At 55.8% G+C, this 109,786-nt stretch carries 99 protein-coding genes; 35 read left to right on the forward strand and 64 right to left on the reverse strand.

Going from position 1 to position 109,786, the window contains the following annotated elements; translation table 11 throughout:
- The 9 genes from ROR01S_RS26505 to fkpA form a co-directional block, all read right to left on the reverse strand.
- Positions 1-135: GTP-binding protein (locus ROR01S_RS26505; RefSeq protein WP_009484166.1), on the reverse strand; the 135-nt coding region annotated here is incomplete at its 3' end.
- A gap of 70 nt (positions 136-205) precedes the next feature.
- A complete protein-coding gene (gene fusA, locus ROR01S_RS21560) occupies positions 206-2,320 on the reverse strand; it encodes an elongation factor G (RefSeq protein ID WP_004868382.1) in 2,115 nt (704 codons plus the stop codon).
- Positions 2,321-2,416: 96 nt separating this feature from the next.
- Positions 2,417-2,887, reverse strand: a complete 471-nt coding sequence (rpsG, locus tag ROR01S_RS21565; protein WP_004106370.1) for a 30S ribosomal protein S7 — start codon at positions 2,885-2,887, stop codon at positions 2,417-2,419.
- Positions 2,888-2,982: 95 nt separating this feature from the next.
- Positions 2,983-3,357 carry a 30S ribosomal protein S12 gene (rpsL, locus tag ROR01S_RS21570; protein ID WP_002920115.1) on the reverse strand — a complete coding sequence of 125 codons (375 nt, stop codon included), beginning with the start codon at positions 3,355-3,357 and terminating at the stop codon, positions 2,983-2,985.
- A 124-nt stretch (positions 3,358-3,481) separates the two neighbouring features.
- Positions 3,482-3,769, reverse strand: a complete 288-nt coding sequence (tusB, locus tag ROR01S_RS26510) for a sulfurtransferase complex subunit TusB (protein WP_004868385.1) — start codon at positions 3,767-3,769, stop codon at positions 3,482-3,484.
- Between the two features lie 7 nt (positions 3,770-3,776).
- Positions 3,777-4,136, reverse strand: coding sequence for a sulfurtransferase complex subunit TusC (gene tusC, locus ROR01S_RS21580; RefSeq protein WP_004868388.1), 360 nt, complete (start codon positions 4,134-4,136; stop codon positions 3,777-3,779).
- Positions 4,136-4,522 (reverse strand): sulfurtransferase complex subunit TusD, encoded by a 387-nt coding sequence (tusD, locus tag ROR01S_RS21585; RefSeq protein WP_015585626.1) that lies wholly within the window; start codon positions 4,520-4,522, stop codon positions 4,136-4,138. Before tusD ends, tusC begins: the two co-directional genes overlap by 1 nt.
- Positions 4,522-5,244: a helix-turn-helix transcriptional regulator gene (locus tag ROR01S_RS21590; RefSeq protein WP_004868391.1), complete on the reverse strand. Its 723-nt coding sequence runs from the start codon at positions 5,242-5,244 to the stop codon at positions 4,522-4,524. The genes tusD and ROR01S_RS21590 overlap by 1 nt, the downstream gene beginning before the upstream one ends.
- Before the next feature lie 359 nt (positions 5,245-5,603).
- Entirely contained in the window at positions 5,604-6,434 is an 831-nt protein-coding gene (gene fkpA / locus ROR01S_RS21595; protein WP_015585625.1) for an FKBP-type peptidyl-prolyl cis-trans isomerase, read from the reverse strand.
- Between the two features lie 222 nt (positions 6,435-6,656).
- Between fkpA and ROR01S_RS21600 the strand changes: the two genes are divergently transcribed.
- Positions 6,657-6,875, forward strand: a complete 219-nt coding sequence (locus ROR01S_RS21600; RefSeq protein WP_004868395.1) for a protein SlyX — start codon at positions 6,657-6,659, stop codon at positions 6,873-6,875.
- Positions 6,876-7,062: 187 nt separating this feature from the next.
- On the opposite strand, the gene slyD is transcribed toward ROR01S_RS21600, so the two are convergent.
- From slyD to kefG, 4 genes are all read right to left on the reverse strand, one after another.
- On the reverse strand, positions 7,063-7,653 hold the full coding sequence (slyD, locus tag ROR01S_RS21605) for a peptidylprolyl isomerase (RefSeq protein ID WP_032690477.1): 591 nt from the start codon (positions 7,651-7,653) through the stop codon (positions 7,063-7,065).
- A 94-nt stretch (positions 7,654-7,747) separates the two neighbouring features.
- Positions 7,748-7,948 (reverse strand): YheV family putative zinc ribbon protein, encoded by a 201-nt coding sequence (locus tag ROR01S_RS21610; protein ID WP_015585624.1) that lies wholly within the window; start codon positions 7,946-7,948, stop codon positions 7,748-7,750.
- A 13-nt stretch (positions 7,949-7,961) separates the two neighbouring features.
- Positions 7,962-9,767, reverse strand: coding sequence for a glutathione-regulated potassium-efflux system protein KefB (gene kefB, locus ROR01S_RS21615; RefSeq protein ID WP_004868400.1), 1,806 nt, complete (start codon positions 9,765-9,767; stop codon positions 7,962-7,964).
- Positions 9,754-10,317 carry a glutathione-regulated potassium-efflux system ancillary protein KefG gene (gene kefG / locus ROR01S_RS21620; RefSeq protein ID WP_048023446.1) on the reverse strand — a complete coding sequence of 188 codons (564 nt, stop codon included), beginning with the start codon at positions 10,315-10,317 and terminating at the stop codon, positions 9,754-9,756. Before kefG ends, kefB begins: the two co-directional genes overlap by 14 nt.
- A gap of 173 nt (positions 10,318-10,490) precedes the next feature.
- Here kefG and ROR01S_RS21625 point away from each other — a divergent pair, with 173 nt between their 5' ends.
- From ROR01S_RS21625 to ROR01S_RS21645, 5 genes are all read left to right on the forward strand, one after another.
- Positions 10,491-12,395, forward strand: coding sequence for an ABC transporter ATP-binding protein (locus ROR01S_RS21625; protein WP_064359867.1), 1,905 nt, complete (start codon positions 10,491-10,493; stop codon positions 12,393-12,395).
- Between the two features lie 112 nt (positions 12,396-12,507).
- Positions 12,508-12,960 (forward strand): nuclear transport factor 2 family protein, encoded by a 453-nt coding sequence (locus ROR01S_RS21630; protein ID WP_004868408.1) that lies wholly within the window; start codon positions 12,508-12,510, stop codon positions 12,958-12,960.
- A gap of 233 nt (positions 12,961-13,193) precedes the next feature.
- The gene (locus tag ROR01S_RS21635) at positions 13,194-14,192 is read left to right on the forward strand and encodes a hydrolase (RefSeq protein ID WP_463666835.1); all 999 of its coding nucleotides are present in this window, start codon (positions 13,194-13,196) and stop codon (positions 14,190-14,192) included.
- The gene (locus ROR01S_RS21640) at positions 14,189-14,407 is read left to right on the forward strand and encodes a YheU family protein (protein WP_004868412.1); all 219 of its coding nucleotides are present in this window, start codon (positions 14,189-14,191) and stop codon (positions 14,405-14,407) included. Before ROR01S_RS21635 ends, ROR01S_RS21640 begins: the two co-directional genes overlap by 4 nt.
- Before the next feature lie 35 nt (positions 14,408-14,442).
- Positions 14,443-15,309, forward strand: coding sequence for a phosphoribulokinase (locus ROR01S_RS21645; RefSeq protein WP_004868415.1), 867 nt, complete (start codon positions 14,443-14,445; stop codon positions 15,307-15,309).
- An 80-nt stretch (positions 15,310-15,389) separates the two neighbouring features.
- Here the strand turns inward: ROR01S_RS21645 and ROR01S_RS21650 are convergent, their stop codons facing one another.
- Entirely contained in the window at positions 15,390-15,794 is a 405-nt protein-coding gene (locus ROR01S_RS21650; RefSeq protein WP_004868418.1) for an OsmC family protein, read from the reverse strand.
- A 306-nt stretch (positions 15,795-16,100) separates the two neighbouring features.
- Here ROR01S_RS21650 and crp point away from each other — a divergent pair, with 306 nt between their 5' ends.
- The gene (gene crp / locus ROR01S_RS21655; protein WP_000242758.1) at positions 16,101-16,733 is read left to right on the forward strand and encodes a cAMP-activated global transcriptional regulator CRP; all 633 of its coding nucleotides are present in this window, start codon (positions 16,101-16,103) and stop codon (positions 16,731-16,733) included.
- A gap of 52 nt (positions 16,734-16,785) precedes the next feature.
- Positions 16,786-18,864: a YccS/YhfK family putative transporter gene (locus ROR01S_RS21660; protein ID WP_064359868.1), complete on the forward strand. Its 2,079-nt coding sequence runs from the start codon at positions 16,786-16,788 to the stop codon at positions 18,862-18,864.
- On the opposite strand, the gene argD is transcribed toward ROR01S_RS21660, so the two are convergent.
- The 5 genes from argD to ppiA all read right to left on the reverse strand — a co-directional run bounded on the left by argD (position 18,854) and on the right by ppiA (position 22,196).
- Positions 18,854-20,074, reverse strand: coding sequence for a bifunctional acetylornithine/succinyldiaminopimelate transaminase (gene argD / locus ROR01S_RS21665; RefSeq protein WP_004868421.1), 1,221 nt, complete (start codon positions 20,072-20,074; stop codon positions 18,854-18,856). The genes ROR01S_RS21660 and argD overlap by 11 nt on opposite strands.
- An 89-nt stretch (positions 20,075-20,163) precedes the next feature.
- Positions 20,164-20,727, reverse strand: coding sequence for an aminodeoxychorismate synthase component 2 (gene pabA, locus ROR01S_RS21670; protein ID WP_004868423.1), 564 nt, complete (start codon positions 20,725-20,727; stop codon positions 20,164-20,166).
- A gap of 44 nt (positions 20,728-20,771) precedes the next feature.
- The gene (locus tag ROR01S_RS21675) at positions 20,772-21,362 is read right to left on the reverse strand and encodes a putative adenosine monophosphate-protein transferase Fic (protein WP_004868424.1); all 591 of its coding nucleotides are present in this window, start codon (positions 21,360-21,362) and stop codon (positions 20,772-20,774) included.
- Positions 21,352-21,519, reverse strand: coding sequence for a FicA/YhfG family antitoxin (ficA, locus tag ROR01S_RS26520; protein ID WP_015585620.1), 168 nt, complete (start codon positions 21,517-21,519; stop codon positions 21,352-21,354). Before ficA ends, ROR01S_RS21675 begins: the two co-directional genes overlap by 11 nt.
- 107 nt (positions 21,520-21,626) lie before the next feature.
- A complete protein-coding gene (gene ppiA, locus ROR01S_RS21680; RefSeq protein ID WP_004868429.1) occupies positions 21,627-22,196 on the reverse strand; it encodes a peptidylprolyl isomerase A in 570 nt (189 codons plus the stop codon).
- Positions 22,197-22,472: 276 nt separating this feature from the next.
- On the opposite strand from ppiA, the gene tsgA reads away from it, so the two are divergent.
- Positions 22,473-23,657: an MFS transporter TsgA gene (gene tsgA / locus ROR01S_RS21685; RefSeq protein WP_004868431.1), complete on the forward strand. Its 1,185-nt coding sequence runs from the start codon at positions 22,473-22,475 to the stop codon at positions 23,655-23,657.
- Here tsgA and ROR01S_RS21690 read toward each other — a convergent pair.
- A complete protein-coding gene (locus ROR01S_RS21690) occupies positions 23,654-24,979 on the reverse strand; it encodes a cytosine deaminase (protein ID WP_064359869.1) in 1,326 nt (441 codons plus the stop codon). The genes tsgA and ROR01S_RS21690 overlap by 4 nt on opposite strands.
- 239 nt (positions 24,980-25,218) lie before the next feature.
- Here ROR01S_RS21690 and nirB point away from each other — a divergent pair, with 239 nt between their 5' ends.
- From nirB to cysG, 3 genes are all read left to right on the forward strand, one after another.
- Positions 25,219-27,762 (forward strand): nitrite reductase large subunit NirB, encoded by a 2,544-nt coding sequence (gene nirB / locus ROR01S_RS21695; protein ID WP_004868435.1) that lies wholly within the window; start codon positions 25,219-25,221, stop codon positions 27,760-27,762.
- Positions 27,759-28,085: a nitrite reductase small subunit NirD gene (gene nirD / locus ROR01S_RS21700; protein ID WP_004868437.1), complete on the forward strand. Its 327-nt coding sequence runs from the start codon at positions 27,759-27,761 to the stop codon at positions 28,083-28,085. Before nirB ends, nirD begins: the two co-directional genes overlap by 4 nt.
- 155 nt (positions 28,086-28,240) lie before the next feature.
- Complete coding sequence (cysG, locus tag ROR01S_RS21705) at positions 28,241-29,614, forward strand: siroheme synthase CysG (RefSeq protein WP_064359870.1); 1,374 nt, start codon at positions 28,241-28,243, stop codon at positions 29,612-29,614.
- Positions 29,615-29,734: 120 nt separating this feature from the next.
- On the opposite strand, the gene trpS is transcribed toward cysG, so the two are convergent.
- From trpS to ROR01S_RS21760, 12 genes are all read right to left on the reverse strand, one after another.
- The gene (trpS, locus tag ROR01S_RS21710) at positions 29,735-30,739 is read right to left on the reverse strand and encodes a tryptophan--tRNA ligase (protein ID WP_015585618.1); all 1,005 of its coding nucleotides are present in this window, start codon (positions 30,737-30,739) and stop codon (positions 29,735-29,737) included.
- A complete protein-coding gene (gph, locus tag ROR01S_RS21715) occupies positions 30,732-31,493 on the reverse strand; it encodes a phosphoglycolate phosphatase (RefSeq protein WP_004868442.1) in 762 nt (253 codons plus the stop codon). Before gph ends, trpS begins: the two co-directional genes overlap by 8 nt.
- The gene (gene rpe / locus ROR01S_RS21720) at positions 31,486-32,163 is read right to left on the reverse strand and encodes a ribulose-phosphate 3-epimerase (protein ID WP_004868444.1); all 678 of its coding nucleotides are present in this window, start codon (positions 32,161-32,163) and stop codon (positions 31,486-31,488) included. Before rpe ends, gph begins: the two co-directional genes overlap by 8 nt.
- Positions 32,164-32,179: 16 nt before the next feature.
- A complete protein-coding gene (gene dam, locus ROR01S_RS21725; RefSeq protein WP_064359871.1) occupies positions 32,180-33,004 on the reverse strand; it encodes an adenine-specific DNA-methyltransferase in 825 nt (274 codons plus the stop codon).
- Between the two features lie 77 nt (positions 33,005-33,081).
- The gene (gene damX / locus ROR01S_RS21730; RefSeq protein WP_004868448.1) at positions 33,082-34,380 is read right to left on the reverse strand and encodes a cell division protein DamX; all 1,299 of its coding nucleotides are present in this window, start codon (positions 34,378-34,380) and stop codon (positions 33,082-33,084) included.
- Between the two features lie 84 nt (positions 34,381-34,464).
- A complete protein-coding gene (aroB, locus tag ROR01S_RS21735) occupies positions 34,465-35,559 on the reverse strand; it encodes a 3-dehydroquinate synthase (RefSeq protein WP_004868451.1) in 1,095 nt (364 codons plus the stop codon).
- A 55-nt stretch (positions 35,560-35,614) separates the two neighbouring features.
- Positions 35,615-36,136: a shikimate kinase AroK gene (aroK, locus tag ROR01S_RS21740; protein WP_004868452.1), complete on the reverse strand. Its 522-nt coding sequence runs from the start codon at positions 36,134-36,136 to the stop codon at positions 35,615-35,617.
- A 393-nt stretch (positions 36,137-36,529) separates the two neighbouring features.
- Positions 36,530-37,768 carry a DNA uptake porin HofQ gene (hofQ, locus tag ROR01S_RS21745; protein WP_015585617.1) on the reverse strand — a complete coding sequence of 413 codons (1,239 nt, stop codon included), beginning with the start codon at positions 37,766-37,768 and terminating at the stop codon, positions 36,530-36,532.
- Positions 37,707-38,096 carry a HofP DNA utilization family protein gene (locus ROR01S_RS26540; RefSeq protein ID WP_015585616.1) on the reverse strand — a complete coding sequence of 130 codons (390 nt, stop codon included), beginning with the start codon at positions 38,094-38,096 and terminating at the stop codon, positions 37,707-37,709. Before ROR01S_RS26540 ends, hofQ begins: the two co-directional genes overlap by 62 nt.
- Entirely contained in the window at positions 38,086-38,535 is a 450-nt protein-coding gene (locus ROR01S_RS21750) for a HofO family protein (protein ID WP_064359872.1), read from the reverse strand. The genes ROR01S_RS26540 and ROR01S_RS21750 overlap by 11 nt, the downstream gene beginning before the upstream one ends.
- Positions 38,519-39,058: a PilN domain-containing protein gene (locus ROR01S_RS21755; protein ID WP_015585614.1), complete on the reverse strand. Its 540-nt coding sequence runs from the start codon at positions 39,056-39,058 to the stop codon at positions 38,519-38,521. Before ROR01S_RS21755 ends, ROR01S_RS21750 begins: the two co-directional genes overlap by 17 nt.
- On the reverse strand, positions 39,055-39,846 hold the full coding sequence (locus ROR01S_RS21760; protein ID WP_064359873.1) for a type IV pilus biogenesis protein PilM: 792 nt from the start codon (positions 39,844-39,846) through the stop codon (positions 39,055-39,057). Before ROR01S_RS21760 ends, ROR01S_RS21755 begins: the two co-directional genes overlap by 4 nt.
- A 118-nt stretch (positions 39,847-39,964) precedes the next feature.
- On the opposite strand from ROR01S_RS21760, the gene mrcA reads away from it, so the two are divergent.
- Positions 39,965-42,523 (forward strand): peptidoglycan glycosyltransferase/peptidoglycan DD-transpeptidase MrcA, encoded by a 2,559-nt coding sequence (mrcA, locus tag ROR01S_RS21765; RefSeq protein ID WP_064359874.1) that lies wholly within the window; start codon positions 39,965-39,967, stop codon positions 42,521-42,523.
- 87 nt (positions 42,524-42,610) lie between these two features.
- Here mrcA and nudE read toward each other — a convergent pair whose 3' ends face one another.
- Positions 42,611-43,171, reverse strand: coding sequence for an ADP compounds hydrolase NudE (nudE, locus tag ROR01S_RS21770; RefSeq protein WP_004868466.1), 561 nt, complete (start codon positions 43,169-43,171; stop codon positions 42,611-42,613).
- 329 nt (positions 43,172-43,500) lie between these two features.
- On the opposite strand from nudE, the gene ROR01S_RS21775 reads away from it, so the two are divergent.
- The 5 genes from ROR01S_RS21775 to pckA all read left to right on the forward strand — a co-directional run bounded on the left by ROR01S_RS21775 (position 43,501) and on the right by pckA (position 49,682).
- Entirely contained in the window at positions 43,501-45,630 is a 2,130-nt protein-coding gene (locus tag ROR01S_RS21775) for an intracellular growth attenuator family protein (RefSeq protein WP_064359875.1), read from the forward strand.
- A 59-nt stretch (positions 45,631-45,689) separates the two neighbouring features.
- On the forward strand, positions 45,690-46,373 hold the full coding sequence (yrfG, locus tag ROR01S_RS21780) for a GMP/IMP nucleotidase (protein WP_004868470.1): 684 nt from the start codon (positions 45,690-45,692) through the stop codon (positions 46,371-46,373).
- Positions 46,370-46,771 carry a ribosome-associated heat shock protein Hsp15 gene (gene hslR / locus ROR01S_RS21785; RefSeq protein ID WP_004868472.1) on the forward strand — a complete coding sequence of 134 codons (402 nt, stop codon included), beginning with the start codon at positions 46,370-46,372 and terminating at the stop codon, positions 46,769-46,771. Before yrfG ends, hslR begins: the two co-directional genes overlap by 4 nt.
- A gap of 46 nt (positions 46,772-46,817) precedes the next feature.
- Positions 46,818-47,696 carry an Hsp33 family molecular chaperone HslO gene (hslO, locus tag ROR01S_RS21790; RefSeq protein ID WP_048023425.1) on the forward strand — a complete coding sequence of 293 codons (879 nt, stop codon included), beginning with the start codon at positions 46,818-46,820 and terminating at the stop codon, positions 47,694-47,696.
- 363 nt (positions 47,697-48,059) lie between these two features.
- Entirely contained in the window at positions 48,060-49,682 is a 1,623-nt protein-coding gene (pckA, locus tag ROR01S_RS21795) for a phosphoenolpyruvate carboxykinase (ATP) (RefSeq protein ID WP_004868477.1), read from the forward strand.
- Between the two features lie 91 nt (positions 49,683-49,773).
- Here pckA and envZ read toward each other — a convergent pair whose 3' ends face one another.
- Together envZ and ompR are read right to left on the reverse strand one after the other, a co-directional pair.
- Complete coding sequence (gene envZ, locus ROR01S_RS21800) at positions 49,774-51,135, reverse strand: two-component system sensor histidine kinase EnvZ (protein ID WP_004868479.1); 1,362 nt, start codon at positions 51,133-51,135, stop codon at positions 49,774-49,776.
- Positions 51,132-51,851: an osmolarity response regulator transcription factor OmpR gene (gene ompR, locus ROR01S_RS21805; protein WP_001157751.1), complete on the reverse strand. Its 720-nt coding sequence runs from the start codon at positions 51,849-51,851 to the stop codon at positions 51,132-51,134. Before ompR ends, envZ begins: the two co-directional genes overlap by 4 nt.
- A gap of 247 nt (positions 51,852-52,098) precedes the next feature.
- Between ompR and greB the strand changes: the two genes are divergently transcribed.
- The 5 genes from greB to feoC all read left to right on the forward strand — a co-directional run bounded on the left by greB (position 52,099) and on the right by feoC (position 58,234).
- Positions 52,099-52,572, forward strand: coding sequence for a transcription elongation factor GreB (greB, locus tag ROR01S_RS21810; RefSeq protein ID WP_064359876.1), 474 nt, complete (start codon positions 52,099-52,101; stop codon positions 52,570-52,572).
- A 102-nt stretch (positions 52,573-52,674) separates the two neighbouring features.
- Entirely contained in the window at positions 52,675-55,005 is a 2,331-nt protein-coding gene (locus ROR01S_RS21815) for a Tex family protein (protein WP_015585610.1), read from the forward strand.
- Positions 55,006-55,412: 407 nt separating this feature from the next.
- On the forward strand, positions 55,413-55,640 hold the full coding sequence (gene feoA / locus ROR01S_RS21820; protein ID WP_004868486.1) for a ferrous iron transporter A: 228 nt from the start codon (positions 55,413-55,415) through the stop codon (positions 55,638-55,640).
- Positions 55,641-55,669: 29 nt separating this feature from the next.
- Entirely contained in the window at positions 55,670-57,988 is a 2,319-nt protein-coding gene (gene feoB / locus ROR01S_RS21825) for a Fe(2+) transporter permease subunit FeoB (RefSeq protein WP_015585609.1), read from the forward strand.
- Positions 57,989-57,997: 9 nt separating this feature from the next.
- Positions 57,998-58,234, forward strand: a complete 237-nt coding sequence (gene feoC, locus ROR01S_RS21830; protein WP_015585608.1) for a [Fe-S]-dependent transcriptional repressor FeoC — start codon at positions 57,998-58,000, stop codon at positions 58,232-58,234.
- Between the two features lie 62 nt (positions 58,235-58,296).
- On the opposite strand, the gene ROR01S_RS21835 is transcribed toward feoC, so the two are convergent.
- Positions 58,297-58,566, reverse strand: coding sequence for a YdgH/BhsA/McbA-like domain containing protein (locus tag ROR01S_RS21835; protein ID WP_004868491.1), 270 nt, complete (start codon positions 58,564-58,566; stop codon positions 58,297-58,299).
- 109 nt (positions 58,567-58,675) lie between these two features.
- A complete protein-coding gene (gene bioH, locus ROR01S_RS21840) occupies positions 58,676-59,458 on the reverse strand; it encodes a pimeloyl-ACP methyl ester esterase BioH (protein WP_004868492.1) in 783 nt (260 codons plus the stop codon).
- Positions 59,459-59,495: 37 nt separating this feature from the next.
- Between bioH and gntX the strand changes: the two genes are divergently transcribed.
- The 3 genes from gntX to gntT all read left to right on the forward strand — a co-directional run bounded on the left by gntX (position 59,496) and on the right by gntT (position 62,467).
- Positions 59,496-60,170: a DNA utilization protein GntX gene (gene gntX / locus ROR01S_RS21845; RefSeq protein WP_004868494.1), complete on the forward strand. Its 675-nt coding sequence runs from the start codon at positions 59,496-59,498 to the stop codon at positions 60,168-60,170.
- A 58-nt stretch (positions 60,171-60,228) separates the two neighbouring features.
- On the forward strand, positions 60,229-60,804 hold the full coding sequence (gene nfuA, locus ROR01S_RS21850) for a Fe-S biogenesis protein NfuA (protein WP_004868496.1): 576 nt from the start codon (positions 60,229-60,231) through the stop codon (positions 60,802-60,804).
- Between the two features lie 346 nt (positions 60,805-61,150).
- The gene (gene gntT, locus ROR01S_RS21855) at positions 61,151-62,467 is read left to right on the forward strand and encodes a gluconate transporter (RefSeq protein WP_015585607.1); all 1,317 of its coding nucleotides are present in this window, start codon (positions 61,151-61,153) and stop codon (positions 62,465-62,467) included.
- A gap of 103 nt (positions 62,468-62,570) precedes the next feature.
- On the opposite strand, the gene malQ is transcribed toward gntT, so the two are convergent.
- Together malQ and malP are read right to left on the reverse strand one after the other, a co-directional pair.
- On the reverse strand, positions 62,571-64,658 hold the full coding sequence (gene malQ, locus ROR01S_RS21860; RefSeq protein WP_064359877.1) for a 4-alpha-glucanotransferase: 2,088 nt from the start codon (positions 64,656-64,658) through the stop codon (positions 62,571-62,573).
- Between the two features lie 10 nt (positions 64,659-64,668).
- Positions 64,669-67,059: a maltodextrin phosphorylase gene (gene malP / locus ROR01S_RS21865; RefSeq protein ID WP_064359878.1), complete on the reverse strand. Its 2,391-nt coding sequence runs from the start codon at positions 67,057-67,059 to the stop codon at positions 64,669-64,671.
- A 621-nt stretch (positions 67,060-67,680) separates the two neighbouring features.
- Here malP and malT point away from each other — a divergent pair.
- Complete coding sequence (gene malT, locus ROR01S_RS21870) at positions 67,681-70,386, forward strand: HTH-type transcriptional regulator MalT (RefSeq protein WP_004868506.1); 2,706 nt, start codon at positions 67,681-67,683, stop codon at positions 70,384-70,386.
- A gap of 6 nt (positions 70,387-70,392) precedes the next feature.
- Here malT and ROR01S_RS21875 read toward each other — a convergent pair whose 3' ends face one another.
- The 3 genes from ROR01S_RS21875 to glpE all read right to left on the reverse strand — a co-directional run bounded on the left by ROR01S_RS21875 (position 70,393) and on the right by glpE (position 72,523).
- Positions 70,393-71,151, reverse strand: a complete 759-nt coding sequence (locus ROR01S_RS21875; protein ID WP_004868507.1) for a DeoR/GlpR family transcriptional regulator — start codon at positions 71,149-71,151, stop codon at positions 70,393-70,395.
- Between the two features lie 71 nt (positions 71,152-71,222).
- On the reverse strand, positions 71,223-72,053 hold the full coding sequence (glpG, locus tag ROR01S_RS21880) for a rhomboid family intramembrane serine protease GlpG (protein WP_004868509.1): 831 nt from the start codon (positions 72,051-72,053) through the stop codon (positions 71,223-71,225).
- A gap of 140 nt (positions 72,054-72,193) precedes the next feature.
- The gene (gene glpE, locus ROR01S_RS21885) at positions 72,194-72,523 is read right to left on the reverse strand and encodes a thiosulfate sulfurtransferase GlpE (RefSeq protein ID WP_015585604.1); all 330 of its coding nucleotides are present in this window, start codon (positions 72,521-72,523) and stop codon (positions 72,194-72,196) included.
- Positions 72,524-72,736: 213 nt separating this feature from the next.
- On the opposite strand from glpE, the gene glpD reads away from it, so the two are divergent.
- Entirely contained in the window at positions 72,737-74,245 is a 1,509-nt protein-coding gene (glpD, locus tag ROR01S_RS21890; RefSeq protein WP_004868514.1) for a glycerol-3-phosphate dehydrogenase, read from the forward strand.
- Positions 74,246-74,331: 86 nt separating this feature from the next.
- Here glpD and glgP read toward each other — a convergent pair whose 3' ends face one another.
- The 11 genes from glgP to ROR01S_RS21945 form a co-directional block, all read right to left on the reverse strand.
- Positions 74,332-76,779, reverse strand: a complete 2,448-nt coding sequence (gene glgP / locus ROR01S_RS21895) for a glycogen phosphorylase (protein WP_004868517.1) — start codon at positions 76,777-76,779, stop codon at positions 74,332-74,334.
- A 17-nt stretch (positions 76,780-76,796) separates the two neighbouring features.
- Entirely contained in the window at positions 76,797-78,230 is a 1,434-nt protein-coding gene (glgA, locus tag ROR01S_RS21900) for a glycogen synthase GlgA (protein ID WP_064359879.1), read from the reverse strand.
- Positions 78,230-79,525: a glucose-1-phosphate adenylyltransferase gene (gene glgC / locus ROR01S_RS21905; RefSeq protein WP_004868522.1), complete on the reverse strand. Its 1,296-nt coding sequence runs from the start codon at positions 79,523-79,525 to the stop codon at positions 78,230-78,232. Before glgC ends, glgA begins: the two co-directional genes overlap by 1 nt.
- Positions 79,526-79,605: 80 nt before the next feature.
- On the reverse strand, positions 79,606-81,582 hold the full coding sequence (gene glgX, locus ROR01S_RS21910) for a glycogen debranching protein GlgX (RefSeq protein ID WP_064359880.1): 1,977 nt from the start codon (positions 81,580-81,582) through the stop codon (positions 79,606-79,608).
- The gene (gene glgB, locus ROR01S_RS21915; protein WP_004868525.1) at positions 81,579-83,765 is read right to left on the reverse strand and encodes a 1,4-alpha-glucan branching enzyme; all 2,187 of its coding nucleotides are present in this window, start codon (positions 83,763-83,765) and stop codon (positions 81,579-81,581) included. Before glgB ends, glgX begins: the two co-directional genes overlap by 4 nt.
- A 247-nt stretch (positions 83,766-84,012) precedes the next feature.
- Positions 84,013-85,119 carry an aspartate-semialdehyde dehydrogenase gene (asd, locus tag ROR01S_RS21920; protein WP_004868528.1) on the reverse strand — a complete coding sequence of 369 codons (1,107 nt, stop codon included), beginning with the start codon at positions 85,117-85,119 and terminating at the stop codon, positions 84,013-84,015.
- Between the two features lie 425 nt (positions 85,120-85,544).
- Entirely contained in the window at positions 85,545-86,885 is a 1,341-nt protein-coding gene (gene gntU, locus ROR01S_RS21925) for a gluconate transporter (protein WP_015585601.1), read from the reverse strand.
- A complete protein-coding gene (gene gntK / locus ROR01S_RS21930; protein ID WP_004868532.1) occupies positions 86,885-87,415 on the reverse strand; it encodes a gluconokinase in 531 nt (176 codons plus the stop codon). The genes gntU and gntK overlap by 1 nt, the downstream gene beginning before the upstream one ends.
- A 185-nt stretch (positions 87,416-87,600) precedes the next feature.
- Positions 87,601-88,596 (reverse strand): gluconate operon transcriptional repressor GntR, encoded by a 996-nt coding sequence (gene gntR, locus ROR01S_RS21935; RefSeq protein ID WP_004868533.1) that lies wholly within the window; start codon positions 88,594-88,596, stop codon positions 87,601-87,603.
- Between the two features lie 113 nt (positions 88,597-88,709).
- Entirely contained in the window at positions 88,710-89,405 is a 696-nt protein-coding gene (yhhW, locus tag ROR01S_RS21940; protein WP_004868535.1) for a quercetin 2,3-dioxygenase, read from the reverse strand.
- A 121-nt stretch (positions 89,406-89,526) separates the two neighbouring features.
- Positions 89,527-90,564: an oxidoreductase gene (locus ROR01S_RS21945; protein ID WP_004868536.1), complete on the reverse strand. Its 1,038-nt coding sequence runs from the start codon at positions 90,562-90,564 to the stop codon at positions 89,527-89,529.
- Positions 90,565-90,921: 357 nt separating this feature from the next.
- On the opposite strand from ROR01S_RS21945, the gene yhhY reads away from it, so the two are divergent.
- Positions 90,922-91,398, forward strand: coding sequence for an N-acetyltransferase (gene yhhY / locus ROR01S_RS21950; protein WP_160873408.1), 477 nt, complete (start codon positions 90,922-90,924; stop codon positions 91,396-91,398).
- Positions 91,399-91,495: 97 nt separating this feature from the next.
- Here the strand turns inward: yhhY and ggt are convergent, their stop codons facing one another.
- Positions 91,496-93,238, reverse strand: a complete 1,743-nt coding sequence (gene ggt / locus ROR01S_RS21955) for a gamma-glutamyltransferase (RefSeq protein ID WP_004868538.1) — start codon at positions 93,236-93,238, stop codon at positions 91,496-91,498.
- Positions 93,239-93,357: 119 nt separating this feature from the next.
- Between ggt and ROR01S_RS21960 the strand changes: the two genes are divergently transcribed.
- Positions 93,358-93,684, forward strand: a complete 327-nt coding sequence (locus ROR01S_RS21960; protein ID WP_044347742.1) for a DUF2756 family protein — start codon at positions 93,358-93,360, stop codon at positions 93,682-93,684.
- Between the two features lie 18 nt (positions 93,685-93,702).
- Here the strand turns inward: ROR01S_RS21960 and ugpQ are convergent, their stop codons facing one another.
- From ugpQ to ugpB, 5 genes are all read right to left on the reverse strand, one after another.
- Positions 93,703-94,443, reverse strand: coding sequence for a glycerophosphodiester phosphodiesterase (ugpQ, locus tag ROR01S_RS21965; protein ID WP_004868540.1), 741 nt, complete (start codon positions 94,441-94,443; stop codon positions 93,703-93,705).
- Positions 94,440-95,510 (reverse strand): sn-glycerol-3-phosphate import ATP-binding protein UgpC, encoded by a 1,071-nt coding sequence (locus ROR01S_RS21970; RefSeq protein WP_004868541.1) that lies wholly within the window; start codon positions 95,508-95,510, stop codon positions 94,440-94,442. The genes ugpQ and ROR01S_RS21970 overlap by 4 nt, the downstream gene beginning before the upstream one ends.
- 269 nt (positions 95,511-95,779) lie before the next feature.
- Positions 95,780-96,625 carry a sn-glycerol-3-phosphate ABC transporter permease UgpE gene (ugpE, locus tag ROR01S_RS21975; protein ID WP_004868542.1) on the reverse strand — a complete coding sequence of 282 codons (846 nt, stop codon included), beginning with the start codon at positions 96,623-96,625 and terminating at the stop codon, positions 95,780-95,782.
- A complete protein-coding gene (gene ugpA / locus ROR01S_RS21980; protein ID WP_004868543.1) occupies positions 96,622-97,509 on the reverse strand; it encodes a sn-glycerol-3-phosphate ABC transporter permease UgpA in 888 nt (295 codons plus the stop codon). Before ugpA ends, ugpE begins: the two co-directional genes overlap by 4 nt.
- Before the next feature lie 105 nt (positions 97,510-97,614).
- Positions 97,615-98,931, reverse strand: a complete 1,317-nt coding sequence (gene ugpB / locus ROR01S_RS21985; protein WP_015585597.1) for a sn-glycerol-3-phosphate ABC transporter substrate-binding protein UgpB — start codon at positions 98,929-98,931, stop codon at positions 97,615-97,617.
- Between the two features lie 271 nt (positions 98,932-99,202).
- Between ugpB and ROR01S_RS21990 the strand changes: the two genes are divergently transcribed.
- The 4 genes from ROR01S_RS21990 to ROR01S_RS22005 all read left to right on the forward strand — a co-directional run bounded on the left by ROR01S_RS21990 (position 99,203) and on the right by ROR01S_RS22005 (position 104,056).
- The gene (locus ROR01S_RS21990) at positions 99,203-99,970 is read left to right on the forward strand and encodes an IclR family transcriptional regulator (protein ID WP_015585596.1); all 768 of its coding nucleotides are present in this window, start codon (positions 99,203-99,205) and stop codon (positions 99,968-99,970) included.
- 228 nt (positions 99,971-100,198) lie between these two features.
- On the forward strand, positions 100,199-101,098 hold the full coding sequence (locus ROR01S_RS21995) for a dihydrodipicolinate synthase family protein (RefSeq protein ID WP_015585595.1): 900 nt from the start codon (positions 100,199-100,201) through the stop codon (positions 101,096-101,098).
- A gap of 18 nt (positions 101,099-101,116) precedes the next feature.
- Complete coding sequence (locus ROR01S_RS22000) at positions 101,117-102,427, forward strand: MFS transporter (RefSeq protein WP_015585594.1); 1,311 nt, start codon at positions 101,117-101,119, stop codon at positions 102,425-102,427.
- Between the two features lie 33 nt (positions 102,428-102,460).
- A complete protein-coding gene (locus tag ROR01S_RS22005) occupies positions 102,461-104,056 on the forward strand; it encodes a UxaA family hydrolase (protein ID WP_064359881.1) in 1,596 nt (531 codons plus the stop codon).
- Between the two features lie 44 nt (positions 104,057-104,100).
- Here the strand turns inward: ROR01S_RS22005 and livF are convergent, their stop codons facing one another.
- From livF to livK, 5 genes are read right to left on the reverse strand one after another with little or no spacing between them, the layout of a single operon-like run.
- A complete protein-coding gene (gene livF, locus ROR01S_RS22010) occupies positions 104,101-104,814 on the reverse strand; it encodes a high-affinity branched-chain amino acid ABC transporter ATP-binding protein LivF (RefSeq protein WP_086815724.1) in 714 nt (237 codons plus the stop codon).
- A gap of 2 nt (positions 104,815-104,816) precedes the next feature.
- Positions 104,817-105,584, reverse strand: a complete 768-nt coding sequence (gene livG / locus ROR01S_RS22015) for a high-affinity branched-chain amino acid ABC transporter ATP-binding protein LivG (protein WP_004868546.1) — start codon at positions 105,582-105,584, stop codon at positions 104,817-104,819.
- Positions 105,581-106,858 (reverse strand): branched chain amino acid ABC transporter permease LivM, encoded by a 1,278-nt coding sequence (gene livM / locus ROR01S_RS22020; protein ID WP_004868547.1) that lies wholly within the window; start codon positions 106,856-106,858, stop codon positions 105,581-105,583. Before livM ends, livG begins: the two co-directional genes overlap by 4 nt.
- Positions 106,855-107,781, reverse strand: a complete 927-nt coding sequence (gene livH / locus ROR01S_RS22025; RefSeq protein WP_004868550.1) for a high-affinity branched-chain amino acid ABC transporter permease LivH — start codon at positions 107,779-107,781, stop codon at positions 106,855-106,857. Before livH ends, livM begins: the two co-directional genes overlap by 4 nt.
- A 53-nt stretch (positions 107,782-107,834) precedes the next feature.
- Positions 107,835-108,944: a high-affinity branched-chain amino acid ABC transporter substrate-binding protein LivK gene (livK, locus tag ROR01S_RS22030; RefSeq protein WP_004868551.1), complete on the reverse strand. Its 1,110-nt coding sequence runs from the start codon at positions 108,942-108,944 to the stop codon at positions 107,835-107,837.
- Positions 108,945-109,366: 422 nt separating this feature from the next.
- Here livK and panM point away from each other — a divergent pair, with 422 nt between their 5' ends.
- Complete coding sequence (panM, locus tag ROR01S_RS22035; protein WP_004868553.1) at positions 109,367-109,750, forward strand: aspartate 1-decarboxylase autocleavage activator PanM; 384 nt, start codon at positions 109,367-109,369, stop codon at positions 109,748-109,750.
- Positions 109,751-109,786: the final 36 nt, after the last annotated feature.

Raw genomic sequence — 109,786 nt, forward strand, 5'->3', positions numbered from 1 at the left:
ACGAGCAGAACCACCGTAGGTTTTAGCCAGAACGGTAGTGATTGCAGCGGTCAGAGTAGTTTTACCATGGTCAACGTGGCCGATAGTACCGACGTTGACGTGCGGTTTTGTACGTTCAAATTTTTCTTTAGACACGGCTATATTCCTTACTATAGCGCTCTCCCCTTCAGGAGAGAGCACGGGATTTTGGTTTTAACCCTACGGCTTATTTACCACGGGCTTCAATTACGGCCTGAGCAACGTTGTTCGGCGCGTCATCATACTTCAGGAACTCCATGGAGTAAGAAGCACGACCTTTGGTCAGAGAACGCAGCTGAGTTGCATATCCGAACATTTCAGACAGCGGAACTTCAGCGTGAATCACAACGCCAGTAACGTTGGATTCTTGACCACGCAGCATACCACGACGACGGCTAAGGTCACCGATGACGTCACCAGTGTTCTCTTCCGGAGTTTCTACTTCAACCTTCATGATCGGCTCAAGCAGAACTGGTTTCGCTTTCTTAAAGCCATCTTTGAAGGCAATAGAAGCGGCCAGTTTAAACGCCAGTTCAGAGGAGTCAACGTCATGGTAAGAACCGAAGTGCAGACGCACGCCGAGATCAACTACCGGGTAACCTGCCAGCGGACCAGCTTTCAGCTGTTCCTGGATGCCTTTATCAACGGCCGGGATGTATTCGCCAGGAATTACACCACCTTTGATGTCGTTGATGAACTCGTATCCTTTCGGATTTGAGCCCGGCTCCAGCGGGTACATGTCGATAACAACATGACCATACTGACCGCGACCACCAGACTGCTTGGCATGTTTACCTTCGATATCGGTAACTTTCGCACGAATCGCTTCGCGGTAAGCAACCTGAGGTTTACCGACGTTCGCTTCAACGTTGAATTCACGCTTCATACGGTCAACGATGATGTCGAGGTGCAGCTCACCCATACCGGCGATAATGGTCTGGTTAGATTCTTCGTCAGTCCATACGCGGAATGACGGGTCTTCTTTCGCCAGACGACCCAGAGCCAGACCCATTTTTTCCTGGTCAGCTTTGGTTTTCGGTTCAACAGCGATGGAGATTACCGGCTCAGGGAATTCCATACGCTCCAGAATGATCGGGTGATCCGGGTTACACAGGGTGTCACCAGTAGTCACGTCTTTCAGACCGATAGCAGCAGCGATGTCGCCCGCGCGAACTTCTTTGATCTCTTCACGTTTGTTAGCGTGCATCTGTACGATACGACCGAAACGCTCACGTGCAGATTTCACGGAGTTCAGGATGGTATCACCAGAGTTAACCACACCGGAGTAAACGCGGAAGAAGGTCAGGTTACCCACGAACGGGTCGGTAGCGATTTTAAATGCCAGAGCAGCAAACGGCTCTTCATCGCTAGCGTGACGCTCAGCCGGGGTATCTTTACCGTCGTCCAGAATACCGTTGATCGCAGGTACATCAACCGGGGATGGCAGGTAATCAATTACCGCATCCAGCATCGCCTGAACACCTTTGTTCTTGAACGCAGAACCACAGGTTACCAGGATGATTTCGTTGTTCAGAACACGCTGACGCAGAGCTTTTTTGATCTCTTCTTCAGTCAGTTCTTCACCACCCAGGTATTTCTCCATCAGCTCTTCTGAAGCTTCTGCAGCGGACTCGATCAGGTTCTGGTGCCATTCTTCAGCCAGATCCTGCATGTCAGCCGGGATATCTTCATAGGTGAAGGTTACGCCTGCGTCTTCTTCGTTCCAGTTGATGGCTTTCATTTTCACCAGGTCAACAACACCGGTGAAACCTTCTTCAGCACCAATTGCCAGCTGCAGCGGAACCGGGTTCGCGCCCAGACGGGTTTTGATCTGACCAACAACTTTCAGGAAGTTCGCACCCATGCGGTCCATTTTGTTAACGAACGCAATGCGCGGAACTTTATATTTGTTTGCCTGACGCCATACGGTTTCAGACTGCGGCTGAACACCACCAACTGCGCAGTAAACCATTACCGCACCATCAAGCACACGCATGGAACGTTCTACTTCAATAGTGAAGTCAACGTGCCCCGGGGTGTCGATGATGTTAACGCGATGCGGTTCATACTGCTTAGCCATACCAGACCAGAATGCAGTAGTCGCTGCGGAGGTGATAGTGATACCACGCTCCTGCTCCTGCTCCATCCAGTCCATGGTTGCTGCGCCGTCATGAACTTCACCGATTTTGTGGTTTACACCGGTGTAGAACAGAATACGTTCGGTAGTAGTGGTTTTACCGGCGTCGATGTGCGCACTGATACCGATGTTACGGTAGCGTGCGATGGGTGTTGTACGAGCCATTTGATTCCTCGTTTATTTCTTTAGGCGTTCAGTTAAGTTATCCAGCCCGGGCGACTTACCTGAAGCGCCCGCCTGGTGACTATGACTCCGAAGGGATTACCAACGGTAGTGAGCGAACGCCTTGTTGGCTTCTGCCATGCGGTGAACGTCTTCACGTTTCTTAACTGCAGTACCTTTGTTGTCTGCAGCGTCAGAAAGTTCGTTCGCCAGACGCAGAGCCATGGATTTATCACCACGTTTACGAGCAGCTTCTACGATCCAACGCATTGCCAGGGCATTACGACGAACCGGACGGACTTCAACTGGAACCTGGTAAGTAGAACCACCTACGCGGCGGGACTTAACTTCGACGGTCGGACGGACGTTGTCCAGAGCGACTTCGAAAGCTTCCAGTTCATTTTTACCAGAGCGCTGAGCCAGGGTCTCCAGCGCGCTGTATACGATAGCTTCTGCAGTAGATTTTTTACCATCTACCATCAGGATGTTTACAAATTTTGCCAGCAGTTCTGATCCGAACTTAGGATCTGGAAGGATTTTACGCTGACCAATGACGCGACGACGTGGCATGGAAATACTCCGTTGTTAATTCAGGATTGTCCAAAACTCAAAGAGTTTAGTTTGACATTAATATAAAACGTTTGGCCTTACTTAACGGAGAACCATTAAGCCTTAGGACGCTTCACGCCATACTTGGAGCGAGCTTGCTTACGGTCTTTAACGCCGGAGCAGTCAAGCGCACCACGAACGGTGTGGTAACGAACACCCGGAAGGTCTTTAACACGACCGCCACGGATCAGGATCACGGAGTGTTCCTGCAGGTTGTGACCTTCACCGCCGATGTAGGAGGTGACTTCGAAACCGTTAGTCAGACGAACACGGCAAACTTTACGCAGTGCGGAGTTCGGTTTTTTAGGAGTGGTAGTATATACGCGAGTACATACGCCACGTTTCTGCGGGCAGGCTTCCAGTGCAGGCACGTTGCTCTTTGCAACTTTGCGTGCGCGTGGTTTGCGTACCAGCTGGTTAATTGTTGCCATTAAATAGCTCCTGGTTTTAGCTTTTGCTTCGTAAACACGTAATAAATCGCCTCATATAATATGAGGACGCAGAATTTTAGGGCGGTGCCGAAAAGGTGTCAAGAAATATACAACGATCCCGCCATTACCAGGACAACTGTCCAGGATGTTTGACCGACATTCTGACGAAATCAGTATAGCCAACCCTGACGACACTGTCCGCAATTTGACCAGCCAGCCCGCGGGCATCGATATCGTCTTGCAGAGCATGAATGGTTATGGGGGCAGAGCGCAGGATTTCAAGGAAAGGTCCGCCGGCGATGGCCGCAATCACGCCATCAGAAAGCAGCAGGAGATCGTCGCCATCCTTTACCAGGCGTAGCATCGCGCGGAGATCGGTGTGCCACGGGGACGAGCTGAGTGTGTGGAGCATTCGGGCCTCAGAAACGTAAAATCACGTTGAAATCATCGAGTCGGGCGCGCAGCGCTTCGGGCTCAAGCCACTCGGCATCCACCACCCACGCCGTCCCGGCATTCAGGCCGCGTTCGCGGGCAGACGCTGCACATATCCAGCACGCGTCAATATCGTACAGCGGCAAGAGTTTAAAGGTCGCGATGTAATCGCGGGCAAGTACCGCCGACGGTTGTTGCCCGGGCAGCAGCTGAAAGACGCCGTCGCCGACAAAGAATACGCCGATCTCATCGCTCAGCGCGGAGGTCGCCAGCAGCGCATCCAGACCTTCCCGACCCGAAGCAGAACCATGCGGGGCAGAAGAAAAAACAAAAGCAACGCGTTTCATCAGAACTGCACCATCCGATCGCAGGTTAATGAGGCTTCCGCCAGCGCGCCCAGGCCGCTCAGCGTAAATCCGGGCTGCAGATTATGACCCGGTAACCCCAGCTGCTGAGCTTCTTGTTCATCGGTGACACCGCGACGCAGGGCCGCCGCCACGCAGATGTGCAGCGCGACAGCATGATCGTCATGCAGCCGCTGCCACGCGCGTACCAGATCAAATTCATCGCTGGCGGGCGCCGTCAGCTGGTTTGCGTTGTAGACACCTTCACGATAGAAGAAGACACAGACCAGATCATGACCCTCTTGCAAAACGGCCTGGGCAAACTGCCAGGCGCTGCTGGCCTGCTGCGTACCGTAGGCTGGCCCCGTTACCGTAATGGCAAAACGCATTACTTATCCAGCCCCTGGAAATCGCCGCTCTTGAACTGACGAATATAGAGATAGACCGTATGTTTGGAAATATTCAGCCGATCGGCAACCTGGTTGATGGCATCTTTGATATCAAAGATCCCTTTCTCGTAGAGATTCAGGACAATCTGGCGATTTTTAGCATTGTTGGAAACATTACGATCGGCATTCACTTCTTCGATAGTGAACTCAAGAGTTTGAGCGACCAAATCATCGACGGACGAGGCAAAGTTAACCTGAGAGTTCACCTCCGGCGTTTCCGGCGGAATAAAGGTGCTCATTATCTGTGAGAACGGCACATCAAGGTTCATGTTGATGCACAGCAGACCGATGACCCGATGCTCACGGTTGCGAATGGCGATCGTGACGGACTTCATCAGGACTCCGCTCTTAGCCCGCGTAAAGTAGCACTTGGATACGCTGCTATCGGCCCCCGTCATATCATGCAGCATGCGCAGCGCAAGATCGGTTATCGGCGAGCCGATTTGGCGCCCGGTATGCTCACCGTTGGCGATGCGGATGGCGGAGCATTTCAGATCCTGTAAAGAATGCAGCACGATCTCACAATGGGAACCAATGAGCATCGCTAACCCGTCCACAACCGCTTCATAGGATTTGAGGATATCGAAGTCGGTCTGGTCGAAAGGACGTTGATCCAGCAGGTCAAGCTCACTGGTTTCGTTGGTTAAAAGCGACCTGGACATGAAAAAAAGCACTCCTTTTCAGGAGCCTGTCATTTTTTACACAAAACCGTTCAAGGTGCGCTGAGGGGTGCACGTCCGAGACATTCGTCACAACGAATTTGACCAGCCGTAAGCTGGCGAGGTAAGAGGCAAACATGTCTCTTATCACGTCTCAGGGCTGACTCCAGTGCGTAACCGGAATAAGCGGATGCAGCCAATGCAGAGGCAGCTTGAAAGATGAGGTGTAGCTTGTCAGGGCAGGCTCATCATCATTATTAAGCTAACTAAAGTAATACAGCGCTTGAGGCACTTTCCAGTTTTAATTATATCTGCCCCAAATAAAAAAGCCGCCGCCTTTAACGGCGGCGGCTTAGACCAGATTACTTCTTCGCGTCTGCGCTTTGTGCGTCAGCTTTGGCATCCGCCGCCGCTTCAGGCTTGGCATCGGCTTTCGGTGCCGGTTTGATATCCAGCAGTTCTACGTCGAAGACCAGCGTGGAGTTAGCCGGAATACCCGGGACGCCAGTTTTGCCGTAAGCCAGATCCGGTGGGATGACCAGCTTGATTTTGCCGCCTTTCTTGATATTTTTCAGGCCTTCGGTCCAGCCCGGGATAACGCCGTCCAGACGGAAGGAGAGCGGCTCACCGCGGGTGTAGGAGTTATCGAACTCTTTACCGTCAATCAGCGTACCTTTGTAGTTCACGACAACAGTGTCACTGTCTTTCGGTGCGTCGCCGGTCCCTTCTTTCTCAACTTTGTACAGCAGGCCAGATTTAGAGGTTTTTACGCCCTTCTCTTTTGCGAAGGTATCGCGATAGGCTTTGCCTTTAGCATCGTTTTCAGTCGCGTCTTTTTCCATTTTCTGCTGAGCAGCAGTTTTTACGCGGGTTTCGAAGGTTTGCAGAGTCTGCTCGATTTCTTGATCGGACAGTTTGCTTTTATTCGCAAACGCATCCTGAACACCGGCGATCAGCTGATCTTTATCCAGCTTGATACCCAGTTTTTCTTGTTCTTTCAGGGAGTTTTCCATGTAACGTCCCAGTGAAGCACCCAGCGCATAAGCAGATTTTTGATCGTCATTTTTAAATGCCGCTTTGCTATCCGTTGCAGGTGCCGTCTTCGCGGCAGTATCAGCCGCAAAGGTCAGCGGTGCATTCAGGGCGACAGCCATCGTGGTCGCCAGCAGCGTTACTTTAAACAGTGATTTCATCCATTTCTCCAGGGCCGGGGCATCTCACCCCAGGGTTATCGTAAAAAGCAAAAAAGGTACTATAGAACGTTGCAGAGCAAATCTACATACAGACCTTCCTGAATATCGCCAGTTTTGAGACTATTTTTGTATAAATAAGTTTCCTGTCTTACGCGAGGTTGCTGCGCGAAGGGTGAAAGTTGAGTAGAATCCGCTCGCGAGATAAGACAGAAGAGGTTACTCATGCACGACAGTACACTGGAGACTCGCCTGGCGGAGCTGGAAAGCCGGCTGGCGTTTCAGGAAATCACCATTGAAGACCTCAACAAGACCGTCACCGCCCATGAGATCGAAATGGCGAAGATGCGTGAACATATGCGCTTGATGGTTGAAAAACTGAAAGCGACCCAATCATCGCACATCGCATCACAGGCAGAAGAAACGCCCCCGCCACATTATTGAGGCGTAAAAAAAGCGGGTTTCCCCGCTTGACTATCTCCGGCAGCACTATGTCTACCGGATTGAATACCCTAAGAATGTCGAGTCGCAGAATGGCGGCAGGCTTGAGAACTCCCGGCAGCATAGAGAACGATGTCACCGGGGTTTGAAAGCCAGGCCAACGCGCCTGCGGCCTGAAAGACGATGGGTATTAGTGGCAACCGCAGCCGCCGTTACCACAACCACCTTTGCCATGTTCATGACCGTGGTCGTGATCGTGGCCGTGGCCGTGGCCGCCGCAGCAACCTTCATGATCGTGGTCATGATCGTGGCCGTGGGCACCGTGCACGTGACCGTGCTCCAGCTCTTCTGCAGTCGCTTCGCGAATCGCAACAACTTCAACGTTGAACTTCAGATTCTGGCCAGCCAGCATGTGGTTACCATCAACCACGACGTGCTCGTCGTCCACTTCGGTGATTTCAACCGGCACTGGACCCTGGTCGGTTTCCGCCAGGAAACGCATGCCAACCTGCAGTTCATCAACGCCCATGAAGACGTCTTTAGGAACACGCTGAACCAAATTTTCGTCGTACTGGCCGTACGCATCGTTCGCGCCGACTTCTACGTCAAATTTGTCGCCCACTTCATGGCCATCCAGCGCATTTTCCAGGCCGGAAATCAGGGAGCCGTGACCATGCAGGTAGTCCAGCGGCGCGCTTACCGGAGACTCATCAACCAACACACCGTCTTCTGTACGTACCTGATAGGCCAGGCTGACCACCAGGTCTTTTGCTACTTTCATGATATCTCCTGAGCATGGGAAGAATAGTGGCGCAGATTGTAGCGGAATTCTGCAGCCGTGTACCCTCTAGCTTAAAAAAAGGCGACAGATAACGCTAGTCCGGATGAAAAATGCCAATCACTTGTTCATCTTTACGGACGTGCTCCTGCGCCTCTTTATCCGCCTCACGCATCTGGTGGCCACACTTAACACACTCAACAATATCGACATTATTCTCACGCCACATTGCCAGAGAATCCTGCGCCTGACACGCCGGACATTTTGCGCCGGCAATAAAACGTTTACGCACTGCCATCATTATTTGACCCTTATTCAAACTCATCCCAACCGTCAAGCTGCCTGCTCTCTTTCTGCATCTCGCGCTGGAAAATCTCTTCCAGCTCCCGGCGAGCCTCCCGCACGCGTGATATCTGCAGCGTATCAGTATTCACGGGCATTAACTCACGCAGCATTCGCATATCCAGACGACGGAAGTGCAGCTGCGCGCGCTGCGCCTGATGCGGGTGCATGCCCAGGGTAATCAATGCTTTGCGCCCCAACTCCAGCGCGCTGGAAAACGTTTCACGCGAGAACTGCTTCACGCCGGCCTGCAGCAATTCATGCGCCTCAACACGCCCACGGGCGCGCGCCAGAATATTCAGATGCGGAAAGTGTTGCTGACACATCTCCACCAGCTTCATGGTATCTTCCGGCTCGTTACAAGTGATAACAATCGACTGCGCATCCTCCGCCCCCGCCGAGCGCAGAAGCTCCAGCTGCGTCGCATCGCCAAAATAGACTTTATAGCCATATTTACGCATCAGGTTAACCGCACTGATATCGCGCTCCAGCACGGTAATCCGCATTTTATTGGCCATCAGCAAACGACCAATAACCTGCCCGAAGCGGCCAAAGCCGACAATAATCACCTGCGGTTTATCGTCCTCAACCCACGGCGCTTCATCCTCTTCTTCCGGTTGGTTAAAGCGCCGGGAGAGAATTTGATCGATAAGCGTCATCAACAGCGGCGTTGTCATCATCGATAGCGTGACCGTGACCAGCAGCAGCGCCATCTGATCGTTTTCGAACAGTCGCAGCGAGGCCGGCAGTGAGAACAGCACAAACGCAAACTCGCCCCCCTGGCTCAGCACTCCCGCAAACTGCATCCGTTCCGAGCTACGCACCCCGTATACCCGCGCCAGGCCGTACAACACGAAACTTTTTACCGCCACCAGCACGGCAACGCTTGCCGCCACCCACAGTAAGTGGGTATAGAGCACGCCCAGATTCAATGCCATGCCGACGGAAATAAAGAACAACCCAAGCAAGAGCCCTTTAAACGGCTCGATGGCGATCTCCAGCTCATGGCGATACTCGCTTTCAGCCAGCAGAACGCCGGCGATAAAAGTACCGAGCGCCATAGACAGACCGAGCGCATCCATAAACAGGGCCGAACCCAGTACCAGCAGCAGCGTTGCGGCGGTAAATACTTCTCGCACCCCGGAGCCGGCGATAAACCGAAAAACAGGTCGCAGCAGAAAACGGCCGCCAATAAGCATCCCGGCGAAGGCCAGAACCTTCAGCCCGACGGTCACCCAGTTAAGATGGTCATCACCGGAACCGGCCAGCAGCGGTACCAGAGCCAGCGCGGGGATCACCGCCAGATCCTGAAACAGCAGCACCGAAAACCCCAGCTGTCCGGACTCGCTGCGACTCATTCCTTTCTCACGCATCAACTGCAGCGCCATTGCCGTAGACGACATCGCCAGACCAATACCGCCGACCACCGCCGCCTGCCAGGAAAACCCGGTCACAATGAGTAATCCGCCAAGAATACCCGCGCTGAGCACAACCTGCGCCGCCCCGACGCCAAAAATGGAGCTGCGCAGGCGCCAGAGCTTAGACGGATTCAACTCCAGCCCGATGATGAACATCAGGAACACGACGCCCAGTTCGGAGAAGTGCAAAATCTCATCAACATCGCTAATAAAACCCAGCCCCCAGGGGCCAATCGCAATGCCGGCCAGCAGATAGCCTAATACCGCGCCGATGCCGAGCCGGGCGGCCAACGGCACCGCCACCACGGCAGAAAACAGAAACAGGACTCCCGCTAAAAGCAGATCAGCGCCCTCCATTTATGCCTCCTGCCGCGATGGGATTAGCCAGCCAGTCGCGATAAGCACGCGCGTGATTTTTCAGATCGGCAGGCGATTGTCGGCGAGCCCAGTAGACAATAATCGGGCTCATCCAGTGCATCCGGCACATGCCGGCAGTCAGTTCAAATGGGCGCAGGATGTCGTTCATGGGATAGCGATTGGCATCGCGTCGGTAGGCGCTCTCGGGCTCACCGGTGGTAATCACGCTACGCCAGTACTTTCCCGCAAGCTGGTTCCCTCCGGCGCCGCTGGCAAAGCCGCGAGTCAGCACTCTGTCCAGCCACTCCTTCAGCAATGCCGGGCAGCTCCACGTATAGAGCGGATGCTGGAAAACAATCACCTCATGCTGGCGCAACAGCTCCTGCTCGTGGGCAATATCGATAAAAAAATCTGGGTAGTGTGCATAGAGATCGTGCACGGTGACATTTGGCAACTGTAAAGCCGGTTCAAGTAAAACCCGGTTGGCCACGGAATCCTGGGATTCTGGGTGGGCATACAGCAGCAAAACCTTCGCTGTCTGAGACATCATTCCCCTCCCGAACGTCTTCTGGTGGCCTGCACAACGGCTGCGTCCCGACGCAACCAGAATGACTTTGTGTATCGTCTTCGTTTTGGGCTACCATTGCGGCCCGGTGGAGCAATTTGCTACCACATTACATTATCATAATGACAAACTAACATAGTCAGAACATACGGCGCCTTATGATTGTTTTCTCCTCGTTACAAATTCGTCGCGGCGTACGGGTCCTCCTGGACAACGCCACCGCCACCATCAATCCTGGCCAGAAGGTCGGCCTGGTGGGCAAAAACGGCTGCGGCAAATCCACGCTGCTGTCGCTTTTGAAAAACGAGATTAGCGCCGACGGCGGCAGTATGACCTTTCCGGGTAACTGGCAGCTGGCGTGGGTTAATCAGGAAACCCCTGCGCTGCCGCAGCCAGCCATTGATTATGTTATTGATGGCGATCGCGAATATCGCCAGCTCGAAGCCGATTTAAAACTGGCCAACGAGCGCAATGACGGCCACGCCATCGCGACGGTGCACGGCAAACTGGATGCCATCGATGCCTGGACCATCCGTTCGCGCGCCGCCAGTCTGCTGCACGGGCTGGGATTCAGTAATGAGCAGCTTGAAAGCCCGGTCAGCGACTTTTCCGGCGGTTGGCGTATGCGCCTGAACCTCGCGCAGGCGCTGATTTGTCGTTCCGATCTGCTGCTGCTCGATGAACCGACTAACCACCTCGATCTCGATGCGGTCATCTGGCTGGAAAAATGGCTGAAAGGCTACACCGGCACGCTGATTCTGATTTCTCACGATCGTGACTTCCTGGATCCGATCGTCGATAAAATTATTCATATCGAACAGCAAACGATGTTCGAATACACCGGCAACTACAGCTCGTTTGAAGTGCAGCGCGCAACCCGCCTGTCACAGCAGCAGTCGATGTATGAAAGCCAGCAGCTGCGCGTCGCCCATCTGCAAAGCTATATCGACCGCTTTCGCGCCAAGGCCACCAAGGCCAAGCAGGCCCAGAGCCGCATTAAAATGCTGGAACGCATGGAGCTTATCGCACCGGCTCACGTCGATAACCCGTTCCACTTTAGTTTCCGCGCGCCGGAAAGCCTGCCAAACCCGCTGCTGAAAATGGAAAAAGTCAGCGCCGGCTACGGCGAACGGGTGATTCTGGACTCTATCAAACTAAACCTGGTGCCCGGTTCACGCATTGGCCTGTTAGGGCGAAACGGCGCCGGCAAGTCGACGCTGATCAAGCTGCTGGCCGGCGAACTCCAGCCGCTGCATGGCGAGATTGGCCTCGCTAAAGGTATTAAGCTCGGCTACTTCGCTCAGCATCAGCTGGAGTTTCTGCGCGCTGACGAATCCCCGTTACAGCATCTGGCACGCCTGGCACCTCAGGAGACAGAGCAGAAACTGCGCGACTATCTCGGCGGATTTGGTTTCCAGAGCGATAAGGTCAACGAAGAGACGCAGCGTTTCTCCGGTGGTGAAAAAGCCCGCCTGGTGCTGGCGTTGATCGTCTGGCAGCGACCTAACCTTCTGCTGCTCGATGAACCGACGAACCACCTCGATCTCGATATGCGTCAGGCCCTGACCGAAGCGCTGATTGATTTCGAAGGCGCGTTGGTGGTGGTCTCGCACGATCGCCACCTGATCCGTTCCACCACCGACGATCTCTATCTGGTGCATGACGGCAAAGTCGAGCAGTTCGATGGCGACCTGGAAGATTATCAGCAGTGGCTCAGCGACTCGCAGAAACAGGAGAGCTCGTCGTCTGACGTTGCGAAAGAGAGCGGTAACAGCGCACAGGCCCGCAAAGACCAGAAACGTCGGGAAGCGGAATTACGGACGCTCACTCAGCCGCTGCGTAAAGAGATTAGCCGCCTCGAAAAAGAGATGGATAAGCTCAACACACAGCTCGCCCAGGCAGAAGAGAAGCTCGGCGACAGCGGACTGTATGATGCCTCCCGCAAAGCAGAGCTGACCAGCTGTCTGCAGCAACAGGCCAGTGCCAAATCCGGTCTCGAAGAGTGTGAAATGGCCTGGCTGGATGCACAAGAGCAGCTGGAACAGATGCTACAGGAAGGTTAAAACGGGTTATGATAGGGCAGGGAGTATAAACGCAGTGGCGCTGAGTTATGGGAACGCGCCGTTATATGCCCCTGCTATAAACCGCAACACTCATCTGCGAAGAGGCATTGCCATGGTAAAAAAAACGCTTATCTCCCTCTCACTGCTTTGTGCCCTGACCCACTCCGCTTTTGCCGCCTACAGCGCGAGCGAATTGAAAAACAAAGAAAACGTCATCGCTTTTTATAATAAAGCGTTGAACGATAAAGACTTTGATGCCGCAAAAACCTACCTCGGAAACGAGTATATCCAGCATAATCCTGGTGCGAAGGATGGGCCCGAAGGCTTTCGTCAATTCATCGCCTTTCTGAAAGAGAAATTCCCCGACTCTCACAGCGAGATTAAACGCGTGATTGTCGACGGCGACTATGTCGTTCTGCACGTTGCGTCCACCGGCCGCGAGCCGGGCGTCACCCGGGCGATTATCGATATTTTCCGCCTCGATGCGCAGAACAAGATCGTTGAGCACTGGGATGTTATTCAGACGGTTCCGGAAAAAACCGCCAGCGGCAACAGCATGTTTTAAGCCAGCCCCACAGCCATTCGCTCCTGGCGGTGGCTGTTTCCCCTTCCAGCCTTCCCGGGCAGCGGGCCATCTTTATCCCGCAAGAGCAGTCCTCATCCGGCTTCAATTTCGTGTAACCTATAGCACAGGCCGCAAGACCACATATTGGATAACCTGCGCACTTCATGCGCGGTATACTGTTTTATAAGATGATTAACTGCTCTGGTGCTATGGTTGAAATCACCCCCACAGAAATGACGCCCCCCGAAAACGACTCGCGTGAGTTTCACCCTATGCGCGGCGTGGGCAATCGTCATCTGCAGACCATGCTGCCGCGCCTGATTCGCCGTAAGCTGGGATTCACGCCGCACTGGCAGCGACTTGAGCTCCCGGACGGTGATTTTGTCGATCTGGCGTGGAGCGAAGACCCCGCCGGGGCGCAACACAAACCGCGACTGGTGGTGTTCCACGGGCTGGAGGGTAGCCTGCACAGCCCCTATGCTCATGGCCTTATCCATGCAGCCATGCAGCGCGGCTGGCTGGGCGTGGTGATGCATTTCCGCGGCTGTAGCGGCGAACCCAACCGCAATAACCGCATCTATCATTCGGGTGAAACCGAAGATGGCCGCTGGTTCCTGCACTGGCTACAACGCGAATGGGGTGCGGTGCCGACCGCTGCCGTCGGCTATTCGCTGGGCGGGAATATGCTGGGCTGCCTGCTGGCCGAAGAAGGCGATAATGTCCCGCTTGATGCCGCGGTTATTGTCTCAGCCCCGTTCATGCTCGAAGCCTGCAGCTATCATATGGACAAGGGCTTTTCCCGGGTCTATCAGCGTTATCTGCTCAATCTGTTAAAGGCCAACGCCGCGCGTAAGCTGAAAGCCTATCCCGGCTCGCTACCGGTTGATCTCCGCCAGCTCAAAGGTATGCGCCGCATCCGCGAGTTTGACGATATGATCACCGCCAGGATTCACGGATTCGCCGATGCGCTGGACTACTATCGCCAGTGCAGCGCCATGCCGCGCCTCAGCGACATTACGAAACCGACGCTGATCATTCATGCGAAGGACGATCCTTTTATGGACCACCACTCCATTCCGCCGCAAGAGCAGCTCCCGGTAAACGTCGAGTATCAGCTGACCGAAAATGGCGGACACGTCGGATTCGTCGGCGGCACGCTGCGCAAACCGGAAATGTGGCTGGAAAAGCGTATCCCGGACTGGTTAACCCGTTGGTTGGGAGCACAAAAATGATTATTCCCTGGCACGATCTGGATCCCGAAACGCTGGATAACCTGATCGAAAGCTTTGTGTTGCGTGAGGGCACCGATTATGGTGAACATGAACGCTCGCTGGCGGATAAAGTCGCCGACGTCAAACAGCAATTGAAAAGCGGAGAAGCCGTGCTGGTGTGGTCAGAACTGCACGAGACGGTCAACATCATGCCCCGCAAGCAGTTTCACGGCTAAGGCGGCGCCACACATCGTTTAATCTGGGAGTTGTTATGTCTGCCAAACATCCGGTGATTGCCGTCACGGGCTCCAGCGGCGCGGGAACCACGACCACCAGCCTCGCCTTTCGTAAAATTTTCGCCCAGCTAAACCTGCGTGCCGCGGAGGTAGAAGGCGACAGCTTCCATCGCTATACCCGCCCGGAAATGGACATGGCGATCCGCAAAGCGCGCGATCAGGGGAAACACATCAGCTACTTCGGCCCGGAAGCCAACGACTTCGGCCTGCTGGAAAACACCTTCCTTGAGTACGGGCGTAACGGTAGCGGCCAGTCGCGCAAGTATTTGCATACCTATGATGAGGCGGTGCCGTGGAATCAGGTACCGGGCACATTCACACCGTGGCAACCGCTACCGGAACCGACCGATGTCCTGTTTTATGAAGGGCTGCACGGCGGGGTTGTCACGCCGCAGTATAACGTCGCGCAGAATGTCGACCTGCTGGTTGGCGTGGTGCCTATCGTCAACCTGGAATGGATTCAGAAGCTCATCCGCGATACCAGTGAACGAGGTCACTCCCGTGAAGCGGTGATGGATTCCGTGGTCCGTTCAATGGAAGACTATATCAACTTCATCACACCGCAGTTTTCGCGCACCCATATCAACTTCCAGCGCGTCCCCACTGTCGACACCTCCAACCCGTTTGCGGCGAAGGGCATTCCGTCATTGGATGAAAGCTTTGTGGTGATCCACTTCCGCAACCTACCGGATATCGATTTTCCCTGGCTGCTGGCGATGCTACAGGGCTCGTTTATCTCGCATATCAATACGCTGGTGGTGCCTGGCGGGAAAATGGGACTGGCGATGGAGCTCATCATGACGCCGCTGGTGGAGCGCTTGATGGAAGGTAAAGCAATTTAAATTCGCGGCCGGCGCTACGCTTGCGCCGGCCTGCAAGACGGTGTCAACCCGGTAAGCATCGCGCCACCGGGTATCTGGCATTACGCCTCTACCACCTCAAACGAGTGGGTGATGTTCACCGCTTTTTGCAGCATCAGCGCCACCGAGCAGTATTTCTCCGCCGACAGATCCACCGCACGGGAGACGGCCGCATCTTTCAGCTCCTTGCCGGTGACAATAAAATGCATGTTGATATGGGTAAACAGACGCGGCGCCTCTTCCCGACGTTCAGACGTCAGCTTGACTTCACAGTTAGTCACGTTGTGACGACCTTTCTGCAAAATAGACACGACATCGATCGCGCTGCATCCGCCCGCCGCCATCAGCACCATCTCCATTGGGCTTGGCGCTTTATCTCCGGAGTTGCCGTCCATCAGAATCTGGTGACCTGACGCCGACTCTCCGATGAAGGTTAACCCTTCAACCCATTTCACACGAGCTTGCATAAAATTTAACTCCAAGGTTGCAATTTTCCTGACAGATTACGCGTACATAACAATTCTCGCAACGGAAGGCGACCTGCATCATGCTGAAGCGAGACACCAGGAGACATGCGGCAAAAGCTATGCTAAAACAGTCGGGATGCTACAGTATTACATTGATGTACTGCATGTATGCAGAGGAGTTCACATTACAGGCTGAAGAAAAATCACCAGCCCGTTTCCCAGGCATAGGGAAACAATACGATTGCATGCCCGGATGCCGTGTAGTGTCGGCACCCGGAGATAGCTTATAACAGAGGATAACCGCGCATGGTGCTTGGCAAACCGCAAACAGACCCTACCCTCGAATGGTTCTTGTCTCATTGCCACATTCATAAGTACCCATCTAAAAGCACGCTGATCCACCAGGGTGAAAAAGCAGAAACGTTGTACTACATCGTCAAAGGCTCTGTGGCTGTGCTCATCAAGGATGAAGAAGGTAAAGAGATGATCCTCTCTTACCTCAACCAGGGCGATTTCATCGGTGAATTAGGCTTGTTTGAAGAAGGCCAGGAGCGTAGCGCCTGGGTACGTGCGAAAACCGCATGTGAAGTGGCCGAAATCTCCTACAAAAAATTCCGTCAGCTCATTCAGGTTAACCCGGATATCCTGATGCGCTTGTCGTCGCAGATGGCTCGCCGTCTGCAGGTGACCTCAGAAAAAGTGGGTAACCTTGCCTTCCTCGACGTCACCGGGCGCATCGCTCAGACGCTGTTGAACCTGGCAAAACAGCCGGATGCGATGACCCACCCTGATGGTATGCAAATTAAAATTACCCGTCAGGAAATTGGTCAGATTGTTGGCTGTTCCCGCGAAACCGTTGGCCGTATCCTGAAGATGCTGGAAGATCAGAACCTGATCTCCGCACACGGTAAAACTATCGTCGTATACGGTACGCGTTAAGTCGATAAAACGGCGTATTGCTTGCGCAATACGCCGTTTTTGTTTTCCCTCTATGTGGCGCAGGCTGATTTACCACCCGGAAGTCAACTATGCACTGCGGCAAACGCTGGTGTTGTGTTTGCCTGTCGCAATCGGCCTCCTCCTCGGTCATTTACAGCAAGGTCTGCTGTTCTCGCTGGTGCCCGCCTGCTGTAACGTCGCCGGTCTGGATACGCCGCACAAACGTTTTTTTAAACGCTTGATTATTGGCGGTTCGCTGTTCGCCGGCTGTAGTCTGGTCGTCCAGCTTCTACTTCAGCAGGCGATCCCGCTACCTTTGATTCTCAGCGGCCTGGCGCTGCTGCTCGGCGTAACGGCGGAGATCAGCTCTCTGCACGCCAGGCTTCTGCCCGCTTCGTTGATTGCCGCGATCTTTACCCTGAGCCTTGCCGGAAACATGCCCGTCTGGGAGCCACTGCTGATCTACGCCCTCGGGACGCTGTGGTACGGTCTGTTTAACTGGTTCTGGTTTTGGCTATGGCGCGAGCAGCCGCTGCGCGAATCGCTGAGCCTGCTCTATCGCGAGCTGGCTAACTACTGCGAAGCCAAATACAGCCTGCTGACCCAGCATATCGATCCCACCACTTCACTGCCGCCGCTGCTCACGCGCCAGCAGAAGGTGGTGGACCTGATCACCCAATGCTACCAGCAGATGCATATGCTGGCGGCGAACCAGCGCAATGACCACAAGCGCCTGCTGCGGGCGTTTCAGATGGCGCTGGATTTGCAGGAACATATCTCCGTCAGCCTGCACCAACCCGAAGAAGTACAAAAACTGGTAGAGCGCAGCCATGCCGAGGCGGTGATCCGCTGGAACGCGCAAACCGTTGCCGCTCGCCTGCGGGTGCTGGCCGATGACATCCTGTACCACCGCTATCCGCAGCGCTTTAACATGGATAAGCAGATCGGCGCGCTGGAGAAAATTGCCTGGCAGCATCCGGACAACCCGGTAGGGCAGTTCTGCGCCTGGCACTTCAGCCGAATAGCCCGGGTGCTGCGTACCCAGCGCCCGCTGTACGCTCGCAACCTGATGGCGGATAAAGAGCGCCGTCTGCCGCTGCTGCCCGCGCTAAAAAACTATCTCTCGTTAAAATCACCGGCGTTACGTAACGCTGCGCGTATCTGCGTGATGTTAACGGCCGCGAGCCTGATGGGAAGTGCCCTGAACCTTCCCAAGCCTTACTGGATCCTGATGACGGTGCTTTTTGTAACCCAAAACGGCTACGGCGCGACGCGGGTACGTATCGTCCATCGGGCGGCAGGTACGCTTGCCGGTCTGGCCATCGCCGGACTGGCGTTGCACTTCCATGTCCCGGAGGGTTATACGCTCTCCGCGATGCTGTTCGTCACGCTGCTGAGCTACCTGATTATCCGCAAGCATTATGGCTGGGCGATGGTTGGCTTTACCGTGACGGCGGTGTATACCCTGCAGCTTCTGACGCTCAACGGCGAGCAGTATATTGTCGCCAGGCTTATCGATACGCTTATCGGCTGCCTTATCGCCTTTGGCGGCATGGTCTGGCTATGGCCGCAATGGCAAAGCGGGCTACTGCGTAAGAACGCTCACGACGCGCTGGAAGCCGATCAGGAAGCGATCAGGCTGATTCTTAGCGACGATCATCAGGCTCCGGCGCTGGCCTATCGCCGGATGCGCGTCAATCAGGCGCATAACTCGCTGTATAACTCGCTGAATCAGGCCATGCAGGAACCCGGTTTTAACACACACTATCTTGACGACATGAAACTGTGGGTCACCCACAGCCAGTTTATTGTTGAGCATATCAACGCGATGACCACCCTGGCCCGCGAGCATACGATGCTGACGCCGGAGCTGGCCCGACGCTATCTGGAATCTTGTGAGATTGCGCTCCAGCGTTGCCAGCAGCGGCTGGATTCCGATGGTCCCGGCAGCGCTGGCGATGTCAATATTATGGAGTCGCAGGATGTGGAGGTGAGCCGGGGGCCGTTAAGTACGATGGAGCAACATCTGCAGCGGATCCTCGACCATCTGAACACCATGCACACCATCTCCTCGGTGGCATGGCGTCAGCGCCCGCATCACGGCATCTGGCTACGCGCGATTAAGCGTTAAGAACCTGCTTTACCGCCTGGGCAAAGCGGGCCATGCCTTCGGCAATATCCTGCTCGTCGATGACCAGCGAAGGGACAAAGCGCATCACATCCGGCCCGGCATTCAGCACCATCACGCCGGCATCTGCCGCGGCATAGAGAAAATCACGAGCCCGGCCCTTATACTGCGGCTTAAGCTCCGCGCCAATCAACAGCCCCATACCGCGGATATCGCTGAACAGGTCAAACTGCGCGTCAATTTGCTGGAGATGCTGCACAAACAGCTCGCGCTTCGCCTTCACGCCCTCCAGCACCTCCGGGGTATTAATCAGGTCAAATGCCGCCCCGGCCACGGCGCAGGCCAGCGGGTTACCGCCGTAGGTCGAACCGTGGGAACCGGCGTGGAATGCGCTGGCAATATCGTTGGTGGTCAGTACGGCGCTGATCGGGAAGCCACCGCCCAGCGCTTTGGCGCTGGTAAGAATGTCCGGCGTCACGCCATAGTGCATATATGCAAACAGCGAACCGGTACGCCCCATGCCGCACTGAACTTCATCAAATACCAGCAGCGCCTGATGCTCATCGCAGAGTTCGCGCAGTCCTTTCAGGAACGCCGGCGTCGCCGCCATCACGCCGCCTTCTCCTTGAATCGGCTCCACAACCACCGCGCAGGTATGATCGTCCATAACGGCCTTAACCGCATGCAGATCGTTAAACGGCACGTGGATAATGTCCGCCGGTTTCGGGCCGAAGCCATCAGAATATTTTGGCTGCCCGCCCACCGATACCGTGAACAGCGAACGGCCGTGGAAAGCATTATGGAAGGCGATGATTTTGGTCTTATACGGGCTGTGACGGGTAATGGTGTAGTGGCGCGCCAGCTTGAACGCCGTTTCGTTCGCTTCGGTGCCGGAGTTCATGAACACCACGCGTTCGGCGAAGGTGGCCTCCACCAGCTTACGACCCAGACGCAGCGCCGGCTCGTTGGTAAAGACATTGCTGGTATGCCACAAGGTTTCGCCCTGCTCATGCAGCGCCGCGACCAGAGCCGGATGACAATGACCTAACGCCGTCACCGCAATCCCGCCCGCGAAATCAACGTACTCTTTGCCCTGCTGATCCCATACGCGGCTACCTTTACCTTTGACCGGGATGAATTCTGCCGGTGCATAAATCGGCAGAATAACTTCATCGAATGTGGCGCGGGTAATTACCGGTTGCTCAGTTGCCATGTCATGCCATCCTTCTTCGTTATGCGGTCATTATTGTGATAATATAATCACAAAATATGCATAAAAAATCAGTCAATGGCAACTACAAATCATCGATTGAGGAAGTTTGCCAGCAGTTGATGTCCCTGCTCGCTGAGAATACTTTCCGGGTGGAACTGTACCCCTTCGAGATCCCACTCCCGATGGCGAATCGCCATAATCTCTCCGCTTTCACTGCGGGCCGTCACCTCAAAGCATTCGGGAAGCGTCGCGGGATCAATCAGCAGAGAGTGGTAGCGAGTAACGGTCAGCGGATTATTCAGCCCCTGAAAGACCCCCTGCCCGTTATGATAGATGGGAGAAGTTTTGCCGTGCATCACTTTCGCCGCTCGCACGATAGTGGCCCCAAAGACCTGGGCGATGGCCTGATGGCCAAGACAAACGCCCAGCAGCGGAACCTGACCGGCATAACGAGCAATCACCGCCAGCGAAATGCCTGACTCATTTGGCGTACAGGGCCCGGGAGAGATCACGATTTTCTCCGGCATCAACGCCGCGATCTCCTCAAGCGTCAGCTCATCATTGCGCCTGACCAGCACTTCCGCCCCCAGTTCACAGAAGTACTGGTACAAGTTCCAGGTGAAAGAATCATAGTTGTCGATAAGCAGGATCATAGCGGCTCCGGAAAGAATAAAACCGGGCTATTCTACTCAGATTCTCACGCTTCGCTTACCACTTTGCGAAAGATCCGCTCAAGGGGTTCGGGATCGCCCATCGCCCCCAGCTGGTTAGCCTGGCTCCAGCTATCGGGGTCGATATCCCGCCAGTCGAGCACAAACCCGGCGTGAAGAGCCAACTGTTCAAAGAAAATTCGCTGAACCAGGCCGCTACCGACGCGAAACGGGTGCAGGACGTTGATTTCCCCGTAGTACCAACTCAGACGTGTGACGAACGTCGCGCGGCTGATTCCGCTGAGGTAGCCCTCTTCCTCCAGCGCCCGCATCAGCGCATTGCCCTCTTTCTCAATCCACGCAAAATGGCAGAAAGGAGTATCCCCCTGATAGATATCGACTTCTCTGAATTGCCCCGCCCAGTCGAAGATATCCTGATAGAGCTGATGATGAATGAAACAGAGGTAGGGTAGCCCGCGGCCGCGCGGTCCCAGCGGCAGCGTCGCCGCACGCAGGGAGGTGATTTCCCAGGCCGTTTGCTCCAGCCGCTGCGCCTGACGAATACCGAGACGGTTACGCATCACATTGAGCGCAGGGTAGAGGTAAGGGTCGCGATCGTCGCCATATTTACTGCTCATGGCGCCTCCTGATCTCGGCAAGACGCGCCAGCGCTTGCTCGGCAGTCAGCGTCACCAGCGGGATCGCTGCCCCCTCCAGGCGACGGCTGGCCTGAAAATTCACATTGCGGGTCTGTTCCCAGAGCTGGGATTTTTGCTTATCGGTGAGTGAACGCATGGTCGCCTCCCTTATCGTCCCCTGTTTGCCACAAGTATAAGCAGCAATTTCAGGTTACGCAGAGAGGCCGACGAGGCGCGGGCAATGTTACCCGCGCACAGAAAGGCTTACGGCAGGACTTTCGCTGAGAGGATAACGACAGGTTTGGACGGTACATTCTGGTACGGTCCGACGTTGTGCGTCTGAACCTGGGAAATCTTATCCGCCACGTCCATGCCTTTCACCACTTTGCCGAAGACCGCATAGCCAAAATCACGCTGCCCGTGGTCAAGGAAGGCGTTGTCCGCAATGTTAATGAAGAACTGGCTGGTAGCGCTGTCCTGATCGGCGGTACGCGCCATTGCGATAGTACCGCGGGTATTGCGCAGACCGTTATCGGCTTCGTTTTTAATCGGCGGGTTCGGCTGCTTCTGCTGCATCTGTTCGTTAAAGCCGCCGCCCTGCACCATGAAGCCCGGAATCACGCGATGGAAGGTCGTATTGTTATAGAAGCCGCTGTTCACGTACTTCAGGAAGTTATCCACGGAAATCGGTGCTTTCTGGCTATTTAACTCCAGCTCAATATTGCCCGCAGACGTCGTCAGCAGTACATGAGGATCGCCCTTCGCTGCCATTGCCGGAGAGAAAGCTGAAATGGCGAAAACGGCAACCACCGCCGCCAGAGTTGATTTGAGCATGGGAATTCCTTAACGGAGCAGAATAAAAAGCAAGTGCTTTGATTCTAAAGAGCCTTTGCATCCTGGGCCAGCCTTTTACCTAATTTTACGTAGCTGAAATAGTTGTTACGGCGCACGCATTGACCAGCGCGATAAATAAAGGCGATCCAAATCACACTAATCCATGCAAAAAGCATTTCATTGCATAATAAACGTTTGCTTACATCACTCGAATGAATAAAATCTGTCCGCCCTGGCGCAGTCAATGCGCTTTACATTTCTATTCACAGGCCAGTCATGACTAACAGCAATCGTATCAAGCTCACATGGATCAGCTTCTTTTCCTACGCCCTCACCGGCGCGCTGGTGATCGTCACCGGAATGGTGATGGGAAATATCGCCGATTATTTCCATTTGCCCGTCTCCAGTATGAGCAACACCTTTACTTTCCTCAACGCCGGTATCCTGATCTCTATCTTCCTGAACGCCTGGCTGATGGAAATTGTGCCGCTGAAAACCCAGCTGCGTTTTGGCTTCATTCTGATGGTCCTGGCCGTTGCCGGGCTGATGTTTAGCCACAGCCTGGCTCTGTTCTCCGCATCCATGTTCGTTCTGGGGCTGGTCAGCGGGATCACCATGTCGATCGGGACCTTCCTGATCACCCACATGTATGAAGGCCGCCAGCGTGGCGCGCGTTTGCTGTTTACCGACTCCTTCTTCAGCATGGCGGGGATGATCTTCCCGATGGTCGCCGCATTCCTGTTGGCCCGCAGTATCGAGTGGTACTGGGTTTATGCCTGCATTGGGCTGGTCTACGTTGCCATCTTTATTCTGACCTTCGGCTGTGAGTTCCCGGTTCTTGGCAAAAAAGCACAGCAGGATAACCAGCCGGTCGTGAAAGAAAAATGGGGCATCGGCGTGCTGTTCCTCGCAATTGCGGCGCTGTGCTACATCCTCGGTCAGCTGGGCTTTATCTCCTGGGTACCGGAGTATGCCAAGACCCTGGGCATGAGCCTGGCCGATGGCGGTAAGCTGGTGAGTGATTTCTGGATGTCGTACATGATTGGTATGTGGTCGTTCAGCTTCATCCTGCGCTTCTTCGACCTGCAGCGCATCCTGACCGTACTGGCTGGTCTCGCCACCGTGCTGATGTACCTGTTCATCAACGGTTCACCGGAGCATATGCCGTGGTTTATTCTGACCCTCGGCTTCTTCTCCAGCGCGATTTACACCTCGCTTATTACGCTGGGTTCGCTACAAACCAAAGTCGCGTCGCCGAAACTGGTGAACTTTGTACTTACCTGCGGCACCATCGGCACAATGCTGACCTTCGTGGTGACCGGTCCGATTGTGGCTGCCAGCGGCCCGCTGGCAGCGCTACACACCGCTAACGGCCTCTACGCCGTGGTCTTTGTGATGTGCTTAATCCTTGGCTTCGTCTCCCGCCACCGCCAGCACAACGCGGCTGCGGCCTCCCACTAAGCCTTTGTTGGCCCCTTTGCGTCAGTGAAGGGGCTGTTTCGACTAAAGAACAGCTCCTCTCCTCCTCTGTCGGTCTGGATCCAGGTCTGGGCCAGTTGCGTTGTGGCAATCACCCGTCCCTGACGAATCGACCAGCGAACCGGTACCTGACAGCGAACCGCTTCAAAGCCATTCTCCGCCGGCAGAATAACCAGATTCGCGGGATAGCCCGGCACAATACCGTAATCGTGCAGACCAAAGGTGCGGGCGCTGTTGTCGGTAATCAGCTTCAGCCCATCGTTGATCTGCTGATAGCCCATCAGTTGACAGACATGTAACCCCATATGCAGCACCTGCAGCATATTGCCGGTGCCCAGCGGGTACCACGGGTCGAAAACATCATCGTGACCGAAACAAACGTTAATACCCGCCGCCATCAGCTCCTTCACCCGGGTGATGCCACGGCGCTTTGGATAATCGTCAAACCGCCCCTGGAGATGAATATTGACCAGCGGGTTAGCAACAAAGTTGATTCCCGAGAGCTTTAGTAACCGAAACAACCGCGAAGTATAGGCGCCGTTATAGGAGTGCATCGCGGTGGTATGGCTGGCCGTAACCCGTGGACCAATGCCCTCTTTCAACGCCAGAGCCGCCACCGTTTCGACAAACCGCGACTGCTCGTCGTCAATTTCATCGCAGTGAATATCCAGCGGGCGTTGATACTGCTGCGCCAGACGGAACGCGATATGCAGCGATTCCACGCCATACTCGCGGGTAAACTCAAAGTGCGGAATGGCGCCGACCACATCGGCCCCGAGCCGCAGGGCCTCCTCCAGCAAGGCCTCACCATTGGGGTAGGATAAGATCCCCTCCTGGGGGAAGGCGACTATCTGCAAATCTACCCATGGCGCTACCTCCTGTTTCACCTCCAGCATCGCCTTTAATGCCGTCAACGTCGGGTCAGACGCGTCAACGTGCGTGCGGACAAACTGAATCCCGTTGGCGATTTGCCATTTCAGCGTCTTCCACGCCCGGGCCTTCACATCTTCGTGACTCAATAGCGCCTTACGTTCTGCCCAGCGCTCAATCCCCTCAAACAGCGTCCCGGACTGGTTCCAGTTTGGCTCGCCGGCAGTTTGGGTGGTATCGAGATGAATATGCGGTTCAATAAATGGCGGGATCGCGAGCCCACCGCGGGCATTGAGCACTTCATAACTTTCGCTGCGCGCATCGCCCATCGGGGTGATATCGCCAAAACAGCCTTTATCTATCGCGATCTGCCATAGCCCTTCGCGATCGGGCAAACGTACGTTCTCAATCAACCAAAGCGGAACTGCTGTCATCTTGATGACTCCCGTGAATATGCCGTTTTTTCGCCCAACCCATAAACATTCCCCCGCATCCATTTTGTACACAAAAGCAACAACAAGGAAAAGCCTGAGTTTTCCATAACTTATAAAAATCCAGAAAAATCATAAGCATACCCATTAAGTGGTAGGCGCGGGCGATCTTGATTTGTATCAATAAGTGTACTGGCTGAATCGTTAAGGTAGGCGGTAATAGAAAAGAAATCGAGGCAAAAATGAGCAAAGTCAGAATCGCTATTATCGGTAACGGCATGGTTGGCCATCGCTTTATCGAAGAGCTTCTTGATAAGGCGCCTGCCGGACAGTTCGACATTACCGTGTTCTGTGAAGAACCCCGTATCGCTTACGACCGCGTCCACCTGTCGTCTTACTTCTCCCATCACACCGCCGAAGAGCTCTCGCTGGTCCGTGAAGGTTTTTACGAGAAACATGGCGTTAAAGTCCTGATCGGTGAACGCGCTATTACCATTAACCGCCAGGAGAAAGTGATTCACTCCAGCGCGGGACGCACCGTATTTTACGACAAGCTGGTGATGGCGACGGGTTCCTATCCGTGGATCCCGCCAATCAAAGGCGCGGACACTCAGGACTGCTTTGTGTACCGCACCATTGAAGATCTGAACGCGATTGAATCCTGCGCGCGTCGCAGCAAACGCGGCGCCGTCGTCGGCGGCGGCCTGCTGGGCCTCGAAGCCGCCGGCGCGCTGAAAAACCTCGGCGTGGAAACCCACGTCATCGAATTTGCCCCCATGCTGATGGCCGAACAGCTGGATAATATGGGCGGCGAGCAGCTGAAGCGTAAAATCGAAAGTATGGGCGTGAAGGTCCATACCAGCAAAAACACCAAAGAGATTGTCCAGCAGGGCAGCGAGGCCAGAAAAACCATGCAGTTCGCCGATGGCAGCGAGCTGCAGGTTGATTTTATCGTCTTCTCAACCGGTATTCGTCCACGCGATAAGCTGGCGACCCAATGCGGTCTGGCCGTGGCGCAGCGTGGCGGTATCGTGGTCAATGACACCTGCCAGACCTCCGATCCGGATATCTATGCTATCGGCGAATGCGCCAGCTGGAACAACCGCGTCTACGGTCTGGTGGCGCCGGGTTATAAAATGGCCCAGGTGACCGTCGACCATCTCCTCGGCAACGACAACCGCTTTATCGGGGCCGATCTCAGCGCCAAACTGAAGCTGCTTGGCGTTGACGTGGGCGGCATCGGCGATGCGCATGGCCGCACGCCTGGCGCCCGCAGCTACGTCTATCTTGATGAAAGCAAAGAAGTCTATAAACGACTGATCGTCAGCGAAGACAATAAAACCCTGCTTGGCGCGGTGCTGGTCGGAGACACCAGCGATTACGGCAATCTGCTGCAGCTGGTGCTCAACGGTATTGAACTGCCGGAAAACCCGGACTCGCTGATTCTGCCGGCACACGCCGGCAGCGGTAAGCCGTCAATCGGCGTCGATAAACTGCCGGACAGCGCGCAAATCTGCTCCTGCTTCGACGTGACTAAAGGGATGCTGATTTCCGCCATCAACAAAGGCTGCCATACCGTCGCCGCGCTGAAAGCAGAAACCAAAGCCGGTACCGGCTGCGGCGGCTGTATTCCGCTGGTGACCCAGGTGCTGAACGCGGAGCTGGCGAAACAGGGGATCGAAGTGAACCACAATCTGTGCGAACACTTTGCCTACTCCCGCCAGGAGCTGTTCCACCTGATTCGCGTAGAAGGGATTAAAACCTTCGAAGAGCTGCTGGCGAAACACGGAAAAGGCTACGGCTGCGAAGTGTGTAAGCCGACCGTTGGCTCTCTGTTGGCCTCCTGCTGGAATGAGTACATTCTCAAGCCTCAGCATACGCCGCTGCAGGATACGAACGATAACTTCCTCGCCAATATCCAGAAAGACGGGACCTATTCGGTTATCCCGCGCTCCGCCGGCGGCGAAATTACGCCGGAAGGTCTGGTGGCCGTAGGGCGCATCGCGCGCGAATATAATCTCTACACCAAAATCACCGGTTCCCAGCGTATCGGCCTGTTCGGCGCGCAAAAAGACGACCTGCCTGAAATCTGGCGTCAGCTGATTGAAGCGGGCTTCGAAACCGGCCACGCGTATGCCAAAGCGCTGCGTATGGCGAAAACCTGCGTCGGCAGCACCTGGTGCCGCTACGGCGTCGGCGACAGCGTGGGCTTCGGCGTCGAGCTGGAAAATCGCTACAAAGGCATCCGTACGCCGCATAAAATGAAGTTTGGCGTCTCCGGCTGTACCCGTGAATGTGCGGAGGCGCAGGGTAAGGATGTGGGGATTATCGCCACCGAGAAGGGCTGGAATTTATATGTCTGCGGCAACGGCGGGATGAAGCCGCGTCACGCCGACCTGCTGGCTGCCGATCTCGACCGCGAAACGCTGCTCAGCTATCTCGATCGCTTTATGATGTTCTATATCCGTACCGCCGATAAGCTGACGCGTACCGCGCCGTGGTTAGACAACATGGAAGGCGGCATCGACTACTTGCGTAGCGTCATTATCGACGACAAGCTGGGCCTGAACGCCCACCTGGAAGAAGAGCTGGCGCGTCTGCGTGCCGCTGTCGCCTGTGAGTGGACCGAGACGGTCAACAATCCGGCGGCACAAACCCGCTTCAAACACTTTATCAACAGCAACCAGCGCGACCCGAATGTCCAGGTCGTACCGGAACGCGAGCAGCACCGTCCGGCGACGCCGTATGAGCGTATCCCGGTCACTCTGGTGGAGGAGAACGCATGAGCCAGTGGGTAAACATCTGCAAGATTGACGATATTCTGCCTGCAACCGGCGTCTGTGCGCTGCTGGGCCAGCAGCAGGTCGCCCTGTTCCGGCCTTACCATGACGATCGGGTCTATGCGATCAGCAATATCGACCCGTTCTTCAATGCCAGCGTGCTGTCGCGAGGCATCATTGCCGAGCATGAGGGTGAGCTGTGGGTCGCCAGCCCATTGAAGAAACAGCGCTTCCGTCTGCGCGACGGCCTGTGCATGGAAGATGCAAGCCACTCCATTGCGCATTTCGATGCGCGCGTGAAAGACGGCAACGTTCAGCTGAAGGCATGATGCCCTGAGGTTCCCGCCGCGCTCCGGCGGGAACCATATTTTCTTCTTATGCCAACTAAGCGGTAGGCGCCCGAAAAATCGTATATTGTGCCAACCCTCTGCTGCTATGCTACGACCGCTTATCCCTCTCCCACTGCTTGCTGCGAGGATGTTCCGTGGATCACTTACCTATTTTTTGTCAGCTGCGCGGCCGCGACTGCTTACTGGTCGGCGGCGGTGATGTTGCCGAACGCAAGGCGCGCCTGCTGCTCGATGCCGGCGCCAGAGTCACGGTCAACGCGCTGGGGTTCTCGCCGCAGTTCCATGTGTGGGCCGATTCACAAATGCTGACCCTGGTGCAAGCGCCGTTCACCCCGGCGCTTCTCGACACCTGCTGGCTGGCCATCGCCGCCACCGACGATGAGGATGTCAATCAGCAGGTCAGCGACGCGGCAGAGGCACGGCGGATATTCTGTAACGTGGTCGATGCGCCGCAGCAGGCCAGCTTTATTATGCCGTCGATCATTGACCGCTCGCCGCTGATGGTCGCGGTATCCTCTGGCGGTACCTCACCGGTGCTGGCGCGGCTGCTGCGGGAAAAGCTGGAGTCGATTCTGCCGCTCCACTTAGGCCAGCTGGCCCACTATGCCGGCCAGCTGCGGTCGCGGGTGAAAAAACAGTTTGCGACGGTCGGCGAACGTCGACGTTTCTGGGAAAAGCTGTTCATCAACGACCGTCTGGCGCAATCGCTGGCCAATGAAGACCGCCAGGCCGTTGCCGATACTACCGAGCAACTGTTAACAGAGCCGCTGGACCACCGTGGCGAAGTGGTGTTGGTCGGCGCCGGTCCCGGCGATGCCGGGCTGCTGACTCTCAAAGGGCTCCAGCAGATCCAGCAGGCGGACGTCGTGGTGTATGACCGCCTGGTCTCTGACGACATTATGAATCTGGTACGTCGCGACGCCGATCGGATTTTCGTCGGTAAACGCGCGGGCTATCACTGCGTGCCGCAGGAAGAGATTAACCAGATCCTGCTGCGCGAGGCGCAGAACGGACGTCGCGTGGTGCGCCTGAAAGGTGGCGATCCCTTTATTTTTGGCCGCGGCGGCGAAGAGCTGGAAACCCTGTGCAACGCCGGGATCCCCTTCTCGGTGGTACCAGGAATTACCGCGGCTTCAGGCTGTTCCGCCTATTCAGGTATCCCGTTAACCCATCGCGATTTCGCCCAGGGCGTCCGCCTGATCACCGGCCATCTGAAGACAGGCGGCGAGCTGGATTGGGAAAACCTGGCGGTAGAGAAGCAGACGCTGGTGTTTTATATGGGGCTGAACCAGGCCTCTGCTATCCGGGAGAACCTGATTGCTCACGGCATGGCGGCGGATATGCCCGCGGCTATCGTTGAGAACGGCACGGCGGTCAGCCAAAGAGTCGTCGCCGGCACCTTAGATCGGCTGGATGTTCTGGCGCAGCAGATGGCCAGCCCGGCGCTGATTATCGTGGGCCGCGTGGTCAGCCTGCGCGACAAGCTGAACTGGTTCTCCCATCACTGATACTGACGTTTCGGGTTCGGCTCGCGGACCCCGAGAAACTGACCGGCAAACGTCGCATATGCTGAAAATACAAAAGGGCGGGATTGACCCGCCCTTTTCTGTTTCTCTCCCGGCTATCGCTTACGGCTTCGCCACAAAACCAATGGCTTCATAGACCGCTTTCAGCGTTTGCGACGCGCGAGCGCTGGCTTTTTCCGCCCCGTCTCTCATCACCTGATTGAGGAACGCTTCGTCGTTACGGAAGCGGTTATAGCGCTCCTGCAGTTCCAGCAGCATACCGGACACCGCATCAGCCACTTCGCCTTTCAGGTGACCATACATTTTGCCTTCGAAATGTTGCTCCAGCTGCGGAATACTCTGCCCGGTGACGCCCGAGAGGATATCCAGCAGGTTGGAAACACCGGCTTTATTCTGCTGGTCATAGCGAACAACAGGCGGCTCGTCACCGTCGGTCATTGCACGCTTAATCTTCTTCACCACCGATTTCGGGTCTTCCAGCAGGCCGATCACGTTATTGCGGTTGTCGTCTGACTTGGACATTTTCTTTGTCGGTTCAAGCAGGGACATCACGCGAGCGCCGGAGGCAGGAATAAACGGCTCAGGCACTTTAAACACCTCGCCGTAAAGGGCGTTGAAGCGCTGCGCGATATCGCGGCTCAGCTCCAGGTGCTGTTTCTGATCTTCGCCAACCGGAACCTGGTTGGTCTGATACAGCAGAATGTCCGCCGCCATCAGCACCGGATAGTCAAACAGACCGGCGTTAATGTTTTCCGAATAGCGCGCGGATTTGTCTTTGAACTGGGTCATACGGCTCAGTTCACCGAAATAGGTGTAGCAGTTCAGCGCCCAGCCCAGCTGCGCGTGCTCCGGCACGTGCGACTGAACGAAGATGGTGCTTTTCTCCGGGTCGATACCGCATGCCAGGTAAAGCGCCAGAGTATCCAGCGTCGCTTTACGCAGTTTCTCAGGATCCTGACGCGCGGTAATGGCATGCAAATCTACGATGCAGTAGATGCAGTGATAATCATCCTGCATGCTCACCCATTGACGCAGCGCACCCATATAGTTGCCAATGGTCAATTCACCTGAGGGCTGTGCGCCACTAAAAACGATGGGCTTAGTCATTTTTCAATTCCTGAGTTTCACTATACGGTAGCCCAAGAGCGGGCAAGAGTTCATTAAACTGGTCAAAGATATAGTCCGGTTCACTGAGCGCGATCGACTCGCCGTAGTTATATCCGTAGGTCAGCCCGATGGAGCGGCAGCCCGCGGCTTTAGCCGCCTGGATATCATTACGTGAATCACCAACGAACAGCAGCTCAGCAGGCGCCAGGCCCAGCTTCTGCGCCACAAGCAGCAGGGGATCCGGATGGGGTTTTTTATTCTTCACATCATCGCCGCCGATGACGACCGTAAAATACTTCGCGATATCCAACGCGTCCAGAATTGGCGCAACGAACGGCGTCGGCTTGTTGGTTACCAGCGCCAGCGGCAGGCCTTTCGCATGCAGTGCGCCAAGCGTATCAGCCACCGCCGGGAACAGAAAACTGCCTTCTTCCGCCGCTTCAGCATAGTAGCGATCGAACAGCTTACGCAGCACCATCAGCTGCTCTGCCTGTGGAATATCGTCATGATCGACGGAGGGTTTCCCCATCGCAGCACGCTGGGTTGCGCGTTCCTGACGCGCCCAGCTCAGGGCCCGCTCCATCAGAACATCCGCACCGTTGCCGATCCAGGTTACGACGCGCGCCTCGCCGGCCATCGGTAGCTCCAGCGCATAGAGCGCGCTATCAACTGCCGCTGTCAAACCCGGCGCGCTATCGACCAGCGTGCCGTCAAGGTCAAAGGCGACACCGCGAACAGAGTGTAATTTATCCATGACTAACCTTTGCTAATTCACTACGCATTTGATCGATAACCTCCTTGTAGTCCGGACGATCGAAAATCGCCGAACCGGCAACAAACATATCCGCGCCTGCCGCCGCAATATCCGCAATATTACTGACCTTCACGCCGCCGTCGACTTCCAGACGAATATCATAACCCGACGCATCGATGCGCTGACGCACTTCGCGCAGTTTATCCAGAGTCTGGGGGATGAAGGACTGACCGCCGAACCCCGGGTTAACGGACATCAGCAGGATAACGTCCAGCTTATCCATCACATAATCAAGGTAGCTCAGCGGCGTGGCCGGGTTAAACACCAGACCGGCTTTACAGCCATGTTCTTTGATCAGCTGCAGGCTGCGATCGACGTGCTCAGAGGCTTCCGGGTGGAAGGTGATGATGCTGGCGCCCGCCGCGGCGAAATCAGGAATGATGCGGTCGACCGGTTTCACCATCAGGTGCACGTCGATCGGGGCGGTGATGCCATAGTTGCGTAGCGCTTTCAACACCATAGGGCCGATGGTCAGATTCGGCACGTAGTGGTTGTCCATCACGTCAAAGTGCACAACGTCCGCACCTGCAGCCAGCGCTTTGGCGGTATCCTCGCCCAGACGGGCAAAATCAGCCGACAGAATCGAAGGGGCAATCAAATACTGCTTCATCCGCATCTCCTTGAAATTATTTAGTCTTGGGCGGACGGTAAAGAGCCAGAAGCTCGTCCACCTTCTTTCGTGTACCACCGTTGCTGCTGATACTGCGTCGAACTTTGACGACATGCAGTTTAGCCTGACGATACCATTCGCGCGTGAGCGCCGTATCGTGGTTGGAAATCAGAACCGGAACCCGCTGCTCCAGCAGGTTCTCCGCCAGCTGCGCCAGATGGGCCTGCTGCTCGGCGTTAAAGCTGTTCGTATGATAGGCCGTAAAATTGGCGGTAGACGATAACGGCGCATACGGCGGATCGCAATAGACCACCGAAGAACCGTCCGCGCGCGCCATACTGTCGGCATACGACTCACAGTAGAAGTACGCATTCTGCGCCTTCTGGGCAAAATGATACAGCTCAGCTTCCGGGAAGTAGGGCTTCTTATAACGGCCGAACGGTACGTTAAATTCGCCGCGCAGATTATAGCGACACAGGCCATTGTAGCCATGGCGATTCAGATACAGGAACAGCACCGCACGACGCAGCGGATCCTGACTTTGGTTGAATTCAGTACGGAACTGATAGTACTGCTCTGCCGCGTTATTCTCGGGCGTAAACATTTCACGCGCCGCCGCAACGTACTCATCCGTCCGCAATTTAACGATGTTGTAAAGACCGATCAGGTCGCTGTTGATGCCCGCCAGAATATAACGAGAAAAGTCGGTATTAAGAAATACCGACCCTGCGCCAACAAAGGGCTCAATCAGACAATCGCCTTGCGGCAAGTGTTTCTTTATATCGTCAAGCAGGGGGTATTTACCCCCTGCCCATTTCAGAAAAGCGCGATTCTTTTTCATGCTGCCTAACTAATTACCACATTCTCCGGCTGTGGAGAAAGCTCCGACAGCACCCTGCGCTTAAGACTACACCGCACTTACTTCAGATCGGCCTGAACCTGATGCAGCGGTTTCGCCCACGGGTTTTTCGCCTGCACATCCGCTGGCAGAGTGGCTACAGCACGCTTCGCTTCATCTTTCGAAGCGTAGATACCGCTGACCAGTACATACCATGGCTGACCGTTACGCGTGGTCTCGTAGACGACATATTTATCCAGCTTCTCTTTCTTCGCCCAGCTATTCAGGTTGTTGTAGTTGGAGGAGCTGCTGAGTTGCAGAGTGTAGTTACCCGACGGCGCCGCTTTCATCGAGCTGACATCGCCCGCAGTTTTACCCCCGGCAGTTGCAGCCGGAGCCGCCGTCGCCGCAGCGGTAGCCGCTGGTGCGGTCGCGGTTGTCGTTGTCGTTGTCGTCGGAGCCGGCTTCGTCGTCTGTGCGGTGGCAACAGGTTTGCTCGGCTGAGCGACAGGCGCTTTCACCGGCGCAGCCGCAGCGGTGCTTTCAACACGCTTCGGCTGAACAGGTTTCGCTTCAACCGGCGCTTTCGCCACTGGTTTCGGCTCAATCACCGTATGCTTACGCTCTACCGGACGCGGAGCGGCAGCAGTCTGACGTTCAGTTGTTGCCTGACGCGGGGCGGCGCCATTACGGACAGGAGCAACGGTCGCCGGTTCAGTCGGCAGCGTAGAGTTCGCTACGGCGCTGTCAATCTGGCCCTGCTGCTGAGTCAAGGCATTATTCAGGTCGCCCTGCACCTCAACACGCTGCTGTCCCTGCGGCTCAGCGCTAGTCTGGCCCTGAGTCGGATTAGAGGCGATCGGCGGCAGAGAAACATCCTGCTGCGGGTTGTTTGCCGTGGTCTGGTCCTGAGCGGCAGGCTGGCCATTGCCAGACTGTCCATTGTCAGACTGATCGCCTGACAGGTTAATGCTCTTTTCGCCTGACGCGGTTTGTTCACTGGAAGAGGATGGCGATTTCAGTGCAGAGCCAATGCCAACGATCAGCAGCAGCAGCACGAGAATCCCCACCCCCATCATAATATACTGGCGGGAGGCTGGCTTCGCGGGCGCTTTCTTACGCTTGCGCGGACGACGCTCAACCTGCTGCTCTTCCGACTCTTCGTCTTCTTCAGACTCTACGTCCGCTTCATACTCTTCTTCATCGCGCTCACGGCGTGCTTTGCTGGCGCGCGTCGGACGGCTGTCGTCCGCATCAAGATCGACATCATCAAAATTGATCTGCGGATCGCTATCGCGCTCGGAAGATTGACGGGAACGACCAGTACGACGATCGCTGCGATCGGCTTTCAGATCATCTTCTGGTTTTAATTCATCCATTTAACACCCCACTAAAAGGCTTATGCTCACGACTATTGCATGTCACCTGAAATGATAACGCCGCGCGGACGCGGCTAGACCTTCTTATTGTTGCGCTAGCTGAGTATCAGCAATCGCGCCAAGAACAACATCATGCGACACTCCGCCGCGAACTTCGCTTTTCCCTATTGCCAGCGGTAGCACCAGCCGCATTTCGCCTGCCAGCACCTTTTTATCACGCATCATGTGGGGCAGATACGCCTGCGCAGTCATCTCCTGCGGCCCACGTACCGGCAAGCCCGCACGCTGCAGCAGCGTCACGATACGCTGTGTATCCTGTGCGCTGAACTGCCCTAATCGCTCGGACGTATGCGCGGCCATCACCATACCGGCAGCAACGGCTTCACCGTGTAGCCAGTTACCGTAGCCCATTTCGGCTTCGATAGCATGACCAAAAGTATGTCCAAGATTGAGTAAAGCACGTAACCCGGTTTCGCGCTCGTCGGCCGCAACAACTTCGGCTTTCAGCTCACAGCAACGACGAATACAGTACGCCATCGCCTTCTCATCAAGCGCCATCAGCGCATCGATATTGCTTTCCAGCCAGCTGAAGAATTCACCGTCGAGGATAATGCCGTATTTGATCACTTCGGCCAGTCCGGAAGAGAGTTCACGGGCCGGCAACGTCTTAAGACAGTTGAGATCGACGACCACGGAAACCGGCTGCCAGAAGGCACCAATCATGTTTTTACCAAGAGGGTGATTGACGGCCGTCTTGCCACCGACCGAAGAGTCCACCTGCGACAGCAGGGTGGTTGGAACCTGGATAAAACGCACGCCGCGCTGATAGCTAGCCGCGGCAAAGCCGGTTAAATCACCGACCACGCCGCCGCCGAGCGCCACCAGAGTGGTGTCACGGCCGTGCGGTTTTTGCAGTAAAGCGGTAAAGACCGAGTCCATCACCGTCAGGCTTTTGTACTGCTCGCCGTCGGGTAGAATGACGCTATCTACGTTAACCCCCGCCTGCTCCAGTACAGAGCGAACGTTATCCAGATAAAGCGGCGCCAGCGTTTCATTGGTGACCAGCATAACCTGGTCGCCTGATTTCAGTGGCTGGAAGGAAGCTGGATCGTTAAACAAACCAGCCGCGATGGTAATCGGGTAACTACGTTCCCCGAGGGTTACAGTAAGCCTCTCCATAACGCGACGTCCACCTCAGTTGCTTTTTACTCTGACGCTCTTTATTAAGCCAGAATCAATTGCTTTCCAGCATATGAATAATCTGGTTTGCCACTACTTTTGCGCTCTGATCGTCGGTACGGATAGTGACGTCAGCAATCTCTTCATACAGTGGGTTGCGTTCGTCGGCCAACGCTTCAAGAACTTCGCGAGGCGGCGCTTCAACTTGTAAGAGAGGACGCTTTTTATCGCGCTGCGTACGGGCAAGCTGCTTTTCGATCGTTGTTTCCAGGTACACCACCACGCCGCGGGCGGAGAGACGGTTACGCGTTTCACGGGATTTCACAGAGCCGCCGCCAGTCGCCAGCACAATTCCCTGTTTTTCCGTCAACTCATTGATGATCTTTTCTTCACGGTCGCGGAAGCCGTCTTCACCTTCGACATCGAAAACCCAGCCCACATCTGCGCCAGTGCGTTTCTCAATCTCTTGATCAGAATCGTAAAATTCCATATTGAGCTGTTGGGCTAACTGGCGCCCAATAGTGCTTTTGCCGGCACCCATAGGCCCAACCAGAAAGATATTGCGTTTCTCTGCCATTTTTTCGGTACTACTAAGACTATTCGTTAATGGTAAACCCGCTTCGCGAATACCCAGCGCAGCAGGACATGAACTGAAACCTCATATGCAATAGAGCGAGAGTCAGACTAAAAATTATCTCAATACTCAGGCAGGTTTGGCAACTGAATATACTCGTCATTATTCAAACTACCTCGCCGTCGGCTGCACTCATCCGCCTCCAGGTGCATAGTTATCTATGTTTCTGGGGGTAAACCAGCTTACCGCCTCGACGCATCCTGAATGATCTTGTGGATAAATCACCGGACAAAAAGGGAGGATTGATGCCGAACCCGACTCTCAAATCGGTACCCCTTGTATGCTAAATCCGTCCTCACGTCAAACACCTGAAACGTGTTTAGCAAGAAAAACCGCTTAATGCACTGCCAGAATTCGTGGGGTAATGAAGACAACCAGTTCACGCCGTTCGTTATCTTTGCCGTCGCGACGAAACAGCTGGCCGAGCAGCGGAATGTCGCCCAGTAGCGGAATACTGTCGCGGGCAGATTTCTTTTTTTGCGAAAAGATTCCGCCCAGAGCCAGCGTTTCGCCGCTTTTCACTTCAACCTGGGTCTCAATTTCCTGTTTATCGATAGCCAACGCTTCGCCATTTTCCTGCTTCAGAACCTGACCTGGCGTATTCTCCGTAATGCGTAGTTTCAGGCGCACACGATTCTGTTGCAGAACCGTTGGCGTGACCTCCATTCCCAGTACCGCCTCTTTGAACTCAATCGATGTTGCACCGCTTTCCCCGCGCGAGACCTGATAGGGAATTTCACTCCCCTGCTTAATGCTGGCAGACTGCATATGAGAAGCCAGCAAACGCGGGCTGGCGATGATTTCCACCTGCTGTTTTTGCTCCAGCGCCGAAAGCTCCAGCTCCAGCAAGCGCCCGCTCAGGCGGCCGATATTAAACCCCACGCGATTGCTGGCATTGTTCAGCGCCTGATGGCTGCTTAAGGTCGTCAGCTTACCGGAACCCGGCATGCTGCTGGCTTCGGCCATGCTCCATTTCACCCCCAGTTCACGCAGGCTGGTTTCGCTCATCGAGACAATATGTGCCGCCAGCTCGACCTGACCGACCGGCAGATCCATCTCCTGGGCCCACGCGGTCAATGCCGACAGATGCGCGGCATCGTCGTGAATGAACAGTCGATTGGTGCGTTTATCCACCGTCAGGCTACCCCGGGCGCTGAGCAATTTATCCCCGGACTTCGCCAGCTCGCTCGCATCAGCATGCTGCAGCATCACGCTATGCCTTTGCAAAGGCAGGTTCTGCAATTGCTTCGCGCGCGCCGCCTCTTGTTGCGCCTGCCGCGCATTTTGCCAGACCAGCGTATGCACATGCAGTACCGTGCCCTGTTGGTTATACATCAGCCCGGCGCTATCAATCACCGCGCGCAATGCCTGCTGCCAGGGAACGTTCTTCAGATGAAGCGACACCGTACCGCTGACGTCAGGCGCCACAACCAGATTTTTTTGCTGCATCTCGGCCAGCGTTTGCAGTACCTGGGCAACCGGCACATCGTCCACCACCAGCGACACGAGTTTCTCATTTTTTGCCGTCGCTATTGCTGGCAACAGCAGAAACAGCAGGCTTATCCATCGCATCATATTTTGTTCCTTTTTCCCGCAGCCATTCCCAATGCGCAGGTTCGCATCCAGGCCCTGTTGTTATTGCAACTCGCTCCGCCGTCAGCAAATGGATTCGCCAGCCTCCCGGCAAAGCGTCCTCTTTTCGCACCCGGCGCCATTGGTTACGATGATCCAGTAAATAACCCACCCAATAGTGCCTATGACCGACCGCGCCGCCATAGCGCCATTGCGCCAGCTGTGCCGTCTGGCAGCGATCCTCCGGAGGCCGAAACGGATCGCGATCGCCGGCCAGCAAGGATAGCGGGAGCGGAAGCAGCCACAGAAAACGCCAACCCTTACCCCACATCTTCGGCCTCCAGCTGTAGCGTCATCAGGAGCGTCTTTTTTTCCGGACGCAGTGAAAAGCCCGTTACACGCATTCCGCACTCCGCCAGCCAGGAAAACAGCGGCGGGACCGCCTGCCAGCGGACCTCCAGCAGCAGCTCGCCGCCGCGCCCCGACGGGCGCCAGCTCACCAGCATGGCGCCTGATACCGGCAGCGTAATCGGGGAGAACAGCGAGCGCTTTTGTTCATCCGGGAAGGCATTTTGCAAGGTAGTCTGCAGCGGTATTAACCGAAGCCACTGCTGGCGCAGACGGAGATGTCCGTCGGTTTCTGCCGGAGGAGGCGAAGCTGACAGCCGGAAAAAAATCACCGCGATCAGCCCCAGAACAATCGGCAGCGCGAGCCGCCCGCCGCGCAGAGAAAAAAATGCCGTCATTCCACGTTCAATGAGTGCCTGCATCAGCGTGCTCTCCGCTCAGGGAAAAGCGAAACTGCCAGCGCCCCTGCTCACCGCGGCGCGTTTCATCGGCTCTGGCCGGTTTGAATCCGGCAACCGCGCTCAGCGCTTTTTCCAGCCCCGCCACGGCCTTAAGATTCAGCGCCAGACCGCTCAACATCAAGGTATCGCGCTGATACTCCAGCCGGGTTAACCAGGCCTGCTCCGGTAGCTGCGCGGCGATTGCCCATAACCGGGACTGCCAGGCCTCGGTTAATGCCCTTTTTTGCTGTCTCAGGCGCAGCCGCTGTCCTTGCTGCTGTCGCTCCAGCATCATGCTTTCGCGCTGCCGGAGTGCGGACCAGAGCTGGTTTTCAGCCGCGGCTCTCACCGCAGTCAGCGCCTCAACCGCGTGACGCTCAGCCCGCTTAACCTGAGCAATCGTCAGCAAGATCAGTAGAAACCCCACCGCGTACAGCAGCACGATACGCAGCCGCTGGCGGCGACGCGCTTCACGCCAGGGCAAAAAATTCACCGCCGTCGTCATCGTTGCCGCCCTCCTAACGCCAGCCCAATCGCCACGGCATAGCGCTCTCCACAGTCCGGCAGCGGTGGCTGCAGGCGATGAATCACGCGCCAGGGGTCAAAAGAGGTCTCATCGCCAGAACGCGTGGCGCAGCGCTGGAGTGATTTGGCATCGATCAACCGGGAGAGCTGTGAAAACGAAGAGGCTTCAGCGCACGGTAAACTGCCCCAGCCTTCCCGCGTTGCCCACAGCCAATGAGGATCGTTGCGCCACGCGAGGCCTTGCGAGCCAGACGGCAGCCAGGGGAGGAATGCTGCCAGCGCGCAGGCATCCGGTACAATGCCTGCGATGCTCAGCTTCAGGCGGGCGGCGAGCTGGCGCAGAACGTCGATATCCAGGCGTTGTGCTGCCGTCACCCGCCATTCGTTCTTTGCCGGCGAGGCGGAATAATCGACACATAGCGAGGCGGCCGGCATCTCCAGCTGTTGCGCCATCACGCTGGCTATCCAGGTTGCCCGCTCCTTATCGCGCAGAGACAGCTGCGGACGCGGCAGCTGCTTTTGTAACGTTCGGCTGGCCGGAAACGCAATGCTGACCTGATGTTGCAAAGGCAGTTCCCGCCGCCAGTTCTGCAACCGTTTCGCCAGCGCAGCCACGTCAACCACCATGCCATGGCGCACGATGCCGGGCGCCAGTTCGATATCCCACCAGCGGCATAACGCCCAGCGGGAACGCGCGTAGCGCAGTGCGACCAGCACTATTGCGTCCTGTTGAATATGCATCCCGATACGCCAGTTGCTGAAAGCCATGCTTACGATCTCCTTGTCCGCCATTACGGCTCGACTCTATCAATGCACCAGGCTTGCCTTTATACTACCGCGCGTTTGTTTATAAACTGCCCAAATTAAACTTAATGGGAAATCTCCGGTGAAGTTCGTAAAGTATCTATTGATCCTTGCAGTCTGTTGCGTACTGCTGGGAGCAGGCTCGGTTTTTGGCCTCTATAAATATATTGAGCCGCAACTCCCTGACGTCGCGACCCTGAAGGATGTGCGTTTGCAGATCCCGATGCAGGTCTATAGCGCGGATGGCGAGCTTATTGCGCAGTATGGCGAGAAACGCCGTATTCCCGTCACGCTGCAGCAAATGCCGCCCGAGCTGATCAAAGCGTTTATTGCCACCGAAGATAGTCGTTTCTATGAACATCACGGCGTCGATCCGGTCGGTATTTTCCGTGCAGCCAGCGTCGCCATGTTCTCAGGCCATGCCTCACAGGGCGCCAGTACCATCACCCAGCAGTTAGCGCGTAACTTCTTCCTGAGCCCGGAGAAGACGCTGATGCGTAAGATCAAAGAGGCCTTCCTGGCGATTCGCATCGAGCAGTTGCTGAATAAAGACGAAATCCTTGAGCTGTACCTGAATAAAATCTATCTCGGCTACCGCGCCTATGGCGTCGGCGCGGCGGCGCAGGTTTACTTTGGTAAATCTGTCGACCAGCTTAGCCTGAGCGAAATGGCCGTTATCGCCGGCCTGCCTAAAGCACCATCGACATTTAACCCGCTCTATTCCATGGACCGCGCGACCGCGCGTCGTAACGTTGTTCTGGCACGTATGCTGAGCGAAGGCTATATCACGCAGACGCAATACGATCAGGCGCGCAACGAAGCCATTGACGCCCGCTACCACGCACCGGAAATCGCTTTCTCGGCGCCTTATCTCAGTGAAATGGTCCGCCAGGAGATGGTCAACCGCTATGGCGAGCAGGCGTATGAAGATGGCTACCGCGTTTACACCACTATCACGCGGAAAAACCAGCAGTCCGCTCAGCAAGCCGTCCGCAATAACGTGCTCGATTACGATATGCGCCATGGCTACCGCGGCCCGGCCAACGTGCTGTGGAAAGTGGGCGAAACGCCCTGGGATCAGGCGAAAATCATCGCATCGCTGAAAAGCCTGCCCGGCTACGGGCCGCTTGCTCCGGCGGTGATTACCTCGGCAAATCCCCAGGAAGCGGTCGCGCTATTAAGTAATGGAACGTCGGTCACGCTGAACATGGAGGGCGTCCGCTGGGCGCGTCGCTTTATCTCCGATACCCAGCAAGGAGCGACTCCGCGCAAGGTCACCGATGTCCTGCAGTCCGGGCAGCAAATTTGGGTCCGTCAGGTCGGCGACCGCTGGTGGTTGTCGCAGGTACCGGATGTGAACTCGGCGCTGGTTTCCATTAACCCGCAGAACGGCGCCATTATCGCCCTGGTCGGCGGGTTCGACTTCAATCAAAGTAAATTCAACCGCGCGACCCAGGCCCTGCGCCAGGTAGGCTCGAACATTAAGCCGTTCCTCTACACCGCGGCAATGGATAAAGGCCTGACGCTGGCCAGTATGCTTAACGATGTGCCGATTTCCCGTTGGGACGCCGGTGCCGGTTCCGACTGGCAGCCGAAAAACTCCCCGCCGCAGTACGCCGGCCCGATTCGCTTGCGTCAGGGACTGGGGCAGTCGAAGAACGTCGTGATGGTTCGCGCCATGCGTGCCATGGGCGTGGATTACGCGGCGGAGTATCTACAGCGTTTCGGTTTCCCGGCGGGGAATATCGTGCATACCGAGTCGCTGGCGCTGGGGTCCGCATCCTTTACGCCGCTGCAGGTTGCGCGCGGTTATTCGGTGATGGCCAACGGCGGCTTCCTGGTTACGCCATTCTTTATCAGCAAAATCGAGACCGATCAGGGCGGCGTGATCTTTGAGGAGCGGCCTAAAGTTGCCTGTCCGCAGTGCAACCTGCCGGTCATTTACGGCGATACGCCGAAATCCGACGTGCTGGAAAATAAGGATGTCGAAGATGTCGCGACCTCGACAACACCGCAGAACTCCGCGGTGCCGCCGCAGCCAGAGCTTGAACAGGTCAACCAGGCGCTGGTTGCCCAATCCGGCGCCCAGGAATATGCGCCGCATGTGATTAGCACGCCATTGTCATTCCTGATTAAAAGCGCCCTGAACAGTAACATCTTCGGCGAACCGGGCTGGATGGGTACCGGCTGGCGCGCCGGGCGCGATCTGCAGCGCCACGATATCGGCGGTAAAACGGGGACCACCAACAGCTCAAAAGATGCGTGGTTCTCCGGCTACGGCCCGGGCGTCGTGACGTCGGTATGGATTGGTTTTGACGATCACCGCCGCGATCTGGGGCGGACTACCGCATCCGGCGCGATTAAAGATCAGATTTCCGGCTATGAGGGGGGAGCCAAAAGCGCCCAGCCAGCCTGGGATGACTTTATGAAACGCGTGCTGGAAGGCGTACCTGAAGAGCCATTAACCCCGCCGCCTGGCGTGGTAACGGTCAATATCGACCGCAGCACCGGTCAGCTGGCGAGCGGCGGTAACAGCCGCGCCGAATACTTCATTGATGGCACACAGCCGACCCATCAGGCGGTGCATGAAGTGGGGACCACGATCACCGATGGTGGCGGTGAAACCCACGAACTGTTCTGACAAAAAAAGCGCCTGCGGGCGCTTTTTTTCTGCTTCTCTCTGCAGGCCATGGTGACAGGCCGGATATTTGGCAAGACGCCGGGCGGTCTACAGGCGTCCCTGAGCCTTCAGCCATTCGCGGACCAAAAACAGGGCGCTGACGTTGCGCGCTTCGTTAAAATCTTCATCATCCAACAGCGCCATTAGCTGCGACAGCGGCCAGCGCACCTGCGGTAAAGGTTCCGGCTCATCGCCAGGCAGCGATTCCGGGTACAGATCTTCAGCCACCAGGATATTCATCTTGCTGGAGAAATAGGAGGGTGCCATGCTCAGTTTTTTCAGGAACGTCAGCTTATTGGCGCCGAAACCGACCTCTTCTTTCAGTTCACGGTTAGCGGCTTCCATGACGGTTTCACCCGGATCAATCAGCCCTTTAGAAAAACCAAGCTCATAAGATTCGGTGCCAACGGCATATTCACGAATCAGAATGAGATGGTCATCGACAATCGGTACAATCATCACGGCTTCACGCGTCGAAGGGCGCATGCGTTCATAAACGCGACGCACGCCGTTGCTGAATTCCAGGTCCACGCTTTCAACGTTAAAAAGACGCGAGCGCGCTACTGTTTCAACATTGAGAATGGTGGGTTTTTGTAATGATTTGCTCATTGTTATCGATCTATGCTGTGATTCCAGAAGTCATTGTGCGATACGCAGCACGGTTTCGGCAATTCAATTCGCCACTTATTTACATAGTTGCAACCTGCACTCGCAAAACGAGAGAATCAGAAAGATAAAAAAGTCAATAGGTTGAAATGTTTTTGAGAATTTACTGATTCCTGGATTTTAACGATTTTGATAAGCTTGTATGCTGCTGTATCGCACAATAAATTTTCCCGTATACATACGATATCTGCCGAGAGCACACTGCAGGTTCACGCAAAGTGTTAAGCAACTAAAGACACCTGTAAGAAAAGAATAACTACGATGGGATGGGCATGGGCACCTTTCTGATTTCTTTCACAGCTCTGCTAATCTGCGCATTGCTTATCGGGTGGTGGTATCGATCGCATGCCAGACGTCGCCGCCTCCCTCTCCTGCATGCCTTTAGCGATGCCGTCACCCGCAAGCTTTCTGAGCAAGAACGCCGCGCGGTGGAAAAGTACCTTGAAGGTCTCAACCACGCCCGACAAATGCCGGCATCGGGGGCAAGCGTTGCCCCTGCCGTAATGTCTCTCACCCAACAGAGCGATACTGTTTTCACGGTGACCCGCGCCATTACGCGCTATGGCATTACCACCGATGACCCGAACAAATGGCGCTACTTCCTCGACTCGGTGGAGGTGCATCTGCCGCCTTTCTGGGAGCAGTATATCAATGACGAAAATAGCGTTGAGCTGATACCCACCGACAGCCTGCCGCTGGTCATTGCCCTCAATGGCCATGCGCTCAGCGACTACCCGCAGGAGAGCCGCAGTTATGCCCTCGAACGGACGTCGTCAACCCAGGCGTCAATCCGCGGGGAAGAGAGCGAGCAGATCGAGCTGTTGAGCATTCGCCAGGAAACGGCAGAGGAATACGCGCTGAGTCGGCCGGATGGGCTGCGTGAAGCGATCTTTATCGTCACCTCGTTCCTGCTGTTTTACTTCAGCCTGATAAGCCCCTATGTTTTTACCCCGTGGCTACTGCTCGGTGGACTACTGTTCCTGGCTGCGGGCCTGTGGGGTATCTACGCGCCGCCGCGTAAAGCGGCGCTCCGGGAGATCCACTGCCTGCGCGGGATGCCCAAACGCTGGGGTCTGTTTGGCGAAAATGACCAGGAGCATATCAATAATATCTCCCTGGGTATTATCGATCTGATCTATCCGCGCCACTGGCAGCCCTGGATTGCCCAGGATCTCGGCCAGCAGACGGATATCGATATCTATCTCAGCCGTCACGTCGTGCGTCAGGGGCGCTTCCTGTCGTTGCACGATGAAGTGAAAAACTTCCCGCTTCAGTACTGGCTGCGTAGCGCCATTATCGCTATCGGCGCACTGCTGGTGGTGGTGATGCTGTGGGCCAGCGTCCCGCTGAATATGCCGTTTAAGTTTACGCTTTCATGGCTGAAAGGGGCGCAAACCATTGAAGCGACTACCGTTGCCCAGCTGGAGAAGTCGCAGGTTCGCCTCGGCGATACGCTGCGATTGAAAGGTACCGGAACCTGCAATATCCACTCGCCGGATAGCTGGACGGCGAAAGAGAACTCGCCGTTTATGCCGTTTGATTGCTCGCAGATCATCTGGAATGACGCGCCTCCCCTACCGCTTCCTGAGTCCGACGTCGTCGGCAAAGCCACGGCGCTGATGCAATCCGTGCAGCGCCAGCTACATCCCGATCCGGACGATGACTCGCACGTCAGCCCCGCGCTGCGCTCGGCGATTCAGAAATCAGGCATGGTGCTGCTGGATGATTTTGGCGATATCGTCATAAAAACCAACAACCTGTGTGCGGCAAAAGATGACTGTACCCGTTTGAAAAACGCGCTGGTTAACCTGGGCAATACGCGTAACTGGGAAGCGCTCACCAAACGCGCCAACTCGGGCAAGCTGGATGGCGTCAACGTTCTGCTGCGCCCGGTTAGCGCCGAGTCGCTGGAAAATCTGGTCACCACCTCAACGGCACCGTTTGTCATTCGCGAAACCTCACGCGCAGCGCAGGCCCTTAACAGTCCGGCTCCCGGCGGTTTCCTGATTGTCAGTGATGAAGGCAGCGATCTGGTCAATCAGCCGTGGCCGACCACCAGCTTGTATGACTATCCGGCGCATGAACAGTGGGGCGAACTGCAGCGTCTGGCCAGAATGCTGATGCATACGCCGTTCCACGCCGAGGGGATTGTGACCAATCTCTATACCGATGCCAATGGCACGCAGCACATCAACCTGCATCGTATTCCAGACCGTTCAGGTCTGTGGCGCTATCTGGGGACGACGCTGCTTCTGCTGACCATGCTGGGCTGCATGTCGTGGCACGGGATCCTGACGATTCGTCGCTACCAGCGTCATCGCCAGCGAATGGAAGATATTCAGAAATACTACGAAAGCTGCCTGAATCCGGTACTCATCCCCTCGCCGGAACATCAAGAGTAATTCCCTGCGCGGCGGGGTGTGATACCCTGTCGCGCATTTCCCCTCGCTGGAGACTCACCATGCATTTTGATATCGCCTGGCAGGAGGTTGATACCGTTCTGCTGGATATGGATGGCACGCTGCTCGACCTCGCCTTCGACAACTATTTTTGGCAAAAACTGGTGCCGGAAACCTGGGGAGCGGCACGCGGGCTCAACCTGCAGGAGGCCAAAGAGGCGATGCACCAGGAGTATCACGCGGTGCAGCATACGCTAAACTGGTACTGTCTGGACTACTGGAGCGAGCGCCTGAATTTGGATATTCGTGCGATGACCAGCGAGCAGGGGCCAAGAGCAGCCCTGCGTGAAGATACCGTCCCGTTCCTTGATGCGCTCAAGGCCAGCGGCAAGCGGCGCATCCTGCTGACCAACGCCCATCCGCACAATCTGGCGGTAAAGCTTGAACATACCGGTCTCGACGCACACCTTGATTTATTGCTTTCTACCCACACATTTGGTTATCCGAAAGAAGATCAGCGTCTGTGGCGTGCGGTGGCGGAAGAAACCGGCTTCGATGCGCGCAAAACGCTCTTTGTTGACGATAGCGAGGCGATTCTCGATGCCGCGGCTCAGTTTGGTGTTCGCTACTGCCTGGGCGTCACGAATCCGGATTCCGGGCTGGCGGAAAAAAGCTATGCCCGACATCCGGGATTGAACGACTACCGGCGCCTGATCCCTTCGCTGACCCCAAAGGAGAGGCCATGAAAGAGAAGCCCGTCGAAGCCGTCAGGCTGGACAAATGGCTTTGGGCAGCCCGCATTTATAAAACCCGTGCGCTGGCGCGCGAGATGATTGAAGGCGGCAAGGTGCATTACAACGGACAGCGCAGCAAGCCGGGTAAAATCGTTGAGCCGGGCGCCACTCTGACGCTACGCCAGGGCAACGACGAACGTATTCTGCTGGTCAAAGGGATAACCGAACAGCGCCGACCTGCCAGTGAAGCCGTCGCCTTGTATGAAGAGACGGCAGAGAGCATCGAAAAACGCGAGAAAATGGCGCTGGCGCGCAAAATGAACGCGCTGACCATGCCGCATCCCGACAGACGTCCGGACAAGAAAGAACGCCGCGACCTGATGAGATTTAAACACGGCGACAGTGAGTAACCGCCTATACCTGTAGGCACCGCTGTTGCCAGCAAGAGAGACCATTATGACTCAACACGATCAATTACATCGTTATCTGTTTGAAAACTATGCCGTACGCGGTGAACTGGTTACCGTTTCGGAAACCCTGGAACAGATTCTGGCGAACCACAGCTACCCGCAGCCGGTCAAAACCGTGCTGGCAGAGCTGCTCGTTGCCACCAGCCTGCTGACCGCGACGCTGAAGTTTGCCGGCGATATCACCGTGCAGCTGCAGGGCGATGGTCCTCTGTCTCTGGCGGTAATCAACGGGACGAATCAGCAGCAGCTGCGCGGCGTCGCGCGGACTCAGGGCGACATTCCGGCAGATGCGGACCTGAAAACGCTGGTCGGTAACGGGTATCTGGTCATCACCATCTCTCCGGATGAAGGCGAGCGCTATCAGGGCGTGGTCGGTCTGGAAGGCGACACCCTGGCGGCTTGCCTGGAAGATTATTTCCAGCGCTCAGAACAGTTGCCGACGCGCCTTATCATTCGCACCGGCGAACATGAAGGGAAACCGATGGCGGGCGGCATGCTGCTTCAGGTGATGCCGGCACAAGAGACCCAGGCCAATGATTTCGACCATCTGGCTACGCTCACTGAGACCATCAAAGCCGAGGAACTGTTCACCCTCTCAGCGACTGACGTCCTGTGGCGTCTGTATCACGAAGAAGAAGTGACCGTATACGATCCGCAGAATGTGGAATTTAAGTGTACCTGTTCCCGCGAACGCTGCGCCGGGGCGCTGAAAACGCTGCCGGATGAAGAGATCGACAGCATTCTCGCTGACGAAGGTGAAATTGATATGCACTGCGATTACTGCGGCAATCATTACCTGTTCAACGCCATGGATATCGCCGAGATTCGCAATAATGCCTCTCCGGCCGACCCGCAGGTTCACTGATAATCCTGCCCACCAGAGCTCGCGGCGGAGGTTTTCTGCCTTCGCCGCGCCTGCCGTCAACTATTTCCTCGCGTGATGAATCGATTTTCACTGAAAGAGTTACGTAATTTTCTTTCAAGAAAGCGATTACATTCACAATTCAGCAGTTTTTTTAATTACTTTTTAACCAATAAGAAACATCTATCCCCACCAACGGCCAATTTCCTGAGATAATCACGCATGTTTCGTGACAGGAGTCACCGTGTTTTTCGTAAGTAAGGCGTTTGTCGAGATACGTAAATCTATGAGCCTGGTCGCGGTCTATACCCCGAAAGAACCCCTACAATTTAAAGCAGTATATATTATTGGCTAAGGAGCAGTGACATGCGCGTTAATAATGGTTTAACCCCGCAGGATCTCAAGGCTTATGGTATCAATGACGTCCAGGATATCGTCCACAACCCTAGTTACGATACGTTGTATCAAGAAGAACTCGATCCCACTCTGGAAGGGTATGAGCGCGGCGTACTCACCAATCTGGGCGCGATCGCCGTCGATACCGGTATCTTTACCGGTCGTTCGCCGAAAGATAAATATATCGTTCGTGACGATACAACCCGCGATACCGTGTGGTGGTCTGATAAAGGCAACGGTAAAAACGACAACAAACCGCTCTCGCAGGAAACCTGGCAGCACCTGAAAGATCTGGTCACTCATCAGCTTTCCGGCAAGCGTCTGTTCATCGTTGATGCGTTCTGCGGCGCCAATGCCGACACGCGTCTGAGCGTACGCTTCATTACCGAAGTGGCCTGGCAGGCACACTTCGTCAAGAACATGTTTATTCGCCCATCCGATGAAGAACTGGCCAACTTTAAGCCGGATTTCATCGTGATGAACGGCGCCAAATGCACCAACCCGCAGTGGAAGGAGCAGGGACTCAACTCTGAAAACTTCGTTGCCTTCAACCTGACCGAGCGGATCCAGCTGATTGGTGGTACCTGGTACGGCGGCGAAATGAAGAAAGGGATGTTCTCTATCATGAACTACCTGCTGCCGCTGCAGGGGATCGCATCAATGCACTGTTCCGCTAACGTGGGCGAGAAAGGCGACGTGGCGGTCTTCTTTGGCCTCTCCGGCACCGGCAAAACCACCCTTTCCACCGATCCGAAACGCCGTCTGATCGGCGATGACGAGCACGGCTGGGATGACGATGGCGTCTTCAACTTCGAAGGCGGCTGCTATGCCAAGACCATCAAACTCTCCGAAGCCGCAGAGCCAGATATCTATCACGCGATTCGTCGTGATGCGCTGCTGGAAAACGTGGTGGTTCGCGCGGACGGCACGATTGATTTCGACGATGGGTCGAAAACCGAGAACACCCGTGTCTCCTACCCGATCGATCATATCGAGAACATCGTTAAGCCGATCTCGAAAGCGGGCCATGCCACCAAAGTTATCTTCCTGACGGCGGATGCATTCGGCGTACTGCCGCCGGTATCGCGCCTGACGGCAGACCAGACCCAGTATCACTTCCTCTCTGGCTTTACCGCTAAGCTGGCCGGTACCGAACGTGGCGTCACTGAACCGACGCCAACCTTCTCCGCCTGCTTCGGTGCCGCATTCCTGTCGCTGCACCCGACGCAGTATGCTGAGGTTCTGGTGAAGCGCATGCAGGCATCCGGTGCGCAGGCTTATCTGGTCAACACCGGCTGGAACGGCACCGGCAAACGTATCTCGATTAAAGATACCCGCGCCATTATCGATGCCATTCTCGACGGGTCGCTGGACAATGCGGAAACCTTCACGCTGCCGATGTTCGATTTGCAGATCCCAACCTCGCTGCCAGGTGTCGATACGCACATCCTCGACCCGCGTAACACCTACGGTTCGCCAGAGCAGTGGCAGGAGAAAGCCGAGCAGCTGGCGAAGCTGTTCGTAGAGAACTTCGAGAAGTACACCGATACGCCAGCGGGCGCCGCGCTGGTCGCTGCCGGCCCGAAGCGCTAACCGTGTATTTATAAAGAATAAGCCGGGCAATGCCCGGCTTTTTAATGCTCTCGCGCCGACTCGCGCGATTCAGACTGCCGCGAGCGGCCGCTTAACTCTCTTTGCTCTGTTTCGTCGGCGTTAGCGCACGTTGAACCGGAACCGGCAGCCAGGCGCGAATCAACAGCCCGCCCCGCTCGCTGGAGCCAATCTCCAGACGACCGTTATGGTTATCGATAATACGCTGCACAATCGCCAGCCCCAGCCCGGTACCGCTGGTGCTGCGGGCGCTATCGCCACGCACAAACGGCTGGAACAGATGCTCGCGTTGTTCTGGCTTAATCCCCGGGCCATCATCCTCGACCTGGAACCAGGCGCTGCTGGCTTCGCTACCGCTGCTGACCTTAATCCAGCCGTTGCCATAACGCGCGGCGTTAACCACCATATTGGCCAGCGCGCGCTTGATAGAGAGCGGATGAATGCGCAGCGGGATCTCGCCGGCCTGCAGGTCCGTCGCGATTTCACGTTCGTAACCGCTTTCCGCCGCGATAACTTCACCGAGCACCGAGTTAAGATCCGCCAGCTCCATCGGCATCTCCTGGCCCGTGCGCAGGTAATCAATAAACTGCTCGATGATGGCGTTACACTCTTCAATGTCTTTGTTGATCGACTCGGCAAGGTAACCGTCTTCTTCCCCCATCATCTCCGTCGCCAGGCGAATACGCGTCAGCGGCGTACGCAGATCGTGGCTGACGCCGGCCATTAACAGCGTACGATCGTCTGCCAGCTGTTTTACGCCTGCGGCCATGTGGTTAAAGGCCCGGGTGACCGAACGCACTTCGGATGCACCGTACTCCCGCAGCGGCGGCGGAATGATGCCTCGCCCGACCTGCAGCGCCGCATGCTCAAGATCGACCAGCGGCCGGTTTTGAATACGGATAAACAGCCAGGCGCCGCCGATCGCCAGCAGCATAATCGCCAGGGTATAGCGGAACAGCGGCGAGAAGTCGCCCTGGTGGATTTCCGTCAGCGGTACGCGCACCCAGATATTCGGCGACAGCCAGGTTTTCAACCACACCACGGGGGAGCTTTTGTTGACCTCGACCCGCACTTCGGTTGGCCCACCGAGCTGGTGCGCCATCTGCTGACTTAAAAACTCATAGTGCTGCGCCCAGCGCAGGCCTGCGTCTTCCGCCGCTTCATTGGAATAGAGCGAAATGCCCAGTTCGCGATAAATTTCGCGACGAAACGCCGGCGGCACCACCAGCTGGGTGCCATCCTCCAGCTGCAGTTTATCGGTCATCAGCATACGCACTTCGTATGCCAGCACCTTATTAAACTGCTGGAGGCTCGGTAGAATCGCAAAATTCAGCACCACCAGATAGGTCGTCACCAGGCTGACAAACAGCAAGGTGACTATCAATAACAGGGTGCGAGCAAACGAGCTTCGCGGCGAAAAACGCACGCGTTTCATGCCTTAGAGCCGTCCGGTACGAAGACGTAGCCTAGCCCCCACACGGTCTGGATGTAACGCGGATGGGCCGGATCCTCTTCGACCATGCGGCGCAGACGGGAAATTTGTACATCGATGGAACGCTCCATCGCGGAATATTCGCGACCGCGAGCAAGGTTCATCAGTTTATCGCGGGAGAGCGGCTCACGCGGATGGCTAACCAGCGCTTTCAGTACCGCAAATTCACCGCTGGTGAGCGGCATCGGTTCATCTTCACGGAACATCTCGCGGGTGCCGAGATTCAGCTTGAATTTACCAAAGGCGATGACCGCCTCTTCCTGTGACGGCGCACCCGGCAGCTCATTCGCCTGGCGACGCAGCACGGCGCGGATACGGGCCAGCAGCTCACGCGGGTTGAACGGTTTTGGAATATAGTCGTCCGCACCGATTTCGAGGCCCACAATACGGTCAACCTCTTCCCCTTTCGCCGTAACCATAATGATCGGCATCGGGTTGCTTTGGCTACGCAGACGACGACAAATGGAGAGACCATCTTCGCCCGGCAGCATCAAATCCAGCACCATCAGGTGGAAGGACTCACGAGTCAACAGACGATCCATTTGTTCAGCGTTGGCGACGCTTCGAACCTGGAAGCCTTGCTCGGTCAGATAACGTTCGAGCAGCGCACGCAGGCGCATGTCGTCGTCGACAACCAGAATCTTATAATTCTCTTGCATTGTTTATACTCCCAAAGGTTCACTGCAATTGTCAGTGCGTATTCTCAAAAAAGCCCGGGTCGCCGACCAGCTAAATCTGGTATATATTCCAGGCTAAATTGTTACAAAGCATATTTAACAGCAGCTTAAGTATACATTTAATCATAAGACACATTATTTATCCTGTCGGTATTATTACGCACTACGAATTGTGCGCAACCGCACACCGCCGCGTACAGTGTCCGACAATCAGAAGGTAGAACGATAAATGAAAACGCCGCTGATCACCCGTGAAGGGTATGAAAAACTTAAAAAAGAAATGGACTATTTGTGGCGTGAAGAACGCCCTGAGGTCACCAAAAAAGTGACCTGGGCGGCCAGCCTTGGCGATCGTAGCGAAAATGCCGATTACCAGTACAACAAAAAACGGCTGCGTGAAATCGACCGCCGGGTACGCTATCTCACCAAATGTCTGGAAAATCTGAAAATCGTCGATTACTCCCCGCAGCAGGAGGGCAAGGTGTTTTTCGGCGCGTGGGTTGAAATCGAAAACGATGATGGCGACACCAAGCGCTTTCGCATCGTCGGTTACGATGAGATTTTCGGACGTAAAGACTACATCTCTATCGACTCGCCGATGGCTCGCGCGCTGCTGAAAAAAGAGGTCGGCGACCTGGCGGTGGTCAACACGCCCTCCGGCGAAGCCAGCTGGTACGTCAACAATATCGAATATGTGAAATAGCGCGTCCGGAACAATCTGAGAGCCTCGTGCCACGACTGGCATTTTGCCGTGCCAGTCCGTATAACTATCCCCCTGATTTTCGATCCACAAGATGAAATAGACATGATGAATGATTCGCTCTGCCGCATTATTGCGGGTGAACTTCAGGCCAGGTCTGAACAGGTAGAAGCTGCCGTTCGCCTGCTTGATGAAGGGAACACCGTGCCGTTTATCGCACGCTATCGTAAAGAAGTCACCGGCGGTCTGGATGACACGCAGCTGCGTAATCTGGAAACCCGCCTTGGTTATCTGCGTGAACTGGAAGACCGTCGTCAATCGATCCTCAAATCGATCGGCGAACAGGGTAAGCTGACCGATGCGCTGGAAAAGGCGATTACCACCACGCTGAGCAAAACCGAGCTCGAAGACCTTTACCTGCCATATAAACCGAAACGCCGCACCCGCGGGCAAATCGCCATTGAAGCCGGGCTGGAGCCGCTGGCGGATCTGCTATGGAACGAACCGTCCCACGATCCGGAAACAGAAGCGGCGAAGTTTGTCGATGCCGATAAAGGCGTCGCCGATACCAAAGCCGCACTGGATGGCGCGCGTTATATCCTGATGGAGCGCTTTGCTGAAGACGCCGCGCTGCTGGCGAAGGTGCGTGACTACCTGTGGAAGAATGCGCACCTGGTTGCCACGGTAGTGGGCGGCAAAGAAGAGGAAGGGGCAAAATTCCGCGACTACTTCGATCACCATGAGCCTATCGCTACCGTCCCTTCGCACCGCGCGCTGGCGATGTTCCGCGGCCGTAATGAAGGCATTCTGCAGCTGGCCCTGAATGCCGACCCGCAGTTTGACGAGCCGCCGAAAGAGAGCCACTGCGAACAGATTATTATCGACCATCTCGGTTTACGCTTGAACAATGCCGCAGCCGACAGCTGGCGCAAAGGGGTTGTCAGCTGGACATGGCGCATTAAGGTGCTGATGCACCTGGAAACCGAGCTGATGGGCACCGTGCGCGAACGCGCGGAAGATGAAGCCATCAACGTGTTTGCCCGTAACCTGCACGATCTGCTGATGGCCGCCCCCGCCGGGTTGCGCGCCACCATGGGCCTCGACCCAGGCCTGCGTACCGGCGTGAAAGTCGCCGTGGTAGATGGCACCGGTAAACTGGTCGCCACAGACACCATCTATCCGCACACCGGACAGGCCGCCAAAGCGGCATCTGTCGTCGCCGCGCTGTGTGAAAAGCACAACGTTGAACTGGTCGCTATCGGCAACGGCACCGCCTCCCGCGAAACCGAGCGCTTCTTCCTCGATGTGCAGCAACAGTTCCCGAAAGTCACCGCGCAGAAAGTGATCGTCAGCGAAGCCGGGGCTTCCGTCTACTCAGCTTCCGAACTGGCGGCCCTGGAGTTCCCGGACCTCGATGTTTCTCTGCGCGGCGCCGTTTCAATTGCCCGTCGTCTGCAGGATCCGCTGGCCGAGCTGGTTAAAATCGATCCGAAGTCCATCGGCGTGGGCCAGTACCAGCACGACGTCAGCCAGTCACAGCTGGCGCGCAAGCTGGATGCGGTGGTCGAAGACTGTGTTAACGCCGTCGGCGTGGATCTGAACACCGCTTCCGTGCCGCTGCTTACCCGCGTGGCGGGCCTGACGCGGATGATGGCGCAGAACATCGTCGCCTGGCGTGATGAAAACGGCCAGTTCCAGAACCGTCAGCAGCTGCTGAAAGTCAGCCGCCTCGGTCCCAAAGCCTTCGAGCAGTGCGCCGGGTTCCTGCGCATCAACCACGGCGACAACCCGCTGGATGCCTCCACCGTTCACCCGGAAGCATATCCTATCGTCGAGCGCATTCTGGCCGCCACCCGGCAGGCGTTAAGCGATCTGATGGGCAACAGCAGCGAATTACGCAATCTGAAAGCGGCCGACTTCACCGATGAGAAATTCGGTGTGCCAACCGTCACCGACATTATCAAAGAGCTGGAAAAACCCGGTCGCGACCCGCGTCCGGAGTTTAAAACTGCGAAGTTCGCCGATGGCGTGGAAACCATGAACGACCTGCTGCCGGGCATGGTACTGGAAGGTGCGGTTACCAACGTCACCAACTTTGGCGCCTTTGTCGATATCGGCGTTCACCAGGATGGCCTGGTGCATATTTCGTCGCTGTCGAATAAATTCGTCGACGATCCGCATACCGTCGTCAAAGCTGGCGATATCGTGCAGGTTAAAGTGATGGAGGTCGACCTGCAGCGTAAACGCATCGCACTGACCATGCGTCTTGACGAGCAGCCGGGCGAGAGCAACGCCCGGCGCGGCGGCGGGAGCGATCGTGCGCAGGGCAACCGCCCGGCGGCAAAAGCGGCGAAACCGCGCGGCCGTGAGGCGCAGTCCGCTGGCAACAGCGCCATGATGGACGCGCTGGCAGCAGCCATGGGTAAAAAACGCTAACCCTTTTCCGGCCCCTCATTGCAGGGGCCGCTTTCTCCGCATTATTCTCTGACCCCATGTTGGTATACTCCGGAAACCGATTAGCTCCGGCTAATAAAGGCGAGTAAATAAGTCATTTATTAAGGTTTCATTTTGTTAACCAATGAAACCTTAATTAAACATTAAATGACAAAATAAATATTACCCTTATTTAGCGCTACAGTGCAGACCTTGCGTCATATCAAAAAAACAGCATATTTCCGGCAAATGTCGATTATTAAACCATTTATGTATTGATGATAAAAACCATTATCATTATCATCATTCATAGTAAATATATCTTCTTCTCCGTTGACTATGCTCCCCGGTACTGTGCGATGACCGCACACGGTAAACTCTCGTTCAGTTAGCGATTACAGGTAGGCCCTATGCAATTCACTCCTGATAGTGCGTGGAAAATCACGGGTTTCTCTCGTGATATTAGTCCGGCTTATCGTCAGAAACTATTGTCTCTTGGCATGCTGCCAGGTTCCTCTTTTAATGTGGTCCGCGTCGCGCCGCTCGGCGATCCCGTGCATATCGAAACCCGACGTGTAAGTCTGGTATTACGCAAAAAAGATCTCGATTTAATAGAACTGGAAGCGGTTGCACAATAACACCTGACCCGGTACTCAGAGTCTGAAATATGAAAAAGTTAACTCTTGGTTTAATTGGTAATCCGAACTCCGGCAAAACAACATTATTTAATCAGCTTACCGGCGCTCGTCAGCGCGTCGGCAACTGGGCCGGGGTCACCGTCGAACGCAAAGAAGGAGCCTTTACCACCACCGACCACCAGGTCACGCTGGTAGACCTGCCCGGCACCTATTCGCTGACGACGATCTCTTCACAGACCTCTTTAGATGAGCAGATCGCTTGTCACTATATCCTCAGCGGCGATGCCGACATGCTGATTAACGTGGTCGACGCCTCAAACCTGGAACGCAACCTCTATCTGACGCTGCAGCTGCTGGAGCTGGGCATCCCCTGCATCGTTGCGTTGAATATGCTGGATATTGCCGAAAAGCAAAAAATCCGGATCGACGTTGACGCGCTGGCAGCCCGCCTGGGTTGCCCGGTGATCCCGCTGGTCTCGACTCGCGGACGCGGTATCGAAGCCTTAAAAATGGCCGTCGACCGCCACCAGCAAAATACGTCGCTTGAGCTGGTGCACTACCCGCAGCCGCTGCTGCGTGAAGCCGAAAAGCTGGCTCAGGAGATGGCGCCAGAAATTCCGCAACGTCAGCGTTGCTGGCTGGGTCTGCAGATGCTGGAAGGCGATATTTACAGCCGCGAGTACGCCGGAAACGCCGCGCATAAGCTCGACGATGCCCTGGCGAATCTGAGTGCGGAAATTGCCGATCCGGCGCTGCACATCGCGGATGCTCGCTATCAGAGCATTGCCGCCATCTGCGACGCCGTCAGCAACACGCTCACCGCTGAACCGAGTCGTTTCACCACCGCGATGGACAAAATCATCCTCAGCCGCGTGCTGGGGCTGCCCATCTTCTTATTTGTCATGTACCTGATGTTCCTGCTGGCGATCAACATCGGCGGCGCGTTACAACCCATCTTTGACGCCGGGTCCGTGGCTATCTTTATTCACGGCATTCAGTGGCTGGGCTATACCCTGCATTTCCCGGACTGGCTAACCGTTTTCCTTGCCCAGGGGCTGGGCGGCGGTATCAACACCGTGCTGCCGCTGGTGCCGCAAATCGGCATGATGTATCTGTTCCTCTCCTTCCTTGAGGATTCCGGCTATATGGCGCGAGCGGCATTCGTCATGGACCGCTTGATGCAGGCGCTGGGGCTACCGGGGAAATCTTTCGTGCCGCTGATTGTCGGCTTCGGCTGCAACGTGCCGTCGGTGATGGGGGCGCGCACGCTGGATGCACCGCGCGAACGCCTGATGACCATCATGATGGCGCCGTTTATGTCCTGCGGCGCGCGCCTGGCGATCTTCGCCGTGTTCGCCGCCGCGTTCTTTGGTCAGAATGGCGCGCTGGCGGTCTTCTCGCTGTATCTGCTCGGGATCGTGATGGCTATCCTGACCGGCCTGATGCTCAAACACACCATTATGCGCGGCGAAGCATCGCCGTTCGTAATGGAGCTACCGGTCTACCACGTCCCGCATATCAAAAGTCTGGTCATCCAGACCTGGCAACGGCTGAAAGGCTTTGTGCTGCGCGCGGGTAAAGTTATCGTCATCGTCAGTATCTTCCTTAGCGCCCTGAACAGCTTCTCGCTTAACGGTAAGCTGGTGGACAACATTAACGATTCGGCGCTGGCCTCCGTCAGTCGTATTATCACGCCGATTTTTAAACCTATTGGCGTGCATGAAGATAACTGGCAGGCCACCGTCGGACTGTTTACCGGCGCAATGGCGAAAGAGGTGGTCGTCGGGACGCTGAACACGCTCTACACCGCCGAAGATATTCAGAATGAAGCGTTTAATCCGCAGGAGTTCCACCTCGGCGACGAACTGCTGGCCGCGCTGGACGAAACCTGGCAGAGCCTGAAAGATACCTTCAGCCTGAGCGTTCTGGCTAACCCTATCGAAGCCAGCAAAGGCGATGGTGAAATGGAAACCGGCGCCATGGGGGTCATGGGCAGCAAATTCGGCAGCGCGGCGGCCGCCTACAGCTACCTGATTTTCGTTCTGCTCTATATTCCGTGCATCTCGGTGATGGGGGCTATCGCTCGCGAATCCAGCCGCGGCTGGATGTCATTCTCCATCTTATGGGGACTGAACATCGCCTACTCGCTCTCTACGCTGTACTACCAGACCGTGAGTTTCAGCCAGCATCCGCGCTACAGTCTGGTGTGTATCCTGGCGGTGGTGCTGTTTAACATCATGGTCTTTGCTCTGTTACGCCGGGCACGCAGTCGGGTTGATGTCTCCCTGCTGGCGACGCGTAAAACGCCGTCATCCTGCTGCCAGAGTCCGGCAGGTGATTGTCACTAAGGAGTTATCATGGCGTCGTTGATTGAAGTACGCGATATGCTGGCCCTGCAGGGGCGTATGCAGGCGACACAGCTCAGCGCTCGCCTGCATGCTCCGCAGCCGCTGGTCGATGCCATGCTGAGTCGTCTGGAAGCCATGGGGAAAGCCGTGCGCATAACGGAAGACGCGAACGGCTGTTTGTCCGGCAGCTGCAAAAGTTGCCCTGAGGGAAAAGCCTGCTTGCAAGAGTGGTGGGCGCTGCGCTGATACCGCTGGGCAATAAGCCTATGAGCAATAAAACCAAAGCGGGTCCTGAGACCCGCTTTTGCTTATTTGTAGACGTCGGCGTTTGCGTGAACGGTTTTCTCGTTTTTCGAACCGGCAATCACCACAAAGTACTTGCCGCCCAGCTCATCCGCCTTCTTCGACAGATCGCGCTTTGCATCCATCGGTGACGTTGTTTTTGAGGTCGTAATGCTGCCGATTTTCGTCAGCTTCATTGACGCCACTTCATCTTTTTGAATCTCTTTCGCTGCAAACGCGCCAAAAGACAGGGACCCAATCACCAGAGATGCAACAATACCCGTAATAAGTTTCATAGCCTCAACTCTCCATAAGGTTGTTTTTATAGGCCACGGCGGCGACAGAAACGCATGCTCCCCGTGACAACCTAAGTATTGCTATGGTCGGGATTTTTGCCACAGCCTGCTAAAAATAATTGCGCAGGCGATTTTTCAACGCCACCAGTGGCTCACAGAACGCCTGCGGGTGCGAGATGAACGGGGCATGGGCCGCTTTTTCAAAGACCATGGATTCACTCTGCGGCCATAATGCATCCAGAACCGGAACAATTTTGCGCGGCACCAGGCCATCCAGTCGGCCATACAGCCGCAGGAATGGCTGTGTGAATGCGGCCAGCGGCTGGCGTAAATCGGCCGTTTTAAGGATCTCCAGCCCGCCGTTCAACGCTTCTGAGGATGGCATCGGCAACGACAGCACGGTACTTTTCAACGCCCGGGCATCCTGACGAGCGCTTTCCGTCCCCATCGTTTGCAGCGCCAGAAACCGCTCCACGGTGCGCTGGAAATCTTGGCTCAGCTGCTGCTGAAACCCACTCAGCACCTCCGCTTTGATCCCGGGCCAGTCGCCATCGGCGCCAAAACAGGGCGAAGAGGCCACGGTGACCAGCGCCTGTACGCGCCCGGGATGTTGCACGGCAATCTGACTGGCCACCAACCCACCCAGGCTCCAGCCCAACCAGATAGCCTGCTCCGGGGCCTGGCTCAGTACCTGCTGCGCCATCTCCTCCAGCGACAGGGCGCCAAAGCCGCTGCTACGACCATAGCCCGGCAGGTCAACCAGATGCAGGGTAAAGTGCGAGGCCAGTTCCGGCGTCACGCAATCCCATACCCTGGCATTCAGCCCCCATCCGTGCAGGAGCACAAGATGACAATTTCCTTCCCCCACGGTTTGCCACCAGATGTCGTTCATCAGTTACTGTTCTCTTTCCACCATTACGAGGTGAAATATGCTAACAGCACACAGCTTATGCTGGCTATGCCAAATGCCGGTGGCGATCGCCCGCTGGGGAATCTGCTCCCGCTGCGCCACCTCTCTGGCGTTTGCCCATTCGCTTTGCCCACGGTGCGGGCTGCCTGCAGCGGTCAGCAGAGTCTCCTGCGGCCGCTGCCTGCGGGATCCTCCGCCGTGGCAACGGCTGGTGACGGTCAATGATTACCGGCCACCGCTGAGCGGTTTGATACATCAGCTTAAGTTTTCCCGTCGACCGGAGCTGGCGCCAGCGCTGGCCCGTCTGCTGCTGTTACGCGTTCGCCAGAGGGAAGGATTTCCCCGGCCAGACCGTCTCGTCAGCGTCCCGCTGTGGCAGCGACGTCAATGGCGGCGAGGCTTCAATCAAAGCGACCTGCTATGCCGACCGTTGGCGCACTGGCTGCAGTGCGCCTGGCACCATGACGCTTTGCGGCGCAACCGACGCACTGCGACCCAGCACCATCTCTCCGCACGCTTGCGTAAACAGAACCTGAAAAATGCCTTTCAGCTTGAAATATCGGTGCGCGGCCTCCATATCGCCATTGTGGATGATGTCGTCACAACCGGAAGCACCGTCGCTGAAATATCCCGCCTGCTTTTGCAAAACGGCGCCGCGACGGTTCAGGTATGGTGTATATGCCGTACCTTGTAGACCCCTGCTGATGGGCGTATTATAACCAAGTAAAATAGTCAACTATTAGGCCAACGCTATGATCCGTATTTCCGATGCTGCACAAGCGCACTTTGCCAAATTGCTGGTAAATCAGGAAGAAGGGACACAAATTCGCGTATTTGTGATTAATCCCGGCACCCCAAACGCTGAGTGCGGCGTATCCTACTGCCCACCGGATGCGGTGGAAGACACCGACACGGCGCTGAAGTTTGAGCAACTGACTGCGTATGTCGACGAACTCAGCGCGCCGTATCTGGAAGACGCTGAAATTGACTTCGTCACCGATCAGCTTGGCTCTCAGCTGACGCTGAAAGCACCGAATGCCAAGATGCGCAAAGTTTCCGACGATGCTCCGCTGATGGAACGCGTTGAATACATGCTGCAATCCCAGATTAACCCACAGCTGGCCGGCCACGGCGGACGCGTCACGCTGATGGAAATCACCGAAGACGGTCTGGCCATCCTGCAGTTCGGCGGCGGTTGTAACGGCTGTTCAATGGTCGATGTGACCCTGAAAGAAGGGATCGAGAAACAGCTGCTAAACGAATTCCCTGAGCTGAAAGGCGTGCGCGATCTGACCGAACACCAGCGCGGCGAGCACTCTTACTACTAAGTACGCCCCTCTTCCCGATGTTAAGCCCGGCGGCATTTGCCCGGCCGGGCCGCCCCTGTCAATGTTACCGCACAACATTTCCCCCTGAGCCACCCGGTAAAAACCCGGGAAAGAGTATGACTTAAGTCTCATATTTAAAATTTTACCCCGGCGGGTGATTCTCAACCCGCCTATGTTACCCGTATCATCTCTTTCAGGCACCGCTGCTATAAAAATAGCCAGCTATCCTTTCCTACAGGAGTGATAGTCGATTTTATGGCGCCATACCGTTTGCCGGCTCAGGCAGAGCAAACGAAAAAGATTGAAATTTGACGTTACCCATAACAAATGTAAGGCCAGGTAAATTATGCCATTAGTCATCGTTGCTATCGGGGTTGCCCTGCTGTTACTGCTGATGATCCGTTTCAAAATGAACGGCTTCATCGCTCTGGTTCTGGTGGCACTCGCCGTCGGACTTATGCAAGGCATGCCTCTGGATAAAGTCATCGTATCCATTAAAAACGGCGTTGGGGGAACCCTCGGCAGCCTCGCGCTGATCATGGGCTTTGGCGCTATGCTCGGTAAGCTGCTGGCGGATTGCGGCGGCGCTCAGCGCATTGCCACAACCTTAATCGCTAAGTTCGGTAAAAAGCACATCCAGTGGGCCGTCGTGCTGACCGGTTTTACCGTCGGCTTCGCGCTGTTCTACGAAGTGGGCTTCGTCCTGATGCTGCCGCTGGTGTTCACCATTGCCGCGTCTGCCCGCATCCCGCTGCTGTACGTCGGCGTTCCGATGGCGGCCGCGCTCTCCGTGACTCACGGTTTCCTGCCTCCGCACCCGGGCCCAACGGCGATTGCCACAATCTTCCATGCTGATATGGGTAAGACCCTGCTGTACGGTACGATTCTGGCTATTCCGACGGTTATCCTTGCCGGTCCGGTTTTCGCTCGCTTCCTGAAAGGCATCGATAAACCGATTCCGGAAGGTCTGCACAACCCGAAAACCTTCACCGAAGAAGAGATGCCGGGCTTTGGCGTCAGCGTCTGGACCTCACTGGTACCGGTGATCCTGATGGCGATGCGCGCCGTTGCCGAGATGATCCTGCCGAAAGGCCACGCCTTCCTGCCGGTTGCCGAGTTCTTCGGCGACCCGGTAATGGCGACCCTGATTGCGGTTCTCATCGCCCTGTTCACCTTCGGCCTGAACCGTGGACGTTCCATGGAGCAGATCAACGACACGCTGACCTCTTCGATCAAAATTATCGCTATGATGCTGTTGATCATCGGCGGCGGTGGCGCCTTCAAACAGGTGCTGGTGGATAGCGGCATGGATAAATACATCGCCTCTATCATGCATGAATCCAACATGTCCCCGCTGTTTATGGCCTGGTCTATCGCGGCGGTACTGCGTATTGCGCTCGGTTCTGCGACCGTTGCCGCCATCACCGCCGGCGGGATTGCCGCACCGCTGATTGCCACCACCGGCGTCAGCCCGGAACTGATGGTCATTGCGGTTGGTTCCGGCAGCGTTATCTTCTCTCACGTGAACGATCCGGGATTCTGGCTGTTTAAGGAATACTTCAACCTCACCATCGGCGAGACCATCCGGTCGTGGTCGGTGCTGGAAACCATTATCTCAGTCTGCGGCCTGGTTGGCTGTCTGCTGCTGGGGATGGTGGTGTAAGCCAGGCGTCAGCATAAAAAAGGCCGGGTCCGCATACGCGACCCGGCCTTTTTATTGGCTTTTTTCACAGCGTTTCCCCGGCGTCACCGGGGAAACGGCGACACTATTTCTTCTTAGCGACCGCTTTGCGCCGCTTATCCAGATCCTTAATCAGCTTATTCACCCGCTCATCGGCAAACATCTGCTCAAGGGTCGTGGAGAGCTTACGCCGCCAGTTCGGATATTCGCTGCTGGTGCCCGGGATATTGACCGGGGTCGCCATTTCCAGCCAGTCTTCCGGCTGTAACCCCAACAATGCGCTGTTGCTGTCCGCAATGTAACGCTGCATCCCGCGATTGAGGGTCGACGTCATCGCCATCAGCGAGGCATTATGCCCGGCGCGTTTTGGCAGGCAGCCATATTGATGCAGCGCATCCAGCAGCCCCTGTTTCGCCCGTTCACGATCCTGATACAGGCCACGCAGAACCACTTCATCAGGATACAGACCTAACGATTTACCCAGCGTCAGGTCTCCGCTTTCCCAGTAACCGCGCAGCGTTGGCAGGTCATGCGTTGTCGCCACCGCCATTGATTGTTCCGGATACGTCTGCGGCGCGCGGAACGTCTTCTCATGGTCATTTTCGAAATAGAGCACTTTGTAGGAATAGACGCCGCTCTTACGCAGCTTGCCGACAATCTCCACCGGGACGGTACCCAGATCTTCGCCAATCACCATACAGCGATGACGCTGACTCTCCAGCGCCATAATCGACAGCAGATCGTCGACCGGGTACTGCACATAGGCGCCGTGGTCAGCGGTTTCACCATACGGAATCCACCACAGACGCAGAACCGACATCACGTGGTCGATGCGCAATGCACCGCAGTTTTGCATGTTGGCACGCAGCAGCTCGATAAACGGCTCATAGGCACGGGCGACGATGATATGCGGATCCATCGGCGGCAGACCCCAGTTTTGCCCCAGCGGGCCAAGAATGTCCGGCGGCGCCCCGACGGAGGCTTTCAGACAATACAGCTCGCGGTCGCACCAGGTTTCCGAACCGCCTTCCGCCACGCCCACCGCCAGATCGCGGTACAGACCAATCGGCATCGCGTCGTGCTGGCTGGTGTGCCAGCATTCGGCGAACTGGCAATACGCCAGCCACTGCAGCCAGAGGTAGAAACTCACCTCGTCGGCCTGCTCGGTGCAGAATGCTTTCACTTCCGGGCTGCTGATATCCTGATACGCTTTTGGCCAGGCAGGCCAGCCCCAGCGGAGCGGATCTTGCTGTACGTGCCAGGCGTGCAGGGCATCATACGCCGCCTGCCAGTACAGGCTTTCGCCTTCACGAAGCACGAACTGACGGAACTCCGCCATCGCCTCATCGTGACGGGTGGAAAATCGCTTCCAGGCCATGCGCAGCGCGGTCATTTTCAACGCGGTCACCGCGGTATAATCCACATCCTCGGTTTGACGCGCGGCTTGTAATGCCCGCTGCGTCTCCGGTGATTGCCACCAGGCCTGCGCCTCTTTGTTCAGACGAAAATCATCGACCGCGTTAACGTCAATATAGATAACGTTCAGCCAGCGGCGTGAGGATGGGCTGTAAGGGCTGGCGCTCTCCGGGTTTGCCGGATAGAGCGCATGAATCGGGTTAAGACCGATAAACGCGCCGCCGCGCCGGGAAATCTCCGGCAGCATCGCGCGTAAATCACCAAAATCGCCGATTCCCCAGTTTTTCTCCGAGCGCAGCGTATAAAGCTGTACGCAGGCGCCCCACAGTTTTTGCCCCTCTTTCAGGGCCTGTGGTTCATAGCAACGCACCGGCGTCACAATCGCCCGACAATGCCAGCGTTCGCCATCCTGAGTCAGGGTCAGCGAATGATAGCCTTCCGGCAGTTTGGCCGGCAGCGGGAGGGGCTCTCCTCCACGCACTTTGCCTTGATACTGTTTCCCCTCTTCGGTGGTGAGGATCCACTGGAATTCCCCACGGCCGGCTACCGGCAGCGACATTTTCTTGCCGTGTGTGAAAACCTGCACCGGCGGCAGCGGGTCAACCGCCACTTTCGTGGCGGTTGTTGTACGATGCATCGCATCCAGCAGACGTTGTTTAGTCGCCGCAGCAATCGACTGCGGCTTACCGTGCGCATTGATGTAGTCGGGACTTATTCCCGCCGCCAGCGCGGCGTTATCAAGGCGTTTAGTCTCCATAGGCCTGTCCTTAGCGTTTTGCCTGCCAGATACGTTGTTGATAGTCGCGAATTGAGCGGTCGGAGCTGAACATGCCGCAGCGCGCGGTATTCAGAATCGTCGCACGAGTCCAGGCTTCCTGATCGCGGTACAACTCATCCACCTGCTTCTGCGCAGCAACATACGCTTCGAAGTCAGCCAGCACCAGGTACGGGTCGCCGCCTTTCAGCAGGCTGTGCAGCATCTGGTCGAAAGCATGCTTGTCGCCATCGCTATACTTGCCGCTTTCCAGCTCTTTCAGGACCGCATCCAGCAGCTTGTCCTTTTTACGCCATTTCAGCGGGTCATAACCTTTCGCTTTCAGCGCCTTAACTTCTTCAACGGTATTACCGAAGATAAAGATATTCTCTTCGCCGACCTGTTCGGCGATTTCAACGTTCGCACCGTCCAGGGTCCCGACGGTCAATGCGCCGTTCAGCGCCAGCTTCATGTTGCCGGTACCGGAGGCTTCTTTCCCCGCCGTGGAGATCTGTTCAGAGACATCCGCCGCTGGAATCAGCATTTCCGCCGCAGAGACGCAGTAATCCGGCAGGAAGACCACTTTCAGCTTGTCGCCCACCAGCGGATCGTTATTCACCGCCTGCGCCACCTTGTTGATAGCAAAAATAATATTCTTCGCCAGGTAGTAGCCCGGTGCGGCTTTCGCCCCGAACAGGAACACGCGCGGTACGCGGTCCGCCTGCGGGTTTTCGCGAATCTCTTTGTACTGCGCCAGAATGTTCAGCAGATTGAGATGCTGACGCTTGTACTCGTGCAGACGCTTAATCTGGATATCGAAAATCGCCTGCGGGTTGATCTCGATACCGGTACGCGTCTTAACAAACTCAGCCAGGCGAACTTTGTTAGCCAGCTTAATCTCACGGTAGGTCTGGCGGAACGCCGCATCGTCAGCATATTTCTCCAGATGGATCAGCTGGTCGAGATCGTTAGCCCACTCTTTCTTCAGCGTCTTATCCAGCAGCGCAGCCAGTTCCGGGTTGCACTGTTTAATCCAGCGACGCGGCGTAATGCCGTTGGTCACGTTGTGGAACTTATTCGGCCACAGCTGGTGATATTCCGGGAACAGATCTTTCACCACCAGGTCGGAGTGCAACGCGGCAACGCCGTTGACCGCAAAGCCGCTGACCACACACATGTTCGCCATGCGAACCTGTTTATCATGCACCACCGCCAGTTTTGCCCACACCTGCTTATCGCCAGGCCAGGTTTTCTCGACCAGCTTCTTAAATCTGTCGTTAATCTCTTTGATGATCTGCATATGACGCGGCAGCAGGGCTTTAACCAGCTTCTCGTCCCAGCACTCCAGCGCTTCAGGCATCAGCGTATGGTTGGTGTAGGCGAAGGTTTTGCTGGTAATGGCCCAGGCGTCATCCCAGCTCAGCTGGTGCTCATCGATCAGCACGCGCAGCAGTTCAGGAATGGCGATGGTCGGGTGGGTATCGTTGAGCTGGATCACTTCGTAATCCGCCAGTTCTGCCAGCTTACGACCCGCCAGATGGTGGCGACGCAGAATATCGGCAACCGAACAGGCGCACTGGAAGTATTGCTGCATTAAGCGCAGCTTTTTCCCTGCCTGATGGTTATCGTTCGGGTAAAGCACTTTAGTCAGTTTTTCCGCGTCGATACCCTGCTGCTCTGCGCGCAGGAAATCGCCATCGTTAAATTTGGTCAGATTAAATGGATGAGCATGGGTCGCCTGCCACAGACGCAGCGGCTGCGCGACGTTATTACGATACCCCAGCACCGGCAGATCCCAGGCCTGGCCGGTAATCACGAACGCCGGTTCCCAGGCGCCGCTTTTGCTGACCTTACCGCCGATCCCAACCTGCACATCCAGCTGTTCGTTATGACGGAACCACGGGTAACGGCTACGCCCCCAGTCATCCGGCGCTTCAACCTGCTGGCCATCTGCGAAAGACTGACGGAACAGACCATACTGATAATTCAGGCCATAGCCGGTTGCCGACTGGCCAACGGTCGCCATGGAGTCGAGGAAACATGCCGCCAGACGGCCCAGACCGCCGTTGCCGAGGCCCGGATCAATCTCTTCTTCCAGCAGATCGGTCAGGTAAATGTCATGAGCCTTCAGCTCATCGCTCACCCCTTGATACCAACCCAGATTCAACAGGTTGTTGCCGGTCAGACGACCGATCAAAAACTCCATAGAGATATAGTTGACGTGACGCTGCCCTTTGGCGGGTTTCGCCACCGGTTGAGCGGCCAACAGCTCGGCAAGCGCACCGCTTACGGCGTGCCACCACTGACGCTGGGTCATCTCAGAAGCGGACTGTAAGCCAAAATGCTGCCACTGACGGGTCAGTGCAGCCTGAAACTGATCTTTATTAAAAGAAGTCTGTGACATAAGAAATCCGGGTCCTTTACTAAAACGTTGGCGTTAGTGTGCCGACCTCCTGAAGCAACGTCCTCATCCCGATGGGGATTAGACAGGGAGGAGCAGCAGGGATGAGCGAAAAGTGTGATCGTGGCCACTATAACGGTAGCTCTCCGCCAGAAACATGCTGGAAAATTCACCACCCAGAAACACTATATTGTTCATCACCATCAGAAGAATATTTGTTACAGGCCGAGACAAAGCGTTGGATAAAACACCATTCCGCAATTATCACGAAATAAAAATAAGCATTGTGTAAAAATAACTCTGCCTCATGACACAAATACGCCAAAACGATTATTTATAAGATTGTCCTGAAATTAACTTAATAAAAACATACAACTACAAAAAAATGGAGTGAAAGCCATTTTTTAGACCAGTGAACAAGGGAAAACCCAGTAATCACGCACGCTGGTACCGGTTTTACAACCGCAGGGTTTTAATTGGGAATTTGTGACCTGGTGCAAATTCAAGAGCATAAAATTCGGACATAACTTGCAATAATTTTCATTATCGCCGACCTTAATAGTCATTAATTACGAAGCGCAAAAAAAATCGCAAATCCTCTCTTGCACAGCGAAATGATTAACTATGTTGATTCCGTCTAAATTAAGTCGCCCAGTCCGCCTTGAACACACCGTGGTTCGCGAGCGATTGCTGGCTAAACTTTCCGGCGCGAACAATTACCGTCTCGTGTTGGTCACCAGCCCCGCTGGGTACGGCAAGACAACGCTCATCTCTCAATGGGCGGCGGGGAAAAATGAACTTGGCTGGTTTTCGCTGGATGAAGGCGATAACCAACAGGAGCGTTTTGCCAGTTATCTGATCGCCTCTGTTCAGCAGGCTACCGGCGGCCACTGCGTGGCCAGCGAAAACATGGTGCAGAAACGCCAGTATGCCAGCCTGCCCTCGCTTTTTGCGCAGCTGTTTATTGAGCTTGCCGACTGGCAGCGCCCGCTGTATCTGGTGATTGATGATTATCATCTGATCAACAATCCGGTGATTCACGATGCGATGCGCTTCTTCCTCCGCCATCAGCCGGAGAATATGACCCTGGTGGTGCTCTCGCGCAACCTGCCGCAGCTCGGTATTGCCAACCTGCGCGTGCGCGATCAGCTGCTGGAAATCGGCAGCCAGCAGCTGGCGTTTACCCATCAGGAAGCAAAACTCTTTTTCGACTGTCGTCTGGCTTCGCCGATTGAGGCTGAAGACAGCAGCAGGCTGTGCGACGACGTCGCCGGCTGGGCCACGGCGCTTCAGCTTATTGCTCTTTCCGCCCGCCAGAATAACTCTTCCGCCCACCACTCCGCCCGTCGTCTTGCCGGTATAAATGCCAGCCATCTCTCCGATTATCTGGTGGATGAGGTACTGGATAATGTCGACGCGCGAACGCGTAATGTTTTGCTGAAAAGCTCGCTGCTGCGTTCAATGAACGATGCGCTCATCGTTCGCGTGACCGGGGAAGAAAACGGGCAAATGCAGCTGGAAGAGATTGAGCGTCAGGGCCTGTTCATGCAGCGGATGGACGACTCCGGCGAATGGTTCCGCTATCACCCCCTGTTTGGCAATTTCCTGCGCCAGCGCTGCCAGTGGGAGCTGGCAACCGAATTACCTGAAATTCACCGCTCTGCCGCCGAAGGCTGGATGGCGCTGGGCTTCCCCAGCGAAGCCATTCATCATGCGCTGGCGGCCGGCGATGCGAAAATGCTGCGCGATATTTTACTGAATCACGCCTGGGGCATGTTCAACCACAGCGAACTGGGACTGCTCGAACAGTCGCTGGCGGCGCTGCCATGGTCAAACCTGCTGGAAAATCCGCGTCTGCTCCTGCTGCAGGCCTGGCTGATGCAAAGCCAGCACCGTTACAGCGAAGTCAACACCCTGCTGGCGCGCGCCGAGCAGGAGATGGACATGAAAATGGATACCGCGATGCATGGCGATTTCAACGCCCTGCGTGCACAGGTGGCCATTAATGCCGGCGATCAGGAAGAGGCCGAGCGTCTGTCCATGGTCGCGTTAGAAGAGCTGCCGTTGGCCAGCTACTACAGCCGAATTGTGGCTACATCGGTGCATGGCGAAGTGCTGCATTGTAAAGGCCAGTTAAGTAAATCTCTGGCGGTGATGCAACAGACGGAGCAGATGGCCCGCCGCCACGACATCTGGCATTACGCGCTGTGGAGCATGATCCAGCAAAGCGAGATTCTCTTTGCCCAGGGCTTCCTGCAGGCCGCCTGGGAAGTGCAGGAGAAAGCTTTCCAGCTTATCCGCGAGCAGCATCTCGAGCAGCTGCCGATGCATGAATTCCTGCTGCGTATTCGCTCACAGCTGCTGTGGGCCTGGGCGCGGCTGGATGAGGCGGAAGCGTCCGCACGTAATGGCATGGATGTCCTGTCAAGCTATCAACCGCAGCAGCAGCTGCAGTGTCTGGCTCTGATGGTGCAGTGCTCGCTGGCACGCGGCGATCTGGATAACGCCCGCAGCCACCTCAACCGCCTGGAAAACCTGCTCGGCAACGGTCACTATCATAGCGACTGGGTTTCGAATGCCGATAAAGTCCGGGTGATCTACTGGCAGATGGTCGGTGATAAAGCCGCGGCCGCCAACTGGCTGCGCCAGACGCCGAAACCCGAATTCGCCAATAACCACTTCCTGCAAAGCCAGTGGCGCAACATCGCCAGGGCGCAAATTCTGCTGGGTGATTTTGACTCGGCGGAAATGGTGCTGGAAGAGCTCAACGACAATGCCCGCTCGCTGCGTCTGATGAGCGATATTAACCGCAACCTGCTGTTGCTCAACCAGCTTTACTGGCAGGCAGGACGGAAAAGCGAGGCGCAGAAAGTCCTGCTGGAGGCGCTCGCGCTCGCCAACCGCACCGGGTTTATCAACCACTTTGTGATTGAAGGCGAAGCCATGGCGCAGCAGCTGCGCCAGCTGATTCAGCTCAATACGCTGCCGGAGCTGGAACAGCACCGCGCCCAGCGCATCCTGCGCGATATCAACCAGCACCATCGCCATAAGTTTGCCCACTTTGATGAGGGCTTTGTCGAACGGCTGCTGAGTCACCCGGAAGTCCCGGAACTGATTCGCACCAGCCCGCTGACCCAGCGTGAATGGCAGGTACTGGGGCTGATCTATTCCGGCTACAGCAACGAACAGATTGCCGGTGAGCTGGACGTGGCGGCCACGACCATTAAAACCCACATTCGTAATCTGTATCAGAAGCTGGGAGTCGCACACCGCCAGGATGCGGTACAGCACGCCCAGCGGTTGCTTAAAATGATGGGCTACGGCGTTTAACGCCGTTTAGCACAGTTCCAGCTGAAGGTTGTTGTCCGTAATAACTTTCAGTACCCCTGCCGGCGGCATCACATCGGTGTAGACCGCATCGACCATGCTGATGCTGCCCATATTCACCATCGCATTGCGCCCAAATTTCGAGTGATCCACCACCAGCATCACGTGGCGAGAGTTTTCAATGATCGCGCGTTTGGTGCGCACTTCATGGTAATCAAACTCCAGCAGCGAACCGTCGCTGTCTACGCCGCTGATACCGAGAATGCCGAAATCAAGGCGAAACTGGGAGATAAAGTCCAGCGTCGCTTCGCCGATAATGCCGCCATCCCGACTGCGCAGCTCGCCGCCCGCCAGAATAATGCGGAAATCCTCTTTCACCATCAGCGTGGTGGCCACATTAAGGTTGTTGGTGACGATGCGCAGATCGTTATGCTCCAGCAGCGCATGTGCCACCGCTTCCGGCGTGGTGCCGATATCGATGAACAACGTCGCGCCATCGGGGATTTGGCTGGCCACCTTGCGGGCAATACGCTCTTTTTCCTGCGTCTGGGTGGCCTTCCTGTCGTGCCAGGAGGTATTTACCGAACTGGAAGGCAGCGCTGCGCCACCGTGGTGGCGCAGGATCATCTTTTGTTCGGCAAGGTCGTTCAGGTCACGACGAATGGTCTGTGGGCTGACGGCAAATTGCTCAACCAGCTCTTCCGTACTGACATATCCCTGTTTTTTTACCAGCTCGATAATGGCGTCATGACGTTGTGTTTGTTTCATGAAATATCCCTGGGATTATAAGACTCGCATAAAGGCGCTGTCGTTGCAGAGAGCCGGGTAAGTCGGCGGCCCTATGTTCGCTTTCGCACATGTTGCGTATCGACCAACGCCATCGCCAGCCCGGTCAGGAGACCTGCCACATGCGCACCGTTCGCAATCGACATGCCAAAAACATCAAACCATCCAGCAATTAACCACACTAAAGAGAAGAGTATCAAGCCACGCTGCAAATAGACGCCGCTTTGCGGATCCCGCTCTCCACGCAGCCAGACATAGCCCATCAGCGCATAGACGACGCCGGATAGCCCACCAAACCAGGGGCCGCTAAACTGGTGCTGAATAAACCCGCTTAACAAGGCGCTAATAACGGTAATGACCACCAGTTTGCCGGTGCCGATGCGTTTTTCCACCGCACCGCCGAGGTACCACCACCATAGCAGGTTAAACAGGATATGCATCAGCGAGAAGTGCATGAAAGCATGGCTAAAGTAGCGCCAGACTTCAAATTTCAGCGACGGGTCATAAGGCCAGGCCAGCAGCAGCATGATCGGCCGATCGCCGATGATGTTTTGCAGCACAAAGACCAGGATGCAGACAAGCAAAATGGCCCAGGTAAACGGCCCGGCGTTGTGACGCAGAGTGGCAAAGAAAGGGAAACGCTGGTAGCGCAAACCGCTGTTGGTCTGTCCGGATTGCCAGCTGGCCGCCAGATAGCGTGGATCGGCGGGGTTTTCCAGGAAGCGAGCCAGTTCGGCCTGCACCCGCCCGGCCTGACTCTCATCGGCCAGCCAGACATCGCTCTGATCATGCTGCTGAATGGTCAGGATAATGCCCTGCGTAGCCATGTAGTCGACAAACGCCTGGGCCACACGCGGGTTAGCAAAAGAGGTAATCATTAACATACGGCGGATCGCTTATTCCACACAAAGGGGGCTAGTATATACGAGTTGCAGGAGTGGCGCGCCCTGGGCGTCCCTGAACAACGCATCCGCAGCCATGCCATCTGAAACAGGACGGGAATAACGGAATGGCGTGCTAACGTTTAAAGCGCGCCATGTTCCACTTCCGCCGGGAAATGACGATGCCACGCATCGAACCCACCATCCACGCTGTAAACCTTGTCATAGCCCTGCTGTAGCAGATACTGCGCGGCGCCTTTACTGCTATTGCCGTGGTAGCACATCACCATCACCGCGGTATCAACGTCATTATCGCGCATAAACGCGCCCAGCGTATCGTTGGTCAGATGAAACGCACCCGGCGTATGCCCCATCGCAAAACTCTGCGGATCGCGGATATCCACCAGCACCGCCTTTGCCTGATGCAGTTTCTGGTGCGCTTCTTCAACATTGATACATTCAAAGTGGTCCATGTGCTCTTTCTCTATATAGCGGAATAATATTGCTGGCAGATAGCCGGCCATGATTCTACTGCCTAGTTTACCGTCAGACGGGAAATAAACGCCAATATGTTACACGCATCACTCTGAAATGTTTTTTTGATGTTACCAATGGCGCGTTTGTTTGCTATATTGAGCGATAACGAACATTTTTGAGCTTAAACGAAAGTGCCAGAGGTAGCGAACGTGGAAACCAAAGATCTGATTGTGATAGGGGGAGGCATCAACGGTGCCGGTATCGCGGCAGACGCCGCCGGGCGTGGTTTATCCGTACTGATGCTGGAAGCGCGCGATCTCGCATGCGCCACTTCCAGCGCCAGTTCGAAGCTGATTCACGGCGGGCTGCGCTACCTTGAACACTATGAATTCCGCCTGGTCAGCGAAGCGCTGGCCGAACGCGAAGTGCTGTTAAAAATGGCGCCGCATCTCGCTTTTCCCATGCGCTTTCGCCTGCCGCATCGCCCGCACCTGCGCCCGGCCTGGATGATCCGTATCGGTCTGTTTATGTACGATCACCTCGGGAAACGCACCAGCTTACCCGGTTCGACCGGCTTGCGATTTGGCGCAGAATCGGTATTAAAACCTGAAATCGTGCGCGGTTTCGAATATTCCGACTGCTGGGTAGACGATGCGCGTCTGGTACTGGCTAACGCGCAGATGGTGGTACGCAAAGGTGGCGAGGTCCGGACTCGTACCCGGGCAATTTCGGCAAAACGCGAAAACGGCCTGTGGATTGTCGAGGCGGAAGATATCGATACCGGCGAGAAATTCACCTGGCAGGCCCGTGGCCTGGTCAATGCGACCGGCCCGTGGGTCAAACACTTCTTTGACGAAGGGATGCATCTGCGCTCACCGTACGGCATTCGCCTGATTAAAGGCAGCCACATCGTGGTGCCGCGCGTGCACACCCAGAAACAGGCCTACATTCTGCAAAACGAAGACAAACGGATTGTGTTCGTGATCCCGTGGATGGATGAGTTCTCGATAATCGGTACCACCGACGTTGAGTACAATGGCGACCCGCAGAAAGTGGCGATCGATGACAACGAGATCAACTATTTGCTGAACGCCTATAACGCGCACTTCAAAAAGACGCTGTCCCGCGACGATATCGTCTGGACCTACTCCGGCGTCCGTCCGCTGTGCGACGATGAATCGGACTCGCCGCAGGCGATTACCCGCGACTACACCCTGGATATCCATGACGAACAGGGCCAGGCGCCGCTGCTGTCGGTATTTGGCGGCAAGCTGACAACCTATCGCAAGCTGGCCGAGCACGCGCTGGAAAAACTGACGCCCTACTACAAAGGCATCGGCCCGGCCTGGACCAAAACGGCCGTGCTGCCCGGCGGGGATATCGACGGCGACCGCGACGATTACGCGGCCAGGCTGCGCCGCCGGTTCTCATTTATCAGCGAATCGATGGCGCGTCACTATGCCCGCACCTACGGCAGCAACAGCGAGCTGATCCTCGCAGAGGCGGCATCGATAGCGGATCTGGGTGAGGATTTTGGCCATGAGTTCTATGAAGCCGAGCTCAAATACCTGGTGGAGCATGAGTGGGTACGCACGCTTGAGGATGCCATCTGGCGCCGGACGAAACAGGGAATGTGGCTGAATGACTCGCAGCAGGCGCGGATCGGCGAATGGCTGGCGCAGCACGTGGGAAAGTCTGAGCTTTCGCTGGCTTCTTAAGCCCGTACGACCCGCGCTGGCGCGGAGTTTGTCGGGATAGTGCATAAAAAACGGGGCCAGCGGCCCCGTTTTCACTGCGTAACCGGCTACAGCCGTACCGGGTCGATATGCCAGATATGGTCGGCGTATTCCTGAATCGTACGGTCAGAAGAGAAATAGCCCATGTTGGCGATATTATGCATCGCTTTCATCGCCCACTCTTCCGGATGACGATACAGCTCATCCACCTTATCCTGGCAATCCACATAGCTACGGTAATCCGCCAGCACCTGATAATGGTCACCAAAGTTGATCAGCGAATCCAGCAGATCGCGATAGCGACCCGGCTCCGACGGGCTGAACAGCCCGGTACCGATTTGCGTCAGCGCCTGATGCAGCTCCGGATCCTGTTCGTAAAATTCCCGCGGCTTATAGCCGTTACGACGTAGCGCCTCCACCTGTTCTGCGGTATTGCCGAAGATAAAAATATTATCCTCGCCCACGTGCTCCAGCATTTCGACGTTCGCGCCGTCCAGGGTACCGATGGTCAAAGCGCCGTTAAGCGCAAATTTCATATTACTGGTTCCGGAAGCTTCCGTACCCGCCAGCGAGATCTGCTCTGAAAGATCCGCCGCCGGAATAATCAGCTGCGCAAGGCTAACGCTGTAGTTCGGGACAAACACCACTTTTAGCTTATCGCCAATCTGCGGATCGTTGTTCACCACCGCCGCCACATCGTTAATGAGATGAATAATGTGCTTGGCCATGTAATAAGCCGAGGCGGCTTTCCCGGCAAAGATATTCACGCGCGGTACCCATACGGCGTCAGGATCGGCCTTAATACGGTTGTAGCGGGTAATCACGTGCAGGACATTCATCAGCTGACGCTTGTACTCGTGGATACGTTTGATTTGCACGTCGAACAGCGCTTTCGGGTTCACCACCACATTCAGCTGATGAGCAATCACGTTTGCCAGACGCTGCTTATTCTCCAGCTTCGCCTGACGTACGGCCTGATTGACCGTCGGATAGTCAATATGCTGCTCCAGCTCCTGCAGTTGGCTGAGGTCGGTACGCCAGGTACGACCGATGTTCTCGTCCAGCACCTTCGACAACGGCGGATTCGCCAGCGCCAGCCAGCGACGCGGCGTCACGCCGTTGGTGACGTTAATAAAGCGCATCGGGAAAATCTTCGCGAAGTCGGCAAACAACGACTCCACCATCAGCCGGGAGTGCAGTTCGGAAACGCCGTTCACCTTATGACTAATCACCACCGCCAGCCACGCCATGCGCACCCGGCGGCCGTTGGATTCGTCAATAATCGACGTGCGACTTAGCAGCGCCGTATCATTAGGATACTGCTCCTGCAGCGTCTTCAGGAAGTAGTCATTGATCTCGAAAATAATCTGCAAATGGCGCGGCAGAATTTTCCCCAGCATATCGACAGGCCAGGTCTCGAGCGCTTCACTCATCAACGTATGGTTGGTGTAGGAGAACACCTGGCAGGTGACTTCAAACGCCTCATCCCAGCCGAACTTATGCTCATCAATCAGCAGGCGCATCAGCTCCGGAATCGACAGCACCGGATGGGTGTCGTTAAGGTGAATCGCAATTTTGTCTGCCAGGTTAGCAAAGGTTTTATGCAGCTGATAATGGCGGTTGAGAATATCCTGTACCGTCGCGGAGACGAGGAAATATTCCTGACGCAGGCGCAGCTCGCGCCCGGAGTAGGTCGAGTCGTCCGGATACAGTACCCGGGAGACGTTTTCGGAATGGTTTTTATCTTCCACCGCCGCGAAGTAATCACCCTGATTAAATTTACCGAGGTTAATCTCGCTGCTGGCCTGGGCGCTCCACAGACGGAGCGTGTTGGTCGCATCGGTATCAAAACCCGGGATAATCTGATCGTAGGCTTCCGCCAGGATCTCTTCGGTTTCAACCCAGCGCGACTGTTTACCTTCCTGCTGAATGCGTCCGCCGAAGCGCACTTTGTAACGCGTATTATGCCGTTCAAATTCCCACGGGTTGCCGTACTCGAGCCAGTAATCCGGCGACTCTTTCTGCCGGCCGTCAACGATGTTTTGCTTAAACATCCCGTAGTCATAGCGGATACCGTAACCACGGCCAGGCAGGCCCAGGGCCGCCAGCGAATCGAGGAAACAGGCGGCCAGGCGCCCAAGACCGCCATTACCCAGCCCCGGGTCATTCTCTTCGTCAATCAGCTCTTCAAGGTTCAGCCCCATCTCTTCCAGCGCGCTGTTCACATCTTCGTAGATGCCCAACGACAGCAAGGCGTTAGAAAGCGTACGGCCAATCAGAAACTCCATCGACAGGTAATAAACCTGGCGTACTTCCTGAGAAAGCTGAGCACGATTAGAGCGCAGCCAGCGCTCCACCATACGGTCGCGGACGGCAAACAGCGTGGCGTTGAGCCACTCATGCTTATTGGCGATAGCCGGATCTTTACCAATGATAAACATCAGCTTATAGGCAATAGAGTGCTTTAACGCCTCAACGCTCAGCGTGGGTGATGCATAGCTAAAGGGTACATTCATCGCAATGACTCCTGTGGTTACAGCAAGCGTTGATAAAGTTCGCGATAAGAGTGCGCCGCGACCTGCCAGCTAAAATCCATATTCATCGCCTGACGCTGAACGTAACGCCAGAGCGACGGGCGCGACCACAGCACGAACGCGCGCCGAATTGCCCGCAGCAGCGATAGTGCATTGCTGTCTTCAAAGACAAAACCGCTGGCTACGCCATCGGCCAGATTTTCCAGCGAACTGTCGGTCACGGTATCCGCCAGACCACCGGTACGCCGCACCAGCGGCAGCGTGCCGTACTTCAGGCCATACAACTGGGTTAAGCCACAGGGCTCGAAACGGCTGGGAACCAGAATCACGTCGGCGCCCCCCATAATGCGGTGTGAAAAGGCCTCGTGATAACCAATCTGCACGCCAACTTTGCCCGGATGCTCGGCGGCCGCAGCCAGAAAACCTTCCTGCAGTACCGGGTCCCCTGCGCCAAGCAGCGCCAGCTGCCCACCCTGCTCAAGCAGGCCCGGCAGCGCTTCGAGAACTAAATCCAGCCCTTTCTGGCTGGTCAGACGGCTGACCACGGCGAACAGCGGGGCTTTGTCGTCGACTTTCAGCCCCATCGCAATTTGCAGCTGGCGCTTGTTCTCCGCTTTGTCTTCAAGGCGATCGCGGTCATAACGCGACGCCAGCAGCAGGTCGCTCTCCGGGTTCCAGATACCCGCATCCACACCGTTCAGGATCCCCGATAGCCGCCCCTCGTGCTGGCGCTGACGCAGCAGCCCTTCCATGCCGTAGGCAAATTGCGGTTCGGTTATTTCACGCGCGTAGGTCGGGCTGACCGCCGTAATATGATCGGCGTAATAGAGCCCGGACTTGAGGAACGAGATCTGGCCGTTGAACTCCAGACCATGCATGTTATAGAACGACCACGGCAGTTCGATCTCATTCATGTGCCAGGAGTAGAACATCCCCTGATAGGCCAGATTGTGTACCGTAAAGACCGATTTCGCCGGTCGTCCACGCGCGGCCAGATAGGCAGGAGTCAGGCCTGCATGCCAGTCGTGAGCATGCACGACCTCAGGACGCCAGAAAGGGTCCAGTCCGCAGGCCATCTCGCTGCCTACCCACCCCAGCAGCGCAAAACGCAGCACGTTGTCGGTGTAAGCATGTTGGTTGGTGTCGTGGTAAGGGCTCCCTGGGCGGTCGTAGAGATGCGGGGCATCAATCAAATAGATCCCCACGCCGTTATAGTGACCAAACAGCAGCGTCATGCGTCCGGCAAAAGTATCCCGGCGCGTCACCACCTGCGCATCGGTGACGCCACGGCGAATGTCCGGGAACGCCGGCAGCAGCACGCGCGTATCGATACCCTCAGCGATTTGCGCCGCAGGCAGCGCGCCGATTACATCCGCCAGACCGCCGGTTTTTAACAGCGGGAACATCTCTGAACATACATGTAAGACCTGCATTATCGCTCCTGTTTATGCCCCAACTTCCGCAACATATCACGCGTCACCAGCACGATACCTTCCTCTGAACGGTAGAACCGACGCGCATCTTCTTCCGCGTGTTCGCCGATCACCATGCCCTCAGGAATCACGCAGGCACGATCGATTACGCAGCGGCGCAGGCGGCATGAGCGCCCCACCCACACTTCTGGCAATAAGACTGCCGAATCAATATTACAGAATGAATTCACGCGCACGCGCGGGAACAGCACCGATTGCACCACCACGGAGCCGGAGATAATACAGCCGCCGGAAACCAGCGAGTTCAACGTCATACCGTGACTACCAGAGCGGTCCTGAACGAACTTCGCGGGCGGCAGAGACTCCATATGGGTGCGAATCGGCCAGTTCTGATCGTACATATCCAGCTCCGGCGTCACCGAAGCCAGGTCAAGGTTCGCTTTCCAGTAGGCTTCAAGCGTACCCACATCGCGCCAGTACGGTTCCGCATCCGGGTCAGACTGCACGCAGGAGAGCGGGAAAGGATGTGCATAAGCCATGCCAGCTTCAGTGATCTTCGGAATAATATCTTTACCGAAATCGTGGCTGGAGTTTTCGTCGTTATCATCTTCAGTCAGCAGTTCATAAAGATAATCTGCATCAAAGACATAGATCCCCATGCTGGCCAGCGATTTGGTCTCATCGCTCGGCATTGCGGGCGGTACGGCGGGCTTTTCGACAAACTCAATGATCTTGTCGCTCTCATCAACCGCCATCACGCCAAAGGCGGATGCCTCTTCGATGGGCACCGGCATACAGGCCACGGTGCAGCGAGCCCCTTTTTCGACGTGATCGATCAACATGCGCGAGTAGTCTTGCTTGTAAATATGATCGCCGGCGAGGATCACCACATATTCCGCTTTGTAGCGACGAATGATATCGAGGTTCTGCGTCACCGCATCAGCCGTGCCGCGATACCAGTTTTCGCCATGCACACGCTGTTGCGCGGGCAGTAAATCCACGAACTCGTTCATTTCTTCACTAAAAAATGACCAGCCGCGTTGGATATGTTGAACCAGAGTGTGCGATTGATACTGGGTGATGACGCCGATGCGGCGAATACCTGAGTTAATGCAGTTAGATAATGCGAAATCAATTATGCGAAACTTACCGCCAAAATGGACAGCCGGTTTTGCACGCTTAATAGTTAAGTCCTTAAGCCGGGTACCGCGTCCACCCGCAAGAATCAACGCCACGGTTTTGATGGGGAGCTGACGCGCCAGCATCAACGGATCGTTCTTTTCTAGCCTAACCATGATTAACTCCTTTTTACATCCCAGCCTTCCTGTCCCTCTCACCGCGTAGCGGCCGCGAGTGCAACCGGAAGCTTCAGGGCTTACGACCTTTGAAATACGCACACTCCGTGCGCGGGCCCATGCCAGACAGCCATGACGACCGGATTATCCTCTCCGGCGAAAGGAGGAACGGCGTGCCACTCCCCCTCAGGTAACTCCATATGCGCCACCTCTGGGGTGGCATTCACCGTCATTAACCAACGGCCAGACAGCAAAATTTGCAGACGCGCGGTGCCGTGCTGCCATTCATCGGCAGTTAACGGTTGCGCATACTGGTTTAGCCAAACAACGTTGCCGTCCCCTTCCTGCCACCAGCGGTTACTGGTTAATGCCGGTATGCATCGACGCAGGTGAATGAGCGCGGCGGTAAATGCCGTCAGCCCGCTATTTGCCTGGTTCCAGTCAAGCCAGGTCAATGCGTTGTCCTGACAATACGCGTTATTGTTGCCGTGCTGGCTATGACCATGCTCGTCACCCGCCAGCAGCATCGGCGTGCCCTGTGCCAGCAGCAGCGTCGAGAGCAGGGCATGAACGCTGTCCCGGCGCCGCTCAAGCACATCAAGACTGCCCCCTGTTCCCTCTATACCATGATTGCTGCTGTAGTTATTGTTAGTCCCATCGCGATTCTCTTCACCATTCGCCTCATTATGTTTCTGATTGAAACAAACGCAGTCGCGCAGGGTGAAGCCATCGTGGGCGGTGATCAGATTCACCGCCGCCGCGGGCTGGCGACCGTTACGCTGAAAGAGATCGCTGGACGCGGCAAAACGCCGGGCAAACTCGCCCAATGAGATGCTTTGTTGTAACCAGAAGCGCCTGGCGACATCGCGAAAATGGTCATTCCATTCGGCAAAAAGCGGCGGGAAGTTTCCCACCTGGTAGCCGCCGGCGCCAATATCCCAGGGTTCGGCAATCAGCTTCACGGTCGCCAGCTGCGGATCGTTACGGATCGCTTCAAACAGCGGCGCATCCTGGCGAAATTCCGGCGTGCGTCCCATCACCGAGGCTAAATCAAAGCGAAAGCCATCGACGTGGCACTCATCGACCCAAAACCGCAGACACTGGCGGGCATACTCCACCACGTCCGGCTGGCTGAGATTGAGCGTATTTCCGCAGCCGGTCCAGTTGTAGTAATCCCCGTCTTCTCTGATCCAATAATAGTTACGGTTATCGATTCCGCGCAAAGAGAAGGTCGGTCCTTCCAGATCAATTTCAGCACTGTGGTTCAGCACCACGTCGAGGATCACTTCGATCCCCGCCGCATGCAGCGCCTTTACCGCATCGCGAAACTCATCCAGCGCACGCGCAGGCTCGCTGGCATAGCGCGGATCGAGCGCGTACATCGCCATTGGGTTATAGCCCCAATAGTTGCTTAATCCCATTCTCTGCAGGCGCGGTTCGCTGGCGAACTGCGCCACCGGCATCAGCTCCAGCGCCGTAATGCCGAGGGTCCTGAAGTAATCGATCATCACCGGATGACCCAGCGCTTTATAGGTGCCGCGAATCGACTCCGGCAGCCCGGGATGCAGCCAGGTCAGCCCTTTAACATGGGCCTCATAGATAACCGTTTCACCCCAGGGGGTTCCCGGCGGCGCATCGTTCTGCCAGTTGTAACGCAGATCCACAACCTGCGACTTTGGCGCAATCGCCGCGCTGTCACGACGATCGGGAGAAAGATCGCCGCCGTGGAGACGCTCATCATCGGGCAGTACGCCCTCAACCCGATGACAGCACGGGTCGAGCAGCAGCTTGGCCGGATTAAAGCGGTGCCCCTGCGCCGGATCCCACGGCCCATGCACACGGTAGCCGTAGAGCAGACCCGGCCCGGCGGCAGCAAGCCAGCCGTGCCAGATATTGCCCGTGCGCGCGGGTAAATCGAACCGCTGCTCATTGCCCTGGGCATCAAATACGCAGAGTTCAACCCGCTCGGCATGGGCGGAAAAGAGGGTGAAATTCACCCCCTTTCCGTCATAGCTTGCACCCAACGGCGAAGGTTTTCCGGCCGCCAGTGTCGTCATTCTGCCTCCCGTACCAGCCAAACGGTCGCCAGCGGCGGTAGCGTAATCGAGAGAGAATGCTCACGCCCGTGGCTGGCGATGGCTTCGCTTTCCACGATGCCGCCGTTACCGGTGTTGCTACCGTGGTAGTGCATCGAGTCGGTATTCAGTTCTTCACGCCAGCGCCCCGGCTGGTTAATCCCGAAACGATAGCCGTAGCGCGGCACCGGCGTGAAGTTGCTGGCAACGATAATCTCATTGCCGGCCTTATCGCGACGGACGAAGACAAATACCGAGCGCTCATGATCGTCCACCACCAGCCATTCAAAGCCGTAGGGGTCAAAATCCAGCTCGTGCAGCGCTTTATGGTGGCGATAGGTATGGTTCAGATCGCGTACCAGGCGCTGGACGCCGTGATGCCAGTTATCGCCGCCTTCCAGCAGATGCCAGTCAAGGCTACCGTCGTGGTTCCACTCCCGCCCCTGGGCAAATTCGTTGCCCATAAACAGCAGTTTTTTCCCCGGGAAGGCAAACATCCAGCCATAGTAGGCGCGCAGGTTGGCAAACTTCTGCCAGGCATCGCCGGGCATCCGGTCAAGAATCGATTTTTTGCCGTGAACCACTTCATCGTGTGACAGCGGCAGCACGAAGTTTTCGGTGTAGTTGTAGAGCATCCCGAAGGTCATCTTGTCGTGATGATGACGACGATAGATGGGATCGAGCTTCATGTAGTCGAGGGTGTCATGCATCCAGCCGAGGTTCCATTTGAACCAGAAGCCAAGACCGCCCGTCGAAGACGGTCGTGAAACCCCGGCGAAGTCGGTAGACTCCTCCGCCATCGTGACCGCTCCCGGCGTCTGTTCACCGAGCACACGGTTGGTATTGCGCAGAAATTCAATCGCTTCGAGGTTTTCCCGGCCGCCGTACTCATTGGGCACCCACTCCCCCTCTTTGCGGCTGTAGTCGCGGTAGATCATTGACGCAACCGCATCCACGCGCAGGGCGTCGATCCCGAAGCGCTCAATCCAGTACAGCGCGTTCCCGACCAGGAAGTTGCTGACTTCCCGACGACCGTAGTTGTAGATCAGCGTATTCCAGTCCTGGTGATAACCTTCTCGCGGGTCGCTGTGTTCATACAACGCGGTGCCGTCGAACGATGCCAGCGCAAAGTCATCCGACGGGAAGTGGCCCGGCACCCAGTCGAGAATCACGTTCAGACCCGCGGCATGGGCAGCATTCAGGAAGTAGCGGAAGTCTTCACGGGTACCAAAACGGCGGGTCGGCGCGTACAGCCCGGTCGGCTGATAGCCCCAGCTGCCGTCGAACGGATGTTCGTTTACCGGCAGCAGCTCCAGATGGGTGAAGCCCATCCACTTCGCGTAGGGCACCAGCTGATCGGCCAGTTCACGGTAGCTCAGCCAGAAGTTGTTATCGGTATGGCGACGCCAGGAGCCCAAATGGACTTCATAGATCGAAATCGGCGCATCAAACTGGTTGGCCTGCTTACGGGACTGCGGCTGTTCGACCTTTTCCGGCAGGCCGCAGATAAGCGACGCGCTTTCCGGGCGCATTTGCGCTTCAAAGGCATAAGGGTCGGACTTCACGCGCAGATGGCCGTGGGCGTCAATCAGTTCAAATTTATACAGCTGGCCATTATGCGCGCCGGGCACAAACAGCTCCCAGATGCCGGACTCTTTGCGCAGGCGCATCGGATGACGGCGGCCATCCCAGTAGTTGAACTGTCCGACAACGGAAACCCGACGGGCGTTCGGCGCCCAGACGGAAAAGCGCGTGCCGGTGACGCCGTCCATCGTGTCGGCGTGTGCCCCCAGCGTTTCATAAGGCCGTAGATGAGTGCCTTCTGACAGCAGCCAGACATCAAGATCCTGCAGCAGCGGACCAAAGCGATAAGGGTCGTCAATCAGGTTTTGCTGACCGTGCCAGGTGACGGCCAGCTGGTAACGAAAAGGATTTTTTCGGCGCGGCAGTACGCCGCTAAAGAATCCGCGTGAGTCGAGGCATTCGAGTTTGCCGACTTTGCGCCCGGTTTTCGGTTCAATAACCCATACATCGGTGGCATCGGGTAATAATGCGCGCACTTCCAGACCGGCATCGGTTTGATGCATTCCAAGTACGGAAAAGGGATCCGCAAAATGGCCAGAAATAAGCGCATTAATCACGTCTCTATCGATACGATTAGACATGGTTTCATCCTGTTGTAAGTGTCGCCCTTTCCTGTATCTGGCGACTTTTTTTGACCTGAACGGTGCAGCACACTGTGCATCCTTCTGCTCCGTCCCACCTTCAGGTAAGGCAACGTTGTCGTTCCTTACTTAAAGCATAGCCAAGGCTGTCTTACCTCCGTTGGAAAAAATCTAACATCCGCGTTTACTCCTTGTATTACGCAAAAAAAAGGAGGTGTAAAACACCCCCTTTTGGTTCATCCCGTTATCAAGCCAGCTGGCGCAGCATGCGTCGCAGCGGCTCGGCAGCGCCCCACAGGAGCTGGTCACCGACGGTGAAAGCCGACAGATATTCCGGCCCCATATTCAGCTTACGCAAACGACCCACCGGCGTGGTCAGGGTGCCGGTGACGGCAGCCGGGGTCAGCTCACGCATTGTAATATCACGATCGTTCGGTACGACTTTGGCCCACGGGTTGTGTGCGGCCAACAGTTCTTCAACGGTCGGGATAGAGACATCTTTTTTCAGCTTGATGGTAAACGCCTGGCTGTGACAACGCAGCGCGCCAACGCGTACACACAGGCCATCAACCGGAATCACTGACGAGGTGGCGAGAATTTTGTTGGTCTCAGCCTGTCCTTTCCACTCTTCACGGCTCTGGCCGTTATCCAGCTGTTTGTCGATCCATGGGATCAAACTGCCTGCCAGCGGCACGCCAAAGTTATCAACCGCCAGGTCGCCGCTGCGGGTCAGCGCCGTCACTTTGCGTTCGATATCCAGAATGGCGGACGCCGGATTCGCCAGCTCTGTCGCCACGTGGCTATGCAGCTGGCCCATCTGGGTCAGCAGTTCGCGCATGTGACGCGCCCCGCCACCGGATGCCGCCTGGTAAGTGGCCACGCTCACCCACTCCACGAGATCCTGGGCAAACAGGCCGCCGAGGGACATCAGCATCAGGCTGACGGTACAGTTGCCGCCAACAAACGTTTTCACGCCATTATTCAGACCGGCGGTAATCACATCCTGGTTTACCGGATCAAGAATAATGATGGCGTCGTCTTTCATGCGCAGCGAAGAGGCGGCGTCAATCCAGTAACCCTGCCAGCCGCTCTCACGCAGCTTCGGATACACGTCGTTGGTATAATCCCCGCCCTGGCAGGTCACAATAATGTCCAACGCCTTCAGCGCGTCCAGATCAAACGCGTCCTGCAGCGTACCGCCGGTGCTACCACCAAAGGATGGAGCAGGCTGCCCCAGCTGAGAGGTGGAGAAAAAAACAGGGCGAATGGCGTCGAAGTCGCGCTCTTCAACCATGCGTTGCATGAGTACAGAGCCGACCATTCCGCGCCAGCCGATAAAACCAACATTTTTCATAACGTATTTCCTGGGAGATGTGTGCTGTTTGTGCCTAGCCAGTTTCCTGCTGGATCATCCCTCACATTACAAAATGCTGCTAAAGTCGCAAGTGAAATTAATCAATGATTGCGCAGCAATCAGAAAAGCAACTTATTGAACGCAGCTTCTGCCGACATCGGTACCCAGAAAAACCGCAAAGATTATCGGGGAAATAACCGCAGGAAGGGAATATTTTCCGCCGCTTTTTTATTGATCTGGATTATGGATCTGCGCAGAAATCTAGCGCTATCGCGCCGGTGGGGAAAGCGGAGAAAACCAGGTCTGATGCGGCCTTACGAGAGGTAATCCTTTCGTCTCATCGCTCAGCAGAGAGGTTTTTTTGCGGGATTGGATGGGCGATTTGCCCGGCCTCGCGTCGCTCGGCCGGACACGCTCAGCGGCGTTTAGCTTAACAACGTAAACGCGATCATACCGACGATGGCACCGGTGGTGCCGAGGATAGTTTCCATCATCGTCCAGGTTTTCAGCGTCTGCGCTTCGGTAGCGCCGGTAAATTTCCCGAACAGCCAGAAACCGGCGTCGTTCACGTGGCTCACCACGATGGATCCACCCGCGATACAGATGGAGAGCGCCGCCATCTGCGCACCGCTGTAGTTCAGCTGCTCGATGACCGGCATGACCAGCCCCACCGCCGTTAAACAGGCGACGGTCGCAGAACCCTGGATAATACGCACCGCGGCCGCCAGCACGAAGCAGGTAATGGCGATAGGCAGCCCCATGCCCGTCAGCGCTTCACCGAGCGCCGGGCCCACGCCGGAGTCAACCAGCACCTGTTTGAAGACGCCGCCGGCACCGATAACCAGCAGGATAATCCCCGCAGGCTGCAGCGCATGACCGCAGATCTCCATCACCCGATCTTTCGCCATCCCCTGACGTACCGCCAGACCATAGATAGCCACCAGACACGCGACCAGAATCGCGGTGAACGGATGGCCGATAAACTCAAACCATTCGTAAGCGCTGGAGCCAACCGGCACAAAGCGCGCGGCGATTGTTTTCAGCCCCACCAGCACCAGCGGCAGGAGAATCAGCGACAGGCTAAAGGCAAAGGACGGCATCTTGCCTTCACCCAGGCTTGGTTCGCTAATATCGTCAGGAATATGCAGCTCAACGTAACGGCTGATGAAGTTGCCCCACAGCGGCCCGGCGATAATCATTCCCGGAATCGCCGCGCACAGACCAATCAGGATCATCCAGCCAAAGTCAGCATGCATTTGCGATGCCAGCAGCATCGGCGCGGGCCCGGGCAGCAGGAACGCCGCCGCGGCCGCCACGCCAGCAAACAGCGGGATAACCAGTTTCACCAGGTTGGTGCCGGTATGGCGCGCCATGGAGAAGGCCACGCTGATCAGCAGCACGATCGCCACTTCGAAAAACAGCGGCAGCGCGCAGATAAGACCAGCGAGGCCAATCGCGTAATGAGCGCGGCTGTGGCCGAAAGATTTCAACATCTTCACGGCAATCTGATCGACAGCGCCGGTTTCATGAAGAATCTTGCCAAACATCGCCCCAAGTGCCACGACGATCGCCAGGAAGCCCAGCGTCCCGCCCATCCCTTTTTCCATCGTCGCCGCAATTTTATCCAGCGGCATTCCGGAAAAGAGACCGGCACCAATAGAAACCACCATCAAAGCCACGAAAGCATGCATACGCGCCTTCATGACTAAAAACAGCAGCAGCAAAACGGAGCCTACTGCTGTTAAAACAAGCGTTAATGTACTCACTAGTTACTGCCTTTGTTGATCACCTCAATGGTGCTCGCGACCACGCCTTCCAGCGATTGATCAATATCGACGATTAAGACATCGCCTTCGTCTGCGCCAGGTTCCTGCAGCGTTTCAAACTGGGTCACCAGCATCTGGGTTTTAAAGAAATGGCCTTTACGCGCTTTCAGACGGCTTTCAATCAGGTCGAAATCGCCTTTCAGGTAGACGAAAGAGAGATTCGGGTTGCCCTTGCGGAGAATATCGCGATAGCTCTTTTTCAGAGCGGAACAGACGATCAGCGAAACTTTATTTGTACGCTGCATGGCAAAAGCGGCGTCGTTCAGCGCCTGCAGCCACGGCGTACGATCATCGTCGTTTAACGGCTCGCCGGAGGCCATCTTGTTGATGTTGCTACGCGGATGCAGAAAGTCACCATCGAGAAACGCGGCATGCAGCTGATGCGCCACTTCGCTGGCGACAGCGGATTTACCACTGCCGGAAACGCCCATCAGGACATAGACGTGGTGATCATGGTTAGTCGTGCTCAAAGCTTCCTCCCACTGGACACATATACGAAGCCGTACTGGCTGCAAGAATACAGCGTGAAGACTCGTATACAGATTAATTGTTACGGGTAACTGTTATCGGTAACATTGTCATGCCGGACTTAGCGATAAGCAATCACCATTCGTGCCAGGAATGAATATGTGTGATCTACTTCAAACTTGTCAGTCTAAATTGATCCGCCCGGTGACAATGTGAAACCTAAATCTAACATCTTCGGCGTCACGACTTCACCCCGAATACGGGCCAGCAGCCGTTCGGCACCAATGCGTCCCATTCGCTCACGCGGGGTCAGCACGCTGGCCAGTCGGGGCTCCATCACCTGACCAATATCATGGCCGTGGAAACCGGCGATCGCCATATCGTCCGGAATTTTCAATCCCAGGCGCTGACACTCAAAGGCGGCACCGACCGCAAGGTCATCGTTGGTACAGAAGATGCCATCGAGCTGCGGATATTCGCGACGCGCCTGGCGCATCAGCTCTATCCCTGACGAATAGGACGAAGATTGTTCAACCATCACGCTATACGGCGTCATGCCGGCATCGCGCATCGCCTGTTCGTAGCCCTTTTGCTTGATGATAGTACGTTCATCAAGGCGCGCCCCCAGATAGGCCACGTGGCGATGGCCGCGGGCAATAATTGCGGCGGTCATCTGGCGTGCGGCATCAAAGTTATCAAAACCGACGGCGATATCGAGGCACGGCGACTGACTGTCCATCAGCTCAACCACCGGGATACCGGCAACTTCGATCATTTTCAGCGTGCGAGGGGTATGGGTACGTTCGGTGAGAATCAGGCCATCAATGTTCCATGAGAGCATAGATTCGAGACGCTTTTCTTCCATTTCCGGCTTATAGCCGTAGTGCGCGAGCATCGTCTGGTAGCCGAAGGCATCGGTGACGCTTTCAATCCCACGCAGCACTTCCGAGAAGACCTGGTTGGTCAACGAGGGCAGCAGCACACCAATGGCGCGGCTGGTGGCATTAGAGAGGATATCAGGCGCACGATTGGGAATATAACCCAGTTCATCGAGAGCAGCGGCAATCTTGCCACGCAGGGCCTCGGAAACCTGTTCCGGGTTACGTAAAAAGCGACTGACCGTCATTTTGGTCACGCCGACAAGATCGGCTACATCCTGCAGTACGGGTCTTTTCTTTTTCATCGTCCTGACTGTGATAACGGGGAGACATTTTCCCAGTTTATCACGGACAAAGCGCAACCTTCCCAAACATCCGGGAAGGCTGCGCAATTTATTTAAACATCTTCAGAACTGAATCAGACCGGCGGCAGATCGAACAGCAGGATCTCGCTATCGCTGTCAGCGTGTACGGAAATCGCCTGCTCGTCCCAAATCGCCAGGCCATCGCTGGTGGTCGCTTTGGTTCCGTTAATCGTCACCTCGCCTTTCACCACCTGGATCCACACGCGGCGTTCCGCGGCAATCTGATGCACCGACTGTTCATCTTTCAGCAGCGCCCAGCGGTACAGTTCCATATCCTGGTGCACTTTCAGTGAACCGTCACGGGCATCCGGCGACAGAACCAGCTGTTTGCCCTGCAGAGCATCAAAGCGACGCTGTTCGTAGCGCGGAGTGATGCCGTTTTCTTCTGGCATAATCCAGATCTGGTACAGATGCAGTTTTTCTGTATCGCTTGGGTTGTACTCGGAGTGACGAACCCCGGTACCTGCGCTCATGATCTGGAACTCGCCCGCCGGAACCTGCTCTTTGTTACCCATGCTGTCCTGGTGTTCAACCGCCCCTTCCAGCACGTAGGTCAGGATTTCCATATCTTTGTGCGGATGGGTACCGAAGCCCTGACCGGCATCAATCACGTCATCATTGATAACCCGCAGCGCCGAGAAGCCCATAAAGTTCGGGTCATAATAGTTAGCGAAAGAGAAAGTATGCCAGGAATCCAGCCAGCCGTGGTTAGCGTGACCGCGTTCATTAGCTTTGCGTAAGTAGATCATGTTGCACCCCCGTATGTTTTCGATAGAGTCAGTGTGGACTCAATCTGCTCACGATCATAGAGGGTGAAAATTGACTCCTCTGTTCAAAAAATATGAATGACTACAAAGGAGCCAGGAAGGCTTATTTATCTAAGGTTATCGTGGCCGGAGAGGGCTGTTCAAACCCGCGCCCGAGGATCTCCATATTCGTGAGAACGTCAGATTCCTTGACGTAATTTGGCTGACCGTTAACGAGGGTTTCATACAGCGCATCATAGACCCGCCCATAGTCGCCGGTTTCAATTGGGATCTCTTCCCGCACGGTTTCACCCGCCTCATTGACGTACTCCAGCAGGCCAAACGTATCGTCCGCGCCGAATCCTGGCTCACCCGGCATAATATTGGCTTTCAGGCTGGTTTCCTGCCGATCGATACCATATTTGATAAAGGAGCCTTTATGCCCGTGGACGGTAAACCTCGGGTACGCCAGCTTCACCAGGTGGCTGGTTTTGGCAATGGCCTTCAGGTCGCCGTAGAACAGCTGGGCTTCAAAGGTGTCATCCGGATTGGCTTTGTTGCGCAGGCTGCGGATGTCATAAGCCACGTGGTCCGGGCGGCCAAACAGCGAGATGAGCTGATCCAGCGTATGCACACCAAGACCGTAAAATGTTCCATCCTGCGGCACTCCGGGCTGTGTTTCTGCCACCGGGCGATAGAGGTCAAAATGGCTCTCAACCTCCACGATCTCGCCCAGTTTGCCGCTCTCAATCACCTTTTTCATCGTCAGGAAACAGGAATCAAAGCGGCGGTTCTGGTATGGCGTCACCGTCAACCCCCGGCTCTTCGCCAGCGCAAAGAGCGACTTTGCCTCAGCTAGCGTGGAGGTAAACGGTTTTTCTACCAGCACATTTTTACCGGCCTCCAGCGCCCGCTTTGCATATTCGAAATGGCTGTCCGCATGAGTACAGACAATCACCAGTTTTACCTGCGGGTCGTTGAGCACATCGTCGAGATCGCTGGTGAAATGAATATGAGAATACTGCGGCGCCTGCTCCTGCGGCTTCGCGCTGCGGCGATAGATATGCGCGACGTGCCAGCGGTCTTTGCGGTGCAGAACATAAGGAAGATGGTAGCGGGTGGTGCTTTTGCCAAACCCAATAAACGCGCAGTGCAGAGTCATAAAGCCGTCCTTTGTTGAGGTTTCTGCTGCTAACCATAGCGCACCCCGGCGACGAACTTAACTCTTAACCTATTCAGGATGGTGGAAATGTCCGGCAAAAAAAGCCAAAAAAAAAGCCAGCACCTGGCTGGCTAAAGTAATACTGGAAGCAATGTGAGCAATGTCGTGCTTTCAGGCTTTCCGCAAGGGTCTCCCTGAATGCAGGACAATAATAATCATTCTCATTCGCACTTGTCTACCTCTTTTTGCAAAAATTAGCCGTTGACGCATTTTTTAAAGTCAGGGATGTTTAAAAGGCCAATAAAGGGGATCAAGACCGCGATGCCGCGGCACAGGAGAAGAGAAATGAGTGACATAGTGATACGCCACGCTGAACCGCGCGATGCAGAACCTTTACGCCAGCTGACGGCCCACCCGGAGGTCTATCACGACACACTACAACTTCCTCATCCCTCGATGGAAATGTGGCAAGAACGTCTACAGCCCAGGCCACACAGCCACCATCTGGTCGCCACTCTTGACAATGGCGTCGTCGGTCACCTGATGCTCAGCGTCGAGCCGCGACCTCGCCGGAGCCACGTTGCCACCTTCGGAATGAGCGTTGACGCAGCGTTCCACGGGCGTGGCGTGGGCAGCGCGCTGATGCGCGAAATGATTAACCTGTGCGATAACTGGCTGCGGGTCGAGCGCATCGAATTGACGGTATTTGCCGATAACGCCGCCGCCGTTGCCGTCTATCGCAAACACGGTTTTGTCGTCGAAGGGACCGCGCGGAAGTTTGCCCTGCGTAACGGCGAGTATGTGGATGCGCATTTCATGGCGCGCCTCAAGTAACCGCTAAATATGGCCCGGTGGCGCCACGCCAGCCGGGCCCGTGATTCTGCATCATCTGTAGGCCGGGTAAGGCGTCAACCGCTACCCGGCACATCAATCAGTATCCCGCCGTCAAATCACCGGGCGAGCGCGGATCGGACGCGCCATACAGCGTCCCGTCCGGGCCGACCATAATGCTCTGGGTACTTCCCATCGCCTCTTTCAGCGCCACTTTCTGCCCTTTCTGCTCCAGCAGCTTCAGCGTATCCGGGCTAAACCCCTTCTCCACCCGCAGCTCATCCGGCAGCCACTGATGATGGAAGCGCGGCGCGTTGGTGGCTTCCGCCACGTTCATACCGAAATCGATGGTGTTGACCACCATCTGCAGTACGGTGGTAATGATGCGGCTACCGCCCGGACTGCCGGTCACCAGCCAGGTTTTCCCCTCCTTCACCACGATAGTCGGCGACATCGACGACAGCGGACGCTTTTTCGGCCCGACGGCGTTGGCATCACCGCCCACCAGCCCGTAGACATTCGGAACGCCCGGTTTCGCCGAGAAGTCATCCATCTGGTTGTTCATCAGTATCCCGGAGCTACCCGCCACAATACCGGTCCCGAAGGTAGTATTCAGCGTATAGGTGACCGCCACCGCGTTACCCTCTTTATCCACCACCGAGAAATGGGTGGTCTGGTTACTTTCATACGGTGCCAGCTTGCCCGGACGAATCTGGCTCGAAGGTTTGGCTTTGTTGATATCAATCTGTTCAGCAATCGATTTGGCGTAGGCTTTGTTGGTTAGCGCCTGCCACGGCACTTTGACGAAGTCCGGATCGCCGAGATACTCCGAACGGTCGGCATAGGCATGTTTTTCGGCTTCCGCCATCACCTGCATGGCGTCTGCACTGCCGAAGCCATATTTATGCATGTCGAAGTTTTCGAGGATATTGAGGATCTGTACGATGTGGATCCCCCCGGACGAAGGCGGTGGCATCGAAAACACCTGATAACCGCGATATTCGCCGCTTATCGGCGTACGCTCGACTGCCTTGTAGCCGGCAAGGTCGGCTTTGGTGATCAGGCCGCCGTTTTTGTGCATTTCGTCGGCAATCTGATCGGCAATCGCCCCTTTATAAAACGCATCCGGGCCATGCTCCGCGATCAGCTCAAGGCTTTTGCCCAGCTGTTTTTGCACCAGCTTGTCACCTTTCTTCAACGGCTCGCCGTTTTTCCAGAAGATGGCTTTACTGTTCGGGTGACTGGGGATGACTTCACTCCCGTAGGTCTTCAGATCGTCGGCCAACGCATCGTTCACCGTGAAGCCCTCTTCCGCCAGCTTAATCGCCGGACGGATCACCTTGTTCAGCGGCATGGTGCCGTATTTTTCCAACGCTAATGAGAAGCCTGCCACGGTGCCCGGCGTACCAGAAGCCAGATGTGAAGTGAGCGATTTTTTGCTGTCCGGGTTGCCCTGATCATCAAGGAACATATCCCGGGTGGCCTGCTCAGGCGCCATTTCGCGAAAATCAATCGCCGTCGTTTTACCGTCTTTGGTACGCAGCATCATAAACCCGCCGCCGCCAATATTACCGGCCTGTGGATGCGTAACCGCCAGCGCATAGCCCACGGCCACCGCGGCATCGACGGCGTTGCCCCCCTGACGCAGAATATCCACCCCGACGCGGGTCGCCGTCGCATCTACCGAGGCCACCATCCCCTCCCGGGCACGAACCGGGTGAAAGACATCTTCTTCGACACCATAAGAAACGGGCGGCGGGGTGGGATTTGCGCTGACGGCAAAACTTCCGCCGGCCAGCAAAGCAGCGATGACCACCTGACGCCAGGAACGCGTGTTTATCATTGTCTTACTCCTGAAGTGTTTTTTTCCCCGCTTAAGCCTGGTTGATAAGTCCTAAAAAATCATTGTTATGCTGAAAAGGAGGTACACTTAAGTGATCCCACGCACGGGAGGAGAGAACCATGAAAGCACTATTATTTCTGGCGGCGCTGCTGCCGCTGAGCGTCCTGGCGCAGCCACTCAACACCACCAATAATCCCAATCAGCCGGGGTACGTCATCCCCAGCCAGCAGCGGATGCAAAATCAGATGCAGGTGCAACAGCAGCAGCACCAGAGCATGCTGAAGCAGGATATGCAGAGCCAGACGCGCGCCCAGCAGCAGCATCTCCAGACGCAGCTCAACAACAACCAGCAGCGGGTCATCCAGAGCGGTAATTTGAATTCGTCCCAGCAGATGTTGCCGAATAATAATAACGGAGGGATGTTGCAGCGGCAGACGACACCATAACGGCCGTCTGCCGAAGGATCAGGCGTGGAAGTCAGGACCGATGACATCAATGGCATCGGTACAAATGCAGTCCACGCCCCAGCGCAACAGCTCAGCCGCCCGCTGGGGTTTGTTGACGGTATAGACGAGGATGTGCAGACCCGCGGCTTTCAGGCTGGCCACTCGCGACTCATCCAGCAGTTGATGGTTAAGGTGGATCGAAACGCACGCCAGGCGCGTGGTCAGCTCGCGCCAGTCCTCACGCCACTCATCCAGCAGCAGCCCGCGCGGCAGCTCAGGCACCGCCTGCTGCGCCGCCTCCAGCGCGTCAATGTCGAACGATGAGAGCAGCGGCGGCGTCATACCTTGCCACAGCTCCCGGGCCGCCAGCGCCACCGCTTTCCCGGTGAGCGGTCCGGTGCCGGTTGTGGGTTTAATCTCGATATTCGCCATCATGCCGTGCTGACGACAGCGTTCGGCAACCTCGGCCAGCAGCGGCAGCGGCTCGCCTTTGAATTCATGGCTATACCAGCTGCCGGCATCGGCTTTCAGCAGTTCGCTCCAGGCCAGCTCGCCGGCGACGCCCCAGCCGTTGCTGGTGCGCTCGAGATTGTCATCATGCAGCAAAAAAATCTGTCCGTCTTTCGACAGCTTGGCGTCAAACTCGATCATCGTATGCCCGAAACGGGCGCCGACGTCGATGGCCGCCAGGGTGTTTTCCGGCGCCAGTTTCCCGCCGCCACGATGGGCGACGATGTGAGGATAAGGCCAGTGACTCATGCGCGTTGTCCTGTTTCACCATCAAAGAGGTGCAGATGATCCTCGGGCAGATGCAGCCACAGCGTGCTGCCTGCTGACGGACGCTGCTGATGCGGCAGCCTGACCACCAGTTTCTGCTCGCCCCAGCGACCGTGGGCAAGGTTATCGGCACCTAAAATTTCCAGCGTATCCATCACCAGCGGTACGCCACCTTCCGCCTGGGAGCTTAATGCAAAATGCTCCGGGCGGATACCTAACGTCATCTTACGCCCGGCATGGCGGCGATGCTCGCCATTCATCGGTAAACGCAGACCGCCTTCCAGCTCAAAACGATGACCATCTTCGCTGACGCGCCCGTCCAGCAGGTTCATCGCCGGGCTGCCAATAAAGCTCGCCACAAAGCGGCTGGCCGGCTTCTCGTACACCTCGACGGGGGTGCCAATTTGTTCGGCAATGCCTTTGTTCATCACCATCACCCGCTGGGCAAGCGTCATCGCCTCCACCTGGTCATGCGTGACGTACAACGAGGTGGTTTTCAGACGACGATGCAACTGCTGAAGTTCAAGACGCATCTGGACGCGCAGCTTGGCATCGAGATTCGATAGCGGTTCATCAAACAGAAATACCGCCGGGTCGCGCACGATGGCGCGGCCCATCGCCACGCGCTGGCGCTGGCCGCCGGAGAGCTCGCGCGGGCGGCGCTTGAGCAGGCCATCCAGCTCCAGAATACGCGCCGCTTCCTGCACCCGCTCGGCGATCAGGCCTTTGCCCATACCGCGTATTTTTAGCCCCCAGGCCATGTTCTCTTCCACGCTCATGTGCGGATAAAGCGCGTAGTTCTGAAACACCATCGCGATCCCGCGATCCTTCGGTTCCATCTCGGTCACGCGCTGGCGGTTAATCCAGATGTCGCCGCTGGTCACGCGTTCAAGCCCGGCAACCATGCGCAGCAGCGTTGATTTCCCGCAGCCGGACGGTCCGACCATAACGATAAATTCCCCGTCCGCGACGTCCAGCGTCAGCGGTTGAATGACCTGGGTTTTGCCATCCCAGCTTTTGGTTACTGCCTGTAGTTTTAAACCTGCCATAAAAGGTTGTATCCCTTGATTGTTCATGAACGTCGCTGGCGGCTATTTTTGCCCGGGGCAAGGCGCAAGCGTCGCAGTTTGGTGGGCCCAAATAAGACGCGAGTAACGCGGTACCGGGCAAAAATGGCCCCAGCCCTTCGGGACGCGTGCTGAAACCGCGTACTCTGCGTTGTCGGATTTGGACATAGGCCCACTATGTCCATCATCCTCCACCTTGATTACGCGGTTTCGGCTCAGCGTCGACGCCACGAACAATCAAGGGATACAACCTACTTCTCACTGTCCACTAAACCACGCACAAACGCACGCTGCATGGCTAAAACGATAACAACCGGGGGAATCAGCGTCAGCAGCATCGCCGCCATCACCTGGTTCCACTGGGTGGTGCCTTCTCCGGTGGCGATCATGCCTTTGATACCCGCCACTGCGGTGCCAAGATTCACGTCCTGAATAATCAACAGCGGCCACAGATACTGGTTCCAGCCGTAGATAAAGGTGATAACAAACAGGGCCGCGAGATTGGTTTTCGAGAGCGGCAGCACGATGTCGCGGAAAAAGCGCATCGGCGAGGCGCCGTCGATACGCGCCGCTTCGATCAGCTCGTCCGGCAGGGTCATAAAGAACTGGCGGAACAGGAAGGTGGCGGTCGCGGAGGCCATCAGCGGCAGCGTCAACCCGGCATAGCTGTCGAGCATCTTCAGATTGGCGATCACTTCCACGGTGGGAAAGATACGTACCTCAACCGGCAGCATCAGGGTAATAAAAATCATCCAGAAGAAGAGGTTACGCAGCGGAAAGCGGAACCAGACGATGGCGAACGCGGAGAGCATTGAGACCACGATTTTCCCGACCGTGATACCGAAGGCCATGATGAAGCTGTTGAGCATCATCAGCCAGAATGGCGCGCTGTTCACGCCAACGCCCTGGGTCCAGATGGTCGCCATATTTTCCAGCAGATGTCCGCCGGGAATCAGCGTCATCGGCGTCTCAAAAACGGCTTTGTTATCCAGCGTCGCGGCAACAAACGCGACATACAGCGGGAACAGGATGACGGCGATCCCCGCAATCAGCATGGTGTGGCTGAAAATCGTCAGCCCGCGACGGTTCTCAATCATTGGTAGCGCACCTTACTTTCAACGTAGCGGAACTGAACGACCGTCAGCACAATCACCAGGAACATCAGAACCACCGACTGGGCGGCGGACGCCGACAGGTCGAGCCCGGCGAAACCTTCGCGATAGATCTTATAAATCAACGTAGTGGTCGCCTGTACCGGGCCGCCGGCGGTGGCAGCATCGATCACCGGGAAGGTATCGAAGAAGGCGTAGACCAGGTTGACCACCAGCAGGAAAAAGCTGACCGGCGCAATCAACGGCAGCGCCAGTTTAAAGAAGCGGCGAATCGGCCCGGCGCCGTCAATGGCGGCAGCCTCAACCAGCGAGCGCGGGATCGACTGCAATGCAGCGAAGAAAAACAAAAAGTTATAGCTGATCTGCTTCCATACCGAGGCAAAGACCACCAGGAACATTGCCTGGCCGCTGTTCTGCGCATGGTTCCAGTCATAGCCCATCTCGCCGAGGAAATGGGTTATCAGTCCACGGCCGGGGTTAAAGAGGAAAATCCATAATACCGCCGCCACCGCTGGCGCCACGGCATAGGGCAGCAGCATCAGGGTTTGATAAAAGCGGCTGCCGCGCACGACATAATCCACCAGCGCAGCAAAGAACAGAGAAATCATCAGCCCGCTGAAGGTCACCAGGCTACTGAACTTAATGGTGGTCCAGAACGAGTCCAGATAGTACGGGTCGTGGAACAGGGTCACGAAGTTGTCCAGGCCAACGAACTGGCTGGAAAGACCAAACGGATCGACGCTCTGGAGTGAGTACCACAGCGCTTCGCCCGCGGGCCAGATAAAGAAAATAATGGTGATAATCAGCTGCGGCGCGACCAGCACATAAGGCAGCCAGCGCGAGCGGAATACCGGACGGGATGATGACATTGAGATTGGGTTCCTGAACAATGCCGGGTGGCGGCTACGCCTTACCCGGCCTACATAGGGCACGTCGTAGGCCCGGTGAGCGAATTCCACCGGGCATTTCAGCGATTACGATTTCGTTGATTGCTCGAAGCGGCGCAGCAGCTGGTTACCACGTTGTACCGCTGAATCCAGCGCCTGTTGTGGCGTTTTCTTCCCGGTCCACACGCTTTCCAGCTCCTCATCCACAATGGTGCGGATCTGCGGCATGTTGCCCAGACGCAGCCCTTTGGTGAACGGCAACGGTGGCTTGTTCAACATCTGACGAGTGGCAATATCCGCGCCTGGATTCTTATCGTAGAAGCCCTGCTGGCGGGTCAGGTCATAAGCGGCGGTGGTAATCGGCAGGTAGCCGGTTTTCTGATGCCATTCCGCAGCGATTTCCGGTTTAGCGAGGAATTCCAGGAATTTCGCCACCCCGGTGTAAGTCTCTTTATCTTTACCCTGCATCACCCACAGGCTGGCCCCGCCGATAATGGCGTTCTGCGGCGCGCCCTTCACGTCGGCGTCGTACGGCATCATCCCCACGCCGTAGTTGAACTTCGCGTACTGGCGAATATCGGCCAGCGAACCGGAAGAGGCGGTGGTTATCGCGCAGTCCCCGTTATAGAACTTCTCGGTGGACTCATCTTTACGCCCGAAGTAGCTGAAATCGCCCTTCTTGTTCATCGCTTCCAGCATGGCGATATGCTTGACCTGCTCCGGCTTGTTGAACTCCAGAACCGCATCGGTACCGTCAAAGCCGTTGTTTTTGGTCGCCACCGGCAGGCCATGCCAGGCGCTGAAGTTTTCAATCTGAATCCAGCCCTGCCAGCCGCTGGCGTAACCGCACTTCATCCCGGCGGCTTTCAGCTTATCGGTATAGGCTGCCAGCTCCTGCCAGGTTTTCGGCGGCTGCTCCGGGTCTAAACCGGCTTTTTTGAAGGCGTCTTTGTTGTAGTACAGCACCGGTGTGGAGCTGTTAAACGGCTGGGAGAGCAGATGGCCGCTTTTGGAATCGGTGTAGTAACCGGAAACGGTCGGGACGAACTGCGATTCATCAAACTTAATACCCGCATCGCTGAACACCTGATATACCGGCTTAATGGCCTTCGAAGCCATCATCGTCGCAGTACCTACTTCATAAACCTGAAGGATCGCCGGCGCATTACCGGTACGGAATGCCGCAATGCCGGCACTCAGGCTCTGTTCATAGTTACCTTTGTACACCGGTGTAATTTTATAATCCGGATTGGCCGCGTTGAAACGTTGCGCCAGAGAATCAACTTCTTTACCCAACTCCCCTTCCATGGAATGCCAGAACGGAATATTGGTCACTGCCAGCGCCTGACCGGCACATGCCAGGCTGAGCGCCAGTCCTAAAGCTGTATGTCGTAACGATATCATCGGTTATCTCTCTTGTTGTTCCAGATGCGCGATTTCACGCGTTTTATGTTCGCGGGGGTAACATGACATGCTCGAATGACAGAAAAATAACTATTGCATTACAAAAATATTACAATAAATTGGCAAAAACATGATGAAACGGTGAAAAAAAAGTGGCAGGGAAATGGCAAGGGAAAAAGAGAGGCGGCGCAGACTACAGATAAAGGGGGATCTGTAGTTAAATAGAGTGCGTTAAAGAGCACTCTACGGCGAGCCGTCAAAAGGAAAAAATATGAAGACGCTTCATAAACCTACCGAGCGCGTTTTGCTCATTCTGGAAACCTTAGCCAACGCGGATGGAATGACGCTTTCCGAGCTATCGCTCAAAACGGATATCTCCAAGGGAACCATTTTCCCGATCCTCAAATCACTGCAGTATCGCAAATATATCAGTCACGACGCTCGCAACGGGATTTACACTCTGGGGATCTCCTGCGCGGTTCTGGCCAGTTCAACGGTGGAAAAAGAGTTCTGGCTGAAAACGATCAATAGCGAAATGCACGCGGTGGTCAATGAATGCAACGAAGTTTGCCAGCTCGGCATTCTGGATGACGCCTGGGTACTTTATGTTGATAAAGTCCAGGGCGATCAAACCGTGCAGCTGGTCTCTAAGGTAGGAACTCGCCTTCCGGCGATCTGTTCCGCCCTGGGCAAGGCGCTGCTGCATAAGCATCGTGACGAAGAGATACTGGAGCTCTATCCGCAGGGTTTTCCTTGCGTTACCGCCCGCAGCGTAACGAATATGGCCCAGCTTCGTCAGCAGCTGGATATGGTCGCCGCCAACGGTTATGCCATGGACGATCGGGAAATCAACGACGATACCATCTGCTTCGCCGTCCCCCTGCAGCAGAAAGGCATTATTCTGGCGGCGATCAGCGTCTCATTGCCTTCTTTCCGCGCCAGCGATGAAAAAACGCAGCAGGTTATTCATGCGCTAAAAGAGGCCAAGGGTCGTATCGAAAGCGTGCTGAATAAGCTGCCTGATATTAAAAATTACTGATTTATTTGCCAACGGCACCTTCGGAATTGTGATTACCCACACAATGCCGATATTTAATGATCCACCGTGGCGCCCGACTATTCTGCATAATTCCCCATCTATTCATTGAGTTAATCAATTATCCGCACGACTTTGGCGCCATTTGACTTCACGTCGATGGCGTGTTTACTTATGCTTAATCGCAAATACAGACACCATTTGTATATACGAACAACAAAGAGGTTTAATATGCAAAGTCGTTACATCACCCCGGCAATAACGGTTTTTGATGAGCAGGGCAGGCTGGATCCTGAAGGCAACTTTCGCCTGTACGATTTCATTAAAAGCAGCGTATCGGGATTTGTCGTCATGGGTAGTACCGGTGAGTTTTTCTCGCTGGATATGAAAACATCCCGTCAGGTCATTCAAATGGCGGCAGAGTTCCCGCGCGAGGGAATAAAGGCCTATGCAGGTACCAGCCGCATGGATATTGACGAGTGCGTAGAGCTGGCAAACTATGCAGATGAGTGCGGACTGGATGGCGTCATGATTATCAGCCCGTGGTACTTCCGCCTGACTGATGAAGGCATTTATACATTTTATAGCCAGATAGCTCGCCGCACCGCCGCCAAAATATTTATTTATAACTTCCCGGAACGTACCGGCTATTGCGTCTCGCCAGAGGTCTGTTTACGACTCGCCAGAGAGTTCCCAAACATTGTCGGTCTTAAAGACACCATTCCGGACACCAATCATACGTCGCAGGTGATTCGCCAGGTAAAATCTGAACTACCGTATTTTGAAGTCTATGCCGGTTATGACAATAACTTCGCGCACAATGTCCTGGCGGGGGGCGATGGATGTATCGGCGGGTTATCCAATATTTGCCCTGAAATATTCCGCGACTGGATGCAGGCATTTAGCGATAACGATTTGCAGAAAATTTCGCGGTATCAGCAAAAAGTGGATGGGTTAATGGATATTTACGCGGTTAACGATCCGTTCATTCCAACATTTAAAAAAGCGCTACAGCTGCGCGGAATTATTCAGTCCGACCGCTGCACAGCACCGTTTAGCTCGCTCGCCACCTGCCAGACCGAAAGTATTCTGCGGATACTTTCCCGCGCTGGTATTGAAATTAATGCCTGACCCCCACGCGGAGGTATTATGAAAACCATCACAGCTTACGACAATCCGGCCCTCAATTCCGCGATTACCAAATCATGGAAGCGCCTGGTGCCACTGATGTTTATTTTGTACTTCATCGCCTTTATCGACAGGGTGAACGTGGGATTCGCCAAAGAGGCGATGCAGGTGGATATTGGGCTCTCCAATTCCGCCTTCGCCCTCGGGGCGGGGATCTTTTTCGCCGCCTATGCGCTGTTTGGCATTCCTGCGAACCTGATTCTGAATAAAATTGGCGCGCAAAAATGGTTAAGTATCACCACCGTTCTGTGGGGCGTCCTCTCTGCCCTCACCGGACTGGTACAGACGGAAACCCAGTTTATTGTCCTGCGCTTTTTACTGGGATTAGGCGAAGCCGGTTTTTATCCCGGTATTCTGCTGCTGGCCTCCATCTACTTTCCCAATAAAGTTCGCGCATCCGTAGTCGGTATCTTCGTACTCGGCGTACCGCTGGCGCTGACCTTAGGCTCGCCCATCTCCGGCGCGCTTCTGGAAATGCACGGCTTCCTCGGTAAACCCGGCTGGTTCTGGATGTTCTTCATTGAAGGCATTCCGGCGGTCATCATGGGGATCTTCGCCTGGTTCTGGCTCGACGATACGCCGGCCAAAGCGCGCTTCCTGAACGAAGAAGAGAAAAAGGCGCTGACTGCCCAGCTACAGCAGGAGCAGAGGCAGACGGAAACCAGCAGCGTCGGTACCGCGCTGAAAAGCCTTAAAGTCTGGCACCTGGCGCTGATCTACGGCACCATCCAGATCAGCGTGTACGGACTGATGTTCTTCCTGCCTTCGCAAGTCGCCTCGCTAATGGGTTCCACGCTCGGCTTTAAAGAGTCGCTGGTCGCCGCCATTCCATGGGCCTGCTCCGCCGTCGGCGTCTATTACATTCCGCGTCTGGCAGACAAAATGCCGGCTCGCCGGGTACTGATTTCGGTCATCTGTATGCTGGCTGCGGCGCTGGGGCTGTTTGTTTCTGCCTGGTCCGGCCCGGTGCTCGCCATTGCCGCGCTGTCGCTGTCAGCCATCGGCTTTCTCTCCGTGCAACCCATTTTCTGGACTTTCCCGGCGCAGATTGTGTCAGGCTCGGCGCTGGCCGCCAGTATCGGCTTTTGCACCACCATGGGCGCGTTTTGTAGCTTCCTGGCGCCGCTCATTCGCGTTGAGGTCGATACCTTCTTCGGCAACGATTCGGCGGGCCTGGTCGCACTGTCGCTGATTACCATCTGCTGTGCGCTGCTTATTGCCGCTCTTGCCGGCAGAAAAGCGACAAACGGCGTTGCGGTCACTCATCACTAAGTCCTGATGCGCCTATAACAAAGGATAAATAACATGCAGACCATCTTAAAGATTGACCCTACTGATAACTTAATCGTTGCGCTGCAGGACTTACGCAAAGAACAGCGGGTTCACTGGAACGATGAGGCCTACGTTCTGCGTAGCGATGTCAAAGCCAAACATAAATTTGCCACCGAGGATATTGCGCCCGGCGATATCGTTTCGCTGTACGGCGTACCGGTCGGTAAAGCGACGCGCCCCATCACCCGGGGCGAAGCCATCACAACGGAGAATATCAAACACTACGCGGCCCCGGTTACGCTTGACGATGTCGCCCCCTATGACTGGCAGCAGCCGGATGTTTCCGCCTGGCAAAAGCGGACGTTTAAGGGAATCGTGCGTGAAGATGGCCGGGTCGCCACCGCGAACTACTGGCTGGTCATTCCGCTGGTATTCTGTGAAAACCGCAACGTTCAGCGCGTCACCGATGCGTTGAACGACGCCCTTGGCTACGCCAATAACGGCCTGAAAAATTTTGCTCGCCAGGTGACATCGGCAGGGGCTTTAAACGATACCCGGCATCTGCCCTTTCCGCATCTTGACGGTATTCGCTGTATTACCGTTAATTCCGGCTGCGGCGGCGCCACCTCGGACAGCATGACGATGTGCGACGTGCTGGCCGCCTATTCCGATCATCCCAACGTTCTTGGCGTGACGGTTTTTGCTCTCGGCTGTGAAAAAGCGCGAATTGTTGATTTCAACGCCGCGCTGGCGAAGCGTAACCCAAACTTCAGCAAACCGATTATTTACTTCAGGCAGCAGGACTGGAGTAGCGAAGAAAAAATGATGCAGGATGCGTTGACCGAAACCTATAACGCGATCCGCGAAGCCCCCGTCGCCGAGCGGCAGGACGTCCCGCTCTCCCATCTGAAAATCGGCGTCAAGTGCGGCGCTTCTGACGGGTTCTCGGGGATCAGCGCAAACCCGGCGATGGGCGAAGTGTCAGACCGCCTTGTCGCCCTCGGCGGCGCATCGGGGCTGGCGGAATTCCCCGAGCTGTGCGGCGCGGAAGGGGATATCGTTCAACGTTGCGCGACCCGCGAACTGAAAGAGAAGTTTCTGTCGCTGATGAAAAACTATGAGCATGTCGCGAACTTCTTCGGCACCACCATCGCCGATAACCCCAGCCCGGGAAACATTGCCGATGGGCTGATCACTGACGCGATAAAATCCGCCGGCGCGGCGAAAAAAGGCGGCAGAGCGCCGGTTAGCGCGGTATGCGACTATGCCGAACCGATGGGAGAAAGCGGCCTTTCGCTGGTCTGCACGCCGGGCAACGATGTGGACGCGGTAACGGGCCTGGTCGCGGCCGGGTGCAACGTGGTGATCTTCTCAACCGGGTTAGGTACGCCGACAGGGAACCCTATCGTTCCGGTTCTCAAAGTTTCAACCAACACCGCGCTGGCAAAAAAGATGCCGGATATTATCGATTATGACTGCGGGCCGATTATCGAAGGTACGCCGCTGGCGGATATCGCTGACGGCCTGTTCGAGAAAATCATCGCCACCGCCAGCGGAAGCTGGCGTACCAAAGCGGATGCGCTCGAACAATATGATTTTATGCTGTGGAAACGCTCTCTGGAGCTGTAGGAGCCAAGTAAAACGCCCGGCAGATGCCGGGCGTTTTATCTTCACTATCCGCCCAGATAGGCGCTACGCACCGCCTCGTTAGCCAACAGCGCATCGCCGGTGTCTTCCAGCACGACGTGGCCGTTTTCCAGCACATAGCCGCGGTCAGCCAGTTTCAGCGCCTGGTTGGCGTTCTGCTCGACAAGGAAGATGGTCATCCCCTGCTCGCGCAGCTGTTCGATGGTGTTGAAAATCTGCTGGATGATGATCGGCGCCAGTCCCAGAGAGGGCTCATCAAGCAGCAGCAGGCGCGGCTGGCTCATCAGCGCCCGACCAATCGCCAGCATCTGCTGCTCGCCGCCGGACATGGTGCCCGCACGTTGAATACGGCGTTCAAGCAGGCGCGGGAACAGTTCATAAACCCATTTGATGCGGCTCTGGAACTGGTCTCGATCGGCAAAAAAACCGCCCATCGCCAGATTCTCCTCAACGGTCATACGCGAGAAGACGCGCCGCCCTTCCGGGACAATCGCCACCGCTTCGCGCATGATTTTCGCAGTCTGCCAGTCGGTAATATCCTTACCGTCAAACACCACCTTCCCACTGCTGGCGCGCGGGTCGCCGCACAGGGTACCCAGCAGCGTGGTTTTCCCCGCGCCGTTGGCGCCAATCAGGGTCACGATTTCCCCCTGATTAATATGCAGACTGACGTTATGCAGCGCCTGAATCTTGCCGTAGTGGGCGCTTACGTTGTCAAAAGATAACATCACTTTTTCCATACTTATGCCTCACCAAGGTATGCGCGGATCACGTCCGGGTTATTGCGGATCTCTTCCGGCGTACCGTTAGCCAGCGGCGTGCCCTGGTTTACCACATAAATACGATCGGAAATGCCCATCACCAGCTTCATATCGTGCTCAATCAGCAGGATGGTGGTGTTGTGATGACTGCGCAGCTCGGCGATCAGCTCGTCCAGCTCTTTGGTCTCTTTCGGGTTCAGACCCGCAGCGGGTTCATCCAGCATCAGGATTTCCGGCTGGGTGACCATGCAGCGGGCAATCTCCAGACGCCGTTGGTCACCGTAGGCCAGATTGCTCGCCTGACGGTTCGCATGTTCCAGCAGGCCGATACGCTCAAGCCAGGTAGCGGCACGATCCAGGGCTTCGCTCTGCGCGCGACGAAAGGCCGGGGTTTTCAACAACCCGGAGAAGACCCCGGTTTTCAGCTGCTGATGTTGCGCCACCAGCAGGTTTTCAATCACCGTCATTTCGCGGAACAGACGCACGTGCTGGAAGGTACGAACAACGCCCATCCGGGCGATTTGCTGACCCGGCAACCCTTCCAGGTGCTGATCGCGCAACATGATGGTCCCGCCGGTCGGCTTATAAAAACCGGTCAGGCAGTTGAAGACCGTGGTTTTCCCGGCGCCGTTAGGACCGATCAGCGACACGATCTCCTGTGGGTGCAGCTCCAGCGACACGTTGTTGACCGCCAGCAGGCCGCCAAAGCGCATCATCAGGCCGCTGACGGATAATAATGGCTGACTCATGCCTGCTCTCCTTTCGCCTGACCTTTTTTCAGCTTCAGCTGCGGACGCGTCATCGGCAGCAGACCCTGCGGACGCCAGATCATCATCAGTACCATCAACCCACCCAGCATCAGCATGCTGTATTCGTTGAAATCACGCATCAGCTCGCGTGATACCACCAGCAGCACCGCGGCGAGAATCACCGCAAACTGCGAGCCCATTCCACCCAGAACCACAATCGCCAGCACGAAAGCCGACTCGGCAAAGGTGAAGGATTCCGGACTGACAAAGCCCTGGCGCGCGGCGAAGAGCGTACCGGCAAAGCCGGCAAACGCGGCGCTGATGGTAAAGGCGGTCAGCTTGATGCGCGTAGGGCTAAGGCCCAGCGAGCGGCAGGCAATTTCGTCTTCACGCAACGCTTCCCATGCGCGTCCCAGCGGCATACGCAGCAGGCGGTTGATCACAAACAGCGACAGCACGACCAGCAGCAGCGCCACCAGGTAGAGGAAAATCACCCGATCGCCCGGGTCGTACTTCAGGCCAAAGAAGTTACTGAAAGTATCCCAGCCGCCTTCGCGGGCGCTGCGGCTAAACTCAAGGCCAAACAGCGTCGGTTTTGGAATCTGGCTGATGCCGTTGGGGCCACCGGTGATTTCGGTGTTATTAAGCAGCAAAATACGGACGATTTCGCCGAAGCCAAGCGTGACGATCGCCAGATAGTCGCCGCGCAGACGCAGTACCGGGAACCCCAGCAGGAAGCCCGCGGCTGCGGATACCAGCCCTGCCAGCGGCAGACAGGTCCAGAAGCCAAGACCGTAATAGTGGTTCAGCAGCGCAAAGGTGTAGGCACCGATGGCATAGAAGCCGCCATAACCCAGCACCAGCAGACCGGACAGCCCCACCACCACGTTAAGCCCGAGACCGAGAATGATATAGATCATGGTCAGCGTGGCGATATCCACCGTCCCGCGCGACACCATAAACGGCCACGCCACGGCGATAACCAGCAGTGCGAGCAGGAACAGCTTCTGCTTGACCGTCGAACCGTCGATGGCCGGCATAATAAACTTCGGCCCGGAGACGTTTTTCAGGGTTTTCTGGAACAGCGGACGCATCAGCTGGAAGAAGAAGACCACCGCGGTGCCGATGAAGATCCACTGCCAACGGATATCGGCTGCGGTATCCACCACCAGTTTGGTGCCGTCCAGCTCCAGCTGCACACCCATAAACACGCCGGCGAGGACAAAGAACATCGCCGCGGACAGCAGCGACATAGCAATATGCATCGGTTTCATACTTTCTCGACCTCCGGACGACCCAGAATGCCGGTAGGCATCACCAACAGCACCAGAATCAACAGGGCAAAGGAGACGACGTCTTTATATTCCGTACTGAGGTAGGCAGACGAGAGCGCTTCGGCGATGCCCAGAATCAGGCCACCGATCATCGCGCCAGGAATGCTGCCGATGCCGCCCAGTACCGCAGCGGTAAAGGCTTTCATCCCGGCCATAAAGCCGATATACGGGTTGATAACGCCGTAGAACTGGCCCAGCAGTACGCCCGCGACCGCCGCCATTGCCGCGCCGATAACAAACGTCAACGCAATCACCCGGTCGGTATTGATACCGAGCAGGCTCGCCATTTTGAGGTCTTCTGCACAGGCGCGGCAGGCGCGGCCCATGCGTGAATAGCGGATAAACAGCGTCAGTGCCAGCATCGCAACAAAAGTCACGACCCAAATCACCAGCTGCATCGTGGTGACGGTGGCGGCGAAGTTTTCGCTGCTCCCGATAATCCACTGGCCGTTAAACAGGCTCGGCAGCGCGATATCGCGCGAACCTTCCGTCAGGCTGACGTAGTTTTGCAGGAAGATCGACATCCCGATGGCGGAAATCAGCGCAATCAGGCGCTTGGAGCTGCGCACCGGTCGGTAGGCCACGCGTTCAATGCTCCAGCCGTAGGCGCTGGCGATAATAATCGCCCCGATAAACCCGGCGGCCACCAGCAGCCAGCTGGTATCAATCCCCATCATCATGAGGGCGGCGATGATCATGAAGGAGACGTAGCTGCCAATCATGTATACCTCGCCATGGGCGAAGTTAATCATGCCGATAATGCCGTACACCATCGTATAGCCGATGGCGATCAGCGCATAGGTACTGCCCAGCGTGACGCCGTTAAACATCTGCTGCAGAAAGTAGAGAAACTGCTCGGACATAAGGTAACCTTTTTCATGCCGCCCGCTTCACACGGGCGGTGGGATAACGCATCTTATTTTGCGACAGAGGATGATCCATCCGCATGCCACTGGAAGACACCAAACTCAAATCCCTTCAAATCGCCTTTTTCGTCCCAATTCAGCGGCCCAATCACGGTTTTCGCCCCGTGAGCTTTCAGATCTTTGATTAAGTCCAGCGGCTCCTGGCTGCTGCTCCTGTCCATCGCCTGCGCCAATGACTGCACGGCAGCATAGGTGATCCAGACATACGGACCGCTCGGATCTTTCTTCTCTGTTTTCAGCGCCTCAACGATAGCGCTGTTCGCCGGATCCTGGTCATAGCGTTTCGGCATTGTTACCAGCATGCCTTCCGCGGCTGCGCCGGCAATATTTGACAGCGACGCGTTGCCGACACCTTCGGGTCCCATAAAGACGGTTTTCAGCCCCACTGAGCGAGCCTGACGCAGCATTTGCCCCATTTCAGGGTAGTAACCGCCGTAATAAACGAAGTCGATATTTTCTTTTTTCAGGCGTGCCAGCAGCGCGGAGAAATCTTTCTCTCCGGCGGTGATGCCATCAAAGAAGACGATATTCGCCTTGCCTTTCTTCAGGCTCTCCTGGACGGATCGCGCCAGACCTTCGCCATACTGCTGTTTGTCATGGATGATGGCGATACGCTGCGGTTTCACTTTTTCCAGGATGTATTTGGCGGCGGTCGGCCCTTGTGCGGAGTCCAGGCCAGCGGTACGCATGATGTACTGATAGCCGCGTTGGGTCAGTTCCGGGTTCGTCGCGCCCGGAGAAATCATCAGAATACCTTCATCTTCATAGATATCGGAGGCAGGCTGGGTAGAAGAGGAACACAGATGGCCGATAACGTACTTGATGCCTTCATTAACAATTTTGTTCGCTACCGCCACGGCCTGTTTCGGGTCGCAGGCATCGTCGAACTCAACGCCAACCAGCTTATCGCCTTTAATTCCGCCCTGCGCGTTAATGTCTTTAATGGCCTGCCGCGCGCCGTTGAACTCCATGTCGCCCCACTGAGCTACCGGGCCGGACATCGCACCGACCACGGCAACTTTAATATCCTTAGCCATGACCGCGTGAGACATCGTCAGTGCAACGAATCCCGCAATAATGGTTTTTGCGTTCCTTTTCATGCTTCAGAACCCCGTTCGTGATGTGGTGTAAATATTTTGTATTTTTATGGTTAAAAAGCATTCTGTGCTTTTATTAAACAACGCTACTTTTACCATTATCTTTAATGGTTTAGCGATGTTTTTTGCCTGAATTGAGATTAAAATCTCTATTTTTCAGGCGATTAAGAAAAGATAATATTCTGTATTAAAGCGAAGATAAACAAAAAAAAGTCCTCTTCACAGCATAAAATAACGATACATAAGGCGGAATAAAACGCTGCACATTAGGTTAAAATTCTGCTTATTTTTCGATCCATGACGGATTGCTCTAATCTGCACTCGCCAGAAGAACGAATCCCCTAATGAATGGATAAAAAACAGCGCCCCTTCCGACAGCAAATTTGGGTACACTGCCCCATCCGTTTTGACTGGACTTGTCGCGCATGAAACTGACCATTATTCGATTACCACTTTTCAGCGATCAGGATCGCATTGACTTAGGGAAAATCTGGCCGTCGCAGGATCCCGACGATATCCCTCTGGACGATCGTCACCGAATTTACGCCGCCCGCTTTAACGAGCGTCTGCTGGGTGCCGTGCGCGTCACGCTACGTGGCAATGAAGGCGAGCTCAGCGCGCTGTGCGTACGCGAAGTCACTCGTCGGCGCGGCGTCGGGCAGTATCTGGTGGAAGAAGTGCTGCAAAGAAATCCAGAAATCGGTCGCTGGCGGATGGCCGATACCGGAATTGAAGACCACCGCGTCATGTCAGCGTTTATGCAAGCGCTAGGCTTCAGCGCCCGGGACGGCGGTTGGGAAAAGCATTAAAAACAAAGCGGTCATTGATTTAACCGGGAATCTCCG

The sequence above is a fragment of the Klebsiella ornithinolytica NBRC 105727 = ATCC 31898 genome, from assembly GCF_001598295.1.
In the GTDB taxonomy this organism is placed as follows: Bacteria; Pseudomonadota; Gammaproteobacteria; order Enterobacterales; family Enterobacteriaceae; genus Klebsiella; species Klebsiella ornithinolytica.

Excerpts from the sequence above, each read along its gene's own strand:
- fusA (WP_004868382.1), bottom strand. The coding sequence starts at position 2,320 with ATGGCTCGTACAACACCCATCGCACGCTACCGTAACATCGGTATCAGT.
- rpsG (WP_004106370.1), bottom strand. The coding sequence starts at position 2,887 with ATGCCACGTCGTCGCGTCATTGGTCAGCGTAAAATCCTTCCAGATCCT.
- rpsL (WP_002920115.1), bottom strand. The coding sequence starts at position 3,357 with ATGGCAACAATTAACCAGCTGGTACGCAAACCACGCGCACGCAAAGTT.
- tusB (WP_004868385.1), bottom strand. The coding sequence starts at position 3,769 with ATGCTCCACACACTCAGCTCGTCCCCGTGGCACACCGATCTCCGCGCG.
- tusC (WP_004868388.1), bottom strand. The coding sequence starts at position 4,136 with ATGAAACGCGTTGCTTTTGTTTTTTCTTCTGCCCCGCATGGTTCTGCT.
- tusD (WP_015585626.1), bottom strand. The coding sequence starts at position 4,522 with ATGCGTTTTGCCATTACGGTAACGGGGCCAGCCTACGGTACGCAGCAG.
- ROR01S_RS21590 (WP_004868391.1), bottom strand. The coding sequence starts at position 5,244 with ATGTCCAGGTCGCTTTTAACCAACGAAACCAGTGAGCTTGACCTGCTG.
- fkpA (WP_015585625.1), bottom strand. The coding sequence starts at position 6,434 with ATGAAATCACTGTTTAAAGTAACGCTGCTGGCGACCACGATGGCTGTC.
- ROR01S_RS21600 (WP_004868395.1), top strand. The coding sequence starts at position 6,657 with ATGCACGACAGTACACTGGAGACTCGCCTGGCGGAGCTGGAAAGCCGG.
- slyD (WP_032690477.1), bottom strand. The coding sequence starts at position 7,653 with ATGAAAGTAGCAAAAGACCTGGTGGTCAGCCTGGCCTATCAGGTACGT.
- ROR01S_RS21610 (WP_015585624.1), bottom strand. The coding sequence starts at position 7,948 with ATGGCAGTGCGTAAACGTTTTATTGCCGGCGCAAAATGTCCGGCGTGT.
- kefB (WP_004868400.1), bottom strand. The coding sequence starts at position 9,767 with ATGGAGGGCGCTGATCTGCTTTTAGCGGGAGTCCTGTTTCTGTTTTCT.
- kefG (WP_048023446.1), bottom strand. The coding sequence starts at position 10,317 with ATGATGTCTCAGACAGCGAAGGTTTTGCTGCTGTATGCCCACCCAGAA.
- ROR01S_RS21625 (WP_064359867.1), top strand. The coding sequence starts at position 10,491 with ATGATTGTTTTCTCCTCGTTACAAATTCGTCGCGGCGTACGGGTCCTC.
- ROR01S_RS21630 (WP_004868408.1), top strand. The coding sequence starts at position 12,508 with ATGGTAAAAAAAACGCTTATCTCCCTCTCACTGCTTTGTGCCCTGACC.
- ROR01S_RS21635 (WP_463666835.1), top strand. The coding sequence starts at position 13,194 with ATGACGCCCCCCGAAAACGACTCGCGTGAGTTTCACCCTATGCGCGGC.
- ROR01S_RS21640 (WP_004868412.1), top strand. The coding sequence starts at position 14,189 with ATGATTATTCCCTGGCACGATCTGGATCCCGAAACGCTGGATAACCTG.
- ROR01S_RS21645 (WP_004868415.1), top strand. The coding sequence starts at position 14,443 with ATGTCTGCCAAACATCCGGTGATTGCCGTCACGGGCTCCAGCGGCGCG.
- ROR01S_RS21650 (WP_004868418.1), bottom strand. The coding sequence starts at position 15,794 with ATGCAAGCTCGTGTGAAATGGGTTGAAGGGTTAACCTTCATCGGAGAG.
- crp (WP_000242758.1), top strand. The coding sequence starts at position 16,101 with ATGGTGCTTGGCAAACCGCAAACAGACCCTACCCTCGAATGGTTCTTG.
- ROR01S_RS21660 (WP_064359868.1), top strand. The coding sequence starts at position 16,786 with ATGTGGCGCAGGCTGATTTACCACCCGGAAGTCAACTATGCACTGCGG.
- argD (WP_004868421.1), bottom strand. The coding sequence starts at position 20,074 with ATGGCAACTGAGCAACCGGTAATTACCCGCGCCACATTCGATGAAGTT.
- pabA (WP_004868423.1), bottom strand. The coding sequence starts at position 20,727 with ATGATCCTGCTTATCGACAACTATGATTCTTTCACCTGGAACTTGTAC.
- ROR01S_RS21675 (WP_004868424.1), bottom strand. The coding sequence starts at position 21,362 with ATGAGCAGTAAATATGGCGACGATCGCGACCCTTACCTCTACCCTGCG.
- ficA (WP_015585620.1), bottom strand. The coding sequence starts at position 21,519 with ATGCGTTCACTCACCGATAAGCAAAAATCCCAGCTCTGGGAACAGACC.
- ppiA (WP_004868429.1), bottom strand. The coding sequence starts at position 22,196 with ATGCTCAAATCAACTCTGGCGGCGGTGGTTGCCGTTTTCGCCATTTCA.
- tsgA (WP_004868431.1), top strand. The coding sequence starts at position 22,473 with ATGACTAACAGCAATCGTATCAAGCTCACATGGATCAGCTTCTTTTCC.
- ROR01S_RS21690 (WP_064359869.1), bottom strand. The coding sequence starts at position 24,979 with ATGACAGCAGTTCCGCTTTGGTTGATTGAGAACGTACGTTTGCCCGAT.
- nirB (WP_004868435.1), top strand. The coding sequence starts at position 25,219 with ATGAGCAAAGTCAGAATCGCTATTATCGGTAACGGCATGGTTGGCCAT.
- nirD (WP_004868437.1), top strand. The coding sequence starts at position 27,759 with ATGAGCCAGTGGGTAAACATCTGCAAGATTGACGATATTCTGCCTGCA.
- trpS (WP_015585618.1), bottom strand. The coding sequence starts at position 30,739 with ATGACTAAGCCCATCGTTTTTAGTGGCGCACAGCCCTCAGGTGAATTG.
- gph (WP_004868442.1), bottom strand. The coding sequence starts at position 31,493 with ATGGATAAATTACACTCTGTTCGCGGTGTCGCCTTTGACCTTGACGGC.
- rpe (WP_004868444.1), bottom strand. The coding sequence starts at position 32,163 with ATGAAGCAGTATTTGATTGCCCCTTCGATTCTGTCGGCTGATTTTGCC.
- dam (WP_064359871.1), bottom strand. The coding sequence starts at position 33,004 with ATGAAAAAGAATCGCGCTTTTCTGAAATGGGCAGGGGGTAAATACCCC.
- damX (WP_004868448.1), bottom strand. The coding sequence starts at position 34,380 with ATGGATGAATTAAAACCAGAAGATGATCTGAAAGCCGATCGCAGCGAT.
- aroB (WP_004868451.1), bottom strand. The coding sequence starts at position 35,559 with ATGGAGAGGCTTACTGTAACCCTCGGGGAACGTAGTTACCCGATTACC.
- aroK (WP_004868452.1), bottom strand. The coding sequence starts at position 36,136 with ATGGCAGAGAAACGCAATATCTTTCTGGTTGGGCCTATGGGTGCCGGC.
- hofQ (WP_015585617.1), bottom strand. The coding sequence starts at position 37,768 with ATGATGCGATGGATAAGCCTGCTGTTTCTGCTGTTGCCAGCAATAGCG.
- ROR01S_RS26540 (WP_015585616.1), bottom strand. The coding sequence starts at position 38,096 with ATGTGGGGTAAGGGTTGGCGTTTTCTGTGGCTGCTTCCGCTCCCGCTA.
- ROR01S_RS21750 (WP_064359872.1), bottom strand. The coding sequence starts at position 38,535 with ATGCAGGCACTCATTGAACGTGGAATGACGGCATTTTTTTCTCTGCGC.
- ROR01S_RS21755 (WP_015585614.1), bottom strand. The coding sequence starts at position 39,058 with ATGACGACGGCGGTGAATTTTTTGCCCTGGCGTGAAGCGCGTCGCCGC.
- ROR01S_RS21760 (WP_064359873.1), bottom strand. The coding sequence starts at position 39,846 with ATGGCTTTCAGCAACTGGCGTATCGGGATGCATATTCAACAGGACGCA.
- nudE (WP_004868466.1), bottom strand. The coding sequence starts at position 43,171 with ATGAGCAAATCATTACAAAAACCCACCATTCTCAATGTTGAAACAGTA.
- ROR01S_RS21775 (WP_064359875.1), top strand. The coding sequence starts at position 43,501 with ATGGGCACCTTTCTGATTTCTTTCACAGCTCTGCTAATCTGCGCATTG.
- yrfG (WP_004868470.1), top strand. The coding sequence starts at position 45,690 with ATGCATTTTGATATCGCCTGGCAGGAGGTTGATACCGTTCTGCTGGAT.
- hslR (WP_004868472.1), top strand. The coding sequence starts at position 46,370 with ATGAAAGAGAAGCCCGTCGAAGCCGTCAGGCTGGACAAATGGCTTTGG.
- hslO (WP_048023425.1), top strand. The coding sequence starts at position 46,818 with ATGACTCAACACGATCAATTACATCGTTATCTGTTTGAAAACTATGCC.
- pckA (WP_004868477.1), top strand. The coding sequence starts at position 48,060 with ATGCGCGTTAATAATGGTTTAACCCCGCAGGATCTCAAGGCTTATGGT.
- envZ (WP_004868479.1), bottom strand. The coding sequence starts at position 51,135 with ATGAAACGCGTGCGTTTTTCGCCGCGAAGCTCGTTTGCTCGCACCCTG.
- ompR (WP_001157751.1), bottom strand. The coding sequence starts at position 51,851 with ATGCAAGAGAATTATAAGATTCTGGTTGTCGACGACGACATGCGCCTG.
- greB (WP_064359876.1), top strand. The coding sequence starts at position 52,099 with ATGAAAACGCCGCTGATCACCCGTGAAGGGTATGAAAAACTTAAAAAA.
- ROR01S_RS21815 (WP_015585610.1), top strand. The coding sequence starts at position 52,675 with ATGATGAATGATTCGCTCTGCCGCATTATTGCGGGTGAACTTCAGGCC.
- feoA (WP_004868486.1), top strand. The coding sequence starts at position 55,413 with ATGCAATTCACTCCTGATAGTGCGTGGAAAATCACGGGTTTCTCTCGT.
- feoB (WP_015585609.1), top strand. The coding sequence starts at position 55,670 with ATGAAAAAGTTAACTCTTGGTTTAATTGGTAATCCGAACTCCGGCAAA.
- feoC (WP_015585608.1), top strand. The coding sequence starts at position 57,998 with ATGGCGTCGTTGATTGAAGTACGCGATATGCTGGCCCTGCAGGGGCGT.
- ROR01S_RS21835 (WP_004868491.1), bottom strand. The coding sequence starts at position 58,566 with ATGAAACTTATTACGGGTATTGTTGCATCTCTGGTGATTGGGTCCCTG.
- bioH (WP_004868492.1), bottom strand. The coding sequence starts at position 59,458 with ATGAACGACATCTGGTGGCAAACCGTGGGGGAAGGAAATTGTCATCTT.
- gntX (WP_004868494.1), top strand. The coding sequence starts at position 59,496 with ATGCTAACAGCACACAGCTTATGCTGGCTATGCCAAATGCCGGTGGCG.
- nfuA (WP_004868496.1), top strand. The coding sequence starts at position 60,229 with ATGATCCGTATTTCCGATGCTGCACAAGCGCACTTTGCCAAATTGCTG.
- gntT (WP_015585607.1), top strand. The coding sequence starts at position 61,151 with ATGCCATTAGTCATCGTTGCTATCGGGGTTGCCCTGCTGTTACTGCTG.
- malQ (WP_064359877.1), bottom strand. The coding sequence starts at position 64,658 with ATGGAGACTAAACGCCTTGATAACGCCGCGCTGGCGGCGGGAATAAGT.
- malP (WP_064359878.1), bottom strand. The coding sequence starts at position 67,059 with ATGTCACAGACTTCTTTTAATAAAGATCAGTTTCAGGCTGCACTGACC.
- malT (WP_004868506.1), top strand. The coding sequence starts at position 67,681 with ATGTTGATTCCGTCTAAATTAAGTCGCCCAGTCCGCCTTGAACACACC.
- ROR01S_RS21875 (WP_004868507.1), bottom strand. The coding sequence starts at position 71,151 with ATGAAACAAACACAACGTCATGACGCCATTATCGAGCTGGTAAAAAAA.
- glpG (WP_004868509.1), bottom strand. The coding sequence starts at position 72,053 with ATGTTAATGATTACCTCTTTTGCTAACCCGCGTGTGGCCCAGGCGTTT.
- glpE (WP_015585604.1), bottom strand. The coding sequence starts at position 72,523 with ATGGACCACTTTGAATGTATCAATGTTGAAGAAGCGCACCAGAAACTG.
- glgP (WP_004868517.1), bottom strand. The coding sequence starts at position 76,779 with ATGAATGTACCCTTTAGCTATGCATCACCCACGCTGAGCGTTGAGGCG.
- glgA (WP_064359879.1), bottom strand. The coding sequence starts at position 78,230 with ATGCAGGTCTTACATGTATGTTCAGAGATGTTCCCGCTGTTAAAAACC.
- glgC (WP_004868522.1), bottom strand. The coding sequence starts at position 79,525 with ATGGTTAGGCTAGAAAAGAACGATCCGTTGATGCTGGCGCGTCAGCTC.
- glgX (WP_064359880.1), bottom strand. The coding sequence starts at position 81,582 with ATGACGACACTGGCGGCCGGAAAACCTTCGCCGTTGGGTGCAAGCTAT.
- glgB (WP_004868525.1), bottom strand. The coding sequence starts at position 83,765 with ATGTCTAATCGTATCGATAGAGACGTGATTAATGCGCTTATTTCTGGC.
- asd (WP_004868528.1), bottom strand. The coding sequence starts at position 85,119 with ATGAAAAATGTTGGTTTTATCGGCTGGCGCGGAATGGTCGGCTCTGTA.
- gntR (WP_004868533.1), bottom strand. The coding sequence starts at position 88,596 with ATGAAAAAGAAAAGACCCGTACTGCAGGATGTAGCCGATCTTGTCGGC.
- yhhW (WP_004868535.1), bottom strand. The coding sequence starts at position 89,405 with ATGATCTACTTACGCAAAGCTAATGAACGCGGTCACGCTAACCACGGC.
- ROR01S_RS21945 (WP_004868536.1), bottom strand. The coding sequence starts at position 90,564 with ATGACTCTGCACTGCGCGTTTATTGGGTTTGGCAAAAGCACCACCCGC.
- ggt (WP_004868538.1), bottom strand. The coding sequence starts at position 93,238 with ATGATAAACACGCGTTCCTGGCGTCAGGTGGTCATCGCTGCTTTGCTG.
- ROR01S_RS21960 (WP_044347742.1), top strand. The coding sequence starts at position 93,358 with ATGAAAGCACTATTATTTCTGGCGGCGCTGCTGCCGCTGAGCGTCCTG.
- ugpQ (WP_004868540.1), bottom strand. The coding sequence starts at position 94,443 with ATGAGTCACTGGCCTTATCCTCACATCGTCGCCCATCGTGGCGGCGGG.
- ROR01S_RS21970 (WP_004868541.1), bottom strand. The coding sequence starts at position 95,510 with ATGGCAGGTTTAAAACTACAGGCAGTAACCAAAAGCTGGGATGGCAAA.
- ugpE (WP_004868542.1), bottom strand. The coding sequence starts at position 96,625 with ATGATTGAGAACCGTCGCGGGCTGACGATTTTCAGCCACACCATGCTG.
- ugpA (WP_004868543.1), bottom strand. The coding sequence starts at position 97,509 with ATGTCATCATCCCGTCCGGTATTCCGCTCGCGCTGGCTGCCTTATGTG.
- ugpB (WP_015585597.1), bottom strand. The coding sequence starts at position 98,931 with ATGATATCGTTACGACATACAGCTTTAGGACTGGCGCTCAGCCTGGCA.
- ROR01S_RS21990 (WP_015585596.1), top strand. The coding sequence starts at position 99,203 with ATGAAGACGCTTCATAAACCTACCGAGCGCGTTTTGCTCATTCTGGAA.
- ROR01S_RS21995 (WP_015585595.1), top strand. The coding sequence starts at position 100,199 with ATGCAAAGTCGTTACATCACCCCGGCAATAACGGTTTTTGATGAGCAG.
- ROR01S_RS22000 (WP_015585594.1), top strand. The coding sequence starts at position 101,117 with ATGAAAACCATCACAGCTTACGACAATCCGGCCCTCAATTCCGCGATT.
- ROR01S_RS22005 (WP_064359881.1), top strand. The coding sequence starts at position 102,461 with ATGCAGACCATCTTAAAGATTGACCCTACTGATAACTTAATCGTTGCG.
- livF (WP_086815724.1), bottom strand. The coding sequence starts at position 104,814 with ATGGAAAAAGTGATGTTATCTTTTGACAACGTAAGCGCCCACTACGGC.
- livG (WP_004868546.1), bottom strand. The coding sequence starts at position 105,584 with ATGAGTCAGCCATTATTATCCGTCAGCGGCCTGATGATGCGCTTTGGC.
- livM (WP_004868547.1), bottom strand. The coding sequence starts at position 106,858 with ATGAAACCGATGCATATTGCTATGTCGCTGCTGTCCGCGGCGATGTTC.
- livH (WP_004868550.1), bottom strand. The coding sequence starts at position 107,781 with ATGTCCGAGCAGTTTCTCTACTTTCTGCAGCAGATGTTTAACGGCGTC.
- livK (WP_004868551.1), bottom strand. The coding sequence starts at position 108,944 with ATGAAAAGGAACGCAAAAACCATTATTGCGGGATTCGTTGCACTGACG.
- panM (WP_004868553.1), top strand. The coding sequence starts at position 109,367 with ATGAAACTGACCATTATTCGATTACCACTTTTCAGCGATCAGGATCGC.